The following is a 115343-nucleotide window of genomic DNA, read 5'->3' on the forward strand; positions in this document are numbered from 1 at the left end:
GCAGCCGCTCGCCGACCGCCACGCCGAGGCTGCCGCGCAGCGGCGTCGCGCCGGCCTGGGCCCCCGCGGGCGCCTTGCCGCCTTCCTCCGCGGCCTGCGGCGCCCGGGCGGTCCGCGCGACCGGCTGAGGCGCTGCCGGGCCCGCCATCGCGGTGGCCGCGAGCGCCGCGGCGAGGCCCAGGGCGCGGGGGGTTCCAGGGAGGAATCGCATTTGCTGCGCCGCACTATCCCGCGATCGACGGCCCGCTGTCACGCCCCAGGCCGAGCCGTGTCAGCGCCGCGTGACAGCCTGGAATTTGATGGAAGCACGCGCTAGGTCGACCTAGCGTGCAGCCGCGAAATGCGGCTGTGAGAGAGGTGACGCTTGATCGACCTGGTACGGACACTGGAAAAGGCCATCACGGTCTCCGCCGGCAAGGCATGGCCGGTCTTGCAGCGACTGAGCCGCCTCGGCGGCGAGCCCAGGCCGTTTCACCCGAAGTGGAGCGACAAGCCGATCCCGAGGGGCGGCGAGCGCACGAAGCCCCCGCTCGGCTGGCCTCGCGAGACGGACAGCCTGTGCCCGCGCTGCGTCAAGGAGGCGCGCGACGAGATCCTGAGTGGCAGGGCGGATTGGACCAAGCTCATCACGGACAAGCCCGGGGAGATCCGCGCCAGCATCGTCGCGCGCGAAGGGCGCGTGGTCATGGAGAAGACGTGCCCGAAGCACGGCTTCTTCTCGGACACGATCTCGATCGACCCGGCGTTCCTGGCCCGGATCGAGCGCCTCTTCGGCGGCCGCGACGTCGAGATGACGAAGGACAGGATCCACGACCACGGATCGAGCACCATCCGTTACGGTCGCGGCGCGGTGCTCACGGTCGACCTGACGAACCGCTGCAACATGATGTGCGACCCGTGCTTCATGGATGCCAATCAGGTCGGCTACGTGCATGAGCTCTCCTGGGAGGAGATCACGAGGATCCTGGACGACGCGGCGGCGGTGCGCCCGCGCCGCCAGATGTCGATCCAGTTCTCCGGCGGCGAGCCGACGCTGAGCCCGCACTTCCTCGACGCGATCCGGTACGCGCGCGAGAAGGGCTACTTCGCGGTGCAGTGCGCGACGAACGGGATCCGCTTCGCGGACGAGCCGGGCTTCGCCAGGAAGGCCAAGGAAGCGGGCCTCCGGATGGCGTACCTGCAGTTCGACGGGGTCACGAACGCCGCGAACGGCCACCGGAAGATCGGGAACCTCTACGACGTGAAGCTGCGGGCGATCGAGGAGCTCTCGGCCGCCGGGATCGACGTCATCCTGGTCGTGACGATCGTCAACGGGGTCAACAACGATCAGGTGGGGCCCATCATCGACTTTGCGGTCCAGAACGCCGACAAGATCACCGTCGTCAGCTTCCAGCCGGTCAGCTTCACCGGCCGCGACGAGGACATCTCCGACGAGCTGCGCGAGAAGCAGCGCTATACGCTGAGCCACCTCGCGCACGACATCGCCCGGCAGACGGGCGTGACCGACCCGCTGCGCGACTGGTTCCCCCTGTCGGCGCTCAGCCCCTTCGGCAACGTGACCGATCTCCTCGACGGCCCCGACAAGGACTGGGGGCAGATCAACTGCGGCTGCCACCCGAACTGCGGGATCGGGACCGCGCTGTTCGTCCACAAGAAGACGAAGCAGATGGTCCCGCTGCTCGACTTCATCGATGTCGAAGGGCTGCTCTCCGACCTGCGCGCGATCTTCGACGCGGGGCGCAGCCGCGCCCTCACGAAGGCGCAGGTCGTCGCGGCGCTGCTGCGCCATTACCAGCCGGACAAGGCGCCGCCCGGCTTCCACCTCGCGACGCTCTTGAAGCAGTTCATGAGCCAGACGGGCGCCGCGCACGCCGGCGAGGCCGACGCCCGCGAGTACGAGTGGCGGATCCTTTTCGTCGCGGGCATGTGGTTCCAGGATCTGTTCAATTACGACTTCCGCCGCACCGAGATGTGCATCATTCCGTACGGAACGCAGCTCGGCGAGATCAGCTTCTGTGCGTACAACACCGGGGCTGGATGGCGGAATATCCTCGAGAAGATGAAGGCCAACGCCACGGTGGCCGAGTGGTACAAGAAGCACGGTAGGCACCCTGTCTATGCGAAGAATCAGGATCTTCCTTTACCTGCCTACGACAACCCCCTAACGATCATGGAGCACGACCTTGCGTTGCGCGAGCGCGAGCAGGGCGGCGCGCGCTCACGGCGGGCCGCCAGGCGGCTGCCGATCGTGAGCTGATCGCGCTCCCACCGCGTGCGGCTAGGGAAGCGCAGCGCAGCGCAGCGCGGCCCCCGATCGCCGAGAGACAGGTCACGTGAGCCGCCGGGCTCGGCGATCGGTCGCAGGGCACCTCACATCGACACAGAATCCGGTTCTCCTCGCGGCCGTGTGGGAGGAGGCTCGCGTGAGCGGCGCGGGAGTCGTGGAGAACGCACCACGCATGGTGTAGTCTGGTCACGTGACCTTGCACGCGGGCCGCTATGAGAGCTTGCGCGCCATCGCGTCAGGCGGCATGGCGACGGTGTATCTCGGGCGGGCCGTGGGCGCCGGCGGGTTCGAGCGCCTCGTCGCCCTGAAGATGATGCACCCGCACATCGCGGCGGAGCCCGAGTTCGTCGCGATGTTCCTCGACGAGGCGCGCCTCGCGGCGCGGGTCCGCCACCCCAATGTCGTCGCGACGTTCGATCTCGTCGAGGACCCGCTGTTCCTCGTCATGGAGTACATCGAGGGGCCGTCGCTGCACACCTTGCTCCGCACGTGCGCGCGGGCGAAGCGGCCCGTCCCGCTCGGGATCGTGCTCCGCATCTTCCTCGACGTGCTCGCGGGTCTCCACGCCGCGCACGAGCTCACGGGGGGCGAGGGCGAGCCGCTCAACCTCGTGCACCGCGACGTCTCGCCGCAGAACGTGCTCGTCGGCGTCGACGGCATCGCGCGCATCACCGACTTCGGGGTGGCCCGCGCCGAGACGAGGCTCATGTCGACGCGGGGCAACGCGCTCAAGGGCAAGCTCGCCTACATGGCGCCCGAGCAGATCCGGGCCGCGAACGTCGACCGTCGCAGCGACGTGTACTCGGCCGGCGTGGTGCTCTGGGAGATGCTCACGGAGGAGCGCCTGTTCAAGGCCGACAACGACGGCGCGCTGCTCGCGCAGATCCTCCAGGGCGCGCCCACGGGGCCGCGCGGGGTGGTCCCGTCGGTGCCGGCCGCGCTCGACCAGATCTGCCTGCGCGCGCTGCGCACCGACCCCGACGATCGCTTCCCGACCGCCGCGGCGTTCGCCGAGGCGCTGGAAGACGCAGCCACGCAGACGCCGGGCCTCGCTGTGTCGTCGCCCCGGGCGGTGGAGGCGCTCATCAAGGAGGTCGGTTTGCGCGGGCCGCCGGAGAGCCTCACCGCGCCGGTCAGCGCGCGGGGCGCTCCCGCCTCGGCGCCCAAGTCGGGGCGATCGCCGCTGAGCCAGCGCTCTCCGTTGAGCGATCCGCTGAGCCCGCGCTCTCCGTTGAGCGATCGTCTGCCCCTCAGCCAGCGCGCTCCTTTGACCCAGCGGAGCGTCGAGGCGGCGCAGGACAGCTCGGGCGCCGAGGGCAGCGCGCCGGGGCTGGGCGCCGTCGTCTCCGAGGCCGTCTCCCGCGGCCGGCACCACATCGCGCGCCGCCGCGTGCTCGCCAGCGCCTGCGCGGTCGCGGTCGCGATCGCGGTCGGGGCGGGCGCCTTTCTCGCCTCCGGCCAGAAAGAGCCAGCCGCTCCCTTCACGGGGGAGAGCGCCTCTGTCTCCCGGATCTCGTCCTTCTTCCCCGCGGCCGCGGCGGCCAGCGGGCCGGTCCAGACGGCCGCGCCCGGGCATTCCGGCGAGCTGGCCGGGTCCGCGGTCCCCGGCGGCTCCGCTCGGGGCGCCGTTCCCGACAGCTCCGCTCAGGGCGTGATTCCCGGCAGAGCCGCCCAGAGCCCCGCCCCGCGGCCGAGCTCCAGAGCGACCCCGCCCGCGGCCGTCAAGCCCAGGACGAGCCGGCCCGACACGCGCACGACCAGCGGAGCCACGGCCCCGACGGCGAAGCCGGCCACCCGCTCATCGACCGTTCGGAGCGTGGCGCCGAAGACCGCGCCAAAGGCGCCAGAGCCGAAGCGGAGCGCTCCGCGGACGACCTCCCGGACGCCCTTCAAGCCATCCGGCCTGTGACGCACACAGGGCTGTGACGCACGATGTCACCGCGGAGATAGCCCAAGACGGTACGTGCGCATGGATCCAGCGCGGCCCCCCGGCCGAGCCATGATCCTTTTCGCCGCCTCGTCCAACACTCCGACCATGGAGACACGTCCAACACCCCGACGACCGCGCGCACCCGCGACCTCGGCGCCGATAACGCGACGTCGGGTCGCGCTATCGCACATTGAACGCACGGCGTCGCCTACATGGTCACGGAAGACAGCAGAACGTCAGTGGTCGCCTCACGAGCGCGATAGGGGAGGTAGGCTATTCTTGTCGTGGGGCGGTATGTGCTCGCCCAAGTGAAAGACGCGCCGCGCGTCGGACGTTACCCCGGGGGGGAACCAGCTCATGCGCTCGCTTTTTGAGCAGGTCGTCGAGTGCTGTGGCCTCGCACCCGCGTTCGCCAGAAAGATCATCCAGGAGGCCTGCGAGCGGAGCGATGTGTCACCGCCCGAAGCGATGACGCCAGCCGATCTCATCCGCACGCTCCCTCACATCCGCCAGGCCCTCGGCGTCTTCCTCGATCCCGGGGAGGTGGCGCTGAAGACGGCCGCGATGCGAGCCCTCGTCAAGGGCTCCTGGCCGTCGATGGCCGCGGTCGTCCCCCCTGGTTCGAACCAGGAGAGCCGGACCCCTCAGGACGAGCCGAAGGCCAAATCGAGCTCGTAGAGCTCGTAGTGCGAACGCCGCATTCCGAGCGCGACATACGTCGACTGCGCTCGCGCGTTCGCGGTCTCCACGTACAGGCGGATACCGCACACGTCCCCCGCGTCCGCCGCCATCTCGTGGACTCGCCGATACAGCGCCCGGAAGACCCCGCTGCGCCGCTGCGCGGGGGTCACATAGACGGACTGGATCCACCAGAAAGTACCGTTTCTCCAGTCACTCCATTCGTAGGTGACCATCAGCTGCCCGGCCATCTCGGACGCGTGCTCGGCCACCAGATAGAACCCTTTGGAGGCATCCGCGATCAGCGCGGCGGCGCCGCGGAGGGTGGTGGCGGCATCCAGCACCTTGCCCTCCGTCTCGAGCGCCATCGCCCGGTTGTTCGCCGCGATCAGCGCGGCGTCGGTGGGCGCCGCCCGGCGGATCACGAGCGCTGTCACGAGGCGACCTCCCGGCGGGCGTCGCAGGGACGTTCTCCGGTCGTACGGCCGGAAAGCGCGGAAGCGCGGCATCGGATCGACATGGCCGACCCCATACCGCGGGCAGCACCGCTGCTCAATGACCACGCGCACGACGCGCGCGACGCGCGGCGCCTCGATCCAGCGACGAGCGCACGGCCGGGCCGTTGACGACCGGTCGCGAAGGCGTCGCCGCGGCGCGTTATGTTTCGAGGAGTGATCCTCGACGAGCGCGCCCGGCGCTCGGCGCGCGATCCATGGCTCCGCCGCGCCGGCTGCCTCTTGCGCCGGTTGGCGGAGGTTGTGCTCCTCGCCCGATCGCGCATACCCTCCGGGCGCCGAAGCCTCCCGGAGGGTGACCCTTGACACTGCTCGTCAGCGACTCGATTGCCCAGCGCGTCCAGCGGCTGGAGATCCCTTTCAACAGCTTCGGGGTCGATCCTTACGGCATCTCCCAGAAGCACCTGGGTCTCTTCTTCTCCCTCCTGGATTTCTTCTATCATCATTACTTCTCGGTGGGCGTGACGGGCCTGGAGAACGTCCCCGCGCGCGGGCGGGCAATGCTCGTCGGCAACCACTGCGGGGGAGTCGCCATCGACGGGGCGATGGTGGTCGCGTCGATGTTCTTCGCGATGGATCCTCCGCGTCTGGCCGAGGGGATGGCGGAGAAGTTCATCAATCGCCTCCCCTTCACCTCGCTCTGGTCGAGCCGCACAGGGCAGTTCACCGGCCTCCCCGAGCACGCGAGCCGCCTCCTCGAGGACGAGCGGCTGCTCATGGTGTTCCCCGAGGGGGCGCGCGGCACCGCCAAGCTCTACAGCGAGCGCAACTCGCTCGTGCACTTCGGGTCGGGGTTCGTCCGGCTCGCGATGAAGACGAGGACGCCCGTCATCCCCTTCGGCTTCGTCGGCGGCGGCGAGGCGGTGCCGACCATCGCCAACTCGTACACGATCGGCCGGCTGTTCGGCGTGCCGTACATCCCGATCACCCCGTACCTCATCCCGGCGCCGCTGCCGGTCCAGCTGGAGATCACGTACGGCGAGCCGATGACGTTCGCCGGGACCGGCGCCGAGGAAGACGAGGTGATCCTGGGCCACGTCGAGCAGGTGAAGGCGAGGATCGCCGAGCTCATCGAGGACGGGCGAAAGCGGCGCCGCGGGAAGCTTTCGGTGGACTGGCGCGGCGCCACGCCGCCCAGGCCCGCCTCATCGAAGGAGCACGCATGAGGGTCCTCATCCCAGGGATCACCGGCCAGCTGGGCCGCATGGTCGCGACGCGCCTCCTCGAGGAGGGGCACGAGGTGATCGGCATCGACCGGCGGCCGTGGCCGACCGCCCCGGCCGGCGTCGAGATGCACAACGTGGATCTGCAGAAGCGCGCCGCGGAGGACGTGTTCCGCAAGGCCCGGCCCCAGGCCGTCATCCACATGGCGACCGTGACGCACCTCGTGGAGCAGACGGAGGAGCGGTATCGGATCAACCTCGGCGGCACGCGCGTCGTCTTCGACAACAGCCGCGCCTGCGGGGTCGAACACGTGATCTTCGTCGGCCGACACACCTACTACGGCGCCGGCCCCGAGTCGCCGCTCTACCACACGGAGGAGGATCCTCCGATGGCGGTGTCCACCTTCCCCGAGCTCGCCGACCTCGTCGCGGCCGATCTCTACGCCTGCACGGCGCTCTGGCGCGCTCCCGAGCTCTGCACGACCGTTCTCCGCATGTGCTACACGCTCGGCCCGACAGGCCACGGCACGCTGGCGAGCTTCCTCCGCGGCCCCCGCGTCCCGTACGTGCTCGGGTTCGACCCGCTGTTCCAGTTCATGCACGAGCAGGACGTCGTGACCGCCATCTGCCTCGCCCTCGAGAAGCGCATCCGCGGCGTCTACAACGTCTCTGGCCCGCAGCCTGTGCCCCTGTCGCTCATCATCCGGGCGGCGGGCCGTGTGGCGTTGCCCCTCCCCGAGTTCGTGCTGCGCAACGCGTTCGGCCGCTTCGGCCTGCCGAAGCTCCCTCGCGCGGCGCTGACCCACATCAAGTACCCCGTCGTCGTGGACGGGGCCGCGTTCCGCGCCGCGACCGGGTTCAAGCACGACATCGACGAAGCCGAGGCCATCCGCGAGTACCGCGACGCCCACCCGGTCCCGGCGAGCCGCCCCTGAGCCGGGGAGTTCATCTCATGAGATAAGGAGGTCCCGATGTTGTCCGAGAAGGTCAATCAGTTCGCGCCGGCCAGGCTCACCGCGGACATCGACGATCTGCCCGAGCCGGAGAGGAGAGCGCTCGGCAAGCTCATCGAGGCTTCGCGGCAGCTCGATCCCGTGTTCGATCGGCAGGCCTACGCCGGGAACCCGGAGCTCCGCGAGGAGCTCGTCGCGGACGGCACCCCGGAGGGGCGGGACAGGCTCGCCTACTTCGACATCATGCGCGGCCCGTGGGACAGGCAGGATCACCACCGCCCCTTCGCCATCGACAGGCCCCATCCTCCTGGCGCTGGCTTCTACCCGGAAGATCTCTCGGCCGACGAGCTCAACGCGTGGGTCGAGCAGCACCCGGGCGACAAGGAGGCCTTCAACAGCCTGTTCACGCTCATCCGCCGGGACCAGGGCCGGCTCGTCGCCGTGCCGTACAGCCAGGCCTACGCCGCGTGGCTCGGCCCCGCCGGCGCGCTCCTCGAGGAGGCCGCGGCGCTCACCGCGAGCGAGAGCCTAAGGCGGTTCCTGAGGTCCCGGGCCGCCGCGTTCCGCTCCGACGACTACTATGCATCCGACAAGGACTGGATGGACCTCGACAGCCGCGTCGAGGTGACCATCGGCCCTTACGAGACCTACGAGGACGAGCTCCTCGGCCTCAAGGCCTCGTTCGAGTCGTTCGTCACGGTGAGCGACCCCGACGCTTCCCGCAAGCTCTCGAAGTACAAGGAGCTCCTCCCGGAGATGGAGCGCAACCTGCCTGTCCCCGAGGACGTGAAGACGGCGCGCGGCGGGGAGAGCCCCATCCAGGTCGTCGACCTCGTGTTCAGCGCCGGCGACGCCCGCAAATCGGTCCAGACGATCGCGTTCAACCTGCCGAACGACGAGCGCGTCCGCGCCGAGAAGGGGGCCAAGAAGGTCCTGCTCCGCAACGTCATCGAGACGAAGTTCGAGCTGATCATGCGCCCTATCGCCGAGCGCATCCTCGACCCGGCGCAGCTCGATCACCTGTCCTCCGACGCGTTCTTCAACGAGACGCTCTTCCACGAGCTCTCGCACAGCCTCGGCCCTGCGTTCACGACCGTGAGCGGGGAGCGGGTCGAGGTGCGGATCGCGCTCGGCCCGACGTACTCCGCGCTGGAGGAGGCCAAGGCCGACGTGATGGGCGCTTACAACGTCCTCTTCATGATCCAGCGAGGCCACTTCGCGGCCGATTTCAGGGAAAAGCTCCTCATCTCCTATTTCGCAGGGCTCTTCAGGAGCACCCGCTTCGGCGTGGCCGAGGCGCACGGCAAGGGGGCCGCGCTCCAGATCAACCGGTTCCTCGAGGAGCGCGCCGCCCGCTTCGACCCGGCGACGCGGCGCTTCACCGTCGACGCCGGGGAGCTCGAGGCCGCCATCACCCGCCTCGTCCGCGATCTCTGCATGGTGCAGCACCGCGGCGACAGGCAGGCCGCCGGCGAGCTCCTCGCCAGGTACGGAGAGGTCTCGGAGCCGATGCAGCACGCGCTCGGCGGCCTCGCGGGGATCCCGATCGACATCCGGCCGATCTACCCGCTCGCCGGCGAGTGAGCCGCCGGCGAGCGGCGCTCACGGCCCGATCTGCACGAGGAACGCGTCGCCGGCGCCCTGGCTCACGGCCGTGGCTGCCCCGCGATCGAGGACGCCGTCGAAGCGGCCGGTCACCCAGCCATCGCCGAGGAGATCGACGGCGACGGCCGCGCTGCGCTGCTCGCCCGAGTCGCCGAACGAGCGCAACCAGATCGGGTTGCTGGCAGGGTCGAGCTTCGCCACGAACACGTCCGCGGCGCCCGTGGCCGAGTGCGCCTCCGTGCCGATGTCCAGGTTCCCCAGGAAGGAGCCGGTGAGGAGGATGTTGCCCGCGAGATCGACCGCGACGGAGGCGCCCTCCTGGTCGGCGTCGTCGCCGAAGTCCTCGCACCACTGCAGGACGCCGTTGTCGTCCAGACGGATGAGGAAGACGTCCTTGTCTCCATTGCTCGTGAGCAGCGACTCGCCGAGGGAGAGCGCTCCCCGGAACGAGCCGGTCACGAGGATGTTGCCCGCTCCATCGACGGCCACGCCGAGCGCCTCGGCCGCGTTGGTCGCGTCGGCCGCCTTGCTCCAGACGTGGTCGCCCGAGGGGTCGAGCTTCGCGACGAACAGGTTGGTCTTGGCGTCGGTGGTGAGCGGCCTCTCGCCCCCGAGATCGACCTCCCCGCTGAACCAGCCGACGACGACGATGTCGCCGTCACCGTCGACGGCGACGCCGGTACCGGCCTGATCTCCCTGGCCGCCGAGCCGCTTGGCCCAGTCGACGTGGCCGGCGGCGTCGAGCTTGACCAGGAAGGCGTCGCTCCTGCCGTGGCTCTCCAGGGTGAACCGCTCGCCCCGGCGGCCCTCGCCGAAGTCGAGCGTGCCCGAGAACTCGCCGGTGATGAAGGCGTTCCCCGCCTGGTCCACGGCGACCGCCGCCGCGTGTTGCGTGGCCTCGTCGCCGAACCGCCGGCTGAACTGGTGGGCCCCGTTCGCGTCGAACCGCGCCACGACGACGTCGGCGCGGCGGCCGGCGCCCTCGAGCACGCCGCCGCCGAAATCGACGTCGCCAGCCGCGCTGCCCGCGAGCACCACGTCGCCCCCCGGCGCGAGCGCGACCGCCCGGGCGACGCTGTCCGCGAAGCGGCGGCCGAACCGGAACCGACCCTCGCGCCTGGAGGCGTCGCGGGAGAACGAGACGAGGAAAGCGTCCGGCTCGCCGAGCGCGCCCAGCTCGTCCGACGGGCCCGCGCCGAGATCGGTGCTGCCCGACGCCGAGCCGACCACGACGACGGCGTCGGCGGAGGCGGCGATGCCCAGGCCCTGCTGAGCGCCGGCCCCGCCGAGCGCGACGCTGTGCACGGGGTCGCCCGTGCACGCTCGCCCGTCGCAGTTCTCGTCCTCGGGCGTGGCGCAGCTCTCGAACGCGGGCAGCACCTGGCCGACGCAGGCGCCGACGTCGGTCCCGTCGTCATTGCACGCGGCGACGCCGGCGACGCAGAGGCCGACGCCCTGCGTGCCCTGCGGCCCCGCGTAGCAAGCCGCCTCGGTGAGGGGAACGCAGACCTCCTGAACCTCGCCGCCACCGCCCACCCCGCCGCCGCCGCCGCCTCCCCCCTCGCCCACCGGCGCGGGATCCGCCGCGACGTCGGGGAACGGCGCGATGAAGGCGCACGCGCCGAGGCCGGCGGAGGCGAGGGCGAGCGCGGCGACGACGCCCGCTCCGGGGCGAGGTGCGCCGCTCACAGCACTCCCCGCACGGCGACCCCGGCGCCGTCCGCGCCGACCCACGGCGAGAGCGCCGTCGGGCGGGGGGCGCGCGGCGCCGCGGGCGCAGGCCGCCGCCCGGCGGCGTCCGGAGGAGCCGCGGGCGAGGAGGACGAGGGCCAGAAGAGGTAGGTGGCGAAGCCGCCCGCGATGACGGCGGCCCCGGTGAGCACCGTGCTCGTGACGGCGAGCGCTTGCCCGCGATCGTGCAGCGCCTGCCGCTCGCCCAGCGAGCCCGGGGCAGGGTTCTCGTTCTTCTTCAGGAAGCTGTGCCGCACGTCGTACGCCATGGCGCCCGTGACCACGGCGCCGGCGACGAGCGCGGCCGCCGTCCCCACGACGACCACCGGCGAGATGCGAGGGCCGGGCGCGGGCGCGCTGGGCAGCGCCCGGCGCGCGGGCGCGCTCGACAGCAGGACCGCGAGCGAGCGCTTGCGGCCGAGCTCGGCCCGCAGCTCGACGACCGCGCCCGTCTCGGCCTGCACCGTCGCCTCGAACCGCGCCGCATAGTTCTCGGCCACCACAACGACCCGCCGCGCCCCGGGGCTCACGAGGATGGCCGCGCCGACGAGCGCGGCGTGGATCGGCTCACCATCGATCTCGACGCGCACGCCGGTCGCGTCCTCGGGCAGCTGCAGGACGATCTGCGACGTCTTCACGCGAAGCTTCTCTAGTCGCGCCCGCGACTCCCTGGCGAGCGCGATCTCGTTCCGCGCGGTCGCGCCGGACGCAGCGAGCTCAAATGCGTTGAGCGCCTCGACGACGTGGCCGAGCGCCTCGTGACAGACGCCGAGGTGATACCAGAGAGGCGGGGACACGACGATCTTGCTGATGCGCTCGTACGTCTCCAGCGCCTCTGCCCACCGGCCGCTGTCCTCCGCGGCGAGGCCGAGCGCGAAGAGGTGCCGCGCGGACGCGAGGTCCGCGGCGCTCGGCTTGTGGGGCGCAGCGACAGCCGCAGTGTCGCTCGCGACCGCGGCCGGCGGCGCGCGGCTGGCGTCCTCCGGGGAAGGCTCGGCGAACGCAGCCGGACCGACGCCGACCACGGCGAAGAATACCACTCCGCCGATGGTGATCCGATGCTTCACCCACGCCTCCTTCCATCACCAAGCGATAGAGGCAGTCTAACCGTATTCACGCCGACCGATCCTCGACAACTGGAAAATTGTTTGAGATTAGCGTCCGATCCTGGAACGCTCTTGCACGACCCGCCTGGAACGCTCTCCCACTGTCGGTGAGAGCTTCAGCATGGTCGGACTCACGACGACACAGGAGTCGCAGGTACGAGCTGTGATAGCGCCCGTCGATCTTGTGCCAGGCCAGCTTCTCGGCCGCTATGAGCTGCTGATCGCCATCGCGCAGGGCGGAATGGGGACCGTGTGGGCGGCCCGAGAGCGCGGCGGGGCGGCGGGCGACAAGATCGTGGCAGTCAAGACGATGCTGCCGGCGCTCTCCAGCGATCCGCGCTGCAAGCGCATGTTCCTCACGGAGTCGCGCATCGCCTCCCGGATCAAGCACCCCAATGTGTGCGCGATCCTGGATCAAGGTGAGCAGAGCGGGGTGCTCTACTTCGTGATGGAGTGGATCGACGGCGACGCGCTCGTGGCGCTGCTCGGCGGCAGCACCCGCAAGCAGGGCAGCCCGCTCCCCCTGCCCGTCGCGGTGAGGATCGCGATCGAGGCGGCGCGTGGGCTGCATGCGGCCCACGAGCTACGGGACGACGGCGGCGCGCTGGTCGGGCTCGTTCACCGGGACGTGTCGCCGCACAACATCCTGATCACGCGGGACGGCTCGGTCAAAATCGCCGATTTCGGCGTGGCCAAGGCCATGGCGCAGGTGGACAACCCGACGACCAACACCGGGCACATGAAGGGCAAGATCCTCTTCATGGCGCCCGAGCAGGTCTATAGCGAGCAGCTGGACCGGCGGTCCGACGTCTTCGCGCTCGGGATCGTGCTCTATCAGCTGACGACGGGCACGCACCCGTTCGCCGCCAGCCACGACCTCGCGACGATGGCGCGCATCGCGCGGCCCGAGCCGGTCGATCCGCCGGGCCCCCTCGTCCCCGGGTACCCCCCCGCGCTCGAGGCGGCGGTGATGCGCGCGCTGGCCAAGGATCCGGCCGAGCGCTTCGCGACGATGGCCGAGCTCGCGGACGCGCTCGAGGCGGTGGACGCCGCCCTCGGCAGCCGCCCTGGCGAGGTCACGGGGTACATCCGCAACGCGCTCGCCGCGCGCGCCTCGCGTCGCACGGCGCTGATCAAGGACGCCTTGCGCGCCGCGGAGGGCAGGGCGCGGGGGCGCGCCCCCTCGCGCCTGGACCCGCGCCGCCGCGCCCGGACGATCGCCACCGCGGCGGCGCTCGTCGCCTCGGGCGCGCTGCTCGGGGCGGCGACGCTCCTGTGGATCGGCCTCGGGGAGGGCCCGAGCGCGCCGCCCGTGGCGGTGCCCGCGGCGCCGGCCGTCACGGTGGAGCCGCGTCCGGGGGTCGCCACCGCCGAGCCGCGCGCCCCGGAGCCCGCGCGCGTGTCAGAGCCGGCCCCGTCCACCGCGCCCTCGGCGCCGCCGTCCTCCACCCCCGCCGCGAGCGCGAGCCCGCCTCGCTCCCGATCGCCTGCCGAGACCGGGCGCGCCAAATTCCGCGAGCCCGGCTTCTAGCGCGCCGCGGCCCCGCCTCGCGCCGAGGAATATTCGATCGGCGCCGGTTGTCCTCGGGCGGCCGGGCTTGCTATGAGCTCCCACCCGTTATGCACGACGTACGCGCCCTGAACGAGCTGGTCGCCAAAGAGAGCGCCTTCATCGACACCCTGCTGAACGAGGTCGGCAAGGTCATCGTCGGCCAGACGTACATGATCGAGCGCATCCTCATCGGGCTGCTCACCGGGGGACACGTGCTCCTCGAGGGCGTCCCGGGCCTCGCCAAGACGCTCACGGTGCGGACGCTCTGCGACGCCATCCACGCGAAGTTCTCGCGGATCCAGTTCACGCCGGATCTGCTGCCCGCCGACCTCATCGGCACCGTCATCTACAACCACCAGAAGGGCGACTTCACCTCCAAGCTGGGCCCGATCTTCGCGAACCTCGTGCTCGCCGACGAGATCAACCGCGCCCCGGCGAAGGTGCAGAGCGCGCTCCTCGAGGCGATGCAGGAGCGGCAGGTCACGATCGGCGACACGACCTACCCGCTGCCGAGCCCGTTCGTGGTCATGGCGACCCAGAACCCGATCGAGCAGGAGGGGACCTACCGCCTCCCGGAGGCGCAGGTCGACAGGTTCATGCTCATGGTCAAGGTCGGGTATCCCGCCCGGGCCGAGGAGCGGCAGATCATCGACCGCACGACGGGAGTGGTCGAGGGCAAGGCCGCGAAGGTGACGACCCCCGAGGAGCTCGTGTCCGCGCGCAAGGTCGTGCGCGACGTGTACATGGACGATCGCGTGAAGGACTACATCGTGGACGTGGTCTTCGCGACGCGCGAGCCCGGGCAGAAGGGGATGCGGGAGCTGAGCAGCCTCATCGAGTACGGGGCGAGCCCGCGCGCCTCGATCGCGCTGGCGCTGGCGGCGCGCGCGCACGCCTTCCTGCGCCACCGGGGCTACGTCACGCCGGAGGACGTGAAGGCGATCGGCCCCGACGTGCTCCGGCACCGGGTCGTCCTGACCTACGAGGCGGAGGCCGAGGAGGTCACGTCCGAGCAGATCGTCCGGCGCGTGTTCGAGGTGGTCGAGGTGCCGTGATCAAGGCCTCCGGCTCGAAGAACCCGCTGCCGCCGGAGCTCCTGAAGCAGCTCCGGCGCATCGAGATCCGGACGCGACGGCTCGCCAACGAGCAGCTCTCCGGGACGTACTCGTCCGTCTTCAAGGGGCAAGGGCTCTCGTTCCGCGAGGTGCGCGCCTACCTGCCCGGCGACGACGTGCGCTGGATCGACTGGAACGTCTCGGCCCGCATGAGCGAGCCGTTCGTGAAGGTGTTCGTCGAGGAGCGGGAGATGACCGTCATGCTGGTCGTCGACGCCTCGCAGAGCGAGCAGTTCGGCACGCGGCGCGCGTCGAAGGCGCGCGTCGCCGCCGAGATCGCCGCGCTCTGCTCCTTCAGCGCCATCAAGAACAACGATCGCGTGGGCCTCGTGCTCGCGACCGAGGCCATCGAGAAGCTCGTCCCGCCGAAGAAGGGGGACAAACACGTGATGCGCGTCATCCGGGAGATCCTCGGGCACGAGCCGAAGTACACGGGGACGAACCTGAAGCTCGCGCTCGAGACGCTGGTGAAGGTCGCCGAGCGGAGGAGCGTGGCCTTCGTGATCAGCGATTTCTTCGCCTCCGGCTTCGAGCGCTCGCTCTCGCTCGCGAGCGCCAAGCACGACGTGATCCCGGTGATGCTCGTCGACCCGCGCGACGAGGAGCTGCCCGACGTGGGGCTCGCGACGTTCGAGGACCTGGAGACCGGGGAAGAGGTCGTGGTGGACACCGGCGACCGGGCGGTGCGCGACCACTACCGCGCCGCCATGCGCAAGCTCCGGAGCGACCGCGACAAGCTGTTCAAGAAGCTCGCGCTCGACGCCGTGGTGGTGAAGACCGGCGAGAGCTTCGTGAGCCCGCTGCGCGACCTGTTCGCCAAGCGGGCGCGGAGGCTCAGGCGATGAGGGCGCGTCGCTCGGCGGTCCACGCCGCGCGCGGCGCGAGCCCGCTCGCGTGGGCCGCGCTGGCGGCGGCGCTCGCGTGCGCGTCGCCGGCACGATCGCAGCCGGACGCCGGCGGCGCCGGAGGGCCCGCCGCGGACGACACCCCGCCGCCGCCGCCTCCGGCCCCGGCCCCGGCGCCGGCAGCCCAGGCGCCGGGAGCCACGGAGCGCGGCGAGAGCGTGTGGGCCTCGTGCGCGGAGCACGTGCCGCCCGGCGCGACGCGCCCCCGGATCGAGGAGACGTTCCCGAAGAACGGGTTCAGCGGGTACGCGGCCCACCTCGAGATCACGGTCACGCACGGCAAGGGCGAGACGGTGCTGCCGGAGGGCTTCAAGGTCCAGGGTGACAGCGACGCCGCGCGCGCGATCCAGAAGGCGGGCTTCGTCCTGCCGGAGGCCGACGCGGGCGCGGGGCCGACCAGCACGACGACGGCGACCGACGCCGGCGCCACGACCAGGCTCGTCATCCCGTTCGTCCCGCTGCCCAAGGAGCCGGGGAGGAGCGCCCTCCTGCTGCCGCCGGTGCCGATCGCCGTGTCCCGCGCGAGCGGGGAGCTCGTCACCGTCTGCACCCGGCCGCACGAGATCGTGATCCAGGACCCGATCGCCAACGAGCGAGACCCCAAGGTCAAGCCGAACCCGCCGCCGAGGCCGCAGCGGGAGGAGTGGGTGCTCGCGAAGCAGCTCACGGTCGGCATCCTCATCGGCGCGGCGCTCGGGCTGCTCGTGGCGTGGCTGGTCCGGCGCTGGCTGCGCCGGCCCCGCGTGGTGGCCGCGCCGCCGCCCAAGCTGCCGTGGGTCGCCGCGCTCGAGGAGCTCGAGGCGCTCCGGCGCTCCGACCTGCTCGGCGAGGGGCGGACCGGTGAGTACTTCGACCGCGTGAGCGACTGCGTGCGCAAGTACCTCGGCGCGCGGTACGGCTTCGACGGCCTCGAGACGACGAGCGACGAGATGCGGGACCTGCTCGCGCGGGTGCGCCCGCCCGTGCCGGTGCTGCCGCAGATCGCGCGGTTCCTCGCCGACTGCGACCTCGTGAAGTTCGCGCGCCTCCAGCCGAGCGAGGCCGACTGCCTCACGGCGCTCGACGACGGCGAGAACATCGTGCACCGCACGACCCCGCCCGCGGCGCGTCCCGGCGACGGCGCCGGCCCCCGGAGCTCGCCCGCCAGCGGACAGCAGCCGCCCGCTCGCCCGTCCCGGGCGCCAGAGGAGGCGCCTTGAGCCGCACGAAGCGCGCATCGCTCGCCGTCATCGCGACGCTCGTCGTCGCCGCGCTCGCCTGCGTGTACCCCTACCTCGCGCGCCGCGACGCCTGGTCCTCGGCGAGCTGGCAGAACCCGTGGTTCTTGCTCGCGCTCATCGCGGTGCCCGTCGTCTGGTACTGGGGCATCTTCGCGGAGGACGCGCGCAGGCCGCGGCTCCGGCTCGGCACGGTCGCGCCGCTCGCGCGCGGGCCCCGCGGCCTGCGCAGCCACCTGCGCGACCTGCCGGGCGTGCTGCGCGCCGTGGCGCTCGCGCTGCTCGTCCTCGCGATGGGGCGGCCGGTCAGCGTGCTCCGCGAGCAGCGCTCGGACGACAAGGGCATCGACATCGTCGTGGCGCTCGACCTGTCGGGCTCGATGCGCGCGATCCTCGACGCGCGGGCGAGCGACCTGCCCGGCCAGCCGAAGCTGCCGCGCGGCAAGCGGCTGACCCGGCTCGACACGGCCAAGCTCGTCCTCCAGGACTTCATCAGCCGCAGGAGGACCGATCGCCTCGGCGTCGTCGTCTTCGGCAAGGCCGCCTACGTGCTGTCGCCGCCGACGCTCGACTACCACCTGCTGACGCAGATGGTCTCGCAGATGACGCTCAACGTGATCGACGGCAGCGCGACGGCGATCGGCGACGCGCTCGGCACCGCGGTCGCCCGCCTGCGCAGGAGCGACGCGCAGTCGAAGGTCGTCATCCTCCTGACCGACGGCGACTCGAACGCCGGGGCCATCTCCCCCGAGTACGCGACCCACCTCGCGACCTCGCTCGGCGCGAAGGTCTACACGATCCAGATCGGCACCGACGACGAGGTCGAGGTCGAGGACGGCATCGATCTCTTCGGGCAGCCGCGCTACGTGCGCCACCGCTTCCCGGTGAACCCCGCGCTGCTCCAGGAGATCGCGCAGAAGACCGGCGGCGCGTCGTACGTGGCGACCGACGCGAAGGCGCTCGCGGACAGCATGCACGACGTGCTCGACCGGCTGGAGAAGACCCGCTTCGAGGCGTCGAGCGCCGCGTACGAGGATCTCTTCCCGTTCCTGCTCCTGCCCGGGGTGTTCCTGATCGGGCTCGACGCGCTCCTGCGCGCCTGGCTGCTCCGGAGGTTCCCGTGAACTTTGCGGCCCCCTGGTTCCTGCTCGGGACGGCGTTCGCCGCGCTGATCGGCCTCCTGCTCATCCTGGGCGGCTTCGGCGTGGCGCGCGCCATCAAGCGCTTCGGCGACGAGGATCGCGTGAAGGCGCTCACGACCGCCGATCCGGCGAAGCGCCGCGCCTGGAAGGGCGTGCTGCTCGTGCTCGCGACGGCGCTCGCGTTCGTGGCCGCGGCGCGCCCCCAGTACGGCAAGGGCACGCGGCTCGTGCCGGCGACCAACGTCGACGTGGTGGTCGTGCTCGACTACTCGAAGAGCATGTACGCGCGCGACGTCGAGCCGTCCCGCATCTTCCGGGCGAAGGTCGAGGTCGCCCGCCTCATCAAGGATCTCGAGGGCGCGCGCTTCGGCGCGGTCGCGTTCGCCGGCGAGCCGATGGGCTTCCCGCTGACCGCCGACGGCGCGGCGATCGCGCAGTTCTTCCGCCAGCTCGACCCGAACGACATGCCGATCGGCGGCACGGCGATCGCGCGCGCGCTCGACCAGGCGAACGAGCTCCTGAGGCGCGATCCGAAGTCCGCCGAGCACAAGCGGATCATCCTGCTCGTCACGGACGGCGAGGACCTCGAGGGCTACCCGCTGAGCGTCGCCCAGGCGATCGGCGCCCAGGGCACGACGATCCACGTCGTCCAGATCGGCGGGCGCACGCCGGAGCCGATCCCGGAGATCGGCCAGGACGGCCGCATCGTCGGGTGGCGGACGGATCGCCAGGGCAAGCCGCTCACGACCGAGCTGTCGCTGTCGGGCGAGCAGCAGCTCGCGTCGATCGCGCAGGCGACGCCGGGCGGGCAGATCATCCGCGCGGAGAAGGGGACCACGGGCATCGAGACGATCGCCGCGGAGCTCAGGCGGCAGATGAAGAGCGAGCTCTCGGAGCGGGTCGAGACGGTCTACGCGGACGTCTACTTCTACCCGCTCGGCCTCGCGATCCTGCTCCTCATCGCCGAGGTGTTCCTCAAGGACGCTCCGCGCCGTCGCTTCGTGGCGACGCGCCCCGAGGCCGCGCCGAAGCGCGCCGCGTTGCTGAAGGGGCGCCCGCTCGGCACGGACCTCGCGGCGGGAGCGGGGCAGGCTTCTGAGGGCAACGCGGGAGGGCCGCATGCCGCGTCGTGATCGCAAGCGCGTGGATCTCGCCGGCTTCTTCGCGCGCCGTGGGCGCTGGATCGCGATCGGGCTCGCCGCCGCGTGCCTCACCGGGGCCGCGTTCTCTGCGGCGACCGGGTGCAGCGGGTGGGATCCGACGTCCCCGTTCGAGCGGAACGCGCCGGCGGTCGACCAGGCGATCCGCGATCTCGACGCGGGCAACCTCGAGTCTGCCGAGCAGGCCCTCGCGAGCTACCTGGGGACGGGCCCGTGCAGCGACGCCGGCATCGGGCTGCCGGACTCCGTGCGCCAGAAGCCGAACGGCTCGTTCGATCTCGGGCTGACGCTGTTCCATCTGGCCGAGCGCTACGGTCATCGGTTCGGCGACGAGGAGCTCGCGGACGGCGGGCCGGAGCAGGAGCAGAGCGACGCGCTGCGCGGGATCGAGATCGACTGCGCGCTGATCCTCCTGAAGGCGATCGGGGCCGATCCGAGCGTGCCTGCCGATCTGCGCGCGCGGGCCCGCTACCTCTCGGGCAACCTCGAGTTCTTGCGGCGCAAGTACGAGGACGCCGTGACGTATTACGATCAGGCGCTGGCCATCATCCCCGGGGTCCTCGAGGAGGCCGGCGGCGACGGCGTCGGCCGGGACGCGGCCTGGAACCGGGCGATCGCCCTGCGGCGCATCGAGGACCAGAAGGACGCCGCGCCGCCGGACGCCGAGCCCGATGCGCCGCCGGACGCCGAGCCCGACGCGCCGCCGGACGCCGAGCCCGACGCCGAGCCCGACGGGGGCGACGACGGCGGCGACCAGGACGCGGGCGACGACGGCGGCGACCAGGACGCGGGCGACGACGGCGGTGACCAGGACGCGGGCAACGACGGCGGCGACCAGGATCAGAGCCCTGACGCTGGCCCGCAGGACCAGACGCCCGACGCCGGCTCACCCGAGCAACCCGAGCCGCCGCGCGAGCAGCCCCAGGAGCCGCCGCAGACCGGTCGGCAGGACGATCGCATCCTCGACCAGCTCGAGGAGGCGCCGACGTACCAGGAGCAGGAAGCGAAGAACAAGGCCGGTATGCGGCGCGGCCGCGGCATGGAGGACAAGTGACGCGCCCGCTCGCGCTCGCGCTCGCCGCGCGCTCCCCTGCCCCGCTCGCGCTCGCCCTCCCGCGTCTCGCGCCGATCGCGACCGCGCTGCTCGTGGCGTTGCTCGCGTTGATCGCCCCGCTCCGCGCGCGCGCCCAGCAGCAGCCGGAGCTCTCGGCGCGCGCGAGCTCCACCGACGTCGAGGTCGGCGAGCCGTTCACGGTCGAGGTGAAGGCGCTGGTCGAGCGCGGCGCCGGCATGCCCTCCGATCCGGAGCTGCGTGTCCCGCCCGACCTCTCCATCGTCTCCGGCCCGAGCATCGGGACGCAGATGAAGACCCAGCTCGGGGGCGGCGTCATGATCACGCAGCTGGGCATCAGCGCGACGTGGCAGATCGTCGCGAACAAGCCCGGCCGCTACACCATCCCCGGGCCGACGATCTCGTGGAACGGCAGGCGCCTGCCGGCGGCTCCGATCATGATCAAGGTCGCGCCGGCGAGCGGGCGGCCTCGCCGGCCGAACAACCCGTTCCTCTTGCCCGGCGGCCCGCTGCAGGGCTTCCCGTGGCCGTTCGGCGGCCCGGGCGGCGTCTTCGACGACGAGAGGACCCAGGACGAGCCCGAGGCCGAGGCGACAGAGCTGGCGATGCCGCGCGAGCCCGACCCGGTGGTGTTCCTGCGCGCCATCCCCGACAAGACGACCGCGGTGGTCGGCGAGCAGGTCACGGTCTCGTTCTACCTGTACTTCCGCGAGAACGCCGAGATGACCGAGCCCCGCGCAGCGCCCGCCGCGGACTTCCTTCGCCACCCGCTCCTCGAGGACCCCCGCAACGAGCGCCCCGTGTACACGCGGGTCGGCGGGCACCGCTACGCGGCCCGCCTCGTCGACAAGCTGGCGCTGTTCCCGCTGAAGACGGGCGAGCTGCACACGGGCAGCATGCAGACGCGCATCTCCGGGCGCCGGATCGGCGCGCGCGTGCTGCGCGAATCGAACGACGTCGTCGTCAAGGTCACGGAGCCGCCCCTCGCCGGCCGCCCGTCCGGCTATGCCGTCGGCGACGTCGGTCAGTTCACGCTCAAGGCGACGGTGCAGCCGCGCCAGATCGAGCAGGGCGGCTCGGTGGCCGTGACCGTGCAGATCGCGGGCACCGGCAACTTCCCCCAGTCGCTCCGGGTGCCGGAGCGGACCGGGCTCGAGTGGCTCGACCCGGAGAAGCGCGACGCGATCGAGCCGCGCGGCGGCGCGATCGGCGGCACCCGATCGTTCGGCTACGTCGTCCGGATCCAGGAGAGCGGCGCGGTCGATCTCGGGAAGATCGAGCTCCCCTACTGGGATCCGGCGCAGAAGCGCTACGTGGTCGAGCGCGCCGAGCTCGGCGTCGTCCAGGTCAGCCCGGTGGCCCCTCCGGCGTCGTCCGGGCCGCCGTCCAGGGCGCCTCGCGCCGAGGGCGACGGCGCTGGCCGGGGCGAGCCGTTCGCCGGCATGCCGGGGCTCCGCACGTCGCTCGGCCCGCACGCCCCGCCCGCGACGCTGCCCCTCGACGGCGCGCCGTTCTGGCTGCTCCTGGCCGCGCCGCCGCTCGTCGTGACGCTGTTCGGCGCGGGCGATCGGCTCGTGCGCCGTGCGCGCGATCGCCGCGCGGCGGGCGCGACCTCGCCCGCCCGGCTCGCGGCGATCGCCCAGCGCGAAGCGGAGGAGGCGGCCGCGCAGGGGGATCTCGGGGCGACGGCCGCGGCGATCGAGCGCGCGGTGCACCGGGCGATCGAGTCCGCGACGGGCCTCCGCTCGCGCGGCGTCCTGCTCGCGGAGCTCCCGGGCGAGCTCGGCCGGCGCGGCGTCCCCGGGCCGCTCTCGTCGCGCGCTTGCGAGGCGCTGGCCGCGTGCGAGGCGATCCGGTTCGAGCCGACCGCGCAGGAGGGCGGCGGCGCCGCCGCCGCGGCGCTCGTCGAGCAGAGCCGCTCCGTCGTGACCGAGCTCGCGCGATGGAAGCCCGCGTGAACGGCCGCGGCAGGCGCCTCCTCGCCGGCGCGCTCCTCCTCGCCGGGAGCCTCGCGTCGGCGCTGCCGTCGAGCGAGGCGCGCGCGCAGCCGGCGGAGCCCCCGGAGGCGCTGTTCCAGGAGGGCACGGCCGCGCTCGCCCGCGGCGAGTACGGCGCGGCGATCGACACGTTCGAGCTGCTCGCCGACCGCGGCTTCGCGCACCCGGACGCGAGCTATAACCGCGGGCTCGCCTACGTCACGCGCGTCCGCGAGGGCGCGGATCGCCCGGGAGACCTCGGCCGGGCGGCGGCCGCGTTCGAGGAGGCGCTGCGGCTCCGCCCGGGCGACGCCGACGCCGATCGCGCGCTGGATCTCGTGCGCGCCGAGATCACCCGCCGGCGCTCGCGCCGCGCCACGGATGCGGTCGACGTGCGCCCGACGCTCGGCCGGGTCATCGTCGGCCTCGCCTCGGAGCGCACCTGGGCGGCGGCCGCGCTCCTCGCGTCGCTGCTCCTCGCCCTGGGCGTGGTCCTGCGGCGCCGCCCTGCCGGCCCTGCGCACGTCGCGGGCAGCGTCCTTGCGCCGACGGCGCTCGTCGCGCTGCTCGCGCTGGTGCCGCTCACCTATGCGGCGCGGCACCTCCGCCTCACGACCCGGGCTGGCGTCGTGGTGGTCCCCGAGGTCCGGCTCCTCGACGAGGACGGGCGCGCGCTGCCCCGCGCGGAGCAGAGCGCGATCCCCGAGGGTGCGTCGGTCGAGGTCGGCAGGAGATCGGGCGGGCTCGCGGAGGTCCGCTGGGGCGCCACCGAGGGCTGGGCTCCGGCGTCGAGCATCCGGTTGCTCGCTCCATGAGCCGCGCCATCGTGTGCTAGGTTGTCCGCGTGTGGGTACGCCGCGCAGCCATTCGCCCCGTCCCCTCGTACGCTCAGGTGCCGGCGCGCGTCCTGTCCGAGATCGAGGATCAGCTCGCCGAGGATGACGACGACTCGCGCAAGCAGCTCGACGACGCGTTCACGCGCTTCGAGCAGACGCAGCCAGCGCTCGCGGACCGGATCTCCTCGGTGCTGTCCGGCCCGCTCGACGAGACGGCGCTCGCCCTCGGCTATTTCCTGACGCTGGCGATCTGGCTCGCCTTCGACGAGCTGTTCGGTCAGGACCTCGACGAGGTCACCGAGACGGCGCTCACGGGCGTCGAGGAGTCGCTGAACCTGGACGAGCAGATCCGCCTCCACGATCCTGCCGAGGCGGTCGACTCGGACGACGTCATCGCGATGGAGCAGCCCGACGTCCTCGCCTTCGTGCAGGAGCACCTCGACGCGGCGCTCGAGGCGAACGCGCACGAGGTCGACGTCGACGACGTCCACGCGATCTACCGGGTGGTGCTGATCGAGGTCCTGGCGCTGAGCTACGCCGTCCGCCCGCCCTCGAACTGGGTAGCGCTGACGACCGAGTTCACCGCATAACGCGTTTCCCCTGTCGCTCAACCACCGCTCTCAGCGGGCAGAGAAGGTGGCCAGGAAGGCTGGCATCTCGGCGCTGCGGCCGTCGTCCAGGAGGACGGTTCGGCGCGGGGCGTTGATCGCGTCGAGCACGGCGACGAGCTCACGGAACGGCGTCTTGTTGTCGCTGTGGAGCACCGCCTGGTCGGCGCGGCGGTCGCTCGGGGCGCGGTGCTCGCCGCTCCGCTCCCACTCGCGCCGGATGGCCTCGCCGAGCTCTCTGTAACGGATGGCGGTGGCTCCCGCCCCGCCGATCTCGACAGGACGTTTGGGGACGCTCACCTCGCTCAGGACGGTCGCACCCTGCTTCCACACGAGGTTGAACTGGTCGTCGCCGACATGGACGTGCATCGTCCTGAGAGGCTCCTTCTGGCACTCCTCCCCGCACCCCGCGGCGGCAGGCACCTCCGCGCTGGTCTTGAGCCGCGAGTTCGTGACCCACACCGCCGTGATCAGAAGGAAGGCGATGGTCACCATCAGCAGATCGATGAACGGAATCATGTTGATCTCGCTGTTTCGCGCCCGCCTCTCGCCACCTCCCACGTCGACGCCCGCCATGGCTGCCTCCTTGTGTGTTCGTGTTGCCGCCGCGCACTCGCCAGCTCCGCGGCCGCGCTGCGATAGGAGGACAGAGCGCGGCGCGCGCCGGATGTTCCTGGAAAGCACCGACGTCCGCTCCCCCGCCACGGGTGAACCGCTCGCGCGCGTGGGCCGCGCCGGCGATCCCGATGCGGGTAGAGCGCCACGAGCGATCCCTCGGGCGGCCGACGCTCCGCATCGTCCACTATTTCGGAGGCGCTTCGATCCGCCCAGCTCAAAAAAAAACGCAATGCGTCATTCTCGAGCAGTCTCCTCAACGGCCGCCCTGAACATGGAAAGGGCGGATGAGAAGCTCGATCTCTTCGGCATAAGCGAAGATGCGGCAGCCTTGCGCCACGGACGAGAGGCGTCGTGCCGTCCTCGGATCAACGCAGCGTGCCGCCCCTCGTGCGTCATGGCCGAGCTGTCTCTTGACAGACAATCCGTTATAACGGATGATGTACCTACGGGTTGGAGGTGAAGCGGATGCGCCCCCAGAGTGCTCAAGTGATCGACCTCGAGGAATACCGTCAACAGCGGCGGGCGGCTCGGAACAAGCATGTTCCCGAGAGCAACAGGCCGACGTCGTCGGGAAACTCTTTGAACATGCCGGTCGCCCTCTGGTGGTTCCCGATCTGGACGTGGATGCCCGTCTGGCAGGTGCGATGAAATCCGTCCGTCAGAACACGCCACGGAGCTCGCCGGGGCTGGTCTCCGGCGATGGGCTCGGCGCGTCGTTGCCCGTGGAGGGTTATCAGAACGGCGTGCAAGCGTCCGCCGTATCGACGGGGCGCCCTCCGTCGCCTGCTGGACCGCGCTCGCACCGCAGGCCGGAGAGCTTCGCTGGCCCCGCGAGCTCGTACTCCAGCCGCGCCAACGGAACCAACGGAGAGGCGCCGCAGCGGGACGTGGACGAGGCGTCTGGAGACGCCTGGGCCTACGAGATGGCCCCGCAGGACGCCTCCTCGGCGCTCACCGGCATCGTCGGGGCCAACCTGCGTCGCCTCCGGACCAAGCGTGGGCTCTCCCTCGAGCGGCTGGCGAAGGCGTCTGGCGTGAGCCGGGCGATGCTCAGCCAGATCGAGCTCGGCCAGAGCACGCCGACGATCAACGTGCTCTGGAAGATCGCGCGGGCGCTCGGCGTGCCCTTCTCGGCGCTGATCAGCGACCAGTCGCTCGGCGGCACATCGCTCATCCTGGCCGCGCGCGCCAAGGTGCTGACATCGCATGACGGCTCGTTCACGTCCCGCGCGCTGTTCCCGTTCGACGTGCCAAGGACCGTCGAATTCTACGAGATCACGCTCGCGCCCCTCGCCACCGAACACGCGGATCCTCACCCGCCGGGCACCGTGGAGAACCTCGTGGTGACCGCCGGGACGCTGGAGATGGTCGTCGGCGCTGAGCGCCATGTGCTCGCGACCGGCGACGCGATCATGTTCGACGCCGACGTGCCCCATCAGTACAGGAACCCGACCGATCAGCAGGTCATCCTGTACCTGGTGATGACGTACGTCGAGAAGACGGGCTGATCGGGGCGCTCGACAGCCCGGATCACTCCGCTGACCGACGCCGGCCAAGCATCACGCCGGGGCGCCACGCGCCCGTCCGCGCTATCATCGCGCCGCCTCGTCCCGGGCAGCCTGGCCCCCGCCGCATGTCCCAGCCCCCTCCCGCGCCCGCGTTCGCCGAGATGACCGTCGGCGCGCACCGCCTCGCGCTCCTCAAGGACGGCGCGCAGACCTACCCGGCCATGCTCGAGGCGATCGCCCGCGCCCGGCGCACGATCTGCCTCGAGACGTACATCCTCCGGGTCGATCGCACCGGCCAGCGCTTCGCCGAGGCGCTCATGGAGCGGGCGGCGGCCGGCGTCGAGGTGAACGTCCTCTTCGACGCCTGGGGCTCCTCCGTCTCGTCGTCCTTCCTCGACGGGCTCCACCGCGCCGGCGTCCGGTCCCTCGCCTTCCGCCCCCTCGACCTCTCCGCCCCGCTCGGGAAGGTCGCCCGCCGCGACCACCGCAAGGCGCTCATCGTCGACGGTGCGATCGCCTTCACGGGCGGCCTCAACCTCTCCGACGACTACGCGGCTCCGGAGGATGGCGGCGCCGACTGGCGCGATACCCATCTCCGCATCGAGGGCCCCGCCGCCGCCGAGCTCCAGTACTTCTTCTTGCGCACGTGGCAGCGCACGGGCGGCGCCCCCATCGACGACGAGCGCTACGGCTACGCCGAGCGCAGGCCCGACCCCGCCGTCCAGATCATCAGCAACGACCTCCCCCGCCGCAGGCACCGCCACGGCATCCGCGACGCCTACCGGCACGCCATCGAGCGCGCCAGGCGCAGGATCTTCATCACCAACGCTTACTTCCTGCCGCCGCTCCGGATCATCCACGTGCTCTCCGCGGCGGCCCGCCGCGGCGTCGACGTCAGGATCATGGTCGCCGGCACCACCGACGTGCCCGCGGTCCTGCTCGCGTCGCGCGCGATCTACGGCCACCTCCTCGACGCCGGCGCCCGCATGTTCGAGTGGCGCGGCCGCGTCCTTCACGCCAAGACCGCGGTCATCGACGGCCTCTGGTCCACCGTCGGCTCCACCAACCTCGACAGCCAGTCGCTCCGCATGAACCTCGAGGTGAACGCCGTCGTCTCGCACCGTGGGTTCGCGGGCGCGATGGAGCGGATGTTCGCCGACGACCTCGCCCACTGCCACGAGATCACCGCCGCGGGCTGGGCCCAGCGCCCCCTCTGGGAGCGGGCCGCCTCGTGGACGGCCTACCTCGCGCGCGACTGGCTCTGATCCCGCGCGGTCCGCCGCGATCGGCGGGGGATGCTACCGTTCCGGCATGTCCGATTTCCGCCGCTTCCGCGGCACCGAACGCTACCTCACGAGCGAGGCGCTCGAGGCCGCCGTCAACTGCGCGCTGGTCCTGGAGCGGCCGCTCCTCGTCAAGGGAGAGCCCGGCACCGGCAAGACGCTGCTCGCCGAGGCCATCGCGCGGAGCCTGTCGGCCGAGCTCATCACCTGGCACGTCAAGAGCACCACGCGGGCCCAGGACGGGCTCTACGTCTACGACACCGTGCAGCGGCTCTACGATGCGCGCTTCGGCGACGGCGACGTCCGCGACATCCGCCGGTACATCAAGCTCGGCCCGCTCGGGAAGGCGTTCAACGCCTCGGCGCGCGTCGTGCTCCTCATCGACGAGGTCGACAAGGCGGACCTCGAGTTCCCGAACGATCTCCTCCACGAGCTCGATCGGATGCGCTTCCGCATCGCCGAGACCGGCGACGAGATCGCCGCGCGGGAGCGGCCCGTCGTCATCATCACCAGCAACAACGAGAAGGAGCTGCCGGACGCGTTCCTGCGCCGCTGCGTCTTCCACTTCATCGATTTCCCGGAGCCCGAGCTCATGCGGGAGATCCTCCACGTTCACCACCCCGATCTCGATCGGGCGCTCGCCGACCAGGCGATGCAGGTCTTCTACGAGATCCGGAAGAACACCCGCATCCGGAAGCGCCCCTCGACGAGCGAGCTCATCGACTGGATCGCCGTCCTGCGGAGGGCGGGCGTGGGCGAGGTGAAGCTCGACAAGGCGCTGCCGTTCCTCGGCGCGCTGCTCAAGAAGGAGCAGGACATTGTCGCGCTGGCCGATCAGCTGGCGGGCGGCAGGCGGTTCCGGTCGTAGCGATGTTCGTCGCGTTCCTCTACGAGCTCCGGGCCCGCAAGGTCCCGGTCGGCGCCCAGGAGGCGGTCGGCCTCGCGCGCGCGCTCGCCGCGGGCCTCCATGAGAGCTCGCTCGAGGGCTTCTACCACGTCGCGCGGGCGATGCTCGTCCACTCGGAGGCGCACCTCGACGACTTCGATCTGGCGTTCGCCCAGCACTTCCGCGGCGTGCACGTGGAGGCCAAGGCGGTGACGGAAGAGCTCCTCTCGTGGCTCCGGGATCCCATCAAGATGCGCGCCCTCTCCGACGAGGAGAGGGCGATGATCGAGGAGCTCGATCTGGAGGAGGTGCTCCGGCGGTTCGAGGAGCGCCTCCGCGAGCAGCGCGAGCGCCACGACGGGGGCAGCCGGTGGATCGGGACCGGCGGCACCTCACCGTTCGGCCGCGGCGGCTTCCATCCGAGCGGCATCCAGGTCGGCGGCCCCGCGGGCGGGCGCAGCGGCGCCGTGCAGAACGCCGACGCCCGCCGCTACCGCCCCTACCGCAGCGATCTCACGCTCGACGTGCGCCAGGTCGAGGTGGCGCTGCGCAAGCTGCGCGCGTTCGCGCGCGAGGGCGGCGATCGCGAGCTCGACATCGAGGCGACGATCGACGCGACGGCCAGGAACGCGGGCGAGATCGAGATCGTCACGAGGCCCCCGCGCCGGCCGAACACGCGCGTGATCCTGATGATGGACGTGGGCGGCTCGATGGATCCCAGCGCCGCGCTCGTGTCGCAGCTCTTCAGCGCGGCGAAGCGCGCGACGCACTGGAAGGAGCTGAGGAGCTACTACTTCCACAACTGCGTCTACGAGAGGGTCTTCAGGACCGAGGGGCTCCTCGACCCCGTCCCGGTGCGCGAGCTCCTCCGCGAGTGCGGCAAGCACCACAAGCTCGTGATGGTCGGAGACGCCTCGATGGCGCCCTACGAGCTGCTCGGCTCATCGGGCTCCGGCGGCGGCGCGGGCTCCTCGTTCGACCCCGACGCGCGGCTGCCCGGCGTCGCCTGGCTGATGATGCTCCGCGACCATTTCGACCGCGCCGTGTGGCTGAACCCGGACGGGATCGGCCCCTACCCCCACCCGACCGTCGACGCCATCAAGAGCATCTTCCCGATGTTCGCGCTCACGCTGGAGGGCCTGGGAGAGGCCATCGCCGAGCTCGTCCGCGGCCGCGGCCGCGCCTGATCCGTGCGGCGCGCGGGCCCGGGTCAACGGCCCGCGCGGCGGAACACCTCCGCCGTGGCCGACGCGACGAGGGCGCGGTCGAGCCAGCGGTCGAGCTCGCGCTCGCTCCTGCACGACGAGATCTTCGCCGCGGCCGCCTTCGTGAGCGGCAATCCTCGCCGAGCGAGGACACGCCTCAGCGCGTCGCGCTTGCCCTCGAGGATCCCCTCCTCGCGCCCCGCTTCGCGGCCTTCCTCGCGCCCCTCTTCGCGCCCCTCTTCGCGGCCTTCCTCGCGCCCCTGCTCGCGTCCTTCCTCGCGCCCCTGCTCGCGCCCTGCATCGAGAACGGCGTCGAGATCCTCGTATCCGCGCCGCTGGAGGAGGTTGGTCAGCGTGCTCTTCTCCGCCTCGCTCCGGTCGTAGAGCGCCTCGACCCGGACCGCGTTCTTCAGGATGCCCGGCGCGCTCAGCAGCTCCCCGGGGAGCGCGACGCGCACCTTCCGGCGGGGCTCGTGCACCTCGACCCGCCGTGGACCGGTGAGGCGCACCACCCACAAGAGCTTCGTACCGGCCGCGAGCAGGTCGGCGATCTTCTCCTTCAGCGCCTCCTCGTCCTGCCTCACGTCGGCGTACTCGATCGCGAGCTCCGGCACGCCCTTCACCCAGCCCGGCCTGTCGGGGACGTTCCCCACCGCGACGTCCGGCGCGCGGAGGGTGCCCGGATCCGGGGAGTACCCCGTGTCCACGCCCACCTCCTTGACCGCCGGGTCCCACCCAACGACCGAGCTGCCCAGGTGGTTCGGCCCCGAGGCACGCCCCCCCGTGGGGGCGCAGTAGACGGGGTGGCCGTTCGACAGCTCGTACGGATCCCCCGCGCGGAGGTGCTCCGCGCGAAAAGGGCCGCGCTCCGCCGTCCGGCGCTTCACCTGCATGAGAGGACGATAGCACGCCGGGGATGCGCCCCGGGGAGCTCGCCACGCTCCGCGCCCGTCACGCGTTCGGCAACCACATGCGGAACGCCGCGCCCCCGCATCGGCCCGCCGTCGCGGTGATCTCGCCGCCGTGCGCCTCGACGATGACCCGGCTCAGCGCGAGGCCGAGGCCGGTCCCCTTCACCTTGGCGGTCACGAGCGGCTCGAAGAGGTGGGCGGCCACGCACGGAGGAACGCCGGGGCCGTTGTCCTCGATCTCGAGGTGCGTGCGCTCGTCGCCCCTCCACGCCCGCGTGACGATCTCGCCGCCGGGCCCCTCGAACGCCTCGATCGCGTTGAGGTAGAGGTTCGAGAAGACGCGCTCGAGCAGGATCGGGTCGCACAGGAGCGTGAGGTCGGCCGGCGCGACGGCGACCTCGAACCGGACCGCCGTGCGCAGCACCAGCGCGTGCCGCGCGCTCTCGATGAGCCGGCCGAGGTGCGCCGCCTCGCGCCGCAGCGGCTCGCCGCGCGCCAGCCCGAGGACGCTGCCGATGACCTCGTGCGCCTTGCGGATCTCGCACGTCACGCGGTCGAGGTGGCGCAGCAGGCGAGGCCGATCGTCGAGGTCGCGCTGCGCCAGGTAGAGCGACGACTCCGCGACCGCGAGGGCGTTGCGCAGCTCGTGGGCGACGCTCGCGCCGACCGCCCCCGCCGCGGCCAGGCGCGCCGCGCAGCATGCCGCCTCGTGACCCTCCTTTTCCATAAAGCAAAGCGCAGCGTAGCCGATCCCCGAGCGATCGCCCGCGCGCGCTCCGCGCTCCGCGCCCCCGCGCTCCGTGCGCCGCTGCCGCCGTCGCCGGGAGGATCTTTACGACACGACCGTCCCGGGCTGGCTCACTCGGCGTCCGCGGCGAGCGGGAGGGCCGGTGTTTGCTCCGGAGCCGGCTTGACGCGGCGCGCCCGCTCGAGATCGAAGAGCGAGAAGCGCTCGCCCGCTACGGAGCCCGCCGGCGAGGTACGACCGAACAGCTGAAGCCGCACGGCGCGGTGCGGCGGCGGCGTGATCGCGCCCGGCGCCTCCCCCGGCTCTCCCGTGATCACCGCCGCGACCTCGGACGACTTCACCGCACCCGAGCCGCGGATATCGACCTCGACCTCGAGGGCGACGAGATCACCGACGAGCCCGGCGCGCGCGAGCGCCGCGTGGACCTCGGGCCCGCCGACCTCGGCCCGCACGAGGTACTGGCGCACGTCGACCATCTTGGCGAGCCGGTCGATCTCCCGGCGGATCGGGAGCGACTCCGCCGAGAGGGCAGCGCTGCAGCGGGCGGCGAGGAGCGCCTCCGCGTCGCCGCCGATCGCGGAGCGCGCGAAGGCGAGCGCGTAGCGCGCGCCGGCGATGAGCTTGCTCAGGGCCGGGTCCTCCGGGCCGAGCTTGACGGCGCCGCTGAACACGAGCCCGCGCGGGCTCGCGGCCGACATCGCGGCGACGAGCGCATCGAGCGCGGCGGGATCGAGGTCGCGCTCGAGGCGGAGGTCGACGTACTCGTCGAGGCTGATCACGCCGAGCGAGAGCGCCGGCGAGAAGGTCATGTCGGGCTTCGGGTGGAAGCCCGCGGTGTAGGTCATCGGCGCGCCGACGCGCCGGAGCACGCGGGGCAGCTCGCGCACGACGTCGAGGTGGCCGAGCAGCGCCATCGGCCCGGCCTTCTCGAAGCGGAAGCGGTAGCGGAAGCCGCCGCGCCCCTTCGGCGCAGGCGCGATCCGCCGCGCGCGGTGGGGCGCCTCCGCTTCGGCGCGCGAGGGCTCCCTGGCGTCGCCGCTCTTCGGCTCCGTGGCAGCGACGCTCTCCCGCTCCGCGCCGCCGTCGCTCTCCCGCTCCGCGCCGCCGTCGTTCACCGACGCGCCAGAGGGACCCGCGGCGGCCGCGGGCGGCGCGGCGCCTGCGTCGGTGAGCACCGGCAGCGAGCGCCGGTGGGCGCCGAGCCGATCGAGGAAGGTGAGCCGCTCCTCGCGCATCTGCGTCATGTCGCAGGCGACGCCGCAGTCGTAACAGACGAGCCGCCGCGCGTCGGCCTTGGCGTCGTCGAGGTTCGTGTGGTGGACGAACATGCCGGCGACCTTGCCGCACGGCGGGCTGAGGCGGCTCTGGAGCGCCTTCCTGTACTCCTTCGCGAGGAAGCCCTCCTCGAGGCCGACGTCGATGTGATCCCAGGGCAGCCGCGCCGTCACCGGGAGGGTGCCGAGGTACTTCTCGCGGTCGACGCCGACGTGCGTGAACGCCTCCTCCCACACGCCGAGATCGAGCCTGTCCTCCCACGAATCGAAGCGGGCGCCGTGCCGCCAGGCCCGCTCGAGGACGTCGGCGAGGGGGCGGTCGCCGCGGGCGAAGATGCCCTCGAGGACGCTGGCGTGAGCCTCGTGGGTCTTCAGCGTGACGGCGCGGTACGGCCGCACCGTGTCCTTGAGCAGCCGTTGCTTGCGCCCGACCTCGCCGAGCGTGTCCATGGCCGCCCACTGGAAGGGCGTGTGAGGCTTCGGCACGTGGGTCGAGACGCTGACCGTCACGTCGACGGGCTTGCCCTTGCCCGCCGCCTTCCTCCCGGCGCCGGCCGCACGGGCGCCCGTCTCGACGATGCCGCGCACGTCCTCGTCGGTCTCGGTCGGCAGGCCGATCATGAAGTAGAGCTTCATCTTGCCCCAGCCCCGGCTGAACACGCGCTCGGCCGTCTCGAGGAGCTGCTCCTCCGTGACGTTCTTGTTCACGACGTCGCGCATCCGCTGGGAGCCCGCCTCCGGCGCGAACGTGAGGCCGGTCGCGCGCACGCGCTTGAGCTCGTCGAGGAGGTCGGGCTCGAGCCCGTAGGCGCGCAGCGACGAGACGCCGAGCGAGATGCGCTCGGCGGTGAGGCGCTCGGTGACCTTCTTGATGAGCGGCGAGATGCACGAGACGTCGGCGGTCGACAGCGCCGTGAGCGAGACCTCGTCCTGGCCGGACCTCTGCACCGCGCGCATCACGGTCTCGACGATCTGCTCGGGATCGCGCTCGCGGACGGGCCGGTAGATCATGCCGGCCTGGCAGAAGCGGCACCCCTCGGTGCAGCCGCGGGCGATCTCGATCGACATGCGGTCGAAGATGGCCTCGGGCCCGCCCGTGGGGCTCTGGTCGGGGAACGGGTACTTGTTCAGGTCGACGAGGGCGCGCTCGATCGGGAACGGGATCCCGGAGGCGAGCGGGCGGTCCACGACCTCGAAGCCGGTGTCGGGATCGAGCCGGGTCGCGTAGAGCGAGGGCACGTAGACGGCGCCGAGGCGCGCGATCGCGACGAGCCGCTCGCGCCGCGGCACGCCCTCGCGCTTGAGCCGCGCCCACGCGAGGGCGACCTCGGTCGCCTTCTCCTCGCCGTCGCCGATGACGATGGCGTCGAGGAAGGGGGCGATCGGCTCGGGGTGGGTCGCCGTCGGGCCGCCCGCGATCACGATCGGGTCGTCCTCGCCGCGGTCCGCCGCGCGCAGCGGGACGCCGCCGAGGTGCAGCATCGTGAGGATGTTGGAGTACGTGAGCTCGAACTGCAGGGAGAAGCCCACGACGTCGAAGTCCCTGAGCGGGCGCGCGGACTCGAGGGACACGAGCGGCAGCCCGCGCTTCACGAGCTGGGCCTCCATGTCGACCCAGGGCGTATAACAGCGCTCGGCCAGCGTGCGCGGGTCGTCGTTCAGCAGCTTGTAAAGGATCTTGAAGCCGAGGTGGCTCATCCCGATGTCGTAGACATCCGGGAATGCCAGGCAGACGCGCGCCTCGACCGACGCCCAGTCCTTCACGACCGAGCCGACCTCGCCGCCCGCGTAGCGCGCGGGCTTCTCGACCTGATCGAGGAAGGAGGCGTACGGGTGATCGGCGAGCAGGGGGAGGCTGTCCATGGCGCCTCGGCGCGTAGCATGGCCGGCCGGCGCCGGCACCCGCGGCTCGCTCGAGCCAGCTCGATCCGCCGTCCGGGGCCGCAGGCCGGAGCGGCGCGGCGGCCCGCTTGGGCTATGCTCACGACGTGCGCGAGCGTGATGCCCATCATGTGGAGATCGACCGGGCGCGGCACGTCGAGTACCGGGACCCCAGCGAGTTCGACCGGATCGCCTTCGCCATGCGCACGCTGGACCGCCTCCGGCCGAAGCGGCTGACGGTGGCCGTCTACCCCGCGCTCGCCGCGATGCGCGTCGAGCGCGGGAGCAACTTGCATCGCGGCGAGGGCGGCTCCTGGGCGATCGTCGGCATCCCGCCGCACGCGAGCCGCGAGCACATCGCCTACGCCCTCGCCGAGCTCGCCGGCGTCGAGTCGGTGCCCTACGCCGTACAGAGCCTCCTCGCCGCCGACAGGAACACCGACGCCTAGGCGCGCGCCGGAGCGTCGGAGCGCCGCTGCACGGACATCGCCGCTGTCCCGAGATGAGCCGCGCGCGGCGGCGGGGCGGATGGTATTGCGCCCCGCACGAGGGAGAGCGACGCTGCCCTCCGTGCCTGCTCCGATCCGGCAACAGATCGCGCGCCACCGCGCAGCGAAGGCGGTGTGGAGCGTCATCGTCAGCCTGGATCGCCACAACGGGCCGCGGGCCGCGAGCGCGATGGCCTTCGACGCGTTCCTCAGCCTGATCCCGCTCGCCGCCTTCGCCGGCTATGTGCTCAGCCGGATCCACCAGTGGTCGGATGTGGTGGTGCGGCCGATCCTGCAGGCGGCTCCCCCGGAAGTCGCGAAGCTCGTCTCGGAGGAGCTCATCCGGCTCTCGCAGTCGTCGGCGGTCGCGCCGATCAGCATCACCGGCTTCCTCTGGATCACGTCCTCAGGGCTCTCGACCGCCATGGGCGTGTTCGACACGATCTACAACACGCGCGAGCGCCCCTGGTACGTGCGCAGGGCGATCGCGGCGGCGTGCGTGATGGCCAGCCTGGCCGTGGTGCCCGTGGTCGCCGGCGTGGGCGTGCTGATCGGCACGCTCTCCGGATCGACCGGCGCCCGCATCGTCGCCTTCGCCCTCCCCGGGGGCCTCGTCATCTGCATGGTCGCCGCCTTCTTCAGGATCTCGATCCAGCGCCCGAACATCGAGCGACGCCGGATCTTCCCGGGCGCGGTGCTCACGGTGGTGCTCTGGTCCGCCGTGTCGACCCTCTTCTCGCTCTACGTCGCCACGCTCGGCCGCTACGCCACGTTCTACGGGAGCCTCGCGACCGTCGCGATCTTCCTGTTCTGGCTCTGGCTCCTGGCGCTGGCGCTGCTCATCGGGGGCGAGCTGAACGCGCGCCTGGAGCGGGAGCGCGCCGGCGTGACGTCCATCCCGCCCCCCGGCAAGTGGAGCGCGCTCGCGCTCTCCGATCTGCCCGAGCTCTCCGATCTGCCCCAGAGCGTCACACCGCCGCCCCCGAGCGTCACGCCGCTGCCCCAGAGCGTCACGCCGCTGCCCCTGAGCACCACCCTCCCCCAGGGCGCAGCGCTCCCCCGCGGGGCCGCGGCGCGGCTCGGCGACGCCCAGGGCGCGGGCAGCGCGGACGAGGACGAAGCGCGCGGCGCACCGAGCTCGCCGCGCGAGCACCAAGCCGCCGGGTAGGTCGAGGCGGCGAGAGGCCGACGCCCCCGGCGGCCGCGCGCTGAAGGACGGACGGTCGACGCCCGACGGTTCGGCTCGGCACGGGCGGTGAAAGCGCCGTCGCTCGTCCGCCACTCGGCGCTCACTCGGCGCGCATTCGCACGGTGGGTGCGCGCACTTCGCGCAGGGGCATGTCGAGGGCGGGCGTGAGGGGGAGCAGTCGAGCGTGCACGCGCACTACGGAGCGGGGGGTGACGGGGGCGGCGACCGACGCGCCGCGCCTTTGCCGGGCGACGCCGGGCTGTACTTTCTGGGGGCGCTGCACGAGCTCGTCGCCGTCGGCCTGCACCGCCCCGCGCTCGAGGCGCTGTGCGCGGGGCAGCGCGACCTCGCGGAGCCGCCCATCGACCGCGCCTACCTGCTCAAGATCCTCGACGAGGAGATCTGCCGGCAGTTCGGGCATCCGCTCCGGCCGCTCATCGAGCTCGTGCTCAACGCCGCCGACGCGGCCCGCGCGCCGCAGCCCGTCGTCGACGTCGCCGTCACCGACGGGCGCGTCGAGGTCAGCGACGCCGGCGCCGGCATGGGGCTCCGGGCAATCCTCTCACGGCTGCTCATCCCGTTCGCGACGGACAAGCGGCCAGGGATCGATCTCGGCCGGTTCGGGGTCGGGTTCTTTTCCGTGCTCGGGCTGGGGCTCTCGGATCCGGAGAGCTTCAGCCTGCACGTCACCACCGGCGACGGCGTCGAGGGATGGGCGATCCGCGTCGTGGCCTGGCCCAGCGCGGGCGACGCGGGCAGCGCTCCTGCGAGCGTCTCGGAGGAGCCCGGGCAAGCCCGCGGCCGCGCGTCGTCCGAGCTCACCGCCGCCCTGATGTGCTCGGTGCGCCGGATCGCGCCGCTGCTCGGGACGCGCGTGCGCGTCACCTCGGCGCTGCTCGAGACGGCCACGGTCCGCGCGTACCTGCGCGACGCGCTCCACTTCTTCCCCGCGAGCCGCGCCCTCGTGCTGCTCGACGGCGCGGCCGTGAACGACGGCCGGCTGATCTCCGGCGGGCAGCTCATCCAGGAGCGGGTCGAGGTCGCGCCGCAGCCCACCGGCGCGGCCGCGCTGGAGGCGCGGACCCACCTCGGCGACGCGCTCCTCGCGCGCTTCCACGTCGGCGGGCGAGGGCTGCTCCCGAGCATCTCGGCGGCCACCTTCCATGCCGGGGTCAAGGTCGATGCCTGCCTCGCCCTCGCCGAGCTCGCGCTCATCGATTTCCCGGCCGCCGTGGAGCTGACCGAGGGGCGAGACGCGCTCAAGGTCGGGCCCGAGTTCACCGCGGTCGCGACGGCCTTCTACCGGCGCCTCATCGAGCTCGCCGCGGCGAGCGGCGAGGGCCGGCGCACGCGCGACAGGCTCGCCGAGATGGCCGCCCAGATCAGCGCGCTCATGCTGCAATCCGCGGGCTGGGACGAGGTCGCCCTCGATCTCGCGCGCGCCCTGCTCGGCCCCGGGCGCTGCATGGTGACCCCCGAGCGGCGCGAGGCGCTGCTCGGGTTCCTCGGGCCGAGCGTGGCCGAGCGGCTGTTCGTGCCGGAGAGCTTCTGGGCGGAGCGCGAGTGGCAGCCGCACCTGCCCGGCGAGCGCGAGCTGCTCGAGGACGAGCTCGAGATCGACGCGCCGGAGACGCTCTCGGCCCTGGCGCGGCGCCGCGGCGACCTCTCTGGGCTGCCGCTGCTCGTCGCGCGGGCGACGAGCCCGCACACGACAATGGTCGCCCTCTGCCGGAGCCGGCTCCTGCCGGACCGCGGCGCGGGCGCGGCGGCGCGCCGGGCGCCGGGCGCGCCGCCGCTCCCCGACGCGCCGGGGCGGCGGCCGGCGGGGCCGCTGCCGTGCCTCGGCACGCGCCGGCTCCTGCTCATCCGCGACGACAGCGCGGCGGTGCGGCGCCCCTCGGGCTGGAGCGACTGGTACGCGCTGCGGGCCGCCTTCGACCGGGCCTCCGGGGTGCGCGAGGCCGATCTCGAGCGCGATCTCATCGTCGGCGAACCCGTGGACGGGACGGCCTTCGCGGCGCCCCGGCCCGGCGAAAGGACGTCTGGAGGCGAGCCATGACCCAGATCTCGTACGGGCTTTTCTCGGAGCTCTTGCTCGTGCGGATCCACGGGCGCGCCGAGGCCTACCTGCAGGCGAGCAGCGCCGAGCGCCTCGCGCTCGTCGCCGCCTGCCGCGGCGAGGCCACGGTGCCCGACCTCGCGCAGCGCATCCTCTCCCGCACCATCTACGCGCAGGCGTCGTCGCGGATCGGCCCGCTCCGCGAGCTGCTCCAGAACGCGCTCGACGCGTCGCCGCCGGGCGCCCGCATCGACGTCCGCTCGTCCGAGGACGGGCGCGAGATCTCGGTCACCGATCAGGGCCGCGGCATGAGCCGGACCGAGCTCCTCGCCGACCTGCTCGTGCCCTTCCGGAGCGGCAAGGCGGGCGAGCCCGACGCGATCGGCGAGCACGGGATCGGCTTCTTCTCCGTGCTCGAGATCGCGCCGTGGATCGAGGTGGTCACGGCGACGCCCTCGGGCGGGCACCGGCTGCTCGTCGCGCCGCTCGGCGGGGGGCCGCCCTACGAGGACTTCTCGTGGACGCTCCTGTCCCTGCCCCGCCCCCCGCCCGCGCCGTACGCGGACGGCGCCCGCGCGGGCGCCCCTGCGCGCCGTGTCGACGAGCGCGCCTCCGAGCCGCCCCGCCGCCCGACGACGGGCACCTCGGTGAGGCTGTCGCTCGCGCAGCCGATCTCGCGGCCCGCGCTCGCCGCGGAGGTCACCGCGGCGGTGGGGCTTGTCGACGCGACCGTCGCGCGGATCTACGTGGACGGCGCGCTCGTCAACACGGCGCGCGGGCGCCTCCGCCGCGCCGCCGAGGTGCCGCTCCGGCTCCCGCCGTCGGGCGAGCTCTGCGGCGCGGTCGAGCTGCTCGTGGGCCGGGGCGACGGCATCGAGCCGCAGCTCACGATCACCCAGAAGGGGCTCACGGTGACGACGCGGATCGATCCCTTCCCTGGCCCCGAGCTCGGGCTTCACCGCGAGCTGGCGCGGGCGATCACGGCGGCGGGCTTCGGTCTGGTCGCGGAGCTGCCGCTCGGCGTGCCGCTCAACAAGGGCCGCTCGGCGGTCGCGGCGACCGCGTCCACGGCGGTCGAGGCGGCGCTCGTCGCGGCCTTCGAGCGGTTCGTCCTGCGCGACGCCCTGTACGACCGCGAGCTCCTGCGCGCGGTCGATCACCGCCTCTCCTCGGTCCTCGACCGGCTCCTCCACGCGGCGCTGCTCGGCGAGAGCATCACGATCGCGTCCGCGCAGGCGGTGGACGAGCTCGATCCGGTCGCGCGCACCCCCACGGTGGCGGCGCCCGAGCAGGTCATCCGCTTCGCGAGCGGGCTGCTCGACGCGCCCCTCTTCCGGTCGATCGTCGTCGACTCCGGCCAGCGGCCCTCGGGGGCGGCGCTCTCCCCGCTCGGCCAGGTCCACTACCGGAGCGCGCCGCTGACGCTGCGCGAGCTGCTCCAGGCGCACCGGACCGGCGCGCTCCGCCCCCTCGAGGCCGCGCCGTCGCTGTCGTCGAGCCAGGTCCGCAGCACCGTCCGCTGGCCGCTCGGCGCCTCCGGTCCGGGGCCGGAGGCCGCCGGCGTGCGGTCCGGGGACCTCGTGTACCTCGCGCTCGACGAGCCGCTCGCGCAGGCGTTCTGGCGGCGCCTCGCGAGCGAGGGCGCGGCGTCGCAGCCCCTCCAGGCCGCCGCCGGGGCGCCTCCGCGGGCGCCGGGCGCCGCGCCGTGCCCGATGCCCCGCACCTCGCGCGAGGCGCTGCTCAAGACCGCGATCGACGTGCCCGGCGTCCGCGCCGTGGCCGCGGCCATGACGATCATCGAGCGGCTCGACGCGGTGATCTCCGAGTCCGCGGACCTCCCGGCGTCGCCGATCTGGGTGCACCAGGACCTCTACGGCCCCGACGAGATGGCGCACACCGACGGGAGCGGGATCAGCGTGAACCTCGCGTCGGCGCGGGTGCGGGCGCTGCTCACCGCGGTGCTCCTGCGCGACGACGCGGTCGCCTTCACGGCGCTGGCGGATCTCCTGCTCCACGAGAAGACCCACGTCTCGCTGGCGAGCTACGTCCCGCGCCCGACGGCCGAGCACGGCACGAGCTTCTACCGCCGCAAGGACTGGATGCGCCGCCGCCTGCTCGCGGCGATCGCGAGCGGCGCGGTCGCCGACCCGATGCGCTGGCTCGCGGTGGCGCGGCGAGGGCTCGCGAGCGCGGCGCTGCCGGCGCCGTCGGAGCTCTCGCAGGCGTTCCTGGCGGCGGCCGCAGCGGCATGATGCGTCGCCTTCTCCGGAGACCGGTGGTTCGACCGAGGGCGAGATCGCCGCGGCGGCGTCGCGCGAGCGCGCGCTATGCCGCGGCGGGTCTCCCCATCGCGTAGGCGATGCCGCTCTGGAGCGTCTGCTTCGTCACCATGCGCCCGAGATCGACGCCCATCGCCACGAGCGTCTGCGCCACCCTGGGGCTGATCCCGGTGAGCACCGCGCGGGCGCCGAGCAGCCTCAGCGCGTCCGCGGTGCGGATCAGCAGGCTCGCGACCTCGGTGTCGACGAGCTTCACGCCGGTGATGTCGATGATCACGACGCTGGCGCCCCTCGCCTGGACGCCCTGGAGCGCCGTCGCCATCAGCTGGAGCGCCCGCGGCGGGTCCACCGTCCCGACGAGCGGCATGACCACGACCCGATCGGAGATCGGGATGAGCGGCGTCGACATCTCCGCGAGCCGCTCGTCCTTGACCCGCAGGATCTCCTCCTGGAGCGCCGTGCGCATCGTCTCCGTGCGCTCGCGCTCCACGAGCTCGCGCGCGAGCCTGCCGTTGGCCTCCCGCAGCTCGGCGGTCCGGCGCCCGACCTCGCCCTCCAGCCCCTCGTTGGCGCGCCGCAGCTCGGCGCTCGCCGCCTCGACCTTCGCGTAGAGCAGCGCGTTCTCCACCGCGATCGCCGCCTGCGACGACAGCATCTCGCACACCTCCAGCCGCGACGCGGTGAACGCGCCGAACGCGGCGTTGTTCTCCAGGTAGAGCACGCCCGTGAGGCGGCCCCGGTGCGAGAGCGCGACGCACAGGACGGAGCGCGGGCGGCGCGCGATGACGTACGGATCGGCGGCGAAGCGGCTGTCCTGCGCGGCGGCGTTCAGGATGACGGGCTCCTTGGTCCTGGCCACGTAGCGCACCACCGCCTGGGCGATGTCGCCGCTCTGCTCGAGGGGGAGCGAGAGGCCCACGAGCACGCTGCTCGGCTCGACCGTGGCGGTCGCCTCGACGAGCAGCTGGCCTTCGCGCGCGAGCAGCAGCGCGCCCCGCTGCGCGCCGGCGCTCTCGAGGACGAGCCCCATCAGGCGCTCGAGCACGCGATCCAGCACGAGCTCGCCGGAGATGGTCTGCGCTGCCCGGAGGATCGTCGTCGCGTCGAGGAGCGCCGCGCTCTTCGACGTGGTGGTGGTGGGCAGCGACACCGACGTCAACCGTTCGCCTGACGGCGGCGCGGAGTCCTGGAGGAGATGGGCATGATGCTCCGCGAGGTGCGACGCCTTCGCGATCGCCCCCCAGCGCCGATAGGCGTCGTACGCCTCGGTCATGTGGACGCGCGCTGCCTTCACCTTCCCCGCGGCCGCGAGGAACTTCGCGCACAGCTCGTTCGCCAGCGCCTCCTCGTGGATGAACCCGCCCTGGCGCGCGCCGGAGATCGCCTCGTCGTAGCGCGCCATCGCCTCGACCTCCTTCCCGGCCACGCGCGCCGTCTCGGCGAGCACGAGCTGATGGCGGTGCCGGTAGTTGTCGGGGCAGCTCTCCGCGAGGAGCGAGAGCCGGGCCTCGTGCGCGGCGATCGCGGCGCCGTACCGCTCCCGCTCGGCCGCGTCCGGCAGCGCGAGCATCGAGAGCACGGCGTAGAAGGGAAGCATGTCCACGATCGGCATGTTTCCGGCAATGGCCATCATCGGCGCGGCGAGATCTGCCCGCGCAAGGGCCTCCCGCGGATCCTCGTAGAGGAACGCGAGCTGGGCCTTGGTCACGTGGTACCAGAGCGCGGCGAGCGGCAGGTCCCCCGGCGTCGCGGCGAAGGAGGCCTCGTCGAAGGTGTCGTCGCTCAGGGTGTCTCGGCTCTTGGTCTGTCCCGTGAGGTTCGCGACCATCTGCAGCATGATCTGCAGCGTCGCCGCGCAGTGCATGTCCTTGAGCCGTTGCACGAGCGCGAGGAGCTTCTCGATCACCTCGCCTACGTTCCCGAGCTCCTCGCCGAGGGCGATCCGCGCCTCGGCCATCTGGAAGCAGGCATAGGGCAGGAAGAAGTCGCCGGACTGCACGCCGGCGTCATAGGCTCGCTCGAAATAAGGCAGCGCCTCGCGGATGTGCCTGCAGCGATGGAGGGACATCGCAAACTGGGAGTTCAGCTTGCAGACCATCTCGCGGTTGTTGAGCTTGTCGTTGAGATCGATGGCGAGCTTGCCGAACTCGTAGCCCTCCCGGAAGCGGGCCTGGGCCACCGAGAGGAAGAACCCATACGTGATATAGCCGCTCGCGGAGCCCTCCGAGTGGCCGTACTTCAGGGAGAGGTTGACCTGCCTGGCGAGGAGGAAAGCAAAGAGGGGGTGCTTCGTCACATACGCGGCATTGAGCATGATGACGAGGAACTTCATGAGGGCCCGCTTGTCCGGGTCCGTCATCAGGGGCGCGTCGATGAGCTCCTCGATCCGGCGCCCGCCGAGGCCGGCCTGCACGTCCGCGAGCTCCGCCTCCACGACCGCCGCGATCTGCTCGCCGCTCTCCGGCAGCTCGATCCCGAAGTGCGCGAGGCCCGAAAGCCCGGCGGCCATGGCGTCCGCATAACGCCCCTGCGCCATGTACACCGTCATGCGCAGCTCGTGGATGCGCACCTTCTCCATCCGCTCTCGCGCACGGCCGAGCAGGACGTCGCACCGCGCGAGCGCGCGCTCGAAGCGGCGGGTCAGGAACTCGCACTCGGCCAGATCCATGTTGAGCGCGAGGGTCAGCTCGCCGCCCTGCTCCCAGCCGTCGGCGAGCCCGTCGAGGAGCGAGATCCCGGCGTCCAGGTAGCTGAACGCCGCCTCGAAGGCCGCCGCGGACCTCGCCTTCCGGCCGATCGCGAGGTTCATCCTAGCGAGCTCGATCCGCTCGTCCTCGGAGCCAAGCAGGCTGGCGCCCAGGTTCATGTGGTCGACGATCGCGAACGTCTCGCCGTCGCCGCTCGCTCCCTCGCGGCGGGCGAGCAAGAGCCGTCCGAGCCTGAGGTGCACTTCGGGCCTCCGCGCGGGCTCGATCAGGGCGTAGGCGGCCTCCTGCACGCGATCGTGGAGGAACTGATAGGAGACGTTGCAGGCCGGCTGCTCCGGGATGTCCGCGTCTCGCGCGACGCCATCATGGTAAAACCGGTAGTCGGCGCCGAGGGGCAGGACGAGCCCCTCGTCGATCGCCCCCCACAGGTGCGCGGCCGTCTCCGCGAGGGGCCTCTCGCGAGCGAGCGCGAGCGTCTCCAGATCGAACTGGTGCCCGAAGCACGCGGCGAGCTTCAAAGCTTCCTGGGTCTCGGCCGGGAGCCTTCGCAGGCTGTCCACCATGAACTCGACAACGTTCTCCGCGATGGGCGTGTCCTGGATACGCCGGAGGTCCCAGGTCCATGCCTCCGCGCTCCGGTCCAGCGTGATGAGCTGCTGCTCGCGGAGCCGCCGGAGCAGCTGGGTCAGGTAGAACGGGTTGCCGTGCACCTTCTCGAACAGGAGCGAGGCGAGCGGCGCCGCGCGCTCGGGCTCGCAGTGCAGGGTGTCGGACAGGAGCTGGTTCACGTCGGCGAGGCCGAGAGGCCCGAGGGGCAGCTCGGAGACGGTCGCGCCGGCGCTCCGGATATCGCTGAGGGCGAACGAGAGCGGGTGTCCCTCATCGACCTCCTGATCCCGGGCCGCGCCGATCACCAGCAGATGAGCGCCGCCCGTGTTGCTCAGGATGACCTTGAGCAGGTTCAGCGAAGCTGGATCGGCCCACTGCAGGTCGTCGAGGAACAAGGCGAACGGGCGCTCGGAGGACCCGAGCGCCCTCATGAAGCGTTGAAACACCATGTGGCAGCGGCCCTGCGCCTCGGTCGGCCCGAGCTCCGGTACGCTCGGCTGCGGCCCGATCAGCCATGAGAGCTCGGGGACGAGATCGACCATGACTTGCCCGTTCTCCCCGAGCGCCGTTGTGATCCGGTCTCTCCAGCCCTTCAGCGCCTCCGCCGGCTCCACCATGATCTGCCGGATCAGCTCCCGGAGCGCCTGCTGGAAAGGGGCATACGGGACATTCCGGTCGAGCTGATCGGCTTTGCCGGCGATGAAGTACCCTCCGCGCAGGTGCGCGACGGCGTGCCGTATCTCCTTGATCAGTACGGACTTGCCGACGCCGGCAGGGCCCCTGACCATCACGAGCTCGGTCGCCCCCTGCGCCGCGCGCTCGAAGGCGGACAGGAGCGCGGCGGTCTCCGCCTCGCGGCCATAGAGCTTCTGCGGGATGCAGAGCTCGGCGGAGAGATCGTGCCCTCCGAGGCGGAACGGCTCGACCCGCCCCGCCCGCACGAGCTGAGACAGGCAGGCCTCGAGATCGACGCGGAGGCCGTGAGCGCTCTGGTACCGGTCCTCGGGGGCCTTGGACAGGAGCTTCATGACGATGTCCGACACCGCCCTTGGGACGTCGGGTGACACCTTGCACGGCGAGGTCGGTGTCCTCGCGATGTGGCTGTGCACGAGCTCCACGGAGTCGACCGCTCGAAAAGGCAGAGACCTCGTGAGCATCTCGTACAGCGTGACGCCGAGGGAGTAGAGGTCGGAGCGGTGATCGACGAGGCGGCTCGTGCGGCCGGTCTGCTCGGGCGAGATGTACGCGAGCGTACCTTCGAGCGATTCAGGGCTGCCGATCGCCTGGACCTCCTGGGCGAGGCGCGCCGAGATGCCGAAATCGATGAGCCTGATCGCCTTCGACTCCAGATCGAGGAGGACATTGTGCGGCTTGACGTCCCTGTGGACGATGCGCCTTTGATGGAGGGACTCGAGGATGGCCGCGAGGGCGATGGCGACCTCCAACGTGGTCCGGAGATCGAGGCCTGTTTCACGCAGGATGTCGCAGAGCACCCGCCCGCCGGTATCCTCCATGACGAGCGCCACGCCGCGCTCGGACGTCGCGAGCCCATGAACCCTCGGGACACCGGCGATCGCGAGCTCCCTGAGGATCGCGTGCTCGTGCCGCAGCGTCGCGAGCTCTGTCGGGTCGGGGAGCTCGGCCTTCAGCCGCTTGACAATGACCTTCGCGCCATCCTGCTTCCGGTAACCACGGTGAACGACGACGCTCCTGCCTTCGTGAACCACGTCCGTGAGCGCGTACTCGGACAGACTGATCATGCGCGTTCCCGCGACGTTCGCTCGCCCGGTCTCTCCCCTGAACCGGATGGCAACGCAGCGATCCCCCTTGTTCAGGTATCGCAGGGCCTGATGCAAAATTGCAATGGAGATGTGTACACGACGGTCTGTCTGCGCCTCGAAGCGAGCGGGCAGACAAACCATGATCACCCTGACGCGCCGGCACAACACGACACAATTCCAGCGAAGTGGAATCGTTCCGGCGCGCTTCCCCGAGCAGGCTCAGCGGGAGACGAGGTCCTTCATCCAGGCGACGTCGTCAGGCGTCGCCTGGTGGAGCTCGCCGGCCCACTCCTCGTCGGTCATGCGCTCGAAGCCCTCGGTGATCTTCTCGAAGTACGAGGAGGCGAGCCCCACGAAGGCGCGCGGCGTGCCGCACGGATCGGCGGTGACGACCATGAGCCGCGGTCGGCCGGTGCCCACGTGCAGCACGCGCCCGACCGGCGCCCCGCCCTCGTCGGTCGGCTGCGTGTGCACGTCGGCGATCGTCGGATCCTCGGCCACGGTCTGGAAGACGTCGAAGAAGAGCTCGGCATACCAGCCCACCGCCCCCTCGTCCGAGCCGCAGCCGCGCTGGATCTGGACGGCCTGGTTGATGAAATCGAGGTGCTCCTGGGTGAGGGGCACCCCGGCGCGCTCGTTCTCGGCCATCTCGCCGAGCGTCCGCGCGACGCTCTGCAGCTTCGCGAAATACGCCGGCACCCGCTGCTCCAGCAGCGACGAGGGCGGCGCGCCCGGCAGCGACGGCGCGCCCGACAGATCGAGCGCCTCGACGGCGCGGCTGCCTTGCTCCGCCAGCTCGGCGATGCGCGCGAAGAACGCCGGGTACGGGTCGACGTAGGCGTCCGGGAACTCGCACGTGGCGCCGCTCGTGTACGACTGCTTGGCGTAGAGCAGCGTGTCGTGCCGGAGCTCGGCCCACGAGGCGAGCTGGGTGTTCAGGAGGCGCCGGCCCCACGCCTCGGTCTTCGCCACCGCGGGCAGCCCGGTCGTGTCGGCGAGCGCCTTCGCCGGCGACAGCTCTCGCAGCGCGCCGAGCCAGTGGTTGTAAAGGTTCTTGCTCCAGAAGTCGCCGGGGTGCGCGTCGACGAGCACGCGCATCATGTGCAGGTCCGGCGCGTAGGGGAACTTCCCGAGCTCGGGCGCGAGCAGCTGACCCGCCTGATCGTTGCCGAGCGCGGCGAAGCCCACGTCGAGCGGGCTCGGCATCATGCGCTTGACGGCGCCGCCCTTCACCCGGTCGTAGACCACGTTCGAGAAGACATGCGAGTCGACGACGTACCGCTGGCCGAGCAGCGCGAAGCTCGACGAGAGCGGCATCGTGCCCTTGCCGAGCCCGTTGATCATGATGTGGCTCGAGATCCGCTGCGTCCCGTGGCCCTTCTTCACCACGACGTCGATGATCTGCTCGTCCGGGAGCCCGGCGAGGCCGGCGGCGCCGGCGAGGCCGAGGTCCTTGAGCAGGACGTCCAGCTCGGGCAGCGTCATGTAGTCGCTCTCGCCGACGAAGGCCTGGACCGTGTCGTCGATGCGCGTGTACCGGGCGAGGGTGCCCTCGTCGGCGAGGGCGCGCAGCACATAGGCGCCCTCGAGCTGCCGCCGCTGCAGGACCTGCGTGCCGTCCTGCTGGGTCTCGAGGAAGCGGAAGTCGACGCGGCCGAGCCACATCATGCTGCGGAAGTAGCGCTGGAGCGCCGGCGAGTCGGTGTAGTGGCCGCGGGGCTCGAACTGCGAGAAGTCCATGATCCTCTCGGAGCCGAAGAGGCGCACCTTGCCCGCGCCCTGGTGCGCCTTGGCGCCCGCGACGAGCTCGTCGATCTTCGCGCCGTCGGCGCCCGCCACGGGCGCGACGGGCGCGTCGCTCAGCAGCGAGAGCGCCACGGCGGTGAAGAGGTCCGCGTCGGCGCGCGCCTCGGCGCCGAGCTCGCCGCCGGCGCCCGCGGCGAGCCGCGCGCGCATCTCCTCGAGCATCGCCCCGAGCTCCGGCGCGAGCGCGGCGAGCTCCACGCCCTTCAGGATCGCGTCGTACGAGCGGTGGACCGCGTACAGGATGGAGTCGGCGGACACGTAGAGCGGCAGATCGAGCGCATAGATGCTCGCGTAGCCGTAAACGAAGGTCGGAAAGGCCTTCTTCTCCGAGATGACGAAGCCGCTCGCGGAGAGCTTCGCGAGCTCGTCCTCGTCGAGGGCGAGCGAGGTGCCCTGGACGAGCGAGAGGCCCTCCGCGTCCGCAGGCGCGTAGGGCAGGCCCGTGGCGAAGGGGACGGCGTACCTCGCGGCGAAGTCCTCGGCGGTCATGTTCGCCGAGGAGTCCTGCTCGTCGAGCAGCGCGCTGAGCTCCGCCTGCTGCTCGGGCCCGAGCGGCCCCGGCGGCTGCTCCGACTGCGTACCGCCGGTCTGCGTGCCGCCGGTCTGCGTGCCGCCGGTCTGCGTGCCGCCGGTGTCGGTCTGCTGGCTGCTCTCGCCGGAGCAGCCGCCGGCGAGGGCGAGGAGGATCGGAACGACGTGAAAGTGAAGAAGCATTTTGCGCATCGTGTTTCCCTTCCAGAGCGCGGCTCCGGTGCGCGGAGCGCGGCGCCCCCGCTACGGGCAAGGACAGTGCCGCGGGCGCGAGGCGCGCTCCCCTCTTCGTCCACAACAGGAAAGATCTGCTCGGATACAGCAGGATACGGCACCATCGCGAGGATGCGCTGCTGAGGAGGACTGGCACGATGTCGCCGCGCCGGGATCAGGTGGGGTCATTCGAGGCTTGCGCTGCGTGGAGAGGGCGTGGTGAGACCGTGAATGGGAACATCGCTGTTTCGACGGGGCCCCGAGGAAACTTGTCGGTCCCATGCACGATGAGCGTGACGGCGGCGAATCGGATCCACTACAAGGGGCGCCGGAGGCGAACCATGACCATCACGTTCTATTACTCCCCCCAATCGAGCGCTGGGCGCATCCGCCTGACGCTCGCCGAGCTCGGTGTCCCCCACGAGGCCGTCCGGGTCGATCTGCGCGCCGGCGACCAGAGGAAGCCGGAGTTCCTCGCCCTCAACCCCAATGGCCAGGTGCCGACCCTCGTGATCGACGGCACCCCGATGTTCGAGTCGGTGGCGATCCAGATCGCCCTCGGCGAGCGCTACGGCGTCGAGAAGGGCCTGTGGCCGGCCCCCGGCTCGCCCGAGCAGCTGACGGCCCTGACGTGGCTCGTCTGGGGCCAGGTCAACCTGACCAGCGCCCTGTTCCGCTACATCAAGAACACGAGCGACTGGTTCCCCAAGGAGCAGCAAGACGCGAAGCAGGCCGAGGCGGCGCTGACCGAGGCGCGCGGCCTGCTCCGCATCCTCGACGGCCGCCTCGACGGCCGCCAGTACCTCACCGGCGAGCGCTGTACCCTGGTGGATCTCGACCTCGCGTCCGTTCTCGGCTGGGGCCTTCAGGCGGGCAAGATCGACATCTCCGAGCTGAAGAGCTTGAAGGGATGGCTCGGCCGCATGATGGAGCGCCCGGCCGTGAAGGCGGTCATGGCCGAGGGCTGAGCCCGAGCGCCTCGCTCGCCCGGGCGGGCGAGGCGCGCCCCCGCCTCTTCATCGCCCGCGCGGCGAGCGCTCACGGTCATCCACGCTGTCCGCGCGGTGTGGGCCCCGCGCCCCGAGCGCCCTTGCGCGCGCCGGACACATGCTAGAACTCGGCCGCAATGACGGTCCTCCAGGTCGCCGACCTCAGCTTCGGTTACGGCGCGGACAGGCTCTTCCAGGGCATCACCTTCTCCCTGGAGCAAGGCCAGCGCGCCGCGCTCGTCGCCCCGAACGGCGCGGGCAAATCGACGCTGCTCCGCCTCGTCACCCGCGAGCTCACCCCCGACACGGGCTCGGTCGTGATCCGCAAGGGGATCCGGTTCGCGTACTTCCGGCAGTCGCACGAGCTCGCGGCCCAGGGCACGGTGCTCGACGCCTTCCTCTCCGGGTTCTCCGAGGTGCTCGAGCTGCGCCACGCCCTCACCGCGGCGCAGCACGCGGCCGCCAGCGGCAGCGAGGCCGATCTCGCCCGCCTCAGCGATCTCACCGACCGCTACCACATCGCCGGCGGCGACGATCTCGAGCGCCGCGTGGAGATCATCGCGGCCCACCTCGGGTTCTCGCCCGCCGACATGGATCGCCCCGTCTCGAGCCTGTCCGGCGGCGAGCGCGGGCGCCTGCAGCTCGGCGTCGTGCTCGCCATCGAGCCCGATCTCTTGCTGCTCGACGAGCCCACGAACCACCTCGACATCGAGACCATCACCTGGCTCGAGAAGCACCTCGCGGGCCTCGGCGGCGCGCTCCTCTGCGTCTCGCACGACCGCGCGTTCCTCGATGCCGTCTGCCCGCACACGTTCGAGCTCGGGCAGCGCAGCTTCCGCGCCTACCCGCTCAAGTACAGCGACTACGCCGTCGCCCGCGAGGAGGACCTCGCCCGGGAGCGGGAGCTCGCCGAGCGGCAGGAGGCGTTCGTCTCCAAGACCGAGGACTTCATCCGGCGCAACATCGCCGGCCAGAAGACGAAGCAGGCGCAGAGCCGGCGCAAGATGCTCGAGAAGCTCGAGACGATCGACCGGCCCGAGGACGTGTGGGCGACCGCCGAGAGGGTCCGGTTCCGGTTCGCGCCCGCGCCGCGCAGCGGGGACATCGTGCTCGACGCGCGCGGGCTCGGCGCCTCGCGCGGCGGGCGCACGCTCTTCTCCGGCGTGGACCTCCTCCTGCGGCGCGGCGACCGCGTCGGCATCGTGGGGCCCAACGGGACCGGCAAATCGACGCTGCTCAAGCTGCTCGCCGGCGCGGGCGCGCCCGAGGACGCGGGCGACGTGCGGCGCGGGACGAACCTCTGCCAGGGCTACTTCGACCAGCACCTCGGCTCGCTCGACCCGTCGAGGACCGCGGTCGAGGAGATCCGCAGCGTGCGGGCCGACATGAACGTCGACGCGACACGCCAGTACCTGTCGCGCTTCCGGTTCTACGGGGACGACGCGCTCCGGAAGGTGCAGGGCTTCTCCGGCGGCGAGCGGAGCCGGCTCGCGCTCGGCAAGCTGCTCCTCGAGCCGCGCAACCTGCTCTTCCTCGACGAGCCGACGAACCACCTCGACATCCCCGCCGCCGAGATCCTCGAGGAGGCGCTCGCGGGCTTCGAGGGCACGGTGCTGCTCGTCTCGCACGACCGGCGGTTCCTGGAGGCGGTGACGACGCGCGTCGTCGCGGTGCGCGAGGGGCGCGTGGACATCTACCCCGGCGGCTTCCGCGACTACCGCGACAACCTCGAGAAGCTCGCGGCCGAGGCGGAGGAGGCGGAGCGCGCGCGCGAGGAGGGCGAGAGGGCGAAGGGCGCGCGGGGAGCGCGGAAGACAGCGAGCGCGCCGCCGCCGCGCGAGGAGCCGCGGGCGGAGGCGGCGGACCGGGGCGCGAAGGCGCCTGGCCGCGCGGTGCGGCGGAGCGGCGCGACGATGCCACCGCCGGACGACGCGGGCGCGGGCGACGCGGCGGCGCGCCGGCGGGCGTTCGAGAGCGACAAGGCGGCGGCGCGGGCGACGGAGCGCAAGCGCAAGCGGGTCAAGGAGCTGGAGGCGGAGATCGCGGCGGGCGAGTCGCGGCTCGCGGAGATGCGCGAGGCGCTCAAGCAGGACCCGGGCGGCGACTGGGCGAAGCTCGCGGCGGCGGCGCGCGAGGAGCAGGCGCTCGCGAAGCGCGTCGACGCGGCGATGGCGGAGTGGATGGCGCTCAGCGAGGAGCTCGGGGCCTCGGCGACGACGGCGGGAGGCGAGGCGTGAAGCGGCGGGCGGGGGGGTCGCGGGGGGCGCGGATCGCGGGGGTGCTGCTCGCGCTCGCCGCGGCGGCGCTCGGCCCGGCATGCAAGGAGAAGCGCGACGACGGCACCACGCCCGCGCAGGCCGTCGCCGAGCTGCCGCCGCTCGAGCTCCGCGACGACACGGCGAACCTGATGCTGACGTGGATCGACGAGAAGGGCGACACGCACGTCGAGCTGCGCCCGGCCGACGTGCCGGCCGAGGGCCGCGCGCTCGTGCGCGCCATGCTCTCCGACCGGACGGAGGGGACGCGGGACGCGTTCTACGTCGCGGATCTGACGCAGAAGCGGCCGGACGGCACGTATGCGGTCAGGACGATGCCGCGGAGGGAATGGGAGTCGCTGCTGGAGAAGCGGCGCGCCGAGCACATCGCAAAGACGGCGCCGCCGCCCGCGGCGCCGGGCCCCGGCGGCTCTGCGGGCGCCGGCGCGCCGGGCGCGCCGAGCCACCTCGCGGGGGTCACGGTGATCATCTACGGAGCCTCGTGGTGCAAGCCGTGCCACCAGGCCGCGGACTACCTGCGCTCGAAGGGGATCGCCGCGGTGGTGAAGGACATCGAGGAGGACGCGGGCGCGGCCGCGGAGATGCAGGACAAGCTCGCGAAGAGCCACCAGCGCGGGGGCAGCATCCCGATCATCGACGTGCGGGGGCAGATCCTCGTGGGGTTCAGCCCGGGGGCCATCGACCAGGCGCTCGCGCGGGCGGCGGGCGGGACGACGCTCTGAGGGGGCGGCGGCGAGCCTCCGCGCTCGTCAGGGGCGTGGCCGGCTCGGGTCGCGGAGGGCGCGGGCGGCTCCGCCCGCAGCCCTGCGCACGCTGACCGCCCCAGAGCGGCCCTAACTCGTGCTCCGCCATCTCTTCCTATGGCAGAGTCCTTGTCTCCCGGGCTTCACGGCGTCACCCCCGCCACCGCCGGTAGGCAGAGCGACTCATTCAAGCCTCAGTTGTTCATCTGGCGCGAGGGCCGGAGGGGCAGCGGTGCCTACGTGTATCATGAATCCTCCCGTCACCCATCACAGGAAGAATCCGAAGCTTGAGCAGGATCGCGGGGGCTCACCGATACAGCCTCATCGAGCGTTGAGCCAGCACGAGGTCGTTACAGACACCGAAGAACGGGTCGTGTTCCGGGGGTACGTCCAAGGCTCACCCCGCGCGGCATCCGCAGTCTGGATCGACCCTGGCCTCGCTTGACACGCTGGCTCGTGAAACCGTCTCGCACGGCGTTTGGTCGTCCGGATCACACCCGAGCGACATCGTGCTCGCGTGCCGCCATCCCCTGGCCACGCATGCAGGTTCTCGACTAGAATCGATGATCTCCCGCTCGGGAGGGGCCATGCGCGGCGTGCCTCTTGTTGTATCCATCCTCCTCTCTGTCGCGGTCGCCGCGTGCGACCAGGCCGCGCCTCCGGCCGAGACGCCGCCCGATCCAGCGGCCGCCCAGCCGCTGTCCGCGGCGGTGACGCCGGTGATCTCGGTCGTCACCTGGCCGCCGGCCGCCTCGGTCGACCGGACCGCGCTCGCGGCGCTCCCGAAGACGGCGGCCCACGCCGCCAGGGCCTCGCGGGTCCCGGTGCTCGTGCCGTCGCGGCGCGAGCTCCTCGCGGCGCCGGTCCTCGTTGCCAGGGAGCACTGGACCTCGTTCTGGGCAAAGACGGACGCGATCACCGTCTCGCTCACGATGACCCGCCTCTCGCGCAAATATCCAAGCATTCCACCATTCCGGGGGCCCCGCGCCGTGCGCGGGGCGCCTGCGTTCGTCACGGCGAACGAGGGAATCTGGAGCGCCTCGTGGATCGAGAATGGCGTCTCGTACGCGCTCGACGTCGAGTGCGCCTCCCCGGAGGCGCCGGCCTGCGCCTCGGACGCGCTCGTCCTCGATCTCGCCTCGGGGCTCGTCTATGTGGGCGGCGACGAGCCCAGGGCCGCGGGAGACATGCCATGATCGCGCCGCTCCGCCCGCCGCGCCCCTGCCCCGCCGCGCTCGCCTCGCTGATCGCGACAGCCACGCTCGCGCTCGCGGTCGCGCTCCCGACGAGCGCCGCCGCGGCCGATCCGTTCTCGTACCGTCCGGCCGGCGAGCTCCTCCCAGGCTCTGGAGAGGGGCGCGCCGACGACGTCGTGTATGCGCCCTCCATGCGCTTTCCGCTCGAGGAGGGCCCGGCGTTCGCCAACTCCCAGGTCTACAGCAAAGGCGGGAGCGCGGGCCCGGCCGGTGGACAGTGCGATACGGACAACTACGCCTATCCGTGGCACGACAACTACTGCGAGGCGCGCTCGTGGGAGATGCCTCTCTGCCCCTCCGGCACAGGGCACCAGGGGCAGGACATCCGGCCGGCGACGTGCGAGGCGGGGAGACACTGGGTCGTCGCGGTGGTCGACGGCACCATCACGAGCGTCGGCGGCTACTCTGTCTACCTGACCGGCGAGGATGGGACTCGCTACGACTACCTGCACATGTCCGATGTCCAGGTCTCGCCCGGCCAGGACGTCTCGCGGGGAGAGCGCATCGGGCGGGTGTCCAACGTCTACGGGAGCACGCCGACGACCATTCACCTGCACTTCAACGTGCGGCAGTCCGTGAGCGGCGTCGGCGTGGTCTACGTGCCGCCCTACACATCGCTCGTCGCCTCGTACGAGGCGCTGCTCAACGAGCCTCCCGAGGGCGCCCTCGAGACAGCCGGCTGCAGCGGTATCGCGGGATGGACCCGCGACCCGGACGCGGAGAGCGCGCCGGGCGACGCGCGGCTCTACTTCGACGTCCCCGCGACCGAGGAGGGCGCGGAGGGCTACAGCTTCCCCGCGGACGTGCGCCGCGACGACCTCTGCGAGCCGCTCGGCTCGTGCGCGCACGGCTTCGAGGCGCCGATGCCGCTCAGCCTGCTCGGGGGCGAGCACGCGGTCCACGCCTATGGGATCGACGGCTTGAGCGGCGAGGAGGTGGAGCTCGAGGGGAGCCCGAGGGCCCTCGAGTGCCCGCTCGATCTGCCCTCCGGCGTGAGGCGACCGCTCGGCGGCGACGGCGCGCTGGACGCCTGGGGGTTCTCGCGGTTCTGGGACGTCGCCAGCGCGCCGGACGCTGCGCTCCAGGCGCTGCCGGAGGGCGACGTGTTCCCCTCGTCGCCGCTGCTCGTGCGCGGCGACGACGGCGCGGCCTCCCTCTGGCTGATCGACGGCGCCGAGCGGCGGGCCGTGCCGGATGCCGATGCGGCGGCCGCCTGGCATCTCGAGCCGGGCGAGGCCGTCGTGTGGCCGGCAGCGAGGCTCGCCGCGTTGCCGCTCGGGCCGGCGCTGCGGCCGCGCCCGTTCCTTGTGCGGGGCTCCGGGCCGGCGCTCCACGTCATCGACGCGCCGCCGCTGCCGGGCGAAGGCGGCGGCGCGAGTGCCGGCGGGGCCGGCGAGGCCGGCTCCGGGGGCGCTCCTGCCACCGGAGACGTGGAGGAGGGCGCGCCCGGCACGAACGTCGGCGTTCACGGGCAGCTGCGCTGCGAGTGCGGCGCAGCCGGCGCGGGCGCCGCGGGCTCCGCCGGGGCGGGCTGGCAGCTCGGGCTCTTCGCAATGGCGGCGCTCGGCGCGGCCCGCAGGCGGCGGCGCTCCGCGCGACGCGCAGGCGGCGGCGCTCCGCGCGACGCGCAGGCGGCGGCGCGAGGGCCGGCCGCCTCAGCCTTCGTGGATCTTGATCCCGGGGATCGACCGGAGCGGGCTCGCGTCCTCGACCCGCGAGCCCTCGAGGTAGACGTTCTTCAGGCTCTTGAGCTCGCGCAGCGGCGACACGTCGCTCACCCGCGTCCGCTTCATCTGGAGCATCTCGAGCTTCTTCAGGCCGGCGAGCGGGCTCACGTCGGTCACCTCGGTCTCGTCGAGCTGGAGCTCGGTGAGGCTGGTGAGGCCGGCGAGCGGCGAGAGGTCGGCGACCGGCGTGCGGCCGATGTCGAGCCGGTCGAGCTTGACCAGGCCGGAGAGCGGCGAGAGGTCCTTGACCAGGGTCGCCGAGACACGCAGCGACTCCAGCCGGAGCAGGCCCTTGATCGGGCGGAGATCGTCGATCTTGCCCGGCGGCAGGTAGAGCCCTTTGAGGCCCGTGAGCTCGGGGAAGAGGCACGGATCGAGCTCGTCGAGCCCCTGGGCGTCCGACAGGTTCATGGTCTTGATGTTCTTGAGCTCGGCGCGCTTGATCGGCCCCTCGGGCTTCTGGAGCTGCTGCCGCACCTTGGCCTCGAGCGCCGGATGAGAGAAGGTCACCGGATCGCTCTTGGTGCACTCCACCTCTTGCTTCTTCGGCGGCGCGCTGGCCGTGGCTGCGGGGCTCGCGGCAGGAGGCGCGTCGGCGGGCTTCGCAGCAGAAGGCGCGGCCGAGGCCGCTGCCGCAACGGGCTTCTGGGGCTCGTCGCAGCCGAGGAGGAGAAGGGCAACGCCAAGGGATGCAAGCACGAGAGGGCGAATCATCGCCGCGATGATACACGAGACGATGGAAGAAAGCCGCGTCTTCCAAAGGGCGCTGGCGCGCTACAGCGGCAACAGCAAAAGCCCTTGTCGCGAGTCGAGCTGCTCGGAGAACCAGTCCCGGTGGCGCCGCTCCACCGCGAGCGAGTGCCGGAGGACGTCGCGCGCGCGCTCGGAGAGGCCTTCGCGGAACGATATCATCCGCTCGTAAGCAGCGCAGCTGTCCTCCTCGTAATGCCTCATCGCCTCGAGGATCGCGCGATCTCCGACCATCCCGTTCGTCAGCGCCTTGCTCTTCAGCTTGGGTCGAACGGCGCTCTCCACCGGCGGCTCGCCGAGCTCGTGGGCCAGGGCGGCGAGCACCTCGAGGTGACGCTCGTGATCGTGAAGGAAGCTCGCGAGCCGGCTCTTGTCGCCTGGTCGGCTCATCCGCGAGAGCGCCGCTGCGAGCGCGTCCACCGTGGACCAGTTGAGCTCGATCAGTTCCGTCAAGGACCCGATGAACGCGGCTTCGCCGCCGATCACGGACGCCATGGAATATCGCTCCTCTCGTCGCGGAAGCGGACCGCCCGCGTGAAGAGGGAGGTGGGCGGGTGCTTCTCCAGGCCTTCGATGCTCGCAAGCCCGGTGCCGGAGCCCGCCTGTGCAGCCGCTATCCATCGCTGCGCGCGCGTCGTCCAGGAAACCCGCGGTTCTCCGCGCTTGTCGCCCGCCGCCGCGCCCGAGACGGCCCGCTAAAGGGCCCGCGCTCGAGGGGATGCGAAGACTCAACCCAGATCGAGGCCGCGGTCGCAGCGCTGGGTCGAGCGCGCGCCGGACCAGGACGGAGCCGTGACGCGCCGGGGCGCGATCGGCGCATGCTCACGCCGCGCCAGGCAGCGAAGCGCGAGCACGTCCTGGACATGAGCGCATCTCCACCCGAAGCGCCCGAAGCGCGAAGGCGGCGTCGTCCAGGTCAGGATCAGGAGAGGAGAGATGGACTTCGGTCGAGAGCGCTCCGGCGGCGCGCTCGGCGGAGATGCCGCTACTTCTTGCCAAAAAGGCCGCCGAGCGAGCCTGCGAGGCCGCCGACGTCGAGGTTGGCGATGGCGGGGGCCGCCGCGCCGAGCGCGGTTTCGACGTGGGCGGCGAGCGGCGCGGGGAGCTTCTCTTTCAGGAAACCGACCACCGTCTCCACGGCCACGCGGGCCTTGTCTTCCGAGATGCCAACCTTCTCTGCGACCTGTCGTACCAGCTCGTCCATGGCCTCGACGCTCATCCTTTCTGCGCGAGCCGCGCATCCGGGGCGAGCATCCACGCGCCGATCGGCGCCGGCAAGGGAATTCGGCGCCGCGCTCGACGACGTGGCCCCTCGCACCAGCGCGCGGCGGCATGTGCTCTCGTGGTCAGCCGCATCGCGGCGGGCCCCGCACGACAATCCCCCTGGTCATTTCGTAAAGGGTGTTGTTGAATCACGGGGTCTCAGCGTGCCCGGTGCGGGCGAGGAGCGAGAACGATGTCCGGGTCCTCAGGTCACGAACCTGCGCGCCTCGTCGAGCGCACCCGGACGGACGGTTTCCTCCACATGGCTGCTTGAAAGGAGCGTGGGGTATGTCGACATTCCGCTTGAGCCGGCGCGCCATGCTGCGAGGCGCCGGCGCCATCGCCGTCGCGCTCCCGTGGCTGGAGATCATGGGACCCGAGCGCCCGGCGCACGCGCAACCCGCCCCCGCCCGGCGCTTCCTCGCCGTCTACACGCCCGGCGGGACCCTGATCGACCGCTGGCGTCCGACCGGCACCGAGACGAGCTTCACCCTGGGCCCCATCCTGGCGCCGCTCGCGCCGGTGCAGGACCGGCTGCTCGTCGTCGACGGCCTCGACATGAAGAGCGCGCGCGGGGAGCAGCACCAGTGCGGGATCATCGCCTGGCTCACGGGCACGGATCAGATGACCACCTCGACCGGCTACGCGAGGGGGCCGTCCATCGATCAGGTGATCGCCTCCCGGATCTCCGCCGGTCAGATGGCGAAGGCGAGCGTCCAGGTCGCGGTGCGCTGGGGGACGGGCAAGTCCCACGGCCTGATGTCGCCGATGAACATCGCCAACTTCGAGGACACCGCGCCACACAGCCCCATCCCGCCGCGCCTCGATCCGGTGGAGATCTTCACCGAGCTCTTCGGCACGCTGGACCCCGGCGCCAGCAACGACGCCGCCCTCCGCCTCGCGCGGAAGCGATCGATCCTCGACTACCTCGACCGGCGCTACGCCGGCCTCTCCGCGCGGCTCGGCGCGGCCGACAGGCAGAAGCTCGACCAGCACCTGACGAAGATCCGCGAGATCGAGCAGGGCCTCGGCAGCGCGCCGGCCACGACGAGCGCTTGCCGGGCCCCGATGAGGGTCGACACGTCCGACTACAACCCGAGCGCGGGGCTCGACGCGGACGACCCCGGCTCGATCGTGGACAGCTCGACCGACGCGGCGATCCCCAAGGTGGGCAAGCTGATGACGGACATGCTGGTGATGGCGCTCGCCTGCGACATCACCGCGGTCGGCACCCTGCAGTGGAGCGACACCGAGGCGAAGCACACGTTGCCGTGGCTGAACCTGACCGAGCACCACCATTTCTACCAGGAAATGGGCGGCTTCAGGCCGGCCGAGTGCGAGCTCATCTACACCTGGTACTCGGAGCAGCACCTCTATCTCTTGCAGGAGATGGACAAGGTCGACATGGGCGGGCACTCGCTGCTCGACGAGAGCGTCGTCTTCTTCGGATCCGAGATCTCGGATCCGCCGACCCACGCGAAGAAGGACATGCCGTTCCTGCTGGCCGGCGGCGGCGGGGGCCTGCGCACCGGACGCTGGGTCCGGTACCCGAGCCTCCCGCACAACAACCTGCTCGTCTCGATCTTGAACCTGTTCGGCGACACCCGGACCACGTTCGGCTCGCGTGAGTACTGCACCGGGCCGCTCACGAACCTCACGTAGGCATTTGCCGCGATGCCTGGCTGAAGGCGGGGTTCGCCGCCTGAATCGCCGCTCGCCGGAGGTGCCCTAGGTCTCCCGCTCGAGCGCGCGCACCAGCAGCGGCGCCACCGAGTGGAGGGCGCCGGGCGCATCGACGAGCTGCTGGCTGCCAGGGTGCGAGTCGGTCCCGAGCAGCGTCGTGAACACGGAAGCCTTCCTGATCTTCTCGAGCGAGTCGCCCGGCAAGACGAGGTGGCTCGCGACGGCGTGAACCTTGGACGCGCCGGCGGCGAGGTAGGCGCGCCCCGCCTGGACGAGCGATGAGCCGGTGCGGACCATGTCATCGTAGATGACGACCTCGCGGCCCGAGACATCGGCGTTGATGCCGGTCACGCCGACGCCGTCGCCTCTCCGCTCCTTGTACACGAACGCCGGCTCGACGCCGAGGCCGCGGGCGAGGCTCTGCACCCATTTGGCCCGACCGGCGTCCGTCGCCGCCAGCACGTACGGGCGATCGCCCATCAGCTCGCGGACCGCCTGCGTGATGAGCGGAGCGCCGTAGAGGTGGCGCGTCACGTGCGAGTCGCTGAAGTAGAACTCGATGCCATCGGTGTGCAGATCGAAGAGGAAGATGCGCGTGCCCGCGTCGCACGAGGGGATCGCCGAGATGAGCCGCGCCCGCGTCTTCGCGGTCACCACCTCGCCCGGCTTCACGGCCCTCTCCATGGTCGCGTAGCCGAAATAAGGCATCACGATGGAGAGCGACCGCGCGCCTGCGCGCGAGATGGCGCAGCCGAGGTCGTAGATCTCCAGCCAGTCGAGGTCCCGGGGGGCGCCGCCGAGCAGGACCACGTCGCGCCCCCAGCAGTCGACCGCGACGCGCAGGTAGCGCTCGCCGTCGGGGAAGCTCTTGCGCTCGACGAGGCCGCGCTCGAAGTCGCCCGCGGCCAGGAAGGCAGCTTCGAGGTAGCTGTACGAGCTGATCGTGATGAGCAGGCGCCGCTGGCTCATCGCGCACCTCGGCGGGTCGTCCGGGCCGGAGCGGCGGGCCCTCGGCGCGCGCCCCGGGCAGCCGGGGCCTTCGCTGCCCTCGCGGGCGGCGCGGCTTTCGGGAACGGCGCGGCCTTCCCTGCCTTCGCGAACGGCGCGGCCTTCGCGGGCGGCGCAGCCTTCCCTGCCTTCGCGGGCGGCGCGCCCTCTCGGGCCCTCACGGACGGCGCGCCCACGCTGGCGAGGACGCTCTTCAGGTGGGACTCCGCGCCTGGTTCGCTGGGAAAATCGACGGGATCGGGGAGGTCTTTCATCTGCACGACGTCGCATCCTGCTTCACGCGCGGCCTCGTGCAAATGACGCCGGAACCTGGCGCGCACGATGCCGCGGTGGTTGGTGCAGGCGAGCAGCCTGCCGCCCGGGGCGAGCACGCGGAAGGCGAGCGCGGCGAGCGCGCCGAAATCGCTCGCAGCGCTGAAGCGGCTCTTCTTCGTGGTCGCGAAGCTCGGCGGATCGAGCACGACAAGGTCGAAGCGCCGGTCGGACTGGGCGGCGGCCTTCAGCCACGGGAACACGTCGGCCTCGACAACGACGTGCGCCGCCGGGTCCGCGCCGATCGCGGCGAGGTTGTCTCGCGCCCAGGCGACAACGCCCCGGGACACGTCGACCGTCACGCTCTCGCGCGCGCCGCCGGCCACGGCCGCCACGGTGAACGCCCCCGTGTAGGCGAACAGGTTCAGCACCCGGGCCCCCCGGGCCAGCTCCCGCACCCGCCGCCGGTTCTCGCGCTGGTCGAGGAAGATGCCGGTCGAGAGCCCGTCGCCGAGCCGCACCTTGAACGGCAAGCCGTGCTCGAGGACGGTGAACTCCTCCGGGGCGTCCTCCCCCCGGACGGCGTGCCGCGGCGCGAACTCCTCGCGCCGCGCGTCGACGATGACGCTCGCGTGCTTCGGGCGCGCCTTGAGGTAGACGCCCTTCGCCCCGAGCCGGTGGGCCGCGTCGAGCACGAGGTCCCGCGGCGGCGCGCCCGGCTCGCCCTCGCCCACGCCGAACAGCGACACGACGAGGTGCTCGCCGTACAGATCGACGGAGACGGAGGGGAGGCCGTCACCCGCGCCATGGACGAGCCGGAGCGCCGTCGTGTCGCCGGCGCGCGCGATCCCGTACCGCCGCTCGGCGGCCTCGCGCATGGCGCGCTCGACGGCCGCGACGCCGCCCGCGTACGGATCCGCCGGCGCGGCCGCGAGCCACGCCTCGAAGACCGCAGGCAGCTGCGAGCGGAAGGTCGCGGCCGCGCCCGTTGCCGGGTGATCGAGGCGGAGCTCGGCGGCGTGCAGGAGCAGGCGCGGGGCCTCGGGGCCGCCGTAGAGCGGATCGCCGGCGATGGGGAGGCCGATCGCCGCGAGCTGCACCCGGAGCTGATGCGTGCGTCCTGTCTCGGGCCGGAGCTCGAGCAGGGCGCGGTCGCCGCGGCGCTCGAGGAGGCGATAACGGGTGATCGCCAGCACGCCGCTCGCGGCCCGATCCTCCCGCTTCGCGGCCCGATCCTCCCGCTTCGCGGCCCGATCCTCCCGCCCGGCGGCCCGATCCTCTCTAGCCCCGCCGGTCTCGGCGAGCGCGCGCATCGCACCTCCCGGCGCCGGGACGAGGCGGTGCCGCAGGGTGCCGCGCGGCGGGCGATCGCCGAAGCCGGAGACCGCGGCGACGTACGTCTTCTGCACCGTGCGCCCCTCGAACTGCCGTGCGACGGCGGCGTTCGCCTCGCGCCGCCGCGTGAACAGGAGGACGCCCGACGTGTCGCGATCGAGCCGCTGGTGGATCCCGAGGTACGCCTCCGCGTCGCCCCGGCCGCGGAGGAAGGCGCGGAGGCGCGTCACCATGTCGTCGATCCGCTCCGCCTCCGGCGCGTGCGTGGACAGGCCAGCCGGCTTATCGACGACGAGGAGATCGCCGTCCTCGGCGAGGATCCACGCCGGATGGATGTCGGGAAAGAGCTCCGAGAGCGAGAGGCGCGGGGTCATCAGTTCTGCTTGACGTCGGTGCCGGGCGGCGCCGTGAACTGGAACTCCGCCGGATCGATCGACGCGGGCTGCGACGCGTTCTCGAAGTCGAACCGGTTCCGGTTGCCCTGCGCGTCGACGATGAGGACGCGGCGCACGACGCCAGGGTCCTTCTTCGCGAGGAGCGCCTTGTCGATATAGAACATCACGACTTCGTAGTGGGGAGTCGGCGCGCGCGGCTTGCCGACGAGCACGGGGCCGCCCTCGAACTTCGCCTTCTCGTTGAAGGTGAACGTGAACGACGGGCGGAGCCCGTGGCCCATGAGGAACGAGAGGGCGCCCGGATACTCCGAGTTCTGCACCGGCGTGACGAACATCTGCCGGTCCTCGGCGACGTAGACCTTGAGCGACACGCCGTCGGAGACGATGCGGTTCTGGTTCGGCGGATCGTAGCGAAACGAGATCCTGTCCGGCTTCTGGACCGACAGCGCGCCGCTCTGCTTCTTGACGGCCCCCGAGACCTTCTGCGTGTGCTCCTGCTTGAAGCGGGCGACGTACGTCTTCTTGCCCACGAAGATCGCGTCGACCTCGGCCGCGACGGCGTCCGCGGATCCCGCCGCGGCGGGCGGCACCGCGGGCGGCGCCGCCGTGCCGGGCGCGGGCGCGGAGGTCGCCGCCGGCGCCTCGGCGCCCCCTCCGCCCGCGTCGCGCGCCGCCGCGTCGCCGACGGGCGTCCCCGCGTCGCGCGCCGCCGTCGCGGCGCCCGCGTCCTCGCGCTTCCGGCCCGCGTCCTCCGCCGGCGCGCCCGCGTCGGCCGGCACCGCCGCGTCCGTCGCCGCCGGAGCCCCCGCGCCGGGGGCCGCCGCGGGGGCGCTTGCCTGCGGCGGCGCGTCGGCCGGCTGCGGCGGCGCGGCGGCCGGCTGCGGCAGGGACTGCGCGGCGGAGGGCGAGGCGTCGGGCGCCGCGCCGGCGGGAGCGGGCGGCGCGTCGCAGGCCGCCACGACCAGGGCAACGGCCGGGACGAGGGCGACGAGGCGGAGGCGGTTCATCGAAGAGCTCGCTTTCAAGGAGAGTGCGTCGCGTGTTCTAGGACAGGTAGGGCCGAGGTGGTAGCGCCGACCTCCACCGCCCCGGTCCCTGCGCCGGCGGCATCGACCGCGATCTCGCGTCGTCGCGGGGGCGCTCACGGCCGTCGTCGCTCGAAAAATGGGGCCGCGCCGAGGGCAGGGACGCCGACGCTGGCCGGAGCACGCCAAGGGACGCCGGAGATCCCCACGGCGGCGGAACGGCGGCGGAACGACGGCGCGACGGCGCGACGGCTGGCTGAGCGGCGGAACCCTGCCGGAACGGCGGAACGGCGGCGTGGGCACGCGCGGGCGACGAGATCGTCACGAGCACCCGGGGCGAGACCATGTCTTGACCCCTATTTCCACGTAGCCCAAACTCTCCGGCCGCATGCGCCTGGGCACTCCCTCCCTGATCGATGCGTCGTCGCTCATCCTGATCCTCGACGTCTCGCGCAAGCTCGCGGCGCCGTGCGATCTCACCGAGCTGCTCGAGCTCATCATCAAGACGGGGCGGGAGGTGATAGGCGCCGACCGCGGGAGCGTCTTCCTCTACGACGAGGAGGCCAAGGAGCTTTACTCCCGTGTCGCCACGGGCGAGGCCCAGATCCGCGTCAGCATCGACAAGGGCATCGCCGGGGAGTGCGCGCGCAAGCGCCAGACCATCCTCGTCGACGACTGCTATTCCGACCCGCGGTTCAATCAGGAGATCGACCGCCGGACGGGGTATCACACCAAATCCCTCATCACGGTGCCGCTCATCGGGCTCGACGACAAGCTCGTCGGCGTGCTCCAGATGCTGAATTCGAAGGCGGACCACTTCGGCCCGGACGAGCGCGACGTGGCGGAGCTGCTCGCGGCGCAGGCGGCCGTCGCCGTGCAGCGCACGCTCCTGCTCGAGGAGCGCATGATCAAGCTGAAGCTCGAGCACGATCTCACCATCGCGCGCGACATCCAGCAGAACATCCTCCTGCGGCGGCTGCCGCGCTGCCCCGGCTATTCGCTGTCGGCGTTCAGCAAGCCGGCGGACGACACGGGCGGCGACATCTACGACGTCATCCGTCTCGACGAGCGCGCGGACATGTCGCCGATGATCCTGCTGCTCGCCGACGCGGCCGGCCACGGCATCGGCCCCGCCCTCAGCGTGACCCAGTTCCGCGCGATGCTCCGCATCGGCCTGCGCCTCTCGGCCGACATGGACGCGCTCATGCACCACGTGAACCAGCAGCTCCTCGAGGACCTGCCGAACGACCGCTTCATCACGGCGTTCCTCGGCATCCTCGACCCGACGACGCACCAGCTCCGCTTCCACGCGGCCGGGCAGGGGCCGCTGCTCCACTACCGGGCGGCCGAGGGCCAGGTCGTGTGGCGCGATCCGTCGACCGTCCCGCTCGGCATGTTCAAGGATCTCGACCTGCCCCCGACGCCGCCCGTCGTGATGGCGCCGGGCGATCTCCTCGTGCTGCTGACCGACGGCTTCTACGAGTACCAGGACGCCGCCGGGCAGGTGTTCGGCAAGGAGCGCGTCGGCGAGCTCATCCACCGCCTGCACGCGCGCCCCACGTCCGACATCCTGGGCGCGCTCCTCGCCGAGGTGCGCCGCTTCGCCGGCTCGGCCAAGCAGATCGACGACCTGACAGCGCTGCTCGTGAAGCGGGATTCATAGCGGGCCAGCCCCGCTCTCTTCGGGGTACCCGCTCCCCCGCTTCCCCTCTCCCCGTCCTTGCGCTAGCTAGGCCGCGATGAGCGCCGCCCCTGTCAACGCCCCCTCCCCCTTCCCCGGCGATCCGCCGGTCGACCCCGCGCTCGCGCAAGCGCACAAGCTCTCGGCGAGCGAGTGGGAGCGCGCGCTAGAGCGCCTCGGGCGGCAGCCGACGTTCACCGAGCTCGGCGTGCTCAGCGTGATGTGGAGCGAGCACTGCTCGTACAAGAGCTCGCGCGTCCACCTCGCCCGGCTGCCCACGACCGGCCCGCGGGTCATCCAGGGGCCCGGCGAGAACGCGGGCGTCGTCGATATCGGCGACGGGTTCGCGGCCGTCTTCAAGATGGAGTCGCACAACCACCCGTCGTACATCGAGCCCTACCAGGGCGCGGCCACCGGCGTCGGCGGCATCCTGCGCGACGTCTTCACGATGGGCGCGCGCCCCATCGCGAACCTCGACTCGCTCCGCTTCGGCCGGCCGGAGCACCCGCGCACGCCGCAGCTCCTGCGCGGCGTCGTCGCGGGGGTCGGCGGCTACGGCAACTGCATCGGCGTGCCGACCGTGGGCGGCGAGCTCTTCTTCGATCGCGCCTACGACGGCAACATCCTCGTCAACGCCTTCACCTGCGGCGTCGTCCGCTCCGACCGCATCTTCTACGGGCGCGCGAGCGGCGTCGGCAACAACGTGCTCTACGTCGGCGCCAAGACGGGGCGCGACGGCATCCACGGCGCGACCATGGCCTCCGACGAGTTCTCCGAGGGCGGCCCGAGCCAGCGCCCCACGGTGCAGGTCGGCGATCCCTTCATGGAGAAGCTCCTGCTCGAGGCGTGCCTCGAGATCTTCGCGGAGGACCTGCTCGTCGGCGTCCAGGACATGGGCGCCGCGGGGCTCACCTCGTCGTCGGTCGAGATGGCGGGCCGGAGCGGCAGCGGCCTCGACCTCGACCTCGACCTCGTGCCGCGGCGCGCGGCCCGGCTCACGCCGTACGAGATGCTGCTGAGCGAGTCGCAGGAGCGCATGCTGCTCGTCGCGAAGCCCGGGTGCGAGGCGCGCGTCATCGAGATCTGCACGAAGTGGGAGCTCGACGCGGCGATCATCGGCAAGGTGACCGACACCGGCCGGTGGGTCGTGCGCGCCACGCCCGGCTACGACCCGCTCGGCGGCGCGGCCGCCGGCGTGGCCCAGGCCCCGGTCGTCGTCTGCGACATGCCCGTGGATTTCCTGACCGACGCGGCGCCGAAGTACGACCGCCCCCAGCGCGACGACGCCTCGCTGCCGGCGCGCCGGGCGTTCGACCCGCGCTCCATCCCGGCGCCGGCCTCGTGGTCCGCGCTCTTCCTCGAGATGGCGGGCTCGCCGAACCTCGGCTCGCGCGCGTGGGTGTGGCGGCAGTACGACCAGATCGTGCGGGGCGGCACCGAGGTCCGGCCCGGCAGCGACGCGGCGGTGGTGCGCGTCCCCTGCGAGAAGGACGGCCAGCGGCACCAGAAGCTCCTCGCCTTCTCGAGCGACTGCAACGGGCGCCTCTGCGAGCTCGACCCGTTCCAGGGCGCGGCGATGGCGGTGGCGGAGGCGTGCCGCAACGTGGTGTGCGCCGGCGCGGAGCCGATCGGCCTCACCGACTGCCTCAACTTCGGCAACCCGGAGCGGCCGGAGATCATGCGGCAGATCGCGCTCGCCATCGACGGCATGGCGGCGGCGTGCCGCGCGCTGTCGGTGCCCGTCGTGAGCGGCAACGTGTCGCTCTACAACGAGACCGACGGCCGCGCGATCCTGCCGACCCCGACGGTCGCGGTGGTGGGGCTCATCGCGGACGCGGGGGACGTGCTGCGGGCCTCGTTCCCCGCCGCGGGTCTGACCGTGCTGCTGCTCGGCGATCCGCGCGGCGGCCCGCTCGGCGGCTCCGAGTACGTCGCGCGCCACACGGGCGAGGTGAAGGGGCCGCCGCCCGCGCTCGATCTCGACCGCGAGGCGCGGCTCCAGGGGCTCTGCCTCGCGCTCGCGCGCTCGCGGCCGCAGCTCCTCCGGAGCGCGCACGACGTCTCGGAGGGCGGGCTTTCGATCGCCCTCGGCGAGTGCTGCGCCGCCGCCGACGATCCCGCGGCGCTGGTGGGCGCGCGGGTGCGGCTGCCGGGCGCGCCGGACGGCGGCGCGCGCGAGCCGCTCGCCGAGGCCCTGTTCGGCGAGGCGCCGAGCCGGATCATCGTGAGCGTCCGGCCCGAGGACGCGGCCGAGGTCGCGCGTCAGGCCAAGGCGGCGGGCGTGCCCTGCACCGAGCTCGGCACGACCGGCGGCGACCGGCTCACCATCGACGCGGGGAGCGGCGAGGGCATCGACGTCGAGCTCCGCGCCCTGCGCGAGGCGCGCGATCGGTGCCTCGAGCCGATCGTGGGGCGATAGCTGCGATGGCCCACAGAGGGCGCCAGCGGAATCGGTTCCGTGATTCCGTGATTCCGTGATTCCGTGATTCCGTGATTCCGTGATTCCGCGGTTCCGCGCGCTCGCGCGGCGCCTTCGCCTATACTTGCAGCATGAAACGCTGGATCCCGCTCGGGCTCATCGGCGCCGGCGCCGTCCTCGGCGCGGCGGCGCTGCTGCTGTCGCCCTCCGAGGAGGAACGGATCCGCGACCGGCTCACCCAGCTCGAGAACGCGGTGCGCATCGACGACGGCGAGCGGAATCCGCTGGTGCGCCACGGCCGCATTCGCGGTGAGTTCGCCGAGATCTTCGCGAAGGAGGCGAGCGCCCGCATCGCCGAGATCGGCGACAGCCTCCGCGGCCGCGACGAGCTCGCGAACGCGGCGACCCAGGCAGCCGTCGTCTATCAGACCGCGGAGGTGAGCCTGGGTGGCACGGAGATCCAGATCGATCCGGCCGGCATGACGGCGGAGGTGACCGCCACCGCGACGGTCACGGGCGCCCGGCATGGGCATGAGGTCCGGCGCGACGAGCTGCCCGTGGTGCTGCGGCTCGAGAAGATCGACGGCGAGTGGAAGATCGTCTCTGCCACCGTCCACGCCAGGCACACCCCCGGCGACGACGGCCGCTGACAACCGCGCTCGAGCCCGAGACGCAGCCAACAGCGAGCTTCGCGGCGTCGAGGGCACGCCGGGGAAGCGCTCATGCGCACCAAAAAGAAAGGCCGGTCGGGAAGAACCCGCCGGCCTGAGGCCCGCTTTCGCGGACCCACCGGGACCGCACAGGAGCGCCGGTGGAGGGGAGTCCACCGGAGTCCTGGAGAGGCCCGCGATCAGAAGAGATCAGAAGTCAGAACAGAGAAGTCAGGAAAGCAATACGAAGCACAATCAAGTAAAGAGCGAAGATGAAGCGAAGACGGGCGGAAGATTAAGACAATCCGAGAAGCCAGTCAAACCGAAAGATGAAGCTGAAGCGAAGTAAAAAGCGCGAACCGGAATCGAACGAGCAAGCTCAAGCAAAGCAGGGGAGAAGCTGAAGCGAAGCGGGAAGCAGCATCAACATCGAGAGCGGCACAACAGATAAGAAAAGCTCAGACCGAGGTCTGACAAGCCGGTCATGCTAAGCCAACTCAATTGGCGACGCGCGTCGCGCGTGCCTCGGCCATCCCTCCTTAATCGCCTCGTAAGGCGTCTGTCGTCACGTGAACCGAAGCTGTCCGCCGGCACCCGGCGACAAGTCAATCAAGGAGCCCGATACCGCAAGAGCCATGGCATTCGGGTGACGGCGGGGTCGCGATCGCTCGGCCAGCGCCGCCGATCACCTCGCTTGGCGTCCCCCCCGAAGACCGGGGCTGCATTGCGAAGGTCATGCCAGGCGTCCCCCCTTCGAGTCCCCATGAAACAGGACGACGAGCAGGGGCGACATCTGGTGGATACATAGAGCAACCGGCGGGCCAACGGCGAAGGGGCCGCGGTCCTGGCGCCCGGCAGCCCAATTTGCCGCTGAAACCCTCCCTCCGAGGCGCGCGCGCGACCTCGGAGGCCAGCACCGGTCATACATTTCCGCAGGGACTGGTCCGATCCAGGGATGGGTTCAGATCCAGAACGCAAAGCTTACCTGGACATGAATATGTTCATCATCGAGCCGCTGGACGCCCCGCATTGCACCGTGGAAGCGAAGAAGTGCACTAAGGCAGGACGACTGCCACCGACGCTTTGCGTCGTATCTCGACGGCGTGTTCCCCGCCAAAGGCGCAGCGCGCTACGCGGCGCAGCCCGCAGTACGCAGCGCGGCGCGCAGCTCACCACACATGGGCGCAGCGCACGGCACATAGCGCAGCTCGCGGCGCACGGGGCGCAGCTCGCGGCAGACAGCGCAGCTCGCGGCGCACAGCGCAGCTCGCTGGACTACCTGCAGCCGGCCTCGATCAGCGGCTCGACCACCCGGGCGATGTTCTCTTGGGGCTCGGAGAACCTGTGGCGTTCGAGCCTCCGCAACGCGCCGAGGAACCTCGGCCAGCTGCCACCGCAGGTCGCGAGCAGCGCCTGGAGCTCTGGAGTCCCCGAGTTGTAGACACGGAACTGCACGAGCGACGCGTTGTTGATCGGACGCCGCGCCCCGATGTCGGCCTTGAGCCGGGCGAGCACCGCGTCCTTCTCCGCCCGCTTCTCGGCGTCGGGCGCCGGGGACGCATACAGCCGATTGAGGTGGACGTAGGCGGCGTGCAGCGCGCGCGTCCGCACCTCGCTCCTCTCCATCTCCCTCATGTAGGCCGTCTTCTCCGCGGAGAAGGGGCCCACCCGCTCGTCCAGGTAATGCTTGGTGAGCTCGTCCCCGACGAAGCTCGCGAGGCTCTCGTTCAACCTCGTCTGCCCCTTCACGTACAGCGTCGCGTGCAGCGACTCGTGGAGCACCACGTTGGCGAGGTCGCCGAGCGCCTCGTCCCCGTCCGAGATCATCGTGGACAGGACCGGATCCTCGAGCCAGCCGAGCGTCGAGTAGGCGCCCGCCGGACGCACGTCGACGTCCCAGCCGGCCGCCTTGAGCGGCGCCGCGAACGCCTTGGCATCCTGGAGATGGAACCACCCCATGTAGGGGACCGTACCCACGATAGGAAAACTCCATGTCTTCGAGCGGAACCGCAGCGGCTCACACGCGCTCACCACCCAGACCGCGGCTGGGCGATCGAGCTCGACATACGTCCTGTAATTGCCGGTCGGGGTCAGCCCGTGGCGCTCCCCGAAGCGCTTGATGTGCGGGACCTCGCGCAGCAGCGCGCGCGTCCGCCACGGCTTGCGGGCGTCGAAGGCGGCGTCCTCGAGCGACTCGGCGCGCCAGGCCATCGAGAGCTGGCCGACGCCCGCCTGCGCGATGTAGCGGACCTGGGTACACGATGCGAGCAGGAGACAGAGCGCGGCGAGCCCCGCGGCGGCGCAGACCAGGCGCGCCGCGGAGCGAGGGCGCGACACGGACCACGAGGGCGCGGCGCCGCGACGGGCGCTGGCCGCAAGCCTTTCGCTCATCCTTAGCTGATAGCTGGCCGCGCGGGCTTAACAAGCTCTTCTGCGCGATGGACGCGCGCGCCGCGCGCCCCGCGCGCGGCGCGCGCGGCGCGCGCCCCACCGGCACGCGCCCGACAGATCAGGACGGCAGCGCCGCCCCCCACGAACTGAGCTGCACGGCCGGGACGATGGGCGCGCGTTCCCGCAACGAGGGCTCCTCCGTGGCATAGAGGGGCTCGCGTGCGAGGGGGTAGTCGCGTGGAGCCCCGTTCGCCAGCACCATCTGGATGGCGCCGAGGTGCCCGCTGCGGAACGCGGCGGCCGCGCACGCGAGATAGAACTCCCACGTCCTCATGAAGGCGTTGTCGAAGCCGGTGACCCGCTCGATCTTCTCCCTGTTCTCCAGGAAGTTACGGCGCCAGCAGCGCGCGGTGAGCGCGGAGTGGCGCCGCAGGTTCTCCGCGTCGAGCACGTCGAGGCCGCGCGCCGAGGCGCGCGTCGCCATCCCCTGGAGCGAAGGAGGCCAGTACCCCGGGAAGATGTGCTTTTGCAGGAAGGGGTCAGTCCGCGACGACTCCTGCTCTCTCGTGACGCTCTCGAGCAGGCACACGCCGCCCGGGGCGAGCAGTGACTTCACCCTGTCATAGAACACCTCGATACGGCGCTCGCCGGCATGGCACATCGAGCCCAGGGAGACGAGCCGATCCCACCGCGGCTCGTCCTCGAGCTCGTCGCAGCTCATCACGCGGACCTCGACCGGGAGCCGCCGCGCCGCCGCCTGCTCGCGGATGTACCTCGCCTGGTTCTCGCAGAGGGTGATACCGAGGCACTGCACCCCGTACGCCTCCGCGGCGTGGAACATGAGGTGCCCCCATCCGCAGCCGAGATCCACGAGCCGTTGCCCGCGCCGGAGCGCCAGCTTCCGCGCGACGAGGGAGATCTTGTGCGCCTGCGCGTCGTCGAGCGTCTCGCCCGGAGAGCTGAAGTAGCCGCACGACGTCTGGAGGCGCCTGTCCAGGTAAAGAGGGTAAAAGTCGTTGCCTAGCCCATAGTGACGCTCGACGGCGAGCCTCTCGCGCTTCGCCGCCCCGGAGAGCAGCCCGAGCCGGAGCGCGTCGAGCACGCCGGAGAGGCCGCGGTCGAACGACGACGACGCGGGCACGAGGCGCGGCAGGCGCGCCTCCACGGACCGAGCGAGCTGGAAGAGGCCCGCGAGCGAGTCCTCGAGATCTCCCTCGAACGTGACCTCGCGCCGGACATACGCCTCACCGAGGCCGAGCGTGCCCCGGAGCGCCGTCTCGCAGAGCGACCGACGCGTCCTGAACGTCACGGCGAACTCGGGCGCGCCCGCGCCGAAGCGCAGCCGCTCGCCGCCCCAGAAGCGCAGCTCGAACGGGGTCCCGCCGTGGCGCTCCAGCAGGCGCGACGCCGCTTCCTTGAACAGACGAGACCACGGCGGCATTTCGCCCTTCCTGACGATGAACATCGGACCCCCTCCGCGGCCCCCCGGCCGCCCGACGAGCTGACCCGAGCTGGGCTTTCCCGTCAAGCAACATGTCATCCATGCAAACGACATCACAGCGAGTCACGGAACGCCCACAGCGGCCGGCGGACACCCCGGACACGCGCTGTCGTCAGGGACAGGAGGAACGCAGTGGCTGGCTCGCTCATAACACCGTAGTGATGTTCGGGAGAGTCCTGACAGCATGCTCACATGTCCGGGATGTTTCATGTTCCAGGCGAAGGAGGGAAATCGGGAAGATGACTCGAATTTCTCCCTACCTTCCTGGTCGTGTTCCTCGTCGCGTGACCTACCCATCCCCTGTGTGCGCTGCGCCCCTCGCGCCCGGTACGCGCCTGTGCTCCCTCGCGCCCGGTACGCGCCTGTGCTCCCTCGCGGCCGGGGCGCGGTCCGTGGTACGCACGCCGGCCCGTGACCACGCCCAGCGATCCTCCCGCCGCCCTGCGAGACCCGCCGCCGCCCGCGCGGCGCGCAGGGAAGGCCGGCAGCGGTGAGCTCGTGTTCACGCGCGTCGCGGGGCGCACCGTGCTCGAGAAGGCGCTCGCCAGGAGCCCGCTCAAGCTGCTCGCTCCGAAGAACCACGGGCAGGCAGCGTGGGTGTTCGTCGCGAGCTTCGGCGGCGGCCTCGTCGGCGGCGACGAGCTCCACCTCCACGCGCGCGTCGGTCGCGGGGCCGCCGCGCTGCTCAGCACCCAGGCCTCGACCAAGGTCTACCGCTCGCCCCTCGGCAGCCGCCAGCGCCTCGAGGCCGAGGTTCAAGCAGGCGGGCTCCTCGTCGCGATCCCCGATCCGGTCGTCTGCTTCGCGGGCTCGCGGTACGAGCAGGACGTCGACGTCGCGCTCGCCGACGACGCGTCGCTCGTGCTCGTCGACGCGCTGTCCTCGGGCCGGAGCGCGCGGGGCGAGCGCTGGGCGTTCGACCGGTACGCGTCGCGCATCCGGGTGAGCCGCGGCGGGCGGGCCGTGCTGCTCGACGCGACGCGGCTCGATCCCGCGCACGGCGCGCTGCCCGAGCGCATGGGGCGCTTCGACGCGCTCGCGACGCTCGTCGCGCTCGGCCCGCGCGCCGCGAGCGCGGCGGAGGCGCTGCTCGCGGCGCGGCCGCCGCCCGAGCGGCGCGCCGAGCTCGTCGCGTCGGCCAGCCCGCTCCGGGGCGGCGGCGCCGTCGTGCGCGTCGCGGGCACGAGCGTCGAGCGCGTGGCCGGCTTCCTCCGCGGCGCGCTCGGCTTCCTCGCGGGTGAGCTCGGTGATGATCCGTTCGCACGAAAGTGGTAGCGTCGCGCCGCGCCGGCAAAGCCGCGGCGTCGCCGCGCCGGAGAGAGGGCGAACATGCACCTTGCGCCTCGTGATCTCGACAAGCTCGTGCTGCACGGCGCGGGCTCCCTCGCCCAGAAGCGCCTCGCGCGCGGGGTCAGGCTCAACTACCCGGAGGCCGTCGCGCTCATCGCGACGCAGATCCTCGAGCTGATCCGCGACGGCCGCAGCGTCGCCGAGCTCATGGATGTCGGCCGCCGCCTGCTCGGGCGCGCGCAGGTGATGGCCGGCGTCCCCGAGATGGTCGCCGAGGTCCAGGTGGAGGGGACCTTCCCCGACGGGACGAAGCTCGTCACCGTCCACCACCCGATCGCGCTCGAGCACGGCGATCTCGCGCTCGCGCTCTACGGCAGCTTCCTCCCCGTGCCCGACGTGTCGCTCTTCCAGCCCGCAGGCCAGGGAGAGGTGACGGCCGAGCCGACGCCCGGCGAGGTGCTCGTGAAGCCCGGCGAGATCGAGCTCTCCCCCGGCCGGCGGCGGCTCTCTCTCCCCGTGAAGAACCTGGGCGACCGGCCGATCCAGGTGGGCAGCCACTACCCGTTCTCGGAGACGAACCGCGCGCTCGAGTTCGACCGGGCGGCGGCGGCGGGGATGCGGCTCGACATCCCCGCGGGCACCGCGGTCCGCTTCGAGCCGGGCGACGAGAAGACGATCACGCTGGTGCAGGTCGGCCCGCACGGGGCGGCGCACGCCGCGCGGGAGGAGCAGCAGGCATGAGCCACAGGATGCAGCGGCGGCACTATGTCGATATCTACGGGCCGACGGTCGGCGACCGGGTGCGGCTCGGCGACACCGGCCTCATCGCCGAGGTCGAGCGGGATCACACGTCGTACGGCGACGAGTGCAAGTTCGGCGGCGGCAAGGTGCTGCGCGATCGCATGGGGCAGATGCCCGGCGTCTCGAACGACGAGGCGCTCGACTGCGTCATCACGAACGCGCTCATCGTCGACTGGACCGGCGTCTACAAGGCCGACATCGGCATCAAGCGCGGCCGCATCGCGGCGATCGGCAAGGCCGGCAACCCGAAGGTGATGGCCGGCGTCACGCCGGGCATGATCGTCGGCGTGACGACGGAGGTCATCGCGGGCGAGGGCCACATCGTCACGGCCGGGGGCGTCGACGCGCACATCCATTTCATCTGCCCGCAGCAGGGATACGAGGCGCTCGCGTCGGGCGTCACCACGTTCGTCGGCGGCGGCACGGGCCCGGCGACGGGCACGAACGCGACCACGTGCACCCCGGGCGCCCGCCACATCTCGCTGATGCTGCAGGCGACGGACGTCCTGCCGCTCAACATCGGCCTCACGGGCAAGGGGAACACCTCGTCGCCCGAGGGGCTGCTCGAGCAGGTGCGCGCCGGCGCCGTCGGGCTGAAGCTGCACGAGGACTGGGGGACGACCCCGCCCGCCATCGACTGCTGCCTCAGCTTCGCCGAGCACGAGGACATCCAGGTCACGCTCCACACCGACACGCTGAACGAGTCGGGCTACGTCGACGACTCCATCGCGGCGTTCAAGGGCAGGACGATCCACTCCTACCACTCCGAGGGCGCGGGCGGCGGGCACGCGCCCGACATCTTGCGCATCTGCGGCGAGCCGAACGTCATCCCGAGCTCGACGAACCCGACGCGCCCGTACACGGTCAACACGCTCGACGAGCACCTCGACATGCTCATGGTCTGCCACCACCTCGACCGGAACATCCCGGAGGACGTGGCGTTCGCCGAGAGCCGCATCCGCGGCGAGACCATCGCGGCCGAGGACATCCTGCACGACCTCGGCGCGATCAGCATCATCTCGAGCGACAGCCAGGCGATGGGCCGCGTCGGCGAGGTGATCACGAGGACCTGGCAGACCGCGCACAAGATGCGGGATCAGCGCGGCCGGCTGCCCGAGGAGCAGGGGGACAACGACAACTTCCGGATCCGCCGCTACGTGGCCAAGTACACGATCAACCCGGCCATCGCGCACGGCATGTCCCACGAGATCGGGTCGGTCGAGCCGGGCAAGCTCGCGGACCTCGTGCTGTGGCGGCCCCAGATGTTCGGCGTGCGCCCGGAGCTCGTGATCAAGGGCGGCTTCATCGCCTGGGCGCAGATGGGCGATCCGAGCGCGTCGATCCCGACGCCTCAGCCGTACTACATGCGCCCGATGTTCGGCTCGCTCGGCGCGGCGGTCGGCGAGACGAGCATCGCGTTCGTGTCGAGCCGCGCCATGGACGAGGGGAGCATCCGCCGGCTCGACCTGAAGAAGCGCCTCTCGGCGGTCCGCCGGTGCCGCAAGATCGGCAAGGCCGACATGCGCCTCAACAGCACGCTCCTGCCGATCACGGTCGATCCCGAGACGTACGAGGTGCGGGCCGGCGGCGAGCTCCTCCGCTGCGATCCCGCGAAGATCCTACCCCTCGCGCAGAGGTACAGCCTCTTCTGAGGCGGGGAGCTCGCCCTCGGCGGCTCCGCGCCTGCGGGTTCACCGTTCTCTCCGTCTGCTTCCTTTGGCCTCCGTCCGCTCCCGTCCGCTCCCCTCTGCTTCTGTCTGCTTCTGTCTGCTTCTGTCTGATTCCATCCGCGCGCATGAACAGGTGGCTCCTCCTCCAGCTCTCCGACTCCGCGTTCCCGGTCGGAGGGTTCGCGCACTCCGCGGGCCTGGAGGCGGCGGTGCAGCTCGGCGAGGTCGGGCCCGGGGGCGCGCTCTCGTCGTTCGTCGCGAGCGCGCTCTGGCAGGTGGGCCTCGGCGCGCTGCCGCTCGTGCGGGCTGCGCACGAGCGGCCGCTCGACATCGCGGCCGTCGACGACGCCTGCGACGCCTTCCTCGTGAACCATGTCGCGAACCGGGCGAGCCGGACGCAGGGCCGCGCGTTCCTCGCGACGAGCGCGCGCGTCTTCCCCTCTGCCGAGATCCGCCGCCTCGACGCCGCCGTGCGGGCGCGGGAGGCGCTGGGCCACCACGCGCCGGCGTTCGGCGCGACCCTCGCGGCGCTCGGCGTCCCGCGCGAGGACGCGCAGGCCGTCTACCTGCACGCCTCGCTCCGCGGCGTCGTCTCAGCGGCGGTGCGCCTCGGGCTCATCGGGCCGCTCGAGGCACAGCGACTGCAACTCGAGAGCGCGCCGCTCCTCGACGCGGTGCTCCATGAGTGTGGAGATCACGGCGTCGACGAGCTCGCGCAGCCGGCGCCGCTCCTCGATCTCTTCGGGGCCACGCAGGATCGGCTCTACTCGCGTCTCTTTCAATCGTGAGGTGACAGCATGCACGACCCCGGCGAGCACGGGCATGGGCACAACGGCCACGACCACGACCACGATCACGGCCACGTTCACGACCACGACCACGACCACGACCACGTTCGCGGGGGTGGCCACAGGCACGCGCATGCGCACGGAGACGAGCACACGCACGGGCACACGCACGAGCACTGGGCGCATCCGGGGCTCTTCAGCGAGCGGGATGCGCCGAAGGACCGCGATTTCTCGGCGCGCGCGTTCACGGTGGGGATCGGGGGGCCCGTCGGCAGCGGCAAGACGGCGCTCGTGCTCGCGCTCTGCCGCGCGCTGCGCGACAGGATGCCGCTCGGCGTCGTCACGAACGACATCTTCACCCAGGAGGACGCCGAGTTCCTGCACCGCAACAAGGCGCTGCCGCCGGAGCGCATCCGCGCGGTGGAGACCGGGGGCTGCCCGCACGCGGCGATCCGCGAGGACATCAGCCACAACCTGGTCGCGCTCGACGACCTCATGGATCACGTCGCGCCCGCGCTCCTCATCGTCGAGAGCGGCGGCGACAACCTCGCCGCCCAGTACAGCCGGGAGCTCGTCGACTACACGATCTACGTGATCGACGTCGCCGGCGGCGACAAGGTGCCGCGCAAGGGCGGACCGGGTATCACGCAGTCGGATCTGCTCGTCATCAACAAGACCGATCTCGCTCCGCACGTCGGCGCCGACCTCGGCGTCATGGAGCGGGACGCCCGGAGGATGCGGGGCGACGGGCCGTTCCTGTTCGCGCAGTGCAACCGGAGCCAAGGAGTTCCGGAGATCATTGACCACATCCTCTCCGCCATGCGCCGCGCGACCACCACGGCGCCTCCCGCGAAATAGGCCTCTATCGCGCGCCTCTCGCTGCGAGAAGCGCTCACGCTCCACAGGAGTCGGCATACCGGAGCACATCTGCGCCGGGCGCGCGGCGCCGCCCCCTGTTAAAGGAGGACAGCGGCAACGCCGCTTCGACTTCCGTTTCGCTGGAATACCGGTTCTATTGGACCGTAGGCGGACTTCGGACGGGTGGTAGAGGGCGGAGAGGGCTCCGCCGGGCGGAGCGGCTTCCACCACGACCGCCGCGGTCGCCACGCGATCACGGCAGCGCCGGATGGCGAGGCGGCGCGGCGCACCCGTCGTAGACCAGAGGAGGAGGCATCAGTGAGCCAGGCCCGACCCCATGTGCTGGTGGTAGACGCCGAGAAGAGGGTCCTCGACAGGCTCGCGCTCGAGCTGAACCAGGGCGGCTTCGACGTCACCTGCGCCGAGAGCGGGCTCGCGGCGATCGAGCTCGTCAAGGCGCGCCGCTTCGACCTCGTGGTCGCCGATGTGGGGACGCTCGGCATGGAGAGCGCCGGGACCATCGCCGCGCTCAAGGCGCTCAGCCCGGACCTCGAGATCATCGTCGGCGCCCCGTGCTCGAGCGCGCAGGCCGCCGTGGAGTGCATGGAGCGCGGCGCCTACGACATGCTGGAGAAGCCCTACGACATCGACGACCTGAAGCGGCTGCTCGAGGCGGCGATGCTGCGCACCCACCTCGACGCCGTGGCGGCCGTCCACCAGGCGAGCGCCGCCCTTGTCGCGTCCCTCTCGCGGGACGACTTCCCCGAGCGCGCCGTGGATCTCGCGGCGAAGGTCGTCTATACGACCAGCGCGGCGCTCTCGCTGGCGCTCGATCAAGGGGCCGCCCTGTACCAGGCGGCCTCCGGCGCCGAGGTGTCTGCGGCGTTCATCGCTCGGCTCGCCGGGCGCATCGAGGGCGCGCTCGCGCCTGTCCGCCTGTCCGCGGACGACGCGCCCGATCTCCTCTGTACCGCAGAGGGCGATCGCTACGGCGCCGCCATCGTCGCGCCGCTCCGCCTGGGCGAGAGCTCGTTTGGCGGCCTCGTGGTGCTCCGCGACGAGCGCCTGCCTGCGTTCACCAGCCAGGAGGAGCAGGCCATCGGCATCTTCGCGATTGAGCTCGCGCTCGCCTTTTACGGCCACAAGGTACGGCGCTCGCTCGGCCCCTGCGCCGCCTGACGCCCGCGCGCGGGATGGCTGATGATGATGAGGCGCGCTTCCGCGGGCGGCGCGCTCGTCCGCGCCGAGATCTGCGGCGAGCGCCCGCAAATTCTTCGGCGATCGAGCTCAAGATTCCCTCTGGCTAACGCGTTCGCACCCCACTAAAGGAGGGGAGCGATGAGCCCAACCGCTGCACCATCGACTCTCCCCGCCAGGGCCCAGCGCGCCGCGACCTTCTACCGGGACCTCGTCGGCAAGAAGATCGCGATGGCGCTGAGCGGCGTCATCTTCTTCGGCTTCGTGATCGGCCACATGACCGGCAACCTGCAGGTCTTCCTCGGCCGGGAGAAGATCAACGACTATGCCGCCTTCCTCCACGGGACGCCCTCCCTGCTCTGGGGGACGCGGATCGTCCTCCTCGCCGCCCTCATCGTCCACGTCTACACGGGCGTGACGCTCGCGCAGCACAGCCGCGCTGCTCGGCCGGTCCCCTACCAGGTGAAGGGGCAGCGGCGCCCGAACGTCGCCGCGCGGACGATGCTGCTGAGCGGCGGCGTGCTCGCCGCCTTCATCGTCTATCACCTGCTCCACCTGACGACGGGCACCGTGCACCCCGACTTCGTGCCGCTCGACGCCTACGACAACGTCGTGAAGGGCTTCAGCTCGGCGCCCGCGGCGATTGCCTACGTCGTGGCGATGGGCCTGCTCGCGCTGCACCTCTACCACGGCGCGTGGAGCATGTTCCAGTCGGTGGGCTTCAGCCATCCGCGCTACACGCCGGCGCTCAAGAAGCTCGCGGCCGCGTCGTCGATCCTGCTCTTCGCCGGCTTCTCATCCGTCCCGCTGGCCGTCCTGTTCGGCATCGTCCGCTGAGCCCGGAGCCTCCGTCATCATGCAGCTCAATGCGAAGATCCCCGAAGGTCCCATCGAGAAGAAGTGGGACCAGCACCGCTTCAACCTGAAGCTCGTCAACCCGGCGAACAAGCGGAAGTACACGGTCCTCGTCGTCGGCACCGGCCTCGCCGGGGGCGCGGCGAGCGCGACGCTGGCCGAGCTCGGCTACAACGTGAAGAGCTTCTGTTTCCAGGACTCTCCGCGCCGCGCCCACAGCATCGCCGCGCAGGGCGGCATCAACGCCGCGAAGAACTACCAGAACGACGGCGACAGCATCTACCGCCTCTTCTACGACACCGTGAAGGGCGGCGACTACCGCGCGCGCGAGGCCAACGTGTACCGGCTCGCGCAGATCAGCGTGAACATCATCGACCAGTGCGCCGCGCAGGGCGTGCCGTTCGCGCGCGAGTACGGCGGCGTGCTCGCGAACCGCTCCTTCGGCGGGGCGCAGGTGTCGCGCACGTTCTACGCGCGAGGCCAGACGGGGCAGCAGCTCCTCCTCGGCGCCTACCAGGCCCTCGAGCGGCAGATCGGCCTCGGCAAGGTGAAGATGTACCCGCGCACCGAGATGCTCGACCTCATCGTCATCGACGGCAAGGCGCGCGGCCTCATCACCCGCAACCTGATCACCGGCGCGCTCGAGACGCACCTCGGCGACGCGGTCGTCCTCGCGTCGGGCGGCTACGGCAACGTCTTCTTCCTCTCGACGAACGCGAAGGGGTCGAACACCACGGCCATCTGGCGGGCGCACAAGCGCGGCGCGCTCTTCGGCAACCCCTGCTTCACGCAGATCCACCCGACGTGCATCCCGGTCTCGGGCGACTACCAGTCGAAGCTGACGCTCATGAGCGAGTCGCTCCGCAACGACGGCCGCATCTGGGTGCCCGCGAACCCGGGCGACACTCGCCCGCCGGAGCTCATCCCCGACGGCGAGCGTGACTATTACCTCGAGCGCCGCTATCCGAGCTTCGGCAACCTCGTGCCGCGCGACGTCGCGTCGCGCGCGGCGAAGGCTGTATGCGACGAGGGCCGCGGCGTGGGGCCGACGCGGCTCGGCGTGTACCTCGACTTCTCGGACGCCATCCGGCGCCTCGGCAAGCCGGCCATCGCCGAGCGTTATGGCAACCTCTTCGACATGTACGAGCGCATCACGGGCGACGACCCGTACAGCGTCCCGATGCGCATCTATCCGGCCATCCACTACACGATGGGCGGGCTCTGGGTCGACTACAACCTGATGAGCACGATCCCCGGCCTGTACGTGCTCGGCGAGGCGAACTTCTCCGACCACGGCGCGAACCGGCTCGGGGCGAGCGCGCTGATGCAGGGCCTGGCGGATGGGTACTTCATCATCCCCTACACCATCGGCGATTACCTCGCGTCGACGAAGCTCGAGCGGATCGACGACCTCCACCCCGCCGTGAGGGACGCCGAGCGCGACGCGAGCGCGCGGCTGAACAAGCTGCTCAGCGCGAACGGCTCGCGCACGGCCGACTCGTTCCACCGCGAGGTCGGCAAGATCATGTGGGAGGCGTGCGGGATGGGGCGCAACGCGGCCGGGCTCAAGGGCGCGCTCACGCGGATCCCGGAGCTCCGCGAGCAGTTCCACCGCGACGTCCGCGTCTCGGGGACCGGCACCGGCCTGAACCAGGAGCTCGAGAAGGCGGCGCGCGTCGCCGACTTCTTCGAGCTGGCGGAGCTCATGTGTCGTGACGCGCTCGAAAGGGAGGAGTCGTGCGGCGGGCACTTCCGCGAGGAGCACCAGACGCCCGAGGGCGAGGCGAAGCGCGATGACGACCGCTTCTCCTATGTCGCCGCCTGGGCATGGCGAGGCGAAGGTCAGGCCCAGGAGCTCCACAAGGAGCCGCTCCAGTTCAACGAGGTTCACCCCACGCAGCGGAGTTACAAATAATGCGCCTCACCCTCCATGTCTGGCGGCAGAAGGGCACGTACGAAGCGGGCCGGTTCGTCACGTACGAGGTGCCCGACGTCAGCGAGCACATGTCCTTCCTCGAGATGCTCGACGTGCTCAATCAGCGGCTCATCCTCAAGGGTGAGGAGCCAATCGCGTTCGATCACGACTGTCGCGAGGGCATCTGCGGCATGTGCGGCTTCATGATCAACGGCCAGGCGCACGGCCCCCTCCGTGGGACGACCGTGTGTCAGCTGCACATGCGTCACTACAAGGACGGCGACGTGCTGTGGCTCGAGCCGTGGCGGGCTCAGGCGTTCCCGGTGGTAAGCGACCTCGCGGTGGACCGCAGCGCGTTCGACCGGATCATCGCGTCCGGCGGCTTCGTCTCGGTGTCGACGGGCAGCGCGCCGGACGCGAACGCGATCCCGGTGCCGAAGGTGGTCGCCGAGCGCGCCATGGACGCGGCGGCGTGCATCGGCTGCGGCGCCTGTGTCGCATCTTGTCCGAACGCGTCCGCTTCTCTCTTCACCGCGGCGAAGCTCACGCACCTGAACCTCCTGCCGCAGGGCCAGCCGGAGCGCGATCAGCGGAGCCTCAACATGGTCGCCCAGATGCGCGTCGAGGGCTTCGGCCACTGCACGAACGTCGGCGAGTGCGAGGCGGTCTGCCCGAAGGAGATCCCCCTCGACATGATCGCGCAGATGAACCGCGACTACCTGCGCGCGACGCTGGTCCACCGCGACGTGCAGGCCAAGGGCGGCACCGGCTGAAGCGCCGCACCGCCGGCCTCGCCCGAAGCCGGCGGCGCCTCCCCTCCCTCCCCTCTCCTCGACAGCGAACGCCCTCCTCCCGCACGTCATGAACGGCGGCGCTCCGTCGCCGTCACCCCGCCGCCAAGGCGGGCGCGCCCCGGATTGACCACCGGCTCGCCGCCCGACGCGCCGCGCCAAGGGTGCGCCCGTGGCCCGCGGGGTCAGGCCGGCCCTTCGGCCCATCACCGCCCGTACGGCTGGCCCCCGGTGCCTGCAGGCGCAGGCTGCAGCACCTCGGCGCGAGGCTCACCCGAGCAGGGGCCCGCGGCATGACAGGCGAGCCCTGGTGCCGCGGGTGCGCCAGCACGATCCCGACGGCCGCCGCAGGTGTGGCACGAGACCGCCGTCATCCCCCGTTTTCGTACAATTTTTCACCAAAAGCACAAGATTTTGCAGGCCACCTGTGGAAAACAGGCCAGGAGTTTCCTGATCACCGACTCAGGTACTTCCTAAACAATCTTCACATCCCGAGCTCCAACCGTACAGTCAACGTGGGATAAGCACTCGGCATGTTTCGAGAACATCTCGTCGCGACTCGCGCCCATGCCAGTGGGGGCTTTCCAAGTGTGACGAGCCGTCGCTCCAGTAGCAGCGCAACCGCGAAGATGCCGTGGCGCTCTCCCGCGCCGCAATGAAACGTGTCAGGGTCAACAGGCACTTGTTCGAGGTCGCGAGTTGGAATAACCTCGAAATTGTCCTGAACGGGATCAGACGTCATAAGACAATTGTGGTCACCCCACACCATGTCGTAGACTAGGTCGAACTTAGAGCGCCGCAGCGAGGGGGGGCATCCCGCGGCGAGCGCGTCGAGGATCGCATCGAGTATCGCTCTTCTGCGGAAGCCGGTTCGAGGGGAGGGCCGGCAGGAGGGGAAGCCAGAGGCAACGGCCGCGGCGACCTTTCTCCCGGCGGATCAGGAGATCCGCTTTCCACACGGGAACGACGCGCACCGGGACCGCAAATCAGACCCACGGGGGCCGGGCAGATCGCCTGACGGCGCCCTGCTGCACCGTTCGCGCGGCGCGCATTCGGCGCGCGCCGGGGTCTGCGAGGCTGGTCGGATGCGGGAGTTCGAACATCAGACATGTCTCTTGGACGAGCGAAGAAGTAGGAGGGGAACTTCATGAGGTGCTGCATCGACGGCCTTAATCTGCATCCGACGAGCGTCCACGATGCTGCCGTTGCTCTCGACACCGTGACGGATCGGCTCCTCGCCGCGGGGGATCGGCGAGCGGCCTTCACCGACGTCTACGGTATCGTCACGCGCGCGGTCGCGGCGCAGGTCGAGCGACGCGATGGCATGTTCCTCGAGCCAGCGTGGATCTCGCGGCTCGCGGGCCGGTTCTGCGAGCGGTACCTCGAGACGCTCGGCTGGTGCGATCGGGGCGCGGCGCAGGACTGCGGCGCCTGGCACATCGCGTACGCGAGCACGGCGTCGCGGTTCACGCCCCCCGTGCAGAACGCGCTGCTCGGCTTCAGCGCCCACATCAACTACGATCTGATCTTCGGGATCCACGCGACGATCGTCGAGTTCGGGCACGGCGCCGACCGGGCGATGCTCGCGCGGCTCAAGCACGATCACGATCAGATCAATACGCTGCTCCGCGCCTCGGTCATCGAGGCGCTCGCGCGCCTCACCGCGCGGCACGGCTGCCCCCTCAGCGCGTTCTTCCTGGACACCGCGCCGGAGCTCGCTGTCTGGGTGTCGATGGAAATGCTCTCGCGGTGGCGCGAGCGGGTCTGGGACGACGTCCTGGCGCTCCTCGCGGCGCGCAGCGGGAGCGAGCGGGCGGCGCTCGCCCGCGGGATCGAGCGGCGCTCCACGCGCATCGCCCAGATGCTCGCGCTGCCCTCGCTCCACCAGGCGCCGCATACGGCGCTCCGCCTCCTGTCAAGGGCCGCGTGATCGCGACCGACCGCAACCGGAGCCCCGCCCGATCGTAGAATGGGGGCATGAGCAAGCTGCCCAAGGAACCGCCCGCCGGCGAGATCACCCCTCCAGCGCTCTACCTGCGACGGCGCGAGCTCCTCAAGAACGCGGCGCTCTTCGCCGGCACCGCGTCGGCCATGGGCGGCGGCCTCGTCTGGCTCACGGGCGGCGCGGCGCGCCTCTCGGCGGCCGGCGCACCCGGCGGCGAGGCCGCGCCGCTCGGCGGCGCTGCCGCGCTGCCGAGCGGCGCGGCAGCGCCGCCGGGGCCGCTGGCCGCCGGCGCGTCGTCCTCCGCGACGAGCTCGAGAGACCCGTTCGTCACCGACGAAGCGCGGACCTCCTACGAGGACATCGTTTCGTACAACAACTTCTACGAGCTCGGCCTGAGCAAGTCGGAGCCGGCCCAGAACGCCGGCCGGCTCAGGCTCCGCCCCTGGGCCATCGCGTGCGAGGGAGAGGTGAAGAAGCCCGAGGTCATCGACCTCGACACCCTCCTCCGATGGTTTCCCCTGGAGGAGCGCGTCTATCGAATGCGCTGCGTCGAGGCGTGGTCGATGGTGATCCCGTGGCTCGGGTTCCCGCTGGGCGCGCTGCTCAGGCGCCTCGAGCCGACCTCTCGCGCCCGGTACGTCCAGTTCACCACGCTGCTCGATCGAGAGCAGCTGCCCGGCCAGCGGAGCGACGTGCTCGAGTGGCCCTACGTCGAGGGGCTCCGGCTCGACGAGGCCATGCACCCTCTCACGATGCTGGCCGTGGGCCTCTACGGCAAATCGCTGCTCGGCCAGAACGGAGCGCCCATTCGCCTGGTGGTGCCGTGGAAGTACGGCTTCAAGGGGTGCAAATCGATCGTCAGCATCAAGCTCACCGAGCGGCAGCCGGGGACGAGCTGGAGCCGCGCCGCGCCGGACGAGTATGGGTTCTATGCGAACGTGAACCCCGCGGTGGATCACCCGCGCTGGAGCCAGGCGACGGAGCGGAGGATCGGTGAGCTCCGTCGCCGCCCCACGCTGCCATTCAACGGCTATGCGGAGGAGGTCGCCGGCCTCTACAGCGGGATGGACCTGCGGGAGAGCTTCTGACGATGCCCGCGCCAGCGAGGACGATGTCGCCGCCGCGCGCTGTCGCCGCCGGCGTGCCGGCTGGCCGGAAGCTCGGCTGGCTCCCGCCCGCGGTCGTGGCCGGCGGGCTGATCCCGCTGGTCGTGCTCGGCCTGCGCGCCGGGGCCGGGGCGCTCGGCCCGGACCCCGTCGCCGCGGCGCTGAACCAGCTCGGCCTGCTCGCGCTCGTGCTGCTCGTCGCCTCGCTGGCGGCGACGCCGCTCAAGCTCGTGTCGGGCTGGACCTTTCCGCTGCGTATCCGCAAGGCGCTCGGGCTGCTCGCGTTCTTCTACGCGTGCGCCCACTTCCTGACGTATGCGATCGTCGATCAGGGCCTCGACGTGCGCGCGATCGCCGAGGACCTCACGGAGCGCCCCTTCCTCCTCGCTGGCTTCGTCGCGCTCCTCGTGCTCGTCCCGCTCGCGGCGACGTCGACCGCGCGCATGCTGAAGCGCCTCGGCGCCGCGCGCTGGAAGCGCCTGCACCGCCTCGCCTACGCCGCCGCCGTCCTCGGGATCGTGCACTTCTTCCTCCGCGTGAAGAAGGACGCGACAGAGCCGATGATCTACGCGGCGCTGCTCGCGCTCCTCTTCGCCGTGCGCATCGCGAGCGCCGTCCTGCACAGGCGCGCGGCGCGGCGCTGAGCGCCAGCGTCGCGTCCTCGCCGTGCGGCGAACCTGCCGCGCGGCGACGCGCGTTCGGATACCATGGGGCTTCGGCGTGGAACGCGTGAGGACGGCATCATGAGGCTCTTCACCATCGGGGACAGCATCTCTCAAGGCTTCATGTCGCTCGGCGCGGCGCGCACCCAGCTCGCCTACTCCACGTGGATCGCGCATGCGCTCGGCGTCGACGTCGGCGACGCGCTGTCGAGCCCGGCGTACCGCGTGCCCGACTACCCGGCCCACGGGCTGCTGCTCGATCTCGAGGTGGTGCTCCGCCGCCTCCAGCTCGCCTTCGGCGCCACGATCGACAGGCTCGAGTGGGCCGCCGTCCTCCTGGAGATCAACCGCGTGCTCGACGTGGCCGAGGAGTACTACGAGCGCGGCGAGGGGGCCGGCCGCTACCGCGGCGGGAGCGTCCCCTGGTTCCACAACGTCTCGGTGTACGGCTTCGACGTGGCCGACGCGTGGCTCGTGACCTCGAGGCTCTGCAGGGAGCGGATCGCGGCGGCGCCCGGCGCCAGGGACGGCTTTTTCCAGGGGCCCAACGCGGCGTTCTACCGGACCGCGCTCCGCGTCCTCAACCCGTCGCGGGACGAGCGCCTCGACGGGTACAGCCAGCTCGACTGGCTCGGCCACCACGCGCGCGGCGAGGGCGTCGAGAACCTCCTCCTCTGGCTCGGCCCCAACAACGCGGTCGGCTCGGCGATCCTCCTCAGCGTCGCGGCGACCGAGGACAGGCCCGAGCGGCGGCCGGCCTCGCTCAGCTTCGACGAGCGGACCCGGGCGCAGTGGAACCTCTGGATGCCCGACGACTTCGTCGCCGAGTACGGCGAGCTGCTCGACAGGGTCGACACGCTGATGCGGCGCAACGAGAGCCCGGGCTGGCGGGTGTTCGTGGCCAACGTACCTCACGTGACGATCGTGCCGATCGCCACGGGCGTCGGCGACCCGCTGCCCGGCCTACCGCGCTACTACCCCTATTACACCTATCCCCCGCTCGCTCGGGGCACCCGCCTGATCGAGGCGGGCGCGCCGCACCTCACCGCGGCGGACGCGCGGCGCATCGACGAGACGGTCGACGCCTGCAACGCGCAGCTCGCCCGGCTCATCGAGGAGAAGAACGCCCGCCACCGCGCGCCCCGGTATCACCTCGTCGACGTCTCCGGCGGCCTGGACCGGCTCGCGTACCGGCGCACCGGCGGCGAGCCGGCGTACGAGTTCCCCGCGTACTTCGCGGCCAACGTCGCGCCGCCGATGGACACCCGCTTCTACCACGTCGATCGCGCCGGGCGCCGCAAGGCCGGCGGCATCGTCAGCCTCGACGGCGTTCACCCGAGCGTCATCGGCCAGGGCCTCCTCGCCCACGAGTTCCTCAAGGTCATGAAGGAGGCCGGCGTCCCTGGCGCCGACCCGGACCGCCTGCCGTGGCCCAGGATCGTGGCGAGCGACACGCTCTATCAGGACCCGATCCCGCTGATGGAGGAGATCTACCAGTACGAGGAGCTCTCGTACGCCGTGCTCTCGGCCTACCGGTACGTCTTCGGAGGTTTTCAGGGCCGGCGCGGGAGCATCAAGGACTTCTAGAGCGGTTCCCGCCGCCCCTGGTACAAGCGGCGCTCAGGGAACCGCCGGCGTGCTCCCACGCAGCATGAAATAGATGAGCACCCCGGTGACGGAGACGTAGAGCCAGAGGGGCAGCGTCACCCGAGCGACCTTGGCGTGCTTCGCAAAGTTCGCCTTGTAGGCGAAGTAGAACGACGTCAGCGCGAGCGGCACGATGCCCGCCGAGAGCACGATGTGCGAGATGAGGACGGCGAAGTAGACGGCGCGCAGCGGCCCGGTGCCCTGGTACTTCGTGTCGCCGTGGACGAAGTGATAGGCGAGGTAGCCGACGAGGAACAGCGACGAGGCGGCGAACGCCGAGACCATCAGGTACTTGTGCACGACCATCGCGCGGCGCTTGATCGCGATCCAGCCCGCGACGAGGAGCGTGGCGGCCGTCGCGTTCAAGGCGGCGTTCAGCGGCGGCATGAAGCGGAGATCCGCGCCGCCCGCGCCCCGCCGGATGATGAGGATGTAGGCGAGGAACGCCAGCGCGGCCGCGGAGAGCACGGCATTGAAGGCGTAGAACGATCGGTCGCTGGTGCGGGCGAGCAGGCCGACCGGCTTCAAGTGGCTCGAGGCGTGGGACGACATCGCGCGGTCCATACCAGAGGAGCGCGCCGAGCGCGAACGCGAGCGGGCGACCTCGGATCAGCGAACGGAAGCGGACGGAAGCCGACGGAAGCCGACGGGAGCTGACGGAGACGAACGCGAGCGCTCGCAGGCCGACCGAAGCGGACGGGCGCGGACGGAGCCGCCCCGAGTGACCCCGGGCTACGCGGAGCTCGGCGCGATCCCCATCGGGGGGCTGCGATCTGCGTTCCGCAGCGGCTCGCGCATGGTCACGAACTCCTCGGCCGCTGTCGGGTGGATGCCGATCGTCGCGTCGAACTGCGCCTTGGTCGCGCCGCACTTCAGCGCGACGGCGAACCCCTGGACGATCTCGCCGGCGTCGGGCCCGACCATGTGGACGCCGAGCACCCGGTCGGTCGCGCGGTCGACGACGAGCTTCATCATCGTCTTCTCCTCGCGCCCGGAGAGGGTGTGCTTGAGCGCGCGGAAGGTCGAGAGGTAGATGGCGACGTCGTGGTGCTCTCGCGCCTGCGCCTCGGACAGTCCGACGGTGCCGACGCTCGGCTGGCTGAAGACGGCGGTCGGGATGCCGGCGTAGTCCACGCGCGCGCGCTCGCCGCGGAAGAGCGCCTTCACCAGCGCCATCGCCTCGGCGATGGCCACGGGCGTGAGCTGCACGCGCGAGATCACGTCGCCGAGCGCATAGATGGACGGGACCGACGTCTGGAACGCGTCATCCACCACGACCGCGCCCTCCTCGTCGAGCTTCACCCCGACCTCCTCGAGGCCGAGCCCCTTGGTCTTCGGCAGGCGCCCCGTCGCGTACAGCACGCAGTCGGCCGCGAGCTCGGTGCCGTCGGCGAGCGTCGCGACGAGCGCGTCGCCCTGCCGCGCGATGCTCTCGACGCTCGCGCCCAGGCGGAGGTCGAGCCCCTTCTTCTGGATCTCGGCGGCCAGGAACGCCCGGATGTCGTCGTCGAAGCCGCGCAGGAGGTGCAGGCCGCGGTGGACCAGCGACACCCTGGCCCCGAGGCCGTGCAGGATGCCGGCGAGCTCGACCGCGATGTAGCCGCCCCCGACGATGACCGCCCGCCGCGGCATCGCCTGGAAGTGGAACAGATCGTCGGAGGTGACGGCGAGCTCGCGCCCGGGGAGATCGGGGATCCAGGGGTAGCTGCCGGTCGCGACGAGGATCCGCTCGGCGGTGATCCTGACGCCGTCGATCTCGACGGCGTGGGGATCGACGACCCGGGCGTGCCCCCGCCGAATGTCGGCGCCCGAGTTCTTCAGGAGCCGCTCGTAGACGCCGTTCAGGCGCTCGATCTCCTTGTCCTTGTTGCGGAGGAGCGTCGGCCAGTCGAACGACGGGCCGGCGTGCCCGTTCCCGCCAGCGCCGTGGCCAGGCACCGTCCAGCCGTAGCCGGCGGCGTCCTCGAAGTCCTCGGCGTAGTGCGAGGCGTAGACGAGGAGCTTCTTCGGGATGCACCCCAGGTTGACGCAGGTGCCGCCGAGGTGGCGCGACTCGGCGACGGCGACCCGGGCGCCGTAGGAAGCGGCCATGCGGGCTGCGCGCACGCCGCCGGAGCCGGCGCCGATGACGAACAGATCGTAATCGTACTTGGACATGGCGGACGACTATGCCCCATGTGGGGCGCGGTCGCCGCGCGCCGTGCGGTCGCGCGCGACGGGCTCCGCTCCCTCCGGCTTCGGCTCGGCCACCGGCGCGGGGATTCTGCTACGGTCCCGCCGTTGCGCTCCTCGACCCACACTGGAACCTTCGCCGACGCTCCGCCACCGCGCCCGCGCGACGGCGACCAGCAGGAGCGTCCCGCGCCGCGCCTCGCGGCACGCGCGCGCCGCGCCCTGCCCTTCGCGCTGGCGGCCGCGCTCGTCGCGTTCGTCCTCGGCCGGCTCGACTTCGACGCCTTCCGCGCCGCCCTGTCGCGCGTCGACGCCCCGCTCTTCGTCGCCTTCGCCGCCCTCTTCGTCCTCGCGCTCCTCGGCGCCGACACGTTCGCGACCGTCCTCGTCTACCGCCGCCTGATCGCGCCCGTCGCCTTCCGCGATTTCCTCGTGCTCCGCGGCGCCTCCTACCTCCCGTCGCTGCTCAACCACCACGTCGGTCAAGCCTTCGTCACGGTCTTCCTCGCGCGCGTACACGCCGTGCCGCTCGCGCGCGTCGCCGGCGCGACGCTCGTCGTGTACGCGTCGTGGCTCGGCTGCCTGCTCCTCCTCGGCGCCGTCGCCGTGCCCGCGAACGGCGGGCCGCTCGCCGGGTCCGCCCTGCTCCTCGCGGCGGGCGCGCTCTACCTCGCGATCCTCGCGCTGCGCCCCGCCCGGCTCGCCCGCACGAAGCTCCTCGCCCCGCTCTTCGAGGCGGGCGTGCGCGGCCACCTCGTCGCCCTCGCCGCGCGCATCCCGCATCTCCTCGTCCTGTTCGCCGGCACCTGGCTCCCCTTCTGGTTCTTCGACGTGCGCATTCCCCTTGGAGCCGCCCTCACGTACATCCCGATCCTGATGGTGGCGGTGACGCTCCCCATCACGCCGCAGGGCTTCGGCACGCGCGACGTGCTCGCCGCCGCGCTCTTCGAGGGCTTCGCGGCCGGCGCGACGCGCGACGCACGCCTGGCCGCCATCGCCGCCTCGACGACGACGTGGGCCGTGGCGCTCACCCTCGTCGAGGCCGCGCTCGGCCTGGCCCTCCTCCGGGGCGTTTTGCCCCATATGGAGGCAAAGCGCCCCGCCGACACTCCTCCGTCCGACCATGACGCAGCGTAACGCGGCTCGCCGTCACGGTATTTCGAAATCTTTCAACCAGGCTACTCGCCAACCTCGATTGGCGCATCGTTTGCCATAGATTTGCCATAGAGCCGGAGAGCGGCCCTGCAGAGGCCAAAGAGGCCCTGCGGAGGCCAAAGAGGCCCTGCAGAGGCCGAAGAGAGATAGGTCGGCCAAGAGCAGGTTCGGCGTGGCGAGTTTCGGGTTATAGTCTCCGGCCCCCTGGCGTTCGTTTCGTCCTTCTGGCCGCGTGCGACCCGCTGAACATCGCAGACTGGACCAGTCCGCGCCGAGCGACCCTCTATGAAGAACCTGGCTCGTTTCCTCGCCTCCTCGGATCACGACGTCGCCCGCGCCCTGCGCCACGTGCGCCGGCAGGTCCGCAGCTTCACCCTGCCCGCGCCGCGGCCGCTCGTGGTCCCGATGCGCATAGCGTTCGAGGCCGCGCGCGAGGTGTACTATTTCGGTGCGCGTGTGCTCGTCTGCGAACCGCATTTCAAGTCGCACTGCGCGCAGTACGGCAAGGGTGTCCGGACGGGGACCTTCATCCACTTCATCACTGGGCGGGGCGACATCATCCTCGGTGATAACGTGGTGCTCGACGGCAAGACCGACTTCATCTTCGCCGCGCGGTTCTGCGACCGCCCCACGCTGCGGATCGGCGACAACACCGGGATCGGGCACGGCTGCCGGATCGTCGTCGGCAAGTCGGTCACCATCGGCAAGCACTGCATGATCGCGGCGGGCGTCTTCATCCTCGACTCGAGCGGCCACCCGAGCGATCCGGAGGCCCGGAGGCGGGGCCTGCCTCCCTCGGACGCCGAGGTGCGGCCGGTCGTCATCGAGGACAACGTCTGGCTCGGGACCCGGTCCACGATCTTCCCGGGGGTCACGGTGGGCGAGGGCAGCGTGGTGTCGGCGGGCTCCATCGTGATGGCCGATGTCCCTCCGTACACCGTCGTCGCTGGCAATCCGGCCCGACGGGTGGCATCACTCCGGACGACCGAGCCGCCGCCGCCCATCGGGCCCGCGACGGACCGCGCCGATGCGAGCGCGAGGAGGCACGGCGCGGACGACGCTACGCGTCGCTCAGGCTCTGACAGCGCATCTTAACCCTGGAGTTCTTTCATGGTGATCGAGGTGGAGAAGGTGATCGATGTCATCGTCACGGTCGGCCGCTTGCCCGCCGCGATCAAGCCCGATGACGACATCTACGACGCGGGGTTCTCCTCGGTTCGAGCGCTCCAGCTGCTCACCGAGCTGGAGGACCGGTTCAACGTCGCGCTGCCCGACGACCGGTTCAGCGTCGCCCGCACGCCGCGCGCGCTGAGCTCCCTCATCCAGGAGCTCGCGCCGTGAGGCGGGTCGTCACCGTCGAGCTCGCGGCGCCTGCGACCGAGATGGCGCAGGAGGAGATACCCAAGCAGATCGCCTTCCTCTCGAAGGAGATCGCGAACATCCGCTTCGTCCGCGAGGGCGCCGCGCTGGAGTTCGAGGCCCCCGAGGAGCGCGCGGCCGACCTCGCGAAGGCGGCGGAGGGCATCGCGCGCACCATGCAGCGCAGCCTGCGCCAGCTCACGCGGAAGCTCGTGTACCGCAGCCCGGCGTGCGATCGGGTGGAGTTCCGGGGCGGCGCGCTCCCGGCCGGGATCACGCAGATGGGCCAGGGCCAGGTCGCCCTCGAGGGCATCCCGCTGCGGCTCTACCGCTACTTCGATCGCTCGCTGGAGGCGCTCGGCGCGCCGTTCTCGCCGAGCCCGATCCTGGTGCCGACGTTGATCCCGGCGGCGACGCTGGGGAAGTGCGACTACTTCCGCTCGTTCCCGCACATCGTCACGTTCACGTGCCATCTGCCGGAGGACATGCCGCTCATCGAGGATTTCCGGGCGCGGCATCAGGACCGGGACACGCTCGACGAGCGCGCGCTGAGCGACATGGCGCAGCCGGAGGTGTGCCTCTCGCCGGCGGTCTGTTACCACGTGTACGCGGCGAACCGGGGCCGGGTGCTGCCGGCCGGCGGCGCGCGCTACGCCCTCGCGGGCCGCTGCTTCCGCTACGAGTCGAGCAAGATGGTCGACCTGCGGCGGCTCTGGGAGTTCACGATGCGGGAGATCGTCTTCCTCGGGTCGCGGGAGAACGTCCTCGCGCTGCGCGAGCAGGGGAACGAGATCGTGGCGCGCTACCTCGACGAGCACCGGCTCGCCGGCGAGATCCGGACGGCGAGCGACCCGTTCTTCATCGCGCCGGACGCGGCCGCCAAGACGTACTTCCAGATCAGCAGCGAGACGAAATACGAGATCTCGTTGATGCTCCCGGAGGGCGAGCGCGTGGCGGCCGGCTCGCTGAACTACCATACCGACTTCTTCGGCCGCGCGTTCAGCTGCGATGTCGAGGGCGCGGGCCCGATGCACAGCGTGTGCATCGCGTTCGGCCTGGAGCGGTGGGTCTACGCGTTCCTGGCCCAGCACGGCGACGATCCGACCGGCTGGCCCGATGTCGTGCGGCGCGCTCCCGAAATGGCAACCCTGTAGAGCGGCGCATCGCCGCTCCGCCGCTTGCTCGCAGTTCCGTTTCCTGGGGGTTCAGAGAGGCTTCGCGTCCATGAAGTTCGAGCGCGTCGATCCGGTCGCGGCGGCGGACGAGGCCAGCTTCGTCCTGCGCGAGGCGTGGCCTCCGCCGACCCTCCATTACACGGCCGGCTACCTGCGATGGCAGTTCGGCTTCCCCGGCCCGTCGCCGCAGGCCGTGCTCGCGCGAAAGGGCCGCGAGCCGGCCGGCTTCATCGGCGTCGCGCCGCGCCGCTTCCGGTTCCGGGGCGCCACGTCGGAGGGATATGTCCTCTCGTTCGTGAGCGTGCGGCCGAAGTTCCAGGGGCAAGGGCTGGCGAGCCGGCTGTACACGGAGCTCCTCGACGGCCTCCGGGGGATCCGCCTGCCCATCGCGGTGTTCGTGGAGGCGCGGTCCGTGCCCGCGCAGCGCGTGCTCTTCAAGGCGGTGGCGGCGGTGGGTCTCGAGCTGAAGCAGCTCACCGCGTGCCGGAACCACGGCTTTCTCCCCCGGGCGAGCGCCGCGCCGCCACGGGCCGTGGCCGCGCCGGCATCGGCCGTGCAGGACGTGCTCGACGTGATGGCGGCCTGCAACGGCGAGCGCGTGCTGTGGTCGGCGCCCGACGCGGCGCACCTCGAGCACGCCCTCCGCGATCCACGGCCGCGCCGGCTGTTGCTCGTCGAGGAGGCGGGTCAGGCCGTCGGCGCCGCGGTGGTGTTCCTGTCGGAGATCGCGACCGCCCGGGGAATCGACCGCGTGGCGACGCTCGGCGCGCTCTTCCTGCCGGAGCCGACCGCCGACCGGCTCGCGGCGGTGATGCGCGGGGCGTCGGAAATTTTCGGCGGAAAGGCGACCACGCCGACGGTGAGCGCGCCGAACCTGGCGATCGTCCCCCAGGACCAGCTCAGGCCGGCCGGCGTGCGCGCGACGGCCGCGACCTTCGACGCGTTCGTGATCCAGCCGAAGGGCGGGCCCTGTCTGGACGCCGAGACGACCAACCTCGAGGTCGTCTGACGCAACGGTGTCCCAGGGGCATCCATCTACATTGCAGATGGTTCCCATGAGAACAATGCCGATTCACAAGATGGATCGGCGGGCGCATGCTGAGGCCATGAGCAACAGCACTTCTTCGATGGTGATCCGGCGCTCTGGCGAGCGGGGTTATGCCGACCACGGGTGGCTGCAGTCGTTCCACACGTTCTCGTTCGCCGACTACCAGGATCCGGAGCACATGGGCTTCCGTGCGCTGCGGGTCATCAACGACGACCGCGTCGCCCCGTCGCGGGGGTTCGGGATGCACCCGCACCAGAACATGGAGATCGTCACCTATGTCCTGGAGGGGGAGCTCGCGCACAAGGACAGCATGGGGAACGGGTCGATCATCCGCCCTGGCGAGGTCCAGCGCATGTCGGCGGGGACGGGCGTGTACCACAGCGAGCACAACACCTCGAAGGCGGGCCCGACCCACCTGCTGCAGATCTGGATCGTGCCGGATCGGCGCGGGTATACGCCGAGCTACGAGCAGAAGGCGTTCTCGAAGGAAGAGCGCCAGGGCAAGCTGCGGCTCGTCGCCTCGCAGGACGGGCGCGAGGGCTCGGTGACGGTCCACCAGGACGTGAGCCTGTTCGCGGGGCTCTTCGGGCAAGGCGAAGAGGCGCGCTACGAGCTGCCGGCCGGCCGAAACGCCTGGGTCCACGTCGCGCGCGGGAGCGTCGAGCTGAACGGGACGCTGCTCGAGGCCGGCGACGCGGCGGCCATCGGAGCACCCGGCGCGGGAGGAGCAGGTCAGTCGCTCCACCTCGTCGGGAAGGGCGCGGGCGAGGTGCTGCTGTTCGACCTCGCCTGAGGGGCGGCTCTCGCGCGCCCCGCTCGCCGGAGGCGCGATGAGACAGAGGAGACAGCGGGAGATCGCGCCCATGATCCACGGCGTCAGGAGACGCCTGCCGCCTGCAAGGGAGCTCCCTGGGGCAAACAGGCACCTTGCGGGCGGCGGCGCGACATACCGCCATGATCGTCATTCCTCTTCGCTCGTCCCCCGCAGACGCGCCATGTCGCCGCCGCGCTGCGGATCCGACGCCACGAGGCAGCTGAATCCGTGAATCTCGATCTGGCAGGCTTTGCGTGTCTCTCCCGCTTGCTCGCCGGCGGTATACGCTCCATAGAGATCTCATGGACGCCATCGATCTCCTCGTACGCCACCACCGCGAGCTCGAGCAGCGATTCTCCGAGCTGAAGGAGGCCTCTTCCGTCACCGCGGCGCAGTTCTCCGCTGCCGCCGACCTCCTCGCCACCCACATCACGATCGAAGAGCAGGACTTTTACCCGGCGGTCCGGGCTCGCCGCACCGAGGATATCCTCCTCGAGTCGCTGGAGGAGCACCTGTCCATCAAGCGCGTGCTGGCCGATCTCGTGGCCCTCGACGCCGCGGACGAGACGTTCGGGGCCAAGCTCCATGTGCTCGCCGAGCAGCTCGAGCACCACCACAAGGAGGAGGAAGAGCACCTGTTCCCCAAGGTCAGGAAGCTCCTTGACGACGGCGCGCGCGAAGCGCTCGGGCAGCAGATGCACGCGAGGATGCGCGCGCTGCAGCAGGGGGAGCCCCGCAGGCTCGTCCTGGGCCAGACCGACGCCGCAGCGCCCCTCCCCTGAGCCATGCGCTGCCTCTCCAGCCCCCTCTCCCGATAGGGTCCCCGGGGCCGTGAGCGCCCGGACACGCAGCTCAGAGACACGGCTGGATGGCTGGACGGCCGGACAACTGGACGGCCGGACAACTGTTAGAAACGATACCCTCACGCAACACGCGCGTGCTGGAGACGGACGTAAAAACCTGAGCTGCACCCGCGCGCGCCAGCGCCACCGCCACCCTACAACACAGCGAAACCTGAGAAAATCGTCGGAGCGAATGCGATTTTTCTAGTCGGAGTTCCCCTACGGTCGTTATTCTACACTGCTGCGAGTCTCGTGGCAGGGGTCCGGAATGGCCGCGGGAAGAGAGCATGCTGCGAAGGAGCCGATGGACAGGGCCTGATGCCGTACGCCAGCTGCTCGGCGCAGCGGGCGCTGTCCGGCGCGCGAGCGATGTCCAGCGCTCACCGGGGGATCTTCGACGGAGGTAGGATGACAGCTCGACCTGTACTCTCGATTGACACATCCTTCGACCCGGACAGCGCGTGGTTCGCGGCTGGACGCACGCAGCTCTACGGGCGTATGGGAGAGCAGTTCTCCATCGTACCGTTCGGACGCGCCAGCGCGGAGCGGAGGCGGATACTCCGCCAGATCGCGCGCGCCGAAAGCACCGGCAATCCCTTCCGGGCGATCGTTGTGTCATCCCACGGCAAGACGAGCTGCGTTGTGGACGACGAGTCGCCCGACGGCATCCTGCTGTCGCACGAGAGCCCGGCGCAGGAGATCGAGCTCTGGGCGCGCAATCGCGTGCTGTATTTCTGCTGCGGCGAGACCGCGAACGGCCCGCTGTTCGACAGGCTCCTCGAAGCGGGAGCGCGGGCGGTTGTCGGCTTCACGGGGAGGCTCGGCGCCACGACCGTCGACGGCAAGTTCTTCTGGCGGCTGCTCGATCACGAGCTGGTGACCTGCGCGCTGCACGACCAGCAGGTGCCGGGCTTCGAGAGGGCGCGGCAGCAGTTCCTGGAGCGCGTCACGCTGCGTCTCACGTCGCTCCCCGACGACGGAGCGGTGCGGGACGAGCTCTCGAGGATGAGGGACCTGCTCGTGTCGATGGTGATCCGGGGCCCGGGGAAGGGCTAGCCCCAGCGCGGCGCGCTCTCCGGTAGACCGAGCGCCGCGCGGTCCGGTAGATCCAGGAGAGCCATGAGACGCAAGCCGACCGCGGTGCTCTCCTCGGCGGCGCTCCTCCTTGCCGCCATGGCGGGCGACGGCCTCGCCAGCCCGCGCGCGGCCGTACGCCAGGAAGCGGAGGAAGCGCGCGACGCATGGTTCATGGACGGCGGGCGCCACGTCGCCGTCGAGCGGCTCGGTCCGGCCGCGCTGGGCGCGTCGTCGACGCAGCGCGCGCTCGCGCCGGTGCGGCTCCGCTATCCAGGCGGCCGGACGGTCGAGGCGAGCGTCGGCGCGACCGCGATCGTGGAGGTCGAGCCCGGCGCGCTGGACGCGCTCGGCGCGCTCGGCGCCGCTGGCGTGGAGCTGGTGAGGCCGCTGATGCCCTCGATCGGTCTGTGGCTCGTCAGGGACGCAGGCGGCGGCGACGGCCTCGACCTCGCCCAGCGCCTCCAGGGCGCGGCGCGGCCGGCCTTCGTGCGCGAGGCGATCCCGGACCTCCACGTGCGCCTCAAGGCGCACGGCGCGCCGTTCGCGCCGGACGACCCGCGGCTGCCCGATCAGTGGTACTTCGACGACCTCCGGATGCAGGAGGCCTGGGGCCGCACGCAGGGGGACGCGGCCACGTCCATCGTCGTCATCGACACCGGCTGCGACCTCGATCACCCCGACCTCGCCGCGAAGATGGATCCAGGCCTGGACGTCATCGACGACGACGACGACCCCACCTACCAGCCGGGCGAGCAGAGCGTGAACCACGGGACGGCCTGCGCGGGCCTGATCGCCGCCGACACAAACAACGGCGTGGGCATCGCGGGCGGCTGCCCCGCCTGCAGGCTGCGGTGCGTGCGGCTGATCGACGACGAGCCGCGGCCGATCTCCGCCTCGGTCGACGCCTTCGAGTTCGCCCTGCAGGTGAACGCCGCCGTCGTGTCGAACAGCTGGGGGTACGCCGACCCGATGCCCGTCCCCAGGGTGGTCGAGGCCGCGATCAACCGCCTGTTCGACGCCGGGCGCAACGGGAAGGGGGCGCTCGTCCTGTTCGCCGCCGGCAACGACGACCGGGAGATCCTCGACGACGAGCTCCAGGCCGTGCGGGGCGTCCTTACCGTGGGCGCCGTCAACCACCTGGAAGACGCGACGCAGTACACGAACCGCGGGAGATCCATCGATCTCGTCGCGCCCACGGGGACGCTGAGCACCGACATCGCCGGGAGCGAGGGGGACGACGCGAGCGACTACACCTCGCGGTTCGGCGGCACCTCGTCGGCGTGCCCTGTCGCCGCCGGCGTCGCGGGGCTGCTGGTGAGCGCCGCGCCCGAGCGGACGGCGGGCGAGCTCTACGACGTCATGATCCGGACGGCGCGGCTGGCGCCCTACGCGATCCCCGACGAGAGCGGGCACGATCCCCTCTTCGGGCACGGGATCATCGACCCTGTCGCGGCGCTCACGGAGGTGCTCGGGGACGAGCCGCCGCCGCTCTCGGGAGGCGGCGAGGGCGCCGACGACCAGCGCGCCGGCTGCGCGTGCGCTTCGGCCGGCGCGGGCTCAGGCGAGCGGCGAGGCCTCGCGGCGGCGGCGCTCCTCGGCCTGGCCGCGGCGGCGCGCCGGCGCGGCGCGGCACGCGCGCGCCGCTGAGGGGGACGTCACGCTCCAGGCCGCCGCCCGGCCCGGAGCGCGTCCCGCTGCGCGAGGAGCCACGCGCGCGCCTCGCCTTCCGTGTCGAAGAACGCGATGGCGTGCGAGCGCTGCGCGAGGAGGTTCATGCTCTTGAGGACGAGCGTCCCGATGACGCGGAGGGAGAAGCTCGCCCCGAAGACAGCGACCGCGTCGAGGCGCGCCGAGCTCAGCCCTTCCGCGAACGCCTTGCGCGCCGGAGGCGGGAGCGCCCCGTTGCCGCGCGCATCGGAGAGCACCAGCACGTCGCGGCCGCTGTCCCTCATGCGCTGGCACGCGGCGGTGATCGCGCGCGCCATCTGCTCCGAGATATCGCCCACGATCGCGACGAACAGGACGCCGTCGGGCTCTTCGCGGAGGTCGAGGCGCGCGCCCTCCGGTCGGGGATCGCTCACGCGCCCCGCCGCCGCGTGGCCCGGAGCGCATCGCGCCGGGCGAGCAGCCACGCGCGCGCCTCGCCCTCCGTCTCGAAGAACTCGACCGGATAGGATTGCCTCGTCAGGAGCTGCACGCTCTTCGCGGCGAGCGTGGAGACGACGCGCACGGCGAAGCTCGCGCCGAACAGCGCGATCGCGTCGAAGCGCACGCCGCGGAGCTCGTCCGCCATCACCTTGCGCGCCGACGCCGAGATCGTCCCGGTGCGGCGCGCATCGGAGAGCACGAGGACCGCGCGGCCGCTCTCCGACAGGCGCCTGCACGCGGCGGCGATCGCGCGCGCCGTGTCGTCCGAGATATCGCCCTCGATGGCGGTGCACAGGATCCCCTCGGCGTCCTCGCGGAGGGCCCGGCTTGCGTCGTCGATGCGGGGGTCGCTCATGGCGTTGCACGGTAGCTCGTTTGCGCGGCGGTACGACGTTCGCTCGATCACGGACGCCACCCGGGCGACGAGGGGCGAAGCGGCCGATCGAGCGCGTGGATCGCGGCTCGGGGCCCCGCATGCGCCGGGTCGCCCGCGCGCCGCGGAGGGTGACGTCACGCCTGGATGCGCCGCCCGGCCCGGAGCGCTCCCCGCTGCTTGAGGAGCCACGCGCGCGCTTCGGCTTCCGTCTCGAAGAACACGAGCAAGGGGAACCGCTTCGTGAGGAGGTTGATGCTCTTCACGATGAGCGTCGCCATGACGCGGATATGGAAGCCCGCGCCGAAGACCGCGATCCCGTCGAGGCGCGCCGAGCGCAGCCCGTCCAGGTACACCTGCCGCGCCGCCGGCGTGACCGCCCCGCAGCGACGCGCGTCGGCGAGCACCAGGACCTCGCGGCCGCTGTCCGTCAGGCGCTGGAAGGCGTCCACGAGCGCGCGCGCGTTGTCCTCCAGGACATCGCCGTCGGTCGCGATGACCAGGAGGCCATCGGGCTCCTCCCGGAGCTCGAAGCGCGCGCCCTCCGGACGGGGATCGCTCATGCCAGGCAGGGTAGCCCATCCCCGCGACGCGCGTCCTGCGCGCCGGCGCCGCGCCGATGGCGCGCGCCTCGGAGGGCGGCGGGCGTCATGCGCCCTGCCGCTGCGCGGCCCGGAGCGCGTCTCGCTGGGCGAGCAGCCACGCGCGCGCGTCGCCCTCCGTGTCGAAGAACGCCAGCGGATAGACCTCGCCCGTGAAGAATTGCACGCTCCTCGAGGCGAGCGTGGTCACGACGCGCACGGAGAAGCTCGCCCCGAAGATCGCGACCCCGCCGAAGCGCACGCCGCGCAGCTCTTCCGCCAGCGCGCTGCGCGCCGCCGCCGTCAGGGTCCCGACGCGGCGGGCGTCGGCGAGCACGAGGACCTCGCGACCGCTCTCCGACACGCGCCGGAACAAGGCGCAGAGAGAGCGCGCGATCTCGTCCGAGATATCACCCTCGATGGCGAAACAAAGAATGCCTTCGGCGTCCTCGCGGAGGAAAGGGCATGCGTCCTCGGAACGGGGCTCGCTCATCTCCCGCAGGCTAGCGCATCCGGCTCACGGCACGACGAGCGCTCGCGGGGCCGGCGCGGGAGAGCGCTCGCCGGGTGACGCGCCTCACCGAGCGCCGCGCCTCACCGAGCGCCGCCGCCGCCGAGCGCGTCGCCCGGCGCGTGAGCCCCCGCTCAGCGCCTGCGCCGGCGCGCGGCCAGCGCGAGCAGCGAGGCGCCCAGCGCGCAGCCGAAGGACGCGGCGGAGCTCGCTGCCGCGGCGGCCGGCGCCACGACGCGGCAGCCGCACCCGCCGTCGTCGACGCCGCCCGCTGCGCCCTCGGCGGGCGCCTCGCCGCCGGCGCCGCCGCCGCCGGTGCCCTCCGCGGCGGCCCGGCACGCGGCGACCTCGTCGGGCGTGCCGATGCACAGCGTGGGCTTGCGCGATTCGCCTTCTTGCAGGCCGTTCACCACGATCACGGCGAGGTCATCGGCGCCCGCCGTATCGACGAGCGGCGCGCCGGAGGCGACGTCGCCGGCGCGCACGACCTCGCCGTACACGCGGCCGCGCCGCGCCGCGAGCAGCAGCGCGAGGCCGGAGAGCTCTGCCGGATCGTCCGCGGGCGCCGCGAGCGCGGCCGTCATGGTCGCGCGCCCGGCGGGGGAGACGCTGAAGTACTGCGCCGACGCGTGGAAGACGCGCAGCCCATCCGCGTAGGGCGCGGCGACCTCCTCCGGGGCGAGCCCGCGGTAGCCGGACCCGGCGGCGTAGGAGCGCCCGGGATCCGCGGCCGATCCGGTGAGCAGGTTCCAGGCGGCGAACTCAACGAACGTCTCGGCGAACGTCGTCTGCGCCTGCGACGAGAGCAAGGGGTCGAGCTGCTCGAACCACACCGGATCCGCCTCGCCGTTCGCGCCGTCCTCGAGGCGCTCCCAGAGCGCGCGGACCGTGCCGTCTCCGAAGCGCTCCTCGAGGAACTGGAAGAAGAGCGCGCTCCCGTAGCTGAAAGGGTCCACAGGGCCGGTGAAGGGCACGTCGAGCGACCGATCCGTGTTCGCGAGGTAGCCGTCGACGAAGCCCTCGAAGTCCTTCAGCGAGGGGTCGAACGACTCGGTCGCCCAGACCGCGGTCCCCTCCGTGATCAGCGTGTCCTGGCCGTGGTCGTAGCCCGCCTGCACCGCGTGGAAGAGCTCGTGGCTCCCGAGGACCCGGTTCGCCGTCAGCGTCGACGGATATCCATAGCCGCTGTAGTCGTTTTCCTGGGTCATGAAGCCGGCGCAGCGGTCCCCGGCGTCCTCGGCGCAGGCGTCGACCCGGAACGCCCCGTCGCCGACGCCGGCGAAGTCGACGAGGTAGACGTCGAAGCGGCCGTCGCCGCCGTTGTCGGGCAGGTCCTCGTCGCTCCTCGGCGGCCGGAAGCCGAGGACGTCTCGGTAGTGGGTGATGACCTCGTCGTAGACGGCGGCGACCTCCTCGACGAAGTCGGGGACGCCCGTCGCGTCGCCATCCTCGGCGGGCACCGCGCAGCGCCCCTCGCGCGCGAAATGGACGAGGAAGCTCCCGGACGCCGACGCGAAGGTCTCGACGACGTCGTCCGGATCGAACCGGAACTGGAGGCTCGTGCCGCGCGAATCGGGCCGCTCGAGCGGCGCCGCGGCGGGCCCGTCGAGCGGCGCCGCGGCCGTATCGTCCGCGCCGCAGCCGGCGAGCGCCGGCGCGAGCGAGGCCGCGAGCGTGGGCGCGAGCCAGGCCGCCGCGCGGCCCAGGCGGCGCCACGGGGCCGCGGCGCGGGCCAGGCCGCCGCGCCGCGCGGGCACCGCGACGGCGGTCCGCGTCACGGCAGGAACGCCCACCGGATCTGGAAGTTGGCGGAGCCGGTGTCCTCCATCGGGACCATCCCGGTCTCCTGGCAGTGCGCCTGCGTCTGCTCGTTGTAGAAGTGCGTGACGGTCAGCTTGAGGCTCCGGCCGCCGGCGAGCTGGAGCACGTAGACGAGGCCGGTCATCTTCACGCACCCGGGGTAGGTCCAGTAGCCGGAGAGCGCCGTCGCCGGGGAGTCCAGCCCGGAGCCGTCGGGGATGAGCTCGCAGCTCGGGGTGAAATACTCGTCGTTGCGGAGCCTCGGCTCGCCGGGCGCCTCGGTGATCCCATCGTAGTCCGGGGTGCCCGGGAGCCGCGCCGCCGTGACGCAGGACGGCCCGGAGTGGCCGCTGTTGATGCGCACGATGTAGCGCCGGAAGGCGATGTCCCAGTCCATGGACTGGAGCGATGCCTCGTCGGAGATCTCGACCTTCTCGAGGCCGGCGTCCGTGAACCGGGCATAGACGTAGGCGTCGGGCTCGGAAGCGAAGGGGCCGCCCGCGGTGGCGTCGACGATGGAGCGGATGCCGGCGCCGTCCTGCTCGTTGACGATCTCCCCGGGCGCCACGGTGTCCTGGAGGTTCATCTGCTGGAAGACCTCGTCCTCGCAGGGCACCGGCGTGGGCTCCGAGCAGACGGGCCCGGCGGGGAGCCCGCCGCCCTCCGCGCCGCCAGGGCCGACGCGGTCCTCGGAGCCGCAGGCGCACACGGCGAGGAGGGCGAGGCCGGCGGCGACGAGGGGAGACGCAGTCGAGGTGCGCATGGGCGACATGGTAACCCAAAGTCGGAGCCGGCGTGCCCGCTAGGGCGCGCCGCTGCGCCGGTAGAGCCACCAGTCTCCGACGTGGTCGACGGCGACGATGCTCGGGTCCTTCGCGAAGAGGTGATTCGCCCCCGCGCGCCGGCGGACGAGGAACCAGTCGAAGAAGGCGCCGTGGCGGCGCACGTCGAATATCGAAGGCGTCCACTCCCACCGGAGCGGCGTGGGCGGCGGGACGACGGCGCCCGGCTCCTCGCGGGGCCTGTAGGCGACGGGCGAGGCGTCCCAGACGGCGAAGTGGAAGCTCAGCCAGCCGCCTCGCGTGGCCTGCACCCAGGCGGGGAGATGGATGAACGGCGTCGTCGTCCGGGTCGAGCCGCCGTGATCGAAGACGAGGTAGAGCAGCCTCGGCGCCTGCGGGATGCGGGCGATGATGGCGTCGAAGTCCCGCGTGCTCTGGTCGAATCGGCGGTAGTTGTCGCGGGCCACGGCGCCGAGGAAGACCGCGGCGGCCGACAGCGCGAGCACGGCCGGCACCTTGAGCCAGGGTGATCGCGGCAGGTCCGGGAAGGCGCCGAGGCCGATGAACAGGGCGGCGACGATCTCGCGCGGGTAGACGTACCACCAGAGGCCGATCTGCAGCGGCAGGCTCAGAAACAGGCCCAGGAACACGATCGCGCAGGCGATCGGGACGAGGGCGGCGAGGCGCGCGAAGGACCACCGCGGCGCGTCCACCGCGGGCGAGGGCGCCGCGCCGGCGCCGGCGGGTGAGCACGCAGCATCAGCGGTGGCGCTGGCGCCTTCGGGTGAGCGCGCCGCATCGCCGCCGGCGCCGGCGAGCCGTGCAGCGGCGCCGGCGGCGCAAATGAGCAGCGCGGCGAGCACGAAGCGCGCTGCCCGGCCGGCCGCCGCCGCCTCGGCGGGGTCGGTGAAGCTCGTGAAGAGGAGCGACGGGACCTCCCCGAGCCGCTCCCAGTGGAGCGCGGGCGCGATGGGCGCCGCATGCAGCGTGTCGGTCCGGACCACGAGCCACGCCGCGAAGAGGGCCAGCGAGGGCGCGAGCGGGAGCGCGATGGGGCGGAGCCGCCGCGTCGCCGGGAAGACGACGATCGCCGCGCCGACGACGGCGGCGAGCGCGAACGGGAAGCGGAAGATGTGCGTGAAGAACAGCGCGACGAGCGCGAGCGCGAGCGCGATCTGCCGGCCGCGCGAGGGGCGATCGAGGAGCAGGAGCGTCAGGCCGACGACCATCGCGAAGAGGCCGAGCGCGCCCATGTGGTTGAGGAAGCCCCAGTGGGTGAGGTTGCACCAGACGAGGAGCAGGCCGAGGACGCCGAGGAGCGGGCTCCGCTTCAGGCCGTGGAAGAGGACGGCGAGGCCCGCGGGCAGGAGCGCGAGCATCGCCGCCGCCGCGACCTTCACCGCGGCCACGGGAGGGAGGACGAGCATCAGCAGGGCGCCGAGCGCGTACATGGACATGTACGGGACGGCGAGCGGCTGGAGCGTGAACTGCTCGCGGAAGTGCCACGCCGGGTCGAGGTAGTGCCTGAACGCCGCCGTCTCGGCCGCGTGGAACGGGAGATCGGTCATCGGCGGATAGCGGACGACCGCGAGCGGGACGGCGATCACATAGACGGACGCGGCGACGACGACGAGGGCGAGCGCCGCGCTGAGCGGCGCGCGGCGCGCGGCGCCCGCGCCGCGGCGGAGAAGGCCGGAAAGCGCGCGGCGCGCGGGAGCGGGCGCCGCCAGAGGCTCCGCCGGAGGGGACGGGGTACCCAAGGTGGCGGGAAGCTATCATCTCGGAACCGAGCCGAGGCCTCGGATGCCCGCCGGGAGAGGTTGCGATGTGCTGGCTTCCCCTCTCCGAGGGGGATCCATCGATTCGGAACCAGAAAAGAGGCCTCGGATGCCCGCCGGGAGAGGTCGCGATGTGCCGGTTCCGCCTCGTCAGTGGAGTGTGTTGTTCGGAAACCGAAGGAGAAGCCTCACAAGGCGCGGCGCTGGAGCTCAACGTCTGGCGCGAGGCTCACGGCGCCCCGGATCCCTTGCCCCTCGCCCCCGCGGCGCTCGCGATCTGGGCCTCGAGCGCCGCCACGCGCTCCAGCGCAGCCTCCTTCGCCGCGCGCTCCGCCTCCTTCGCCGCGCGCTCCGCCTCCGCGGCGGTCGGGAAGAGCTCCTCGCCCTCGGGCCCCGTGGCCAGCCGGAGGCGCGCCTCCTCGCCCGCGCCGATCACCCGCAGCCAGCAGCCGAGCACGCGCGCGTGGATCCGGTCGACGTTCGTCGTCTCCACCCGGACGAAGCCGCGCGTCTTCAGCCTCCGGTAGCGCTGCCACCGCACCCGATCGCGGCCCCGCTCCCAGTCGGGATCGAAGATCACGAGCTCCTTCACCCCGAGCTCCCGGTAGCGCTCGGGCGCGTCCACGTAGTCCTTGTAAGGCTCGTCGGACGAGACGACCTCGAGCGCGAAGCTCGGGGCGATGCCCGTCTCCCACACCTTCCAGCTCCGAACGCGCCGGCCCGGCGGCACGCCAGGGAGCACGTACACGTCCGGGGCCACGACCTTGGAAGGGTCGAACTGCCGATAATAGATGAACTGGTCCGCCCCCACGAACCTCGGCCGACCGAGCGCCTCGTACCAGCGCTCGATGAGAGGACGGAGGAGCTCCACGATCCACGTCTGAAGGGAGTCCTCCCCCATCTTCTTCTCCACGGGATAGAACGTCGGATCACGCTCCTTGCCGTCACGGTGCGCCCGCCGATGGACCTGCCTGTGCGCCTCGGTCGACATGCCCCATCCTACCCGACCGGGGGGCGCGCATCGACCCGCGCCGCGGCAGCGCGGCGCCCGCTCCTCGGCGCGCCTCCTGCCCGCGCGGCGCCGCCGACGAGATAGGCTGCGCCCACGTTGCTGCCCCCGCGCCTCGCCCCCCATCCGACCGACCTGCGCGGCCTCCCCGCCGCGTCCCGCCGCGAGGCCCGCGCGGCGCTCGCCGTCACCGCGCTCGCCACGGCGTGGTTCGCGCTCGCGGCGGCGTGGGAGATGTTCGGACCCGTCCTCGCCGGACATTACGCGTCGTCGGCGAGCGTCGGGATCATCGCGGAGAACATGCTCCGCTGGAAGATCCCCGGGCCCGTGTGGGAGTACACAGCGAGCCGGCCGCCGCCCGGGATGTACTACTGCCACCACCCGTGGGGGATCTTCTGGACGACGGCCGCGTTCATGAAGGTCTTCGGGCGGCACGACGTCATCTGCCGCCTGCCCGCCATCCTGCTGAGCGCCGCGACGCCGCCCCTGCTCTACGCCCTCGGCCGGAGCGTCTACCGCCCCGCCGCAGGGGCCGCCGCGGCGGCGTCGTTCGTCGTCCTGCCGATCACGCTGTCGTTCGCGAACTTCAACGCGCTCGAGGTCCCGGTCATGGCCTGGACGCTGCTCGGGCTCTTCGGCTACGTCCGCCTGTTACAGACGTCCAGGCGCCGCTACCTCGCGGTGAGCGCGCTCGGGCTCGCGCTCGGGATGCACGCCGACTGGCCCGCGTTCGTGCTCACGGGCGGGCTGCTCGCGTTCGGCGCGATCCGGGCCTACCTGCTCCCGAGGCGCGTCTTCGGCCCGCTCCCCGAGCGGCGCTACGCCGCGTGGTGGGTGCTCACCGCCTCGATCACCGCGCTGACGGCCGCGCTCTACCTGGCCCTCTTCCAGCATGCCGGCAAGCTCGGCGACCTGCTGACGAGCTACGGGCTCCGCTCGTCGGGGAACGCCGAGCCGCTCGGCAAGGTGCTCGAGAGCCGGCGGTACTGGCTCGAGCTCTCGTTCACGCCGATCGCCATCGCCGCCGGAAAGCTCGCCGCGATCGTCTGCGCGGCGCGGCTCGTCCTGCTCCGGCGCGAGCACGACGCGCTGCCGCTGCTCTATCTCGCGACCGCGGCGGTGCAGTACGTCGTCTTCCGGCAAGGCGCCGACATTCACATCTTCTGGCCTCATTACTTCGCGGCCTACTTCGCCCTCGCCGCCGCCGCCCTCGTCGACACCGGCGCGGCGCTCCTGGAGCGCGCCGCCGCCGCGCGGCAGGCCGCCCGGGTCGCGACGCTGTCGGGCCGGCCGGCGCTCGACGCGCCGCCGGGTGGGCCGGCGCTCGACGCGCCGTCGGGCGGGCCGGCGCTCGCGGCGCTCGCGCTGTGGCTCGTGCCGCTCGCCGCCATCCTGCGCGACGGGCTCCCGGCGCTGCGTTATGCGCGCGAGACAGGCGGGCGCTTCAACGAGCGGGGGCACCTCATCGACTCCGACGGGGCGAAGACGGCGTTCCTGCGATGGCTCGCGCCGAGGCTGCCGGGGACGCCGACCGACGCGCCCGTCGCGATGCACGAGGGCATGAAGGCCACCTGGGCCCAGGTCTGGGCGCTCGGCGGGCGCGTCGTGACGCCCAACCGACCCCCCCCGAAGGAAGCGCCGCCGCGCGGCGCCTACCTCGTGGACACGCGGTTCATGCTCGACCGGGATCAGGCGAGCCTCGCGCAGCGCTTCGACGTGACGGCGGTGGGCCCGTTCTGGGCGCTCGGCGCGGGCGCCGGGGCGCGCACGCTCTCGGCAAGCGGCGCGAGCGGCATCGAGGCGTTCTCGTTCCGCGAGCGAGAGCCGGGGCCCCTCGCCTGGTACCTCGTCTCGGGCACCGAGCCCGAGCGGGAGATCGTGCCGGATCCGTTCCTCACGTGGGAGCTCCGCGCGCACTTCGGACAGCCGGCGGAGCCGCCGGCCGCGCCGCCGGAGACGCTGGAGCAGAAGCGGATCGCGCACAACATGGCGCTCGGCGCGGGCGACGGCGCGCGCGCGGCGGCGCTCTTCGCGGAGATCCGCGCCGCGCTCGCGCCGATCGAGGCGCGGTTCGACGACGGCACGGAGCTGCTCGGGACGACGTTTCACGAGGGCGCCAGCTCGCTCCTCACGATCTTCGTGCGCGCGGGGGGCCCGGCGGCGAGCGACGTGGTGCTCGCGGTGCGCTCCCGGGTCGTCGAGCGCGCCCCGCTGTCCACGACGATGGCGGACCCGGTCGTCCGCGAGGTCGGACCGCCGACCGCGATCTCGCCGCAGCGCTGGAGGACAGGCTTCCTCTATGCCGATCCGGTGCCGATCCGGAAGCGGCCAGGGACGGAGGTGTTCTGGGCGTCCATGACGGCGCGCGAGCGCGGCCGCGCGCCGAAGCTCGTGGATCGCGGCGGCGCGTCGGAGGTCGAGGTCCTGCGGCTGCGCTGAGCGAGCGCCGCTATCCCCGTGGACACGGCCCCGCGTTCGGGTTTTAGCTTCGGGCATGAGCTCTCGCCGAACAGGGTTGGTTCTGATCCTCGCGCTCGCGGCGGGCTGCGGCGCCCCGCCGCCAGCCGCCCAGTCGCCGGCGCAGCCCGCGTCGGAGGGGCCGACCGGCTCGGCGTCCCCGGAGCCGACGACCTCGGCCCCCCCGGAGCCGAAGCCCGCGGCGCCCCCGCCGGACGCGCAGGCCCCCGCGGCGGCGACGCCGGTCGAGGCGCCCCCGCCGCGGGCCACCTCGAGACCGGACGGCAACGTGAGGCCCGGCGCGGCCACCGCGACCGGCACGCTGGGGGGCGACATCTCCGAATCGCAGGTCCGCGACGTCGTGGAGAAGCACGGCGAGCTGTTCGACGAGTGCTACAAGATCGGCGTCAAGAGCTCGCCGAAGTTCACGGGGAAGGTGACCGTCAAGGCGACCATCGGTCCGACCGGCAGGGTGAACAGGGCTGACGTGGTGAGGTCGACGGCGAAGAATCAGCAGGTCGATCGCTGCGTGGCCGATACCTTCGAGAAGATGCAGTTCCCCTCGCCGCAAGGCGGGGTGACGACCGTCATCACCTTTCCCATCGAGTTCAGCGGCGTCGAGCTCGTGCAACCCTGAGGAAGGCCGCGTCGGGCTTGAATTTTACAGCGCTTCACGGTGCGACGTCACACCACGAGGCATGGCCCACACGGTCGACCCCAATGTTTGTCATGAGAACCGCTATTTCGCGTTGCGCAAAGCCCCGCCCGGAAGACACCATGACGCCTCGCTCCGGTGCTTTCGGCGGCTCGCCAGGGTCCGCCGCCATCAACGCCTAATTTCTTGGAGATAGACATGAACTCGAGATCTCGCCTCTCGTCCTTCGGTCGGGTTCCGGTCCGACATCTGCTGCGGGTCGCGTGCATCGCTGCGGCGCTGCAAGCGGCCGCGTGCTCCAGCGATGCCGGCCCCAGCAGCACCGGGGACAGCGGCGGCACGACGGGGAGCTCGGGGAGCGCGGGCAGCACGGGCAGCGGCGGAGACGACCTCGGGGGCGTGGCCTCGGGCAGCGGTGGAGACGACTTCGGCAGCCTGACCACGGGCGCTGGCAGCGGCAACAGCAGCGCGGGGAGCGGCGCGCCCAGCAGCGAGGACACCTGCGATGGCCTGGACAACGACGGCAATGGCATCGTCGACGATGTCGACGTCGCCGGCGACGGCGTCTGCGACTGCCTCCGCATCGCCACGCTGGGCGAGCCGGGCCAGTGGGGCGACGGCGACGTCTTCGAGTCCTGGTTGAACGAGCGCAGCATCAACGGTGCCTTCGGCCTGAACGGCGTCGAGCTCACCGCGGAGGAGCTCGCAAAGCACCAGGTCATCGTCATCCAGGACGTGAGCGACATCGGGCGCACGTACTCGGACGCCGAGGTCGAGGCGCTCCGCGACTGGATCTCGAAGGGCGGCGGCCTCATGACGTTGATCGGGTACGGCCAAACCCGGGAGCGCGAGAACGTCAACACGCTGCTCGCTCCGCTCGGCGTCAGCTACGACGCGGAGCAGATCCTCCCGAGGCGAGGCGGCGCCACGGTCCCCATCACGGAGTGGAGCGGAGGGCATCCGGTGCTCGACGGGATCGAGGCTGTCGGCGTGGACACCGGCTATCCGGTGGTCGGCGAGGGCGCCACGCTGGCGACCGGCGACGGCTACGACGTGCTGAAGGCGCTGGAGGTCGGCGAGGGCCGGGTCCTTGTCTGGGGCGACGAGTGGATCACCTACAACAGCGAGTGGGTCGATCATCCCGAGTATCAGGTCGAGCGCTTCTGGCTGAACGCCATCAAATGGATGACGCCAGCCAACGAGTGCCAGGTGGCCATCCCACCGCAGGTCAACTGACAACTGAGCCCCTCGACCTCCCGCGCGGCGATCACGCCGCCCGCGAGCCCTCGGCGCGCCGCGGGCCGGTCACGGTCCGGTAGAGCTCCTCGTATTTGCCCACCATCACGGCGCTGCTGAAGCGCTCGCGCGCGCGGCGCGCGCAGGCGGCGCGATCGAAGCGGGCCAGGCCCGCCGCGAGCGCGGCGAGGCGCGACAGGTCGCCCGGCGGCGCCAGGTAGCCGGTGACGCCCTCGTCGACGATCTCGGGGAAGGAGCCGCGGCGAAAGCCGAGCACCGGGGTGCCGCACAGCATGGCCTCGATGGCGATCAGCCCGAACGGCTCCTCCCACTGGAGCGGGCAGAGGACGGCGCGGGCCCCGCGCAGGAGCGCGACCTTGCGGTCGTGGCCCATCTCCCCGAGGTCCGATATCCCGCTCTCCCGGAGGCGCGGGGCGACCTCCTGGAGATAATAGATCTGGTCCTTGGGGTGCGCGCGGCCCGCGAGCTTGATCGGCAGGCCCGCGGCCCTCGCGATGTCGAGCGCCAGGTGGGTCCCCTTCTCCTCGGCGTAGCGGCCCAGGTGCGCGAGGTAGCCCTCATCGCTCAGGCTCGGCGGATAACGCGCCGGCGTGACGCCGTGATGGATGACGCACGAGCGCGGCAGGGGGATCTCCAGGGCGCGCTGCCGCGCGCTGATCGCCACGTACGCGACCTCCGGGTGGCGCGCGTAGATGCGCGAGCTCTCGCCGCAGGGCGCGTGGTGCAGGGTGTGCACCGCCGGGACGCGGACGAAGCGGGTGAACGGGACGGCGATCGGGCTGTTCACGTGGATCACGTCGAACCCGTCCTCGCGCGCGATCTCCGAGAAGGCCCAGGCGACGTGGTTGACCTCGTCTTCCGGCGCCGGAGGCCAGCTCGGGCTCCCGTAAAGGGACCGGCGACGGCAGGTGACCACCGAATCTCCCGTCGCGAAGAGCGTGACCTCGTGTCCACGCGCCGACAGCCCCTCGGCCAGCTCGTGACAGAAGAGCTCGGTCCCGCCGTACCCGGAGGGAGGCACCCGGATGAACGGGGTGGAAACGATCGCGATCCGCATGCTCTTTGCTCCTCGGTCGCCGCGCCGCGACCGGGGCGCCATGCTCGCCCCCGCTCGCAGCGGAGCGCAACCCCGCGCTCAGAACCCATCAACGAGCATGCCAGCGGGCTGCTCCCCACCTGCCCGGCCGAGGGAGCGCGCGAGGACAGCTGCTGCGCAGCAGACGCAGCGCAGCGCGGCGCCCGCAAGCCAGCGCGATCCGAAGCGGCGCGCGGCGGTGCGGCGCTTTCTTCAGGCGTCCCGTGCGTCTAAGATGCGCCCTCCCGCTCGCTCCTGCGCGCGGGGCAGCGCGGGAAGCGTCGAGAGCCCGAGCGCCCCTGCCAATCTGCACACAGGTGGTCAATGACTTCGAGATCGAATCGTTACGGATCCGCGCTCGCGTTGAGCATTTCGCTGGCGGCCACCGCGGGCTGCCAGATGGCCACGATGCCCGATCGCGGCCTCATCAATGAGGACACGGGAGGGAGCGGCGGACAGGGAGGAACAGGCGGAGGGGGCGGCGGCGGTGGCTCCGGCGGCAATGACGGCGGCGGCGGGAGCAGCGACGGCGGCGGTGGCTCCGGCGGTGGCGATGGTGGCTCCGGCGGTGGCGATGGTGGCTCCGGGGGTGGCAACGGCGGGAGCGATGGTGGCGCGGGCGGAGTCGATGGCAACGGCGGCAACGGAGGCGACGCTGGAGCCGGCGGGGACGGCGGAGCGGGCGGCATCGACGGCTCCGGCGGCGGCGGCGGCGACGTCCCGTGCACCGGCGACACCGACTGCCCCGCGCCCGACAGCGAGTGCGCGATCGCGAGGTGCGTCGACGGTGGATGCACGACCGAGCCCGTGGCCTCGGGGACGCCCGTGAAGGTGCAGATGGCCGGCGACTGTCGCGAGCGCGTCTGCGACGGTGACGGCGCGGTCACGGAGGTCGACGACGACGACGATTTGCGCGACGACCACAGCTCGTGCACGGTCGACTCCTGCCGCGATGGCGCGCCGATCAACGACCCGGTCGAGGCCGGCACCTGGTGCTCCCTGGCCGACGGCGGGCTGTGCAACCCCGTCGGGGTCTGCGTGCAGTGCCTTGTCCACTCGGACTGCCCGACCGCGGTCTGCATCGACTACGTCTGCCAGGTCGCCTCGTGCGAGGACGGCCTGCGCAACGGCGACGAGGCCGGCATCGACTGCGGCGGCAGCTCTTGCCCTGCGTGCGGAGCGCCGGCCAGGGTGACCTCCGTCGATTATCCGGTCATCGCCGTCGGCGGCGCGCTCGTGCTCACCGGCTCCGGCTTCACCGGGGCGACGGGGGTGACGGTGGGCTTCGCGGCGCAGCCCTTCACGATCGACTCCGACACGCAGATCACGATCCCCGCGCTCTCGGACGTGACGCCGATCGGCCCGGAGGACATCGTCGTGAAACGGCCGGGGGCGCGGTGGACGTCGTTCCCGGTGACGGTGATCCAGCTCCAGATCAACGAGGTCGACGCCGACACGCAGGACAGCAGTGACGTGCTCGAGTTCATCGAGATCAGCACGGGCTGGCGGTACGTGAGCCTCGCCGGTTACACGCTCGTGCTCTACAACGGGGCCACCGACGGCTCCTACCGCGCGATCGCGCTCGACGGCACGACGGACGTGGGCGGGCTCCTGCTCGTCGGCACCAGCAGCGTCGAACCGACCCCCGCCCTCGTCTTCCCGACCAACACCCTGCAGAACGGCCCGGACGCTGTCGCCTTGTACCAGGGGCTGCCCGCGGAGTTCCCCACGTCCACGCCGGCCACGGCGGCGCGCCTCATCGACGCGCTTGTCTACGGACCGGCGGCCGAGCCGGACGCGCAGCTCTTGAACGCCCTGATCTCCAGCGCTCCGGGGCGCGTCCAGGTCAGCGAGGGCGCGACCTCCGCGCTGTCGCAGGCGCAGTCGATCCAGCGCTGCGCCGACGGCCGCCGCGACGGCCGCCGCTTCGGGGCGGCGGCGCCCACCCCTCGCAGGCCCAACACCCTCGCCTGCCCCTGAAGGCGCGGCGCAGCTGGCAGCGCGCCGCGCCGCCGCCGCCCGGCGCCGGGCTCCGGGGCTCAGCGCTCGAGGTGGATCTCGAAATCCTCGATGCTCACGGCGAGCTCGTAGCGCTGCTCGATGAGCCCCGCGAGCTCGGGGAACCCGTTCAGCGTGTCGCGCGAGTCGATCACGTCGCCGGTCACCGAGGGGAAGACGTCGTGGCGCTCGACCACGATCGCGGCCGGCGGGCTCGCGGCGAGGTCGCGCATCAGCGCGTCGCGCGCCTCCTGCCGGGCCCACGACGCGCGCTGCGGGACGTTGTAGAGGTAGCGCGTCGCCGGCGGGCGATCGGCGAGGTCGTAGATCACCGGCTCGAAGCCCCACACGAACACGGGGCGCCCCGGCGCGACGCGCTCGCGCAGCCACATGGCGACCTCCCGGTTCGCGGCGGCGTTGACGTCGGCGACCGACGCGAGGCGATCGAGGCGCGCCTGGTCGCTCGCGCCGGTGGCGAGCACCGTGATCCGCTTGGCGCAGCGCTCGATGTAGTCGTCGGCCACGTCCTTGGTCGCGGAGCGGGCGAAGGCGGTCGCGACGAGCGCCGCGAGGAGCGCCGCCGCGGCGGCCTTCGCGCCGGACCGGGTGCACCGCTGCCACGCCTTCCAGAGGCCGAGCGCGGCGAGCATCGCGGTGAGCGGCCACGTCGCGCCGTAATGGTAGGGGAAGAACTTCGCCTGCATCACGACGCCGACGAGGTGCATGGCGATCACGCCCGAGAGCAGCGCCACGCCCGCCCGCTCGTGGCGTTCGGGGTGCAGCGCGACCAGGCAAGCGAGGCCGAACGCGAGCGGGCCGGAGTAGTGGACGAGCCACTCGCAGGCGCCGTACCACGCCATGCCGAGCACGCTCGCGCCGCGCCACCCGAGCGCGGTATAGTGCGGCGTGAAGACGAAGAGGACCTCCCGCAGATCGCCGAGCGCGCCCCTCAGGGCGAACCAGGCGGCGCAGGCGAGCACGGGGAGCACGCCGCCCAGCGCGATGAGCAAGGCGGGCCGGAGCGCCGCCCAGAGGAGCGCGGCCGCCGTCGATCGGACCGGCCCGGACGCAGGCGGCGCAGGGCGCGCCGGCTCGCCATGGACCGCGGTCGGACCGATCCAGCGCTGGACGGCGGCCCGCTCCGAGCCCCGCCGCGCGAGCTCGGCGAGGGCGGGCGCGGCCAGCGCGACGGCGAGCACGACGCCGCCCCCGGCGAGGGGCGGCTTGAGGAGGCCGGCGGCGCCGAAGAGCGCGCCCGACACGACCAGCGCGGCGCCGCGCGGCGCCGGGCGGGGCGCGCCGTCGCGGCCGCGCGGCGTGGCCACGAGCAGCGCGGCGATGGTGAGCATGCCGCCGAACGACTCCGGCTGCGCCGTGTGCCAGAAATCGAGCTGGGCGTGCACCAGCACGGCGAGCGCCGCGGCGACGACCCCGATCCGCCGGTCGCCGAAGAGGCGGGCGGCGAGCGACGCCATCGCGAGGCACATGCCGGCGAGGCCGAGGACCTCGAGGACGCGGATGCCCCACTGCGCGGGGCCGAAGAGGGCGCGGGCGAGCGCGTAGATGAGGAAGATGCCGGGCGGCTTGAAGTCGAACGCGTCGCGGTACGGCATCCCGCCGTCGAGCACCGCGCGCGCGACCATGGCGTAGATGCCCTGATCGCGGCCGTAGCCGTAGGTCAGCACCTGCAGCAGCAGGAACGCGATGACGACGAGCGAGGCCGCCCGGATCGCCCGCGCCCCCACGACGCGCGGCGGCCCGGCGGCGAGGGGCTCGCGCCCGCTCTCGCTCGAGGGGGCCAGGGGGGCGGGGGCTGCGGTCGCATCCGGCGCGGCGTCACGCACGGGGCCCTTGTACCGGCTGGGGCCCAAAAAGGATACACACCGGACGAACACTGTGTCGTTGCCCTCGAAGGGCGGGCGGCGTATACGACCCTGCCGCCTTGCCCGGAGAGGTGAAACGGGCGCTCACGGCGGCGCGCGTTGGAGGCGCGAGAAGCGATGGTCGAAGTCCGCATGCCACAGCTCGGTGAGAGCGTGGTCGAGGGAACCGTCTCGAGGTGGCTCGTGCGCGAGGGCGATTTCGTCAAGCGCGAGCAGCCGCTGCTCGAGGTCGCGACCGACAAGGCCGACACGGAGATCCCGGCGCCCGTCGCGGGTCGTGTCGCGCAGATCGCGGTGGCCGAGGGCACCGTCGTCGCCAAGGAAGGTCTGCTCTGTCGGATCGACGAGACGGCGCAGGGCGAGGCCCAGGCGACGGCCCAGCGCGCGAGCGCGCCGCCGGCGTCGGCGCCGTCCGAAGCGCGGCCCGCCGCGCCGGCGCCCGGCAGCAACGGACACGATGAGAGCGCCCGCCCCCTGACGAGCCCGTCGACGAAGAAGCTCGCGCGCGAGTCGGGCGTCGACCTGCGCGACGTGCACGGGACAGGCGATCACGGCCGGATCACCCGCGACGACGTGATGCGCGCGGCGCACGGCGCGCCGGCCGAGCCGGCGCCTCAGCCGAGCGCGGCGGCCCAGCCGGCGAGCGCGGCGGCGGAGCTCTCGCAGCTCATCCAGGCGAGCGGCGGGTTCGTGCCGCCGGTGCCCGGCGTCGGGTACGGCGCGTACAAGGTGCCGCCGTACTCGCCGAAGCCCGGCGACAAGGTGGTGCCCTTCAGCCGGCGCCGCCGCATCACCGCCGACCACATGGTCTATTCCAAGGTGACGTCGCCGCACGTGGTGACGGTCGCCGAGGTCGACCTGCACGAGACGTCGAAGCTGCGCGACCTCCACAAGGACGAGTTCAAGCGGGCGGGCGTGTCGCTGACGTTCCTGTCCTTCATCTGCGCCGCGGCCGTCCGCGCGCTGCGCGAGCACCCGGAGTTCAACGCTCGAGTGC

Annotated in this window: 90 protein-coding genes and 1 pseudogene (2 of these 91 only partly in view); 60 read left to right on the forward strand and 31 right to left on the reverse strand. The window is 71.8% G+C overall.

Going from position 1 to position 115343, the window contains the following annotated elements:
* Positions 1 to 211, reverse strand: the 5' end (the start) of a protein-coding gene (locus tag WMF46_RS34060) for a HEAT repeat domain-containing protein (protein WP_437981014.1). The gene continues 2015 nt to the left of window position 1, outside the view; the window shows 211 of its 2226 coding nt (coding positions 1–211); it begins with the start codon at positions 209 to 211; its stop codon lies off the left edge, out of view.
* Positions 212 to 430: 219 nt separating this feature from the next.
* Between WMF46_RS34060 and WMF46_RS34065 the strand changes: the two genes are divergently transcribed.
* From WMF46_RS34065 to WMF46_RS34075, 3 genes are all read left to right on the forward strand, one after another.
* Positions 431 to 2257, forward strand: coding sequence for a radical SAM protein (locus WMF46_RS34065; protein WP_437981015.1), 1827 nt, complete (start codon positions 431 to 433; stop codon positions 2255 to 2257).
* Between the two features lie 220 nt (positions 2258 to 2477).
* Complete coding sequence (locus WMF46_RS34070; RefSeq protein ID WP_437981016.1) at positions 2478 to 4196, forward strand: protein kinase domain-containing protein; 1719 nt, start codon at positions 2478 to 2480, stop codon at positions 4194 to 4196.
* 378 nt (positions 4197 to 4574) lie between these two features.
* The gene (locus WMF46_RS34075) at positions 4575 to 4895 is read left to right on the forward strand and encodes a hypothetical protein (protein WP_437294315.1); all 321 of its coding nucleotides are present in this window, start codon (positions 4575 to 4577) and stop codon (positions 4893 to 4895) included.
* Here the strand turns inward: WMF46_RS34075 and WMF46_RS34080 are convergent.
* On the reverse strand, positions 4862 to 5332 hold the full coding sequence (locus WMF46_RS34080) for a GNAT family N-acetyltransferase (protein ID WP_437981017.1): 471 nt from the start codon (positions 5330 to 5332) through the stop codon (positions 4862 to 4864). The two genes, WMF46_RS34075 and WMF46_RS34080, sit on opposite strands and share 34 nt — an antisense overlap.
* A gap of 380 nt (positions 5333 to 5712) precedes the next feature.
* Here WMF46_RS34080 and WMF46_RS34085 point away from each other — a divergent pair, with 380 nt between their 5' ends.
* Genes WMF46_RS34085 through WMF46_RS34095 form a run of 3 tightly spaced genes read left to right on the forward strand, consistent with a single transcriptional unit; the run spans position 5713 to position 9110 of the window.
* Complete coding sequence (locus WMF46_RS34085) at positions 5713 to 6576, forward strand: lysophospholipid acyltransferase family protein (protein WP_437543916.1); 864 nt, start codon at positions 5713 to 5715, stop codon at positions 6574 to 6576.
* Positions 6573 to 7508, forward strand: a complete 936-nt coding sequence (locus WMF46_RS34090; RefSeq protein ID WP_437981018.1) for an SDR family oxidoreductase — start codon at positions 6573 to 6575, stop codon at positions 7506 to 7508. The genes WMF46_RS34085 and WMF46_RS34090 overlap by 4 nt, the downstream gene beginning before the upstream one ends.
* A 36-nt stretch (positions 7509 to 7544) precedes the next feature.
* Positions 7545 to 9110 (forward strand): dipeptidyl-peptidase 3 family protein, encoded by a 1566-nt coding sequence (locus WMF46_RS34095; RefSeq protein ID WP_437981019.1) that lies wholly within the window; start codon positions 7545 to 7547, stop codon positions 9108 to 9110.
* Between the two features lie 18 nt (positions 9111 to 9128).
* On the opposite strand, the gene WMF46_RS34100 is transcribed toward WMF46_RS34095, so the two are convergent.
* Both WMF46_RS34100 and WMF46_RS34105 read right to left on the reverse strand, forming a co-directional pair.
* Positions 9129 to 10820, reverse strand: coding sequence for a hypothetical protein (locus WMF46_RS34100; RefSeq protein ID WP_437981020.1), 1692 nt, complete (start codon positions 10818 to 10820; stop codon positions 9129 to 9131).
* Positions 10817 to 11929 carry a hypothetical protein gene (locus WMF46_RS34105; RefSeq protein ID WP_437981021.1) on the reverse strand — a complete coding sequence of 371 codons (1113 nt, stop codon included), beginning with the start codon at positions 11927 to 11929 and terminating at the stop codon, positions 10817 to 10819. Before WMF46_RS34105 ends, WMF46_RS34100 begins: the two co-directional genes overlap by 4 nt.
* Positions 11930 to 12152: 223 nt before the next feature.
* Between WMF46_RS34105 and WMF46_RS34110 the strand changes: the two genes are divergently transcribed.
* The 10 genes from WMF46_RS34110 (at position 12153) to WMF46_RS34155 (ending at position 23533) form a co-directional block, all read left to right on the forward strand.
* Positions 12153 to 13499 carry a protein kinase domain-containing protein gene (locus WMF46_RS34110; protein WP_437981022.1) on the forward strand — a complete coding sequence of 449 codons (1347 nt, stop codon included), beginning with the start codon at positions 12153 to 12155 and terminating at the stop codon, positions 13497 to 13499.
* An 89-nt stretch (positions 13500 to 13588) separates the two neighbouring features.
* Complete coding sequence (locus WMF46_RS34115; protein ID WP_437981023.1) at positions 13589 to 14575, forward strand: AAA family ATPase; 987 nt, start codon at positions 13589 to 13591, stop codon at positions 14573 to 14575.
* Positions 14572 to 15480 (forward strand): DUF58 domain-containing protein, encoded by a 909-nt coding sequence (locus WMF46_RS34120; RefSeq protein WP_437543930.1) that lies wholly within the window; start codon positions 14572 to 14574, stop codon positions 15478 to 15480. The genes WMF46_RS34115 and WMF46_RS34120 overlap by 4 nt, the downstream gene beginning before the upstream one ends.
* Positions 15477 to 16739, forward strand: a complete 1263-nt coding sequence (locus WMF46_RS34125; RefSeq protein WP_437981024.1) for a hypothetical protein — start codon at positions 15477 to 15479, stop codon at positions 16737 to 16739. Before WMF46_RS34120 ends, WMF46_RS34125 begins: the two co-directional genes overlap by 4 nt.
* Positions 16736 to 17881, forward strand: coding sequence for a VWA domain-containing protein (locus WMF46_RS34130; protein WP_437903731.1), 1146 nt, complete (start codon positions 16736 to 16738; stop codon positions 17879 to 17881). Before WMF46_RS34125 ends, WMF46_RS34130 begins: the two co-directional genes overlap by 4 nt.
* On the forward strand, positions 17878 to 19032 hold the full coding sequence (locus tag WMF46_RS34135; protein ID WP_437981025.1) for a vWA domain-containing protein: 1155 nt from the start codon (positions 17878 to 17880) through the stop codon (positions 19030 to 19032). The genes WMF46_RS34130 and WMF46_RS34135 overlap by 4 nt, the downstream gene beginning before the upstream one ends.
* Positions 19019 to 20113 carry a tetratricopeptide repeat protein gene (locus tag WMF46_RS34140; protein WP_437981026.1) on the forward strand — a complete coding sequence of 365 codons (1095 nt, stop codon included), beginning with the start codon at positions 19019 to 19021 and terminating at the stop codon, positions 20111 to 20113. Before WMF46_RS34135 ends, WMF46_RS34140 begins: the two co-directional genes overlap by 14 nt.
* Complete coding sequence (locus tag WMF46_RS34145) at positions 20110 to 22089, forward strand: BatD family protein (RefSeq protein WP_437981027.1); 1980 nt, start codon at positions 20110 to 20112, stop codon at positions 22087 to 22089. The genes WMF46_RS34140 and WMF46_RS34145 overlap by 4 nt, the downstream gene beginning before the upstream one ends.
* Positions 22074 to 22922, forward strand: a complete 849-nt coding sequence (locus WMF46_RS34150; protein ID WP_437981028.1) for a hypothetical protein — start codon at positions 22074 to 22076, stop codon at positions 22920 to 22922. The genes WMF46_RS34145 and WMF46_RS34150 overlap by 16 nt, the downstream gene beginning before the upstream one ends.
* 29 nt (positions 22923 to 22951) lie before the next feature.
* Positions 22952 to 23533, forward strand: coding sequence for a hypothetical protein (locus tag WMF46_RS34155; RefSeq protein ID WP_012239127.1), 582 nt, complete (start codon positions 22952 to 22954; stop codon positions 23531 to 23533).
* 30 nt (positions 23534 to 23563) lie between these two features.
* On the opposite strand, the gene WMF46_RS34160 is transcribed toward WMF46_RS34155, so the two are convergent.
* Positions 23564 to 24127 (reverse strand): ExbD/TolR family protein, encoded by a 564-nt coding sequence (locus tag WMF46_RS34160; RefSeq protein WP_437981029.1) that lies wholly within the window; start codon positions 24125 to 24127, stop codon positions 23564 to 23566.
* A gap of 686 nt (positions 24128 to 24813) precedes the next feature.
* On the opposite strand from WMF46_RS34160, the gene WMF46_RS34165 reads away from it, so the two are divergent.
* From WMF46_RS34165 to WMF46_RS34180, 4 genes are all read left to right on the forward strand, one after another.
* The gene (locus WMF46_RS34165) at positions 24814 to 25677 is read left to right on the forward strand and encodes a helix-turn-helix domain-containing protein (RefSeq protein ID WP_437981030.1); all 864 of its coding nucleotides are present in this window, start codon (positions 24814 to 24816) and stop codon (positions 25675 to 25677) included.
* A gap of 125 nt (positions 25678 to 25802) precedes the next feature.
* Positions 25803 to 26942 (forward strand): phospholipase D-like domain-containing protein, encoded by a 1140-nt coding sequence (locus WMF46_RS34170; protein WP_437981031.1) that lies wholly within the window; start codon positions 25803 to 25805, stop codon positions 26940 to 26942.
* A 46-nt stretch (positions 26943 to 26988) separates the two neighbouring features.
* Entirely contained in the window at positions 26989 to 27828 is an 840-nt protein-coding gene (locus WMF46_RS34175; RefSeq protein ID WP_437981032.1) for an AAA family ATPase, read from the forward strand.
* Between the two features lie 2 nt (positions 27829 to 27830).
* On the forward strand, positions 27831 to 29033 hold the full coding sequence (locus WMF46_RS34180; protein ID WP_437981033.1) for a vWA domain-containing protein: 1203 nt from the start codon (positions 27831 to 27833) through the stop codon (positions 29031 to 29033).
* Positions 29034 to 29056: 23 nt separating this feature from the next.
* Here the strand turns inward: WMF46_RS34180 and WMF46_RS34185 are convergent, their stop codons facing one another.
* The 3 genes from WMF46_RS34185 to WMF46_RS34195 all read right to left on the reverse strand — a co-directional run bounded on the left by WMF46_RS34185 (position 29057) and on the right by WMF46_RS34195 (position 33847).
* Complete coding sequence (locus WMF46_RS34185; protein WP_437981034.1) at positions 29057 to 29944, reverse strand: Uma2 family endonuclease; 888 nt, start codon at positions 29942 to 29944, stop codon at positions 29057 to 29059.
* Positions 29945 to 30002: 58 nt separating this feature from the next.
* Positions 30003 to 30689 (reverse strand): sensor histidine kinase, encoded by a 687-nt coding sequence (locus tag WMF46_RS34190; RefSeq protein WP_437981035.1) that lies wholly within the window; start codon positions 30687 to 30689, stop codon positions 30003 to 30005.
* Between the two features lie 131 nt (positions 30690 to 30820).
* Complete coding sequence (locus WMF46_RS34195; protein WP_437981036.1) at positions 30821 to 33847, reverse strand: TIGR03960 family B12-binding radical SAM protein; 3027 nt, start codon at positions 33845 to 33847, stop codon at positions 30821 to 30823.
* A 125-nt stretch (positions 33848 to 33972) separates the two neighbouring features.
* Between WMF46_RS34195 and WMF46_RS34200 the strand changes: the two genes are divergently transcribed.
* The 4 genes from WMF46_RS34200 to WMF46_RS34215 all read left to right on the forward strand — a co-directional run bounded on the left by WMF46_RS34200 (position 33973) and on the right by WMF46_RS34215 (position 39853).
* On the forward strand, positions 33973 to 34314 hold the full coding sequence (locus WMF46_RS34200) for a hypothetical protein (protein WP_437543960.1): 342 nt from the start codon (positions 33973 to 33975) through the stop codon (positions 34312 to 34314).
* A 121-nt stretch (positions 34315 to 34435) separates the two neighbouring features.
* On the forward strand, positions 34436 to 35521 hold the full coding sequence (locus tag WMF46_RS34205; RefSeq protein WP_437981037.1) for a YihY/virulence factor BrkB family protein: 1086 nt from the start codon (positions 34436 to 34438) through the stop codon (positions 35519 to 35521).
* Between the two features lie 205 nt (positions 35522 to 35726).
* A complete protein-coding gene (locus WMF46_RS34210; RefSeq protein WP_437981038.1) occupies positions 35727 to 37601 on the forward strand; it encodes an ATP-binding protein in 1875 nt (624 codons plus the stop codon).
* Positions 37598 to 39853, forward strand: coding sequence for an ATP-binding protein (locus WMF46_RS34215; protein WP_437981039.1), 2256 nt, complete (start codon positions 37598 to 37600; stop codon positions 39851 to 39853). The genes WMF46_RS34210 and WMF46_RS34215 overlap by 4 nt, the downstream gene beginning before the upstream one ends.
* A 73-nt stretch (positions 39854 to 39926) precedes the next feature.
* On the opposite strand, the gene WMF46_RS34220 is transcribed toward WMF46_RS34215, so the two are convergent.
* On the reverse strand, positions 39927 to 44957 hold the full coding sequence (locus tag WMF46_RS34220; protein ID WP_437981040.1) for an AAA family ATPase: 5031 nt from the start codon (positions 44955 to 44957) through the stop codon (positions 39927 to 39929).
* 240 nt (positions 44958 to 45197) lie between these two features.
* Positions 45198 to 47498 (reverse strand): DUF3160 domain-containing protein, encoded by a 2301-nt coding sequence (locus tag WMF46_RS34225; protein WP_437981041.1) that lies wholly within the window; start codon positions 47496 to 47498, stop codon positions 45198 to 45200.
* 371 nt (positions 47499 to 47869) lie between these two features.
* On the opposite strand from WMF46_RS34225, the gene WMF46_RS34230 reads away from it, so the two are divergent.
* The 5 genes and pseudogenes from WMF46_RS34230 to WMF46_RS34250 all read left to right on the forward strand — a co-directional run.
* Positions 47870 to 48496 carry a glutathione S-transferase family protein gene (locus tag WMF46_RS34230; RefSeq protein ID WP_437981042.1) on the forward strand — a complete coding sequence of 209 codons (627 nt, stop codon included), beginning with the start codon at positions 47870 to 47872 and terminating at the stop codon, positions 48494 to 48496.
* 158 nt (positions 48497 to 48654) lie between these two features.
* Positions 48655 to 50754: an ABC-F family ATP-binding cassette domain-containing protein gene (locus tag WMF46_RS34235; RefSeq protein WP_437981043.1), complete on the forward strand. Its 2100-nt coding sequence runs from the start codon at positions 48655 to 48657 to the stop codon at positions 50752 to 50754.
* Positions 50751 to 51515 (forward strand): glutaredoxin domain-containing protein, encoded by a 765-nt coding sequence (locus WMF46_RS34240; RefSeq protein ID WP_437981044.1) that lies wholly within the window; start codon positions 50751 to 50753, stop codon positions 51513 to 51515. Before WMF46_RS34235 ends, WMF46_RS34240 begins: the two co-directional genes overlap by 4 nt.
* A gap of 584 nt (positions 51516 to 52099) precedes the next feature.
* A complete protein-coding gene (locus WMF46_RS34245) occupies positions 52100 to 52732 on the forward strand; it encodes a hypothetical protein (protein WP_437981045.1) in 633 nt (210 codons plus the stop codon).
* Positions 52733 to 53073: 341 nt separating this feature from the next.
* Positions 53074 to 53352: pseudogene (locus tag WMF46_RS34250) on the forward strand (M23 family metallopeptidase); the annotation flags it as partial.
* A 344-nt stretch (positions 53353 to 53696) separates the two neighbouring features.
* Here the strand turns inward: WMF46_RS34250 and WMF46_RS34255 are convergent.
* From WMF46_RS34255 to WMF46_RS34270, 4 genes are all read right to left on the reverse strand, one after another.
* The gene (locus WMF46_RS34255; protein ID WP_437981046.1) at positions 53697 to 54131 is read right to left on the reverse strand and encodes a hypothetical protein; all 435 of its coding nucleotides are present in this window, start codon (positions 54129 to 54131) and stop codon (positions 53697 to 53699) included.
* Positions 54132 to 54447: 316 nt separating this feature from the next.
* Positions 54448 to 55218, reverse strand: a complete 771-nt coding sequence (locus tag WMF46_RS34260; protein WP_437981047.1) for a leucine-rich repeat domain-containing protein — start codon at positions 55216 to 55218, stop codon at positions 54448 to 54450.
* Between the two features lie 75 nt (positions 55219 to 55293).
* Positions 55294 to 55764, reverse strand: a complete 471-nt coding sequence (locus WMF46_RS34265) for a ferritin-like domain-containing protein (RefSeq protein ID WP_437324392.1) — start codon at positions 55762 to 55764, stop codon at positions 55294 to 55296.
* Positions 55765 to 56254: 490 nt separating this feature from the next.
* Complete coding sequence (locus WMF46_RS34270; RefSeq protein ID WP_437543984.1) at positions 56255 to 56473, reverse strand: hypothetical protein; 219 nt, start codon at positions 56471 to 56473, stop codon at positions 56255 to 56257.
* Positions 56474 to 56850: 377 nt separating this feature from the next.
* Here WMF46_RS34270 and WMF46_RS34275 point away from each other — a divergent pair, with 377 nt between their 5' ends.
* Positions 56851 to 58194, forward strand: a complete 1344-nt coding sequence (locus WMF46_RS34275; RefSeq protein WP_437987962.1) for a DUF1552 domain-containing protein — start codon at positions 56851 to 56853, stop codon at positions 58192 to 58194.
* Between the two features lie 66 nt (positions 58195 to 58260).
* Here WMF46_RS34275 and prs read toward each other — a convergent pair whose 3' ends face one another.
* Genes prs through WMF46_RS34290 form a run of 3 tightly spaced genes read right to left on the reverse strand, consistent with a single transcriptional unit; the run spans position 58261 to position 62212 of the window.
* Complete coding sequence (gene prs / locus WMF46_RS34280) at positions 58261 to 59184, reverse strand: ribose-phosphate diphosphokinase (protein ID WP_437981048.1); 924 nt, start codon at positions 59182 to 59184, stop codon at positions 58261 to 58263.
* Entirely contained in the window at positions 59181 to 61184 is a 2004-nt protein-coding gene (locus tag WMF46_RS34285; protein WP_437981049.1) for a class I SAM-dependent methyltransferase, read from the reverse strand. The genes prs and WMF46_RS34285 overlap by 4 nt, the downstream gene beginning before the upstream one ends.
* The gene (locus tag WMF46_RS34290; protein WP_437981050.1) at positions 61184 to 62212 is read right to left on the reverse strand and encodes a LolA family protein; all 1029 of its coding nucleotides are present in this window, start codon (positions 62210 to 62212) and stop codon (positions 61184 to 61186) included. The genes WMF46_RS34285 and WMF46_RS34290 overlap by 1 nt, the downstream gene beginning before the upstream one ends.
* Positions 62213 to 62618: 406 nt before the next feature.
* Between WMF46_RS34290 and WMF46_RS34295 the strand changes: the two genes are divergently transcribed.
* From WMF46_RS34295 to WMF46_RS34305, 3 genes are all read left to right on the forward strand, one after another.
* Positions 62619 to 63893, forward strand: a complete 1275-nt coding sequence (locus WMF46_RS34295; protein WP_437981051.1) for a PP2C family protein-serine/threonine phosphatase — start codon at positions 62619 to 62621, stop codon at positions 63891 to 63893.
* Between the two features lie 76 nt (positions 63894 to 63969).
* The gene (gene purL, locus WMF46_RS34300) at positions 63970 to 66330 is read left to right on the forward strand and encodes a phosphoribosylformylglycinamidine synthase subunit PurL (RefSeq protein ID WP_437981052.1); all 2361 of its coding nucleotides are present in this window, start codon (positions 63970 to 63972) and stop codon (positions 66328 to 66330) included.
* Between the two features lie 131 nt (positions 66331 to 66461).
* Positions 66462 to 66980, forward strand: a complete 519-nt coding sequence (locus WMF46_RS34305; protein ID WP_437981053.1) for a nuclear transport factor 2 family protein — start codon at positions 66462 to 66464, stop codon at positions 66978 to 66980.
* A 1275-nt stretch (positions 66981 to 68255) separates the two neighbouring features.
* Here WMF46_RS34305 and WMF46_RS34310 read toward each other — a convergent pair.
* Together WMF46_RS34310 and WMF46_RS34315 are read right to left on the reverse strand one after the other, a co-directional pair.
* Complete coding sequence (locus WMF46_RS34310) at positions 68256 to 69371, reverse strand: aminopeptidase (RefSeq protein ID WP_437981054.1); 1116 nt, start codon at positions 69369 to 69371, stop codon at positions 68256 to 68258.
* A gap of 118 nt (positions 69372 to 69489) precedes the next feature.
* Positions 69490 to 70836, reverse strand: a complete 1347-nt coding sequence (locus tag WMF46_RS34315; protein ID WP_437981055.1) for a class I SAM-dependent methyltransferase — start codon at positions 70834 to 70836, stop codon at positions 69490 to 69492.
* Between the two features lie 447 nt (positions 70837 to 71283).
* Here WMF46_RS34315 and WMF46_RS34320 point away from each other — a divergent pair, with 447 nt between their 5' ends.
* The 13 genes from WMF46_RS34320 (at position 71284) to WMF46_RS34380 (ending at position 86337) form a co-directional block, all read left to right on the forward strand.
* Positions 71284 to 72147, forward strand: coding sequence for an urease accessory protein UreD (locus WMF46_RS34320; RefSeq protein WP_437981056.1), 864 nt, complete (start codon positions 71284 to 71286; stop codon positions 72145 to 72147).
* 54 nt (positions 72148 to 72201) lie between these two features.
* Positions 72202 to 72903, forward strand: a complete 702-nt coding sequence (gene ureA, locus WMF46_RS34325; RefSeq protein ID WP_437981057.1) for an urease subunit gamma — start codon at positions 72202 to 72204, stop codon at positions 72901 to 72903.
* A complete protein-coding gene (gene ureC / locus WMF46_RS34330) occupies positions 72900 to 74615 on the forward strand; it encodes an urease subunit alpha (protein WP_437981058.1) in 1716 nt (571 codons plus the stop codon). The genes ureA and ureC overlap by 4 nt, the downstream gene beginning before the upstream one ends.
* 143 nt (positions 74616 to 74758) lie before the next feature.
* Complete coding sequence (locus WMF46_RS34335; RefSeq protein WP_437973959.1) at positions 74759 to 75421, forward strand: urease accessory protein UreF; 663 nt, start codon at positions 74759 to 74761, stop codon at positions 75419 to 75421.
* 9 nt (positions 75422 to 75430) lie between these two features.
* Complete coding sequence (ureG, locus tag WMF46_RS34340; protein WP_437981059.1) at positions 75431 to 76279, forward strand: urease accessory protein UreG; 849 nt, start codon at positions 75431 to 75433, stop codon at positions 76277 to 76279.
* Positions 76280 to 76597: 318 nt separating this feature from the next.
* Positions 76598 to 77458, forward strand: coding sequence for a response regulator (locus WMF46_RS34345; protein ID WP_437981060.1), 861 nt, complete (start codon positions 76598 to 76600; stop codon positions 77456 to 77458).
* Between the two features lie 159 nt (positions 77459 to 77617).
* Positions 77618 to 78313: a succinate dehydrogenase cytochrome b subunit gene (locus WMF46_RS34350; protein WP_437544010.1), complete on the forward strand. Its 696-nt coding sequence runs from the start codon at positions 77618 to 77620 to the stop codon at positions 78311 to 78313.
* Between the two features lie 19 nt (positions 78314 to 78332).
* On the forward strand, positions 78333 to 80246 hold the full coding sequence (locus tag WMF46_RS34355) for a fumarate reductase/succinate dehydrogenase flavoprotein subunit (protein ID WP_437981061.1): 1914 nt from the start codon (positions 78333 to 78335) through the stop codon (positions 80244 to 80246).
* Complete coding sequence (locus WMF46_RS34360; protein ID WP_437981062.1) at positions 80246 to 81019, forward strand: succinate dehydrogenase/fumarate reductase iron-sulfur subunit; 774 nt, start codon at positions 80246 to 80248, stop codon at positions 81017 to 81019. The genes WMF46_RS34355 and WMF46_RS34360 overlap by 1 nt, the downstream gene beginning before the upstream one ends.
* Before the next feature lie 1165 nt (positions 81020 to 82184).
* Positions 82185 to 82967 carry a DUF5995 family protein gene (locus tag WMF46_RS34365; protein ID WP_437981063.1) on the forward strand — a complete coding sequence of 261 codons (783 nt, stop codon included), beginning with the start codon at positions 82185 to 82187 and terminating at the stop codon, positions 82965 to 82967.
* 47 nt (positions 82968 to 83014) lie between these two features.
* Positions 83015 to 84070, forward strand: coding sequence for a protein-methionine-sulfoxide reductase catalytic subunit MsrP (msrP, locus tag WMF46_RS34370; protein WP_437981064.1), 1056 nt, complete (start codon positions 83015 to 83017; stop codon positions 84068 to 84070).
* 2 nt (positions 84071 to 84072) lie between these two features.
* Entirely contained in the window at positions 84073 to 84732 is a 660-nt protein-coding gene (locus WMF46_RS34375) for a sulfite oxidase heme-binding subunit YedZ (RefSeq protein ID WP_437981065.1), read from the forward strand.
* 99 nt (positions 84733 to 84831) lie between these two features.
* Entirely contained in the window at positions 84832 to 86337 is a 1506-nt protein-coding gene (locus WMF46_RS34380; RefSeq protein WP_437981066.1) for a hypothetical protein, read from the forward strand.
* Between the two features lie 33 nt (positions 86338 to 86370).
* Here WMF46_RS34380 and WMF46_RS34385 read toward each other — a convergent pair whose 3' ends face one another.
* Entirely contained in the window at positions 86371 to 86961 is a 591-nt protein-coding gene (locus tag WMF46_RS34385; RefSeq protein WP_437544022.1) for a DUF420 domain-containing protein, read from the reverse strand.
* A gap of 168 nt (positions 86962 to 87129) precedes the next feature.
* Positions 87130 to 88554 carry a glutathione-disulfide reductase gene (gene gor, locus WMF46_RS34390; RefSeq protein WP_437981067.1) on the reverse strand — a complete coding sequence of 475 codons (1425 nt, stop codon included), beginning with the start codon at positions 88552 to 88554 and terminating at the stop codon, positions 87130 to 87132.
* Positions 88555 to 88677: 123 nt separating this feature from the next.
* On the opposite strand from gor, the gene WMF46_RS34395 reads away from it, so the two are divergent.
* The 9 genes from WMF46_RS34395 to WMF46_RS34435 all read left to right on the forward strand — a co-directional run bounded on the left by WMF46_RS34395 (position 88678) and on the right by WMF46_RS34435 (position 97686).
* Positions 88678 to 89706 (forward strand): lysylphosphatidylglycerol synthase domain-containing protein, encoded by a 1029-nt coding sequence (locus WMF46_RS34395; RefSeq protein WP_437981068.1) that lies wholly within the window; start codon positions 88678 to 88680, stop codon positions 89704 to 89706.
* Between the two features lie 303 nt (positions 89707 to 90009).
* A complete protein-coding gene (locus WMF46_RS34400; RefSeq protein WP_437981069.1) occupies positions 90010 to 90819 on the forward strand; it encodes an acyltransferase in 810 nt (269 codons plus the stop codon).
* Between the two features lie 15 nt (positions 90820 to 90834).
* The gene (locus tag WMF46_RS34405) at positions 90835 to 91065 is read left to right on the forward strand and encodes an acyl carrier protein (protein ID WP_437852087.1); all 231 of its coding nucleotides are present in this window, start codon (positions 90835 to 90837) and stop codon (positions 91063 to 91065) included.
* Entirely contained in the window at positions 91062 to 92237 is a 1176-nt protein-coding gene (locus tag WMF46_RS34410; RefSeq protein ID WP_437981070.1) for a hypothetical protein, read from the forward strand. The genes WMF46_RS34405 and WMF46_RS34410 overlap by 4 nt, the downstream gene beginning before the upstream one ends.
* A 70-nt stretch (positions 92238 to 92307) precedes the next feature.
* The gene (locus tag WMF46_RS34415; RefSeq protein ID WP_437981071.1) at positions 92308 to 93267 is read left to right on the forward strand and encodes a GNAT family N-acetyltransferase; all 960 of its coding nucleotides are present in this window, start codon (positions 92308 to 92310) and stop codon (positions 93265 to 93267) included.
* Between the two features lie 118 nt (positions 93268 to 93385).
* Complete coding sequence (locus WMF46_RS34420; RefSeq protein WP_437987963.1) at positions 93386 to 94099, forward strand: pirin family protein; 714 nt, start codon at positions 93386 to 93388, stop codon at positions 94097 to 94099.
* A gap of 323 nt (positions 94100 to 94422) precedes the next feature.
* Complete coding sequence (locus WMF46_RS34425; protein ID WP_437524352.1) at positions 94423 to 94902, forward strand: hemerythrin domain-containing protein; 480 nt, start codon at positions 94423 to 94425, stop codon at positions 94900 to 94902.
* A gap of 468 nt (positions 94903 to 95370) precedes the next feature.
* A complete protein-coding gene (locus WMF46_RS34430) occupies positions 95371 to 96018 on the forward strand; it encodes a hypothetical protein (protein ID WP_437981072.1) in 648 nt (215 codons plus the stop codon).
* A 63-nt stretch (positions 96019 to 96081) separates the two neighbouring features.
* Positions 96082 to 97686, forward strand: coding sequence for a S8 family peptidase (locus tag WMF46_RS34435; RefSeq protein WP_437981073.1), 1605 nt, complete (start codon positions 96082 to 96084; stop codon positions 97684 to 97686).
* An 8-nt stretch (positions 97687 to 97694) separates the two neighbouring features.
* On the opposite strand, the gene WMF46_RS34440 is transcribed toward WMF46_RS34435, so the two are convergent.
* The 8 genes from WMF46_RS34440 to WMF46_RS34475 all read right to left on the reverse strand — a co-directional run bounded on the left by WMF46_RS34440 (position 97695) and on the right by WMF46_RS34475 (position 105003).
* Positions 97695 to 98120, reverse strand: coding sequence for an STAS/SEC14 domain-containing protein (locus tag WMF46_RS34440; protein ID WP_437981074.1), 426 nt, complete (start codon positions 98118 to 98120; stop codon positions 97695 to 97697).
* Positions 98117 to 98542: an STAS/SEC14 domain-containing protein gene (locus WMF46_RS34445; protein ID WP_437544038.1), complete on the reverse strand. Its 426-nt coding sequence runs from the start codon at positions 98540 to 98542 to the stop codon at positions 98117 to 98119. The genes WMF46_RS34440 and WMF46_RS34445 overlap by 4 nt, the downstream gene beginning before the upstream one ends.
* A 155-nt stretch (positions 98543 to 98697) precedes the next feature.
* Positions 98698 to 99123: an STAS/SEC14 domain-containing protein gene (locus WMF46_RS34450; protein WP_437981075.1), complete on the reverse strand. Its 426-nt coding sequence runs from the start codon at positions 99121 to 99123 to the stop codon at positions 98698 to 98700.
* Between the two features lie 85 nt (positions 99124 to 99208).
* Positions 99209 to 99634 (reverse strand): STAS/SEC14 domain-containing protein, encoded by a 426-nt coding sequence (locus WMF46_RS34455; RefSeq protein WP_437981076.1) that lies wholly within the window; start codon positions 99632 to 99634, stop codon positions 99209 to 99211.
* 152 nt (positions 99635 to 99786) lie between these two features.
* Positions 99787 to 101430 carry an MXAN_6640 family putative metalloprotease gene (locus tag WMF46_RS34460; protein WP_437981077.1) on the reverse strand — a complete coding sequence of 548 codons (1644 nt, stop codon included), beginning with the start codon at positions 101428 to 101430 and terminating at the stop codon, positions 99787 to 99789.
* Entirely contained in the window at positions 101427 to 102215 is a 789-nt protein-coding gene (locus tag WMF46_RS34465; protein ID WP_437981078.1) for an HmuY family protein, read from the reverse strand. The genes WMF46_RS34460 and WMF46_RS34465 overlap by 4 nt, the downstream gene beginning before the upstream one ends.
* Positions 102216 to 102254: 39 nt before the next feature.
* Complete coding sequence (locus WMF46_RS34470) at positions 102255 to 103994, reverse strand: hypothetical protein (RefSeq protein ID WP_437981079.1); 1740 nt, start codon at positions 103992 to 103994, stop codon at positions 102255 to 102257.
* A gap of 247 nt (positions 103995 to 104241) precedes the next feature.
* Complete coding sequence (locus tag WMF46_RS34475; RefSeq protein WP_437981080.1) at positions 104242 to 105003, reverse strand: Uma2 family endonuclease; 762 nt, start codon at positions 105001 to 105003, stop codon at positions 104242 to 104244.
* A 117-nt stretch (positions 105004 to 105120) separates the two neighbouring features.
* Between WMF46_RS34475 and WMF46_RS34480 the strand changes: the two genes are divergently transcribed.
* From WMF46_RS34480 to WMF46_RS34490, 3 genes are all read left to right on the forward strand, one after another.
* Positions 105121 to 107460, forward strand: a complete 2340-nt coding sequence (locus WMF46_RS34480) for an ArnT family glycosyltransferase (RefSeq protein WP_437981081.1) — start codon at positions 105121 to 105123, stop codon at positions 107458 to 107460.
* 55 nt (positions 107461 to 107515) lie between these two features.
* Positions 107516 to 108115, forward strand: a complete 600-nt coding sequence (locus WMF46_RS34485) for a TonB family protein (protein ID WP_437981082.1) — start codon at positions 107516 to 107518, stop codon at positions 108113 to 108115.
* Positions 108116 to 108331: 216 nt separating this feature from the next.
* A complete protein-coding gene (locus WMF46_RS34490; protein ID WP_437981083.1) occupies positions 108332 to 109369 on the forward strand; it encodes a hypothetical protein in 1038 nt (345 codons plus the stop codon).
* A gap of 31 nt (positions 109370 to 109400) precedes the next feature.
* Here WMF46_RS34490 and WMF46_RS34495 read toward each other — a convergent pair whose 3' ends face one another.
* Positions 109401 to 110447, reverse strand: a complete 1047-nt coding sequence (locus WMF46_RS34495; RefSeq protein ID WP_437981084.1) for a glycosyltransferase family 4 protein — start codon at positions 110445 to 110447, stop codon at positions 109401 to 109403.
* A 381-nt stretch (positions 110448 to 110828) separates the two neighbouring features.
* Here WMF46_RS34495 and WMF46_RS34500 point away from each other — a divergent pair, with 381 nt between their 5' ends.
* A complete protein-coding gene (locus WMF46_RS34500) occupies positions 110829 to 112445 on the forward strand; it encodes a hypothetical protein (protein WP_437981085.1) in 1617 nt (538 codons plus the stop codon).
* Between the two features lie 59 nt (positions 112446 to 112504).
* Here WMF46_RS34500 and WMF46_RS34505 read toward each other — a convergent pair whose 3' ends face one another.
* Positions 112505 to 114307, reverse strand: a complete 1803-nt coding sequence (locus WMF46_RS34505; RefSeq protein WP_437981086.1) for a glycosyltransferase family 39 protein — start codon at positions 114305 to 114307, stop codon at positions 112505 to 112507.
* Between the two features lie 171 nt (positions 114308 to 114478).
* Between WMF46_RS34505 and WMF46_RS34510 the strand changes: the two genes are divergently transcribed.
* Positions 114479 to 115343: the 5' portion of a dihydrolipoamide acetyltransferase family protein gene (locus tag WMF46_RS34510; protein ID WP_437981087.1), read on the forward strand. Its footprint extends 452 nt past the window's final position; only the first 865 of its 1317 coding nucleotides appear in the window; it begins with the start codon at positions 114479 to 114481; its stop codon lies beyond the right edge, outside the window.

Origin of the sequence: Sorangium sp. So ce117 (genome assembly GCF_051524395.1) — a bacterium.
GTDB lineage: Bacteria > Myxococcota_A > Polyangia > Polyangiales > Polyangiaceae > Sorangium > Sorangium cellulosum_B.

Coding starts and splice junctions, on each gene's coding strand:
- WMF46_RS34075 (WP_437294315.1), top strand. CDS start 4,575: ATGCGCTCGCTTTTTGAGCAGGTCGTCGAGTGCTGTGGCCTCGCACCC.
- WMF46_RS34090 (WP_437981018.1), top strand. CDS start 6,573: ATGAGGGTCCTCATCCCAGGGATCACCGGCCAGCTGGGCCGCATGGTC.
- WMF46_RS34095 (WP_437981019.1), top strand. CDS start 7,545: ATGTTGTCCGAGAAGGTCAATCAGTTCGCGCCGGCCAGGCTCACCGCG.
- WMF46_RS34115 (WP_437981023.1), top strand. CDS start 13,589: ATGCACGACGTACGCGCCCTGAACGAGCTGGTCGCCAAAGAGAGCGCC.
- WMF46_RS34125 (WP_437981024.1), top strand. CDS start 15,477: ATGAGGGCGCGTCGCTCGGCGGTCCACGCCGCGCGCGGCGCGAGCCCG.
- WMF46_RS34140 (WP_437981026.1), top strand. CDS start 19,019: ATGCCGCGTCGTGATCGCAAGCGCGTGGATCTCGCCGGCTTCTTCGCG.
- WMF46_RS34150 (WP_437981028.1), top strand. CDS start 22,074: ATGGAAGCCCGCGTGAACGGCCGCGGCAGGCGCCTCCTCGCCGGCGCG.
- WMF46_RS34160 (WP_437981029.1), bottom strand. CDS start 24,127: ATGGCGGGCGTCGACGTGGGAGGTGGCGAGAGGCGGGCGCGAAACAGC.
- WMF46_RS34165 (WP_437981030.1), top strand. CDS start 24,814: ATGAAATCCGTCCGTCAGAACACGCCACGGAGCTCGCCGGGGCTGGTC.
- WMF46_RS34170 (WP_437981031.1), top strand. CDS start 25,803: ATGTCCCAGCCCCCTCCCGCGCCCGCGTTCGCCGAGATGACCGTCGGC.
- WMF46_RS34175 (WP_437981032.1), top strand. CDS start 26,989: ATGTCCGATTTCCGCCGCTTCCGCGGCACCGAACGCTACCTCACGAGC.
- WMF46_RS34180 (WP_437981033.1), top strand. CDS start 27,831: ATGTTCGTCGCGTTCCTCTACGAGCTCCGGGCCCGCAAGGTCCCGGTC.
- WMF46_RS34185 (WP_437981034.1), bottom strand. CDS start 29,944: ATGCAGGTGAAGCGCCGGACGGCGGAGCGCGGCCCTTTTCGCGCGGAG.
- WMF46_RS34190 (WP_437981035.1), bottom strand. CDS start 30,689: ATGGAAAAGGAGGGTCACGAGGCGGCATGCTGCGCGGCGCGCCTGGCC.
- WMF46_RS34195 (WP_437981036.1), bottom strand. CDS start 33,847: ATGGACAGCCTCCCCCTGCTCGCCGATCACCCGTACGCCTCCTTCCTC.
- WMF46_RS34215 (WP_437981039.1), top strand. CDS start 37,598: ATGACCCAGATCTCGTACGGGCTTTTCTCGGAGCTCTTGCTCGTGCGG.
- WMF46_RS34220 (WP_437981040.1), bottom strand. CDS start 44,957: ATGATCAGTCTGTCCGAGTACGCGCTCACGGACGTGGTTCACGAAGGC.
- WMF46_RS34225 (WP_437981041.1), bottom strand. CDS start 47,498: ATGCTTCTTCACTTTCACGTCGTTCCGATCCTCCTCGCCCTCGCCGGC.
- WMF46_RS34230 (WP_437981042.1), top strand. CDS start 47,870: ATGACCATCACGTTCTATTACTCCCCCCAATCGAGCGCTGGGCGCATC.
- WMF46_RS34235 (WP_437981043.1), top strand. CDS start 48,655: ATGACGGTCCTCCAGGTCGCCGACCTCAGCTTCGGTTACGGCGCGGAC.
- WMF46_RS34245 (WP_437981045.1), top strand. CDS start 52,100: ATGATCTCCCGCTCGGGAGGGGCCATGCGCGGCGTGCCTCTTGTTGTA.
- WMF46_RS34255 (WP_437981046.1), bottom strand. CDS start 54,131: ATGACGTGGAGCGCCGGCCCGGAGCCCCGCACAAGGAACGGGCGCGGC.
- WMF46_RS34265 (WP_437324392.1), bottom strand. CDS start 55,764: ATGGCGTCCGTGATCGGCGGCGAAGCCGCGTTCATCGGGTCCTTGACG.
- WMF46_RS34270 (WP_437543984.1), bottom strand. CDS start 56,473: ATGGACGAGCTGGTACGACAGGTCGCAGAGAAGGTTGGCATCTCGGAA.
- WMF46_RS34275 (WP_437987962.1), top strand. CDS start 56,851: ATGCTGCGAGGCGCCGGCGCCATCGCCGTCGCGCTCCCGTGGCTGGAG.
- prs (WP_437981048.1), bottom strand. CDS start 59,184: ATGAGCCAGCGGCGCCTGCTCATCACGATCAGCTCGTACAGCTACCTC.
- WMF46_RS34285 (WP_437981049.1), bottom strand. CDS start 61,184: ATGACCCCGCGCCTCTCGCTCTCGGAGCTCTTTCCCGACATCCATCCG.
- WMF46_RS34290 (WP_437981050.1), bottom strand. CDS start 62,212: ATGAACCGCCTCCGCCTCGTCGCCCTCGTCCCGGCCGTTGCCCTGGTC.
- WMF46_RS34295 (WP_437981051.1), top strand. CDS start 62,619: ATGCGCCTGGGCACTCCCTCCCTGATCGATGCGTCGTCGCTCATCCTG.
- purL (WP_437981052.1), top strand. CDS start 63,970: ATGAGCGCCGCCCCTGTCAACGCCCCCTCCCCCTTCCCCGGCGATCCG.
- WMF46_RS34305 (WP_437981053.1), top strand. CDS start 66,462: ATGAAACGCTGGATCCCGCTCGGGCTCATCGGCGCCGGCGCCGTCCTC.
- WMF46_RS34310 (WP_437981054.1), bottom strand. CDS start 69,371: ATGAGCGAAAGGCTTGCGGCCAGCGCCCGTCGCGGCGCCGCGCCCTCG.
- WMF46_RS34315 (WP_437981055.1), bottom strand. CDS start 70,836: ATGTTCATCGTCAGGAAGGGCGAAATGCCGCCGTGGTCTCGTCTGTTC.
- ureA (WP_437981057.1), top strand. CDS start 72,202: ATGCACCTTGCGCCTCGTGATCTCGACAAGCTCGTGCTGCACGGCGCG.
- ureC (WP_437981058.1), top strand. CDS start 72,900: ATGAGCCACAGGATGCAGCGGCGGCACTATGTCGATATCTACGGGCCG.
- WMF46_RS34335 (WP_437973959.1), top strand. CDS start 74,759: ATGAACAGGTGGCTCCTCCTCCAGCTCTCCGACTCCGCGTTCCCGGTC.
- ureG (WP_437981059.1), top strand. CDS start 75,431: ATGCACGACCCCGGCGAGCACGGGCATGGGCACAACGGCCACGACCAC.
- WMF46_RS34350 (WP_437544010.1), top strand. CDS start 77,618: ATGAGCCCAACCGCTGCACCATCGACTCTCCCCGCCAGGGCCCAGCGC.
- WMF46_RS34355 (WP_437981061.1), top strand. CDS start 78,333: ATGCAGCTCAATGCGAAGATCCCCGAAGGTCCCATCGAGAAGAAGTGG.
- WMF46_RS34360 (WP_437981062.1), top strand. CDS start 80,246: ATGCGCCTCACCCTCCATGTCTGGCGGCAGAAGGGCACGTACGAAGCG.
- WMF46_RS34365 (WP_437981063.1), top strand. CDS start 82,185: ATGAGGTGCTGCATCGACGGCCTTAATCTGCATCCGACGAGCGTCCAC.
- msrP (WP_437981064.1), top strand. CDS start 83,015: ATGAGCAAGCTGCCCAAGGAACCGCCCGCCGGCGAGATCACCCCTCCA.
- WMF46_RS34375 (WP_437981065.1), top strand. CDS start 84,073: ATGCCCGCGCCAGCGAGGACGATGTCGCCGCCGCGCGCTGTCGCCGCC.
- WMF46_RS34380 (WP_437981066.1), top strand. CDS start 84,832: ATGAGGCTCTTCACCATCGGGGACAGCATCTCTCAAGGCTTCATGTCG.
- WMF46_RS34385 (WP_437544022.1), bottom strand. CDS start 86,961: ATGGACCGCGCGATGTCGTCCCACGCCTCGAGCCACTTGAAGCCGGTC.
- gor (WP_437981067.1), bottom strand. CDS start 88,554: ATGTCCAAGTACGATTACGATCTGTTCGTCATCGGCGCCGGCTCCGGC.
- WMF46_RS34400 (WP_437981069.1), top strand. CDS start 90,010: ATGAAGAACCTGGCTCGTTTCCTCGCCTCCTCGGATCACGACGTCGCC.
- WMF46_RS34405 (WP_437852087.1), top strand. CDS start 90,835: ATGGTGATCGAGGTGGAGAAGGTGATCGATGTCATCGTCACGGTCGGC.
- WMF46_RS34415 (WP_437981071.1), top strand. CDS start 92,308: ATGAAGTTCGAGCGCGTCGATCCGGTCGCGGCGGCGGACGAGGCCAGC.
- WMF46_RS34420 (WP_437987963.1), top strand. CDS start 93,386: ATGGTGATCCGGCGCTCTGGCGAGCGGGGTTATGCCGACCACGGGTGG.
- WMF46_RS34425 (WP_437524352.1), top strand. CDS start 94,423: ATGGACGCCATCGATCTCCTCGTACGCCACCACCGCGAGCTCGAGCAG.
- WMF46_RS34430 (WP_437981072.1), top strand. CDS start 95,371: ATGACAGCTCGACCTGTACTCTCGATTGACACATCCTTCGACCCGGAC.
- WMF46_RS34435 (WP_437981073.1), top strand. CDS start 96,082: ATGAGACGCAAGCCGACCGCGGTGCTCTCCTCGGCGGCGCTCCTCCTT.
- WMF46_RS34445 (WP_437544038.1), bottom strand. CDS start 98,542: ATGAGCGACCCCCGCATCGACGACGCAAGCCGGGCCCTCCGCGAGGAC.
- WMF46_RS34450 (WP_437981075.1), bottom strand. CDS start 99,123: ATGAGCGATCCCCGTCCGGAGGGCGCGCGCTTCGAGCTCCGGGAGGAG.
- WMF46_RS34455 (WP_437981076.1), bottom strand. CDS start 99,634: ATGAGCGAGCCCCGTTCCGAGGACGCATGCCCTTTCCTCCGCGAGGAC.
- WMF46_RS34465 (WP_437981078.1), bottom strand. CDS start 102,215: ATGCGCACCTCGACTGCGTCTCCCCTCGTCGCCGCCGGCCTCGCCCTC.
- WMF46_RS34475 (WP_437981080.1), bottom strand. CDS start 105,003: ATGTCGACCGAGGCGCACAGGCAGGTCCATCGGCGGGCGCACCGTGAC.
- WMF46_RS34485 (WP_437981082.1), top strand. CDS start 107,516: ATGAGCTCTCGCCGAACAGGGTTGGTTCTGATCCTCGCGCTCGCGGCG.
- WMF46_RS34490 (WP_437981083.1), top strand. CDS start 108,332: ATGAACTCGAGATCTCGCCTCTCGTCCTTCGGTCGGGTTCCGGTCCGA.
- WMF46_RS34495 (WP_437981084.1), bottom strand. CDS start 110,447: ATGCGGATCGCGATCGTTTCCACCCCGTTCATCCGGGTGCCTCCCTCC.